General features: G+C 71.3%; 94 protein-coding genes and 5 pseudogenes (2 of these 99 cut by a window edge). 40 read left to right on the top strand and 59 right to left on the bottom strand.

The window, feature by feature from the left end:
- Window positions 1–3,162 carry the 5' portion of an ATP-binding protein gene (locus tag CP981_RS36920; RefSeq protein WP_085926408.1) on the bottom strand. The gene continues 18 nt to the left of window position 1, outside the view, so only the first 3,162 of its 3,180 coding nucleotides appear in the window; it begins with the start codon at window positions 3,160–3,162; its stop codon lies beyond the left edge, outside the window.
- Between the two features lie 608 nt (window positions 3,163–3,770).
- Between CP981_RS36920 and CP981_RS36915 the strand changes: the two genes are divergently transcribed.
- Together CP981_RS36915 and CP981_RS36910 are read left to right on the top strand one after the other, a co-directional pair.
- Window positions 3,771–4,361, top strand: coding sequence for a UbiX family flavin prenyltransferase (locus CP981_RS36915; RefSeq protein WP_085926427.1), 591 nt, complete (start codon window positions 3,771–3,773; stop codon window positions 4,359–4,361).
- Window positions 4,362–4,751: 390 nt separating this feature from the next.
- Window positions 4,752–5,309, top strand: coding sequence for a hypothetical protein (locus tag CP981_RS36910; RefSeq protein WP_085926409.1), 558 nt, complete (start codon window positions 4,752–4,754; stop codon window positions 5,307–5,309).
- Between the two features lie 44 nt (window positions 5,310–5,353).
- Here CP981_RS36910 and CP981_RS36905 read toward each other — a convergent pair whose 3' ends face one another.
- From CP981_RS36905 to CP981_RS36855, 11 genes are all read right to left on the bottom strand, one after another.
- Complete coding sequence (locus tag CP981_RS36905) at window positions 5,354–6,619, bottom strand: alpha/beta fold hydrolase (RefSeq protein ID WP_085926410.1); 1,266 nt, start codon at window positions 6,617–6,619, stop codon at window positions 5,354–5,356.
- Between the two features lie 112 nt (window positions 6,620–6,731).
- Window positions 6,732–7,418, bottom strand: a complete 687-nt coding sequence (locus CP981_RS36900; RefSeq protein WP_085926411.1) for a GntR family transcriptional regulator — start codon at window positions 7,416–7,418, stop codon at window positions 6,732–6,734.
- A 47-nt stretch (window positions 7,419–7,465) separates the two neighbouring features.
- Window positions 7,466–8,848: an aldehyde dehydrogenase family protein gene (locus CP981_RS36895; RefSeq protein ID WP_085926412.1), complete on the bottom strand. Its 1,383-nt coding sequence runs from the start codon at window positions 8,846–8,848 to the stop codon at window positions 7,466–7,468.
- The gene (locus tag CP981_RS36890; RefSeq protein ID WP_085926428.1) at window positions 8,845–9,849 is read right to left on the bottom strand and encodes a proline racemase family protein; all 1,005 of its coding nucleotides are present in this window, start codon (window positions 9,847–9,849) and stop codon (window positions 8,845–8,847) included. Before CP981_RS36890 ends, CP981_RS36895 begins: the two co-directional genes overlap by 4 nt.
- Before the next feature lie 69 nt (window positions 9,850–9,918).
- Window positions 9,919–10,827: a dihydrodipicolinate synthase family protein gene (locus CP981_RS36885; RefSeq protein WP_085926413.1), complete on the bottom strand. Its 909-nt coding sequence runs from the start codon at window positions 10,825–10,827 to the stop codon at window positions 9,919–9,921.
- 72 nt (window positions 10,828–10,899) lie between these two features.
- A complete protein-coding gene (locus tag CP981_RS36880) occupies window positions 10,900–12,363 on the bottom strand; it encodes an FAD/NAD(P)-dependent oxidoreductase (RefSeq protein ID WP_085926414.1) in 1,464 nt (487 codons plus the stop codon).
- Window positions 12,344–12,658 (bottom strand): (2Fe-2S)-binding protein, encoded by a 315-nt coding sequence (locus CP981_RS36875; protein WP_085926415.1) that lies wholly within the window; start codon window positions 12,656–12,658, stop codon window positions 12,344–12,346. The genes CP981_RS36880 and CP981_RS36875 overlap by 20 nt, the downstream gene beginning before the upstream one ends.
- A 26-nt stretch (window positions 12,659–12,684) precedes the next feature.
- Entirely contained in the window at window positions 12,685–13,839 is a 1,155-nt protein-coding gene (locus CP981_RS36870) for an NAD(P)/FAD-dependent oxidoreductase (RefSeq protein ID WP_085926416.1), read from the bottom strand.
- Between the two features lie 265 nt (window positions 13,840–14,104).
- Complete coding sequence (locus CP981_RS36865) at window positions 14,105–19,120, bottom strand: beta strand repeat-containing protein (protein ID WP_167536190.1); 5,016 nt, start codon at window positions 19,118–19,120, stop codon at window positions 14,105–14,107.
- The gene (locus CP981_RS36860) at window positions 19,117–23,745 is read right to left on the bottom strand and encodes a beta strand repeat-containing protein (RefSeq protein ID WP_085927191.1); all 4,629 of its coding nucleotides are present in this window, start codon (window positions 23,743–23,745) and stop codon (window positions 19,117–19,119) included. The genes CP981_RS36865 and CP981_RS36860 overlap by 4 nt, the downstream gene beginning before the upstream one ends.
- Before the next feature lie 503 nt (window positions 23,746–24,248).
- Window positions 24,249–25,337, bottom strand: a complete 1,089-nt coding sequence (locus tag CP981_RS36855; protein WP_425282198.1) for a chitinase — start codon at window positions 25,335–25,337, stop codon at window positions 24,249–24,251.
- Window positions 25,338–25,634: 297 nt separating this feature from the next.
- On the opposite strand from CP981_RS36855, the pseudogene CP981_RS36850 reads away from it, so the two are divergent.
- Window positions 25,635–25,970, top strand: a pseudogene (locus tag CP981_RS36850) (PepSY domain-containing protein); the annotation flags it as partial.
- 143 nt (window positions 25,971–26,113) lie between these two features.
- Here CP981_RS36850 and CP981_RS36845 read toward each other — a convergent pair.
- The 3 genes from CP981_RS36845 to CP981_RS36835 all read right to left on the bottom strand — a co-directional run bounded on the left by CP981_RS36845 (window position 26,114) and on the right by CP981_RS36835 (window position 27,946).
- Entirely contained in the window at window positions 26,114–26,389 is a 276-nt protein-coding gene (locus CP981_RS36845; RefSeq protein WP_085927190.1) for a hypothetical protein, read from the bottom strand.
- Between the two features lie 194 nt (window positions 26,390–26,583).
- Complete coding sequence (locus CP981_RS36840; RefSeq protein WP_085927200.1) at window positions 26,584–27,459, bottom strand: alpha/beta fold hydrolase; 876 nt, start codon at window positions 27,457–27,459, stop codon at window positions 26,584–26,586.
- Window positions 27,460–27,697: 238 nt separating this feature from the next.
- Window positions 27,698–27,946 (bottom strand): hypothetical protein, encoded by a 249-nt coding sequence (locus tag CP981_RS36835; RefSeq protein WP_143659015.1) that lies wholly within the window; start codon window positions 27,944–27,946, stop codon window positions 27,698–27,700.
- A 430-nt stretch (window positions 27,947–28,376) separates the two neighbouring features.
- On the opposite strand from CP981_RS36835, the gene CP981_RS36830 reads away from it, so the two are divergent.
- Window positions 28,377–28,757, top strand: a complete 381-nt coding sequence (locus CP981_RS36830) for a peptidase inhibitor family I36 protein (RefSeq protein ID WP_085927188.1) — start codon at window positions 28,377–28,379, stop codon at window positions 28,755–28,757.
- Window positions 28,758–28,907: 150 nt separating this feature from the next.
- Here CP981_RS36830 and CP981_RS36825 read toward each other — a convergent pair whose 3' ends face one another.
- The gene (locus CP981_RS36825) at window positions 28,908–29,138 is read right to left on the bottom strand and encodes a hypothetical protein (RefSeq protein ID WP_208853034.1); all 231 of its coding nucleotides are present in this window, start codon (window positions 29,136–29,138) and stop codon (window positions 28,908–28,910) included.
- Between the two features lie 228 nt (window positions 29,139–29,366).
- Here CP981_RS36825 and CP981_RS36820 point away from each other — a divergent pair, with 228 nt between their 5' ends.
- Window positions 29,367–31,103: a sensor histidine kinase gene (locus tag CP981_RS36820; RefSeq protein ID WP_244329966.1), complete on the top strand. Its 1,737-nt coding sequence runs from the start codon at window positions 29,367–29,369 to the stop codon at window positions 31,101–31,103.
- A 185-nt stretch (window positions 31,104–31,288) separates the two neighbouring features.
- Complete coding sequence (locus CP981_RS36815; protein WP_341873702.1) at window positions 31,289–31,594, top strand: DUF6480 family protein; 306 nt, start codon at window positions 31,289–31,291, stop codon at window positions 31,592–31,594.
- A 129-nt stretch (window positions 31,595–31,723) separates the two neighbouring features.
- Here CP981_RS36815 and CP981_RS36810 read toward each other — a convergent pair whose 3' ends face one another.
- The 3 genes from CP981_RS36810 to CP981_RS36805 all read right to left on the bottom strand — a co-directional run bounded on the left by CP981_RS36810 (window position 31,724) and on the right by CP981_RS36805 (window position 33,068).
- On the bottom strand, window positions 31,724–32,080 hold the full coding sequence (locus CP981_RS36810) for a hypothetical protein (protein ID WP_229894095.1): 357 nt from the start codon (window positions 32,078–32,080) through the stop codon (window positions 31,724–31,726).
- 104 nt (window positions 32,081–32,184) lie between these two features.
- Window positions 32,185–32,322: a hypothetical protein gene (locus tag CP981_RS38025; RefSeq protein ID WP_158092690.1), complete on the bottom strand. Its 138-nt coding sequence runs from the start codon at window positions 32,320–32,322 to the stop codon at window positions 32,185–32,187.
- 29 nt (window positions 32,323–32,351) lie between these two features.
- Entirely contained in the window at window positions 32,352–33,068 is a 717-nt protein-coding gene (locus CP981_RS36805; protein WP_085927185.1) for a YqeB family protein, read from the bottom strand.
- A 165-nt stretch (window positions 33,069–33,233) separates the two neighbouring features.
- Here CP981_RS36805 and CP981_RS36800 point away from each other — a divergent pair, with 165 nt between their 5' ends.
- The 5 genes from CP981_RS36800 (at window position 33,234) to CP981_RS36780 (ending at window position 38,350) form a co-directional block, all read left to right on the top strand.
- Window positions 33,234–33,893, top strand: a complete 660-nt coding sequence (locus CP981_RS36800) for a TetR/AcrR family transcriptional regulator (protein WP_085927184.1) — start codon at window positions 33,234–33,236, stop codon at window positions 33,891–33,893.
- A 131-nt stretch (window positions 33,894–34,024) separates the two neighbouring features.
- Window positions 34,025–34,324 carry a hypothetical protein gene (locus CP981_RS36795; protein ID WP_085927183.1) on the top strand — a complete coding sequence of 100 codons (300 nt, stop codon included), beginning with the start codon at window positions 34,025–34,027 and terminating at the stop codon, window positions 34,322–34,324.
- Between the two features lie 418 nt (window positions 34,325–34,742).
- A complete protein-coding gene (locus CP981_RS36790) occupies window positions 34,743–36,125 on the top strand; it encodes a family 2B encapsulin nanocompartment shell protein (RefSeq protein WP_085927182.1) in 1,383 nt (460 codons plus the stop codon).
- Window positions 36,112–37,539 (top strand): cysteine desulfurase, encoded by a 1,428-nt coding sequence (locus CP981_RS36785; protein WP_085927181.1) that lies wholly within the window; start codon window positions 36,112–36,114, stop codon window positions 37,537–37,539. The genes CP981_RS36790 and CP981_RS36785 overlap by 14 nt, the downstream gene beginning before the upstream one ends.
- Before the next feature lie 151 nt (window positions 37,540–37,690).
- Window positions 37,691–38,350: a hypothetical protein gene (locus tag CP981_RS36780; protein ID WP_085927180.1), complete on the top strand. Its 660-nt coding sequence runs from the start codon at window positions 37,691–37,693 to the stop codon at window positions 38,348–38,350.
- 54 nt (window positions 38,351–38,404) lie between these two features.
- Here the strand turns inward: CP981_RS36780 and CP981_RS36775 are convergent, their stop codons facing one another.
- Window positions 38,405–38,920 (bottom strand): hypothetical protein, encoded by a 516-nt coding sequence (locus CP981_RS36775; RefSeq protein ID WP_085927179.1) that lies wholly within the window; start codon window positions 38,918–38,920, stop codon window positions 38,405–38,407.
- A 191-nt stretch (window positions 38,921–39,111) separates the two neighbouring features.
- Window positions 39,112–40,257: an FAD-dependent oxidoreductase gene (locus tag CP981_RS36770; RefSeq protein WP_085927198.1), complete on the bottom strand. Its 1,146-nt coding sequence runs from the start codon at window positions 40,255–40,257 to the stop codon at window positions 39,112–39,114.
- 266 nt (window positions 40,258–40,523) lie between these two features.
- Between CP981_RS36770 and CP981_RS36760 the strand changes: the two genes are divergently transcribed.
- Window positions 40,524–41,261, top strand: coding sequence for a TetR/AcrR family transcriptional regulator (locus CP981_RS36760; RefSeq protein WP_085927178.1), 738 nt, complete (start codon window positions 40,524–40,526; stop codon window positions 41,259–41,261).
- 158 nt (window positions 41,262–41,419) lie between these two features.
- On the opposite strand, the gene CP981_RS36755 is transcribed toward CP981_RS36760, so the two are convergent.
- From CP981_RS36755 to CP981_RS38285, 4 genes and pseudogenes are all read right to left on the bottom strand, one after another.
- Window positions 41,420–42,787 carry an MFS transporter gene (locus tag CP981_RS36755; protein ID WP_244329965.1) on the bottom strand — a complete coding sequence of 456 codons (1,368 nt, stop codon included), beginning with the start codon at window positions 42,785–42,787 and terminating at the stop codon, window positions 41,420–41,422.
- A 370-nt stretch (window positions 42,788–43,157) separates the two neighbouring features.
- Window positions 43,158–43,721: a GNAT family N-acetyltransferase gene (locus CP981_RS36745; RefSeq protein WP_085927176.1), complete on the bottom strand. Its 564-nt coding sequence runs from the start codon at window positions 43,719–43,721 to the stop codon at window positions 43,158–43,160.
- A 157-nt stretch (window positions 43,722–43,878) separates the two neighbouring features.
- Window positions 43,879–44,745 carry a ketopantoate reductase family protein gene (locus CP981_RS36740; protein WP_244330109.1) on the bottom strand — a complete coding sequence of 289 codons (867 nt, stop codon included), beginning with the start codon at window positions 44,743–44,745 and terminating at the stop codon, window positions 43,879–43,881.
- Between the two features lie 33 nt (window positions 44,746–44,778).
- Window positions 44,779–45,330, bottom strand: a pseudogene (locus tag CP981_RS38285) (DUF6817 domain-containing protein); the annotation flags it as partial.
- Between the two features lie 330 nt (window positions 45,331–45,660).
- Between CP981_RS38285 and CP981_RS36735 the strand changes: the two are divergent.
- A pseudogene (locus tag CP981_RS36735) lies at window positions 45,661–46,389 on the top strand (serine hydrolase domain-containing protein); the annotation flags it as partial.
- 107 nt (window positions 46,390–46,496) lie between these two features.
- Here CP981_RS36735 and CP981_RS36730 read toward each other — a convergent pair.
- The 12 genes from CP981_RS36730 to CP981_RS36675 all read right to left on the bottom strand — a co-directional run bounded on the left by CP981_RS36730 (window position 46,497) and on the right by CP981_RS36675 (window position 59,295).
- Entirely contained in the window at window positions 46,497–47,036 is a 540-nt protein-coding gene (locus tag CP981_RS36730) for a S26 family signal peptidase (RefSeq protein ID WP_085927174.1), read from the bottom strand.
- Window positions 47,033–48,934: an ABC transporter ATP-binding protein gene (locus CP981_RS36725; protein ID WP_085927173.1), complete on the bottom strand. Its 1,902-nt coding sequence runs from the start codon at window positions 48,932–48,934 to the stop codon at window positions 47,033–47,035. The genes CP981_RS36730 and CP981_RS36725 overlap by 4 nt, the downstream gene beginning before the upstream one ends.
- Window positions 48,931–49,482 carry a thioredoxin domain-containing protein gene (locus CP981_RS36720; protein WP_085927172.1) on the bottom strand — a complete coding sequence of 184 codons (552 nt, stop codon included), beginning with the start codon at window positions 49,480–49,482 and terminating at the stop codon, window positions 48,931–48,933. Before CP981_RS36720 ends, CP981_RS36725 begins: the two co-directional genes overlap by 4 nt.
- Before the next feature lie 13 nt (window positions 49,483–49,495).
- Entirely contained in the window at window positions 49,496–50,026 is a 531-nt protein-coding gene (locus CP981_RS36715; RefSeq protein WP_158092689.1) for a MauE/DoxX family redox-associated membrane protein, read from the bottom strand.
- Between the two features lie 84 nt (window positions 50,027–50,110).
- Window positions 50,111–50,347: a hypothetical protein gene (locus CP981_RS36710; RefSeq protein ID WP_085927170.1), complete on the bottom strand. Its 237-nt coding sequence runs from the start codon at window positions 50,345–50,347 to the stop codon at window positions 50,111–50,113.
- 151 nt (window positions 50,348–50,498) lie between these two features.
- Window positions 50,499–51,506 (bottom strand): AraC-like ligand-binding domain-containing protein, encoded by a 1,008-nt coding sequence (locus CP981_RS36705; protein ID WP_085927169.1) that lies wholly within the window; start codon window positions 51,504–51,506, stop codon window positions 50,499–50,501.
- A gap of 288 nt (window positions 51,507–51,794) precedes the next feature.
- On the bottom strand, window positions 51,795–53,231 hold the full coding sequence (rox, locus tag CP981_RS36700) for a rifampin monooxygenase (protein WP_085927196.1): 1,437 nt from the start codon (window positions 53,229–53,231) through the stop codon (window positions 51,795–51,797).
- A gap of 266 nt (window positions 53,232–53,497) precedes the next feature.
- Window positions 53,498–54,829, bottom strand: a complete 1,332-nt coding sequence (locus CP981_RS36695; RefSeq protein ID WP_244329964.1) for a lipase — start codon at window positions 54,827–54,829, stop codon at window positions 53,498–53,500.
- Between the two features lie 61 nt (window positions 54,830–54,890).
- Complete coding sequence (locus tag CP981_RS36690; protein ID WP_341873701.1) at window positions 54,891–55,520, bottom strand: GNAT family N-acetyltransferase; 630 nt, start codon at window positions 55,518–55,520, stop codon at window positions 54,891–54,893.
- A gap of 240 nt (window positions 55,521–55,760) precedes the next feature.
- Window positions 55,761–57,575: a beta strand repeat-containing protein gene (locus tag CP981_RS36685; RefSeq protein ID WP_425282197.1), complete on the bottom strand. Its 1,815-nt coding sequence runs from the start codon at window positions 57,573–57,575 to the stop codon at window positions 55,761–55,763.
- Between the two features lie 173 nt (window positions 57,576–57,748).
- A complete protein-coding gene (locus CP981_RS36680) occupies window positions 57,749–58,492 on the bottom strand; it encodes an IPT/TIG domain-containing protein (RefSeq protein WP_085927167.1) in 744 nt (247 codons plus the stop codon).
- A gap of 128 nt (window positions 58,493–58,620) precedes the next feature.
- Window positions 58,621–59,295: a right-handed parallel beta-helix repeat-containing protein gene (locus tag CP981_RS36675; RefSeq protein WP_244329963.1), complete on the bottom strand. Its 675-nt coding sequence runs from the start codon at window positions 59,293–59,295 to the stop codon at window positions 58,621–58,623.
- 452 nt (window positions 59,296–59,747) lie between these two features.
- On the opposite strand from CP981_RS36675, the gene CP981_RS36670 reads away from it, so the two are divergent.
- Window positions 59,748–60,179, top strand: a complete 432-nt coding sequence (locus tag CP981_RS36670) for a protein-tyrosine phosphatase family protein (RefSeq protein WP_085927194.1) — start codon at window positions 59,748–59,750, stop codon at window positions 60,177–60,179.
- Window positions 60,180–60,213: 34 nt separating this feature from the next.
- Here the strand turns inward: CP981_RS36670 and murJ are convergent, their stop codons facing one another.
- Together murJ and CP981_RS36660 are read right to left on the bottom strand one after the other, a co-directional pair.
- On the bottom strand, window positions 60,214–62,064 hold the full coding sequence (gene murJ / locus CP981_RS36665; protein ID WP_085927165.1) for a murein biosynthesis integral membrane protein MurJ: 1,851 nt from the start codon (window positions 62,062–62,064) through the stop codon (window positions 60,214–60,216).
- A 209-nt stretch (window positions 62,065–62,273) separates the two neighbouring features.
- Entirely contained in the window at window positions 62,274–63,353 is a 1,080-nt protein-coding gene (locus CP981_RS36660; protein WP_085927164.1) for a S1 family peptidase, read from the bottom strand.
- Between the two features lie 466 nt (window positions 63,354–63,819).
- Here CP981_RS36660 and CP981_RS36655 point away from each other — a divergent pair, with 466 nt between their 5' ends.
- The 3 genes from CP981_RS36655 (at window position 63,820) to CP981_RS36645 (ending at window position 67,655) form a co-directional block, all read left to right on the top strand.
- Complete coding sequence (locus tag CP981_RS36655) at window positions 63,820–64,983, top strand: acyltransferase family protein (protein ID WP_244329962.1); 1,164 nt, start codon at window positions 63,820–63,822, stop codon at window positions 64,981–64,983.
- 230 nt (window positions 64,984–65,213) lie between these two features.
- Window positions 65,214–66,275, top strand: coding sequence for a class I SAM-dependent methyltransferase (locus CP981_RS36650; protein WP_085927162.1), 1,062 nt, complete (start codon window positions 65,214–65,216; stop codon window positions 66,273–66,275).
- Between the two features lie 132 nt (window positions 66,276–66,407).
- The gene (locus CP981_RS36645) at window positions 66,408–67,655 is read left to right on the top strand and encodes a glycosyltransferase (protein WP_085927161.1); all 1,248 of its coding nucleotides are present in this window, start codon (window positions 66,408–66,410) and stop codon (window positions 67,653–67,655) included.
- A gap of 92 nt (window positions 67,656–67,747) precedes the next feature.
- Here CP981_RS36645 and CP981_RS36640 read toward each other — a convergent pair whose 3' ends face one another.
- Entirely contained in the window at window positions 67,748–68,662 is a 915-nt protein-coding gene (locus CP981_RS36640; protein WP_085927160.1) for an alpha/beta fold hydrolase, read from the bottom strand.
- A 119-nt stretch (window positions 68,663–68,781) separates the two neighbouring features.
- Here CP981_RS36640 and CP981_RS36635 point away from each other — a divergent pair, with 119 nt between their 5' ends.
- From CP981_RS36635 to CP981_RS36625, 3 genes are all read left to right on the top strand, one after another.
- Window positions 68,782–69,390 (top strand): TetR/AcrR family transcriptional regulator, encoded by a 609-nt coding sequence (locus tag CP981_RS36635; protein WP_085927159.1) that lies wholly within the window; start codon window positions 68,782–68,784, stop codon window positions 69,388–69,390.
- Window positions 69,391–69,505: 115 nt separating this feature from the next.
- Window positions 69,506–70,270 carry an ankyrin repeat domain-containing protein gene (locus CP981_RS36630; protein WP_085927158.1) on the top strand — a complete coding sequence of 255 codons (765 nt, stop codon included), beginning with the start codon at window positions 69,506–69,508 and terminating at the stop codon, window positions 70,268–70,270.
- 253 nt (window positions 70,271–70,523) lie between these two features.
- A complete protein-coding gene (locus CP981_RS36625) occupies window positions 70,524–70,802 on the top strand; it encodes a hypothetical protein (protein WP_085927157.1) in 279 nt (92 codons plus the stop codon).
- An 88-nt stretch (window positions 70,803–70,890) separates the two neighbouring features.
- Here the strand turns inward: CP981_RS36625 and CP981_RS36620 are convergent, their stop codons facing one another.
- Complete coding sequence (locus CP981_RS36620) at window positions 70,891–71,517, bottom strand: alpha-ketoglutarate-dependent dioxygenase AlkB (protein ID WP_085927156.1); 627 nt, start codon at window positions 71,515–71,517, stop codon at window positions 70,891–70,893.
- 155 nt (window positions 71,518–71,672) lie between these two features.
- On the opposite strand from CP981_RS36620, the gene CP981_RS36615 reads away from it, so the two are divergent.
- The 4 genes from CP981_RS36615 (at window position 71,673) to CP981_RS36600 (ending at window position 75,426) form a co-directional block, all read left to right on the top strand.
- Window positions 71,673–72,461, top strand: a complete 789-nt coding sequence (locus CP981_RS36615) for an aminotransferase class IV (protein WP_085927155.1) — start codon at window positions 71,673–71,675, stop codon at window positions 72,459–72,461.
- A gap of 161 nt (window positions 72,462–72,622) precedes the next feature.
- Window positions 72,623–73,381 (top strand): IclR family transcriptional regulator, encoded by a 759-nt coding sequence (locus tag CP981_RS36610; RefSeq protein WP_085927154.1) that lies wholly within the window; start codon window positions 72,623–72,625, stop codon window positions 73,379–73,381.
- Between the two features lie 101 nt (window positions 73,382–73,482).
- Window positions 73,483–74,763, top strand: coding sequence for a PP2C family protein-serine/threonine phosphatase (locus CP981_RS36605; protein ID WP_244329961.1), 1,281 nt, complete (start codon window positions 73,483–73,485; stop codon window positions 74,761–74,763).
- A gap of 243 nt (window positions 74,764–75,006) precedes the next feature.
- A complete protein-coding gene (locus tag CP981_RS36600; RefSeq protein ID WP_085927153.1) occupies window positions 75,007–75,426 on the top strand; it encodes a PPOX class F420-dependent oxidoreductase in 420 nt (139 codons plus the stop codon).
- Between the two features lie 110 nt (window positions 75,427–75,536).
- Here the strand turns inward: CP981_RS36600 and CP981_RS36595 are convergent, their stop codons facing one another.
- The gene (locus CP981_RS36595; RefSeq protein WP_425282196.1) at window positions 75,537–76,424 is read right to left on the bottom strand and encodes a SigB/SigF/SigG family RNA polymerase sigma factor; all 888 of its coding nucleotides are present in this window, start codon (window positions 76,422–76,424) and stop codon (window positions 75,537–75,539) included.
- Between the two features lie 496 nt (window positions 76,425–76,920).
- On the opposite strand from CP981_RS36595, the gene CP981_RS36590 reads away from it, so the two are divergent.
- The 4 genes from CP981_RS36590 to CP981_RS36575 all read left to right on the top strand — a co-directional run bounded on the left by CP981_RS36590 (window position 76,921) and on the right by CP981_RS36575 (window position 80,903).
- A complete protein-coding gene (locus tag CP981_RS36590) occupies window positions 76,921–77,814 on the top strand; it encodes a Vgb family protein (RefSeq protein WP_085928670.1) in 894 nt (297 codons plus the stop codon).
- 362 nt (window positions 77,815–78,176) lie between these two features.
- Window positions 78,177–79,466, top strand: coding sequence for a PP2C family protein-serine/threonine phosphatase (locus tag CP981_RS36585; RefSeq protein WP_085928671.1), 1,290 nt, complete (start codon window positions 78,177–78,179; stop codon window positions 79,464–79,466).
- Between the two features lie 152 nt (window positions 79,467–79,618).
- Window positions 79,619–80,458: a DUF1206 domain-containing protein gene (locus CP981_RS36580; RefSeq protein ID WP_085928672.1), complete on the top strand. Its 840-nt coding sequence runs from the start codon at window positions 79,619–79,621 to the stop codon at window positions 80,456–80,458.
- Between the two features lie 118 nt (window positions 80,459–80,576).
- On the top strand, window positions 80,577–80,903 hold the full coding sequence (locus CP981_RS36575) for a hypothetical protein (RefSeq protein WP_085928673.1): 327 nt from the start codon (window positions 80,577–80,579) through the stop codon (window positions 80,901–80,903).
- Window positions 80,904–80,991: 88 nt separating this feature from the next.
- On the opposite strand, the pseudogene CP981_RS36570 reads toward CP981_RS36575, so the two are convergent.
- The 4 genes and pseudogenes from CP981_RS36570 to CP981_RS36555 form a co-directional block, all read right to left on the bottom strand.
- Window positions 80,992–82,802, bottom strand: a pseudogene (locus CP981_RS36570) (M28 family peptidase).
- Window positions 82,803–83,179: 377 nt separating this feature from the next.
- On the bottom strand, window positions 83,180–84,709 hold the full coding sequence (gene amaB / locus CP981_RS36565) for an L-piperidine-6-carboxylate dehydrogenase (RefSeq protein WP_085928674.1): 1,530 nt from the start codon (window positions 84,707–84,709) through the stop codon (window positions 83,180–83,182).
- 42 nt (window positions 84,710–84,751) lie between these two features.
- On the bottom strand, window positions 84,752–86,143 hold the full coding sequence (gene hglS / locus CP981_RS36560) for a 2-oxoadipate dioxygenase/decarboxylase (protein ID WP_085925995.1): 1,392 nt from the start codon (window positions 86,141–86,143) through the stop codon (window positions 84,752–84,754).
- Window positions 86,144–86,172: 29 nt separating this feature from the next.
- Window positions 86,173–87,342: an NAD(P)/FAD-dependent oxidoreductase gene (locus tag CP981_RS36555; protein WP_085925996.1), complete on the bottom strand. Its 1,170-nt coding sequence runs from the start codon at window positions 87,340–87,342 to the stop codon at window positions 86,173–86,175.
- 182 nt (window positions 87,343–87,524) lie between these two features.
- On the opposite strand from CP981_RS36555, the gene CP981_RS36550 reads away from it, so the two are divergent.
- Together CP981_RS36550 and CP981_RS36545 are read left to right on the top strand one after the other, a co-directional pair.
- A complete protein-coding gene (locus CP981_RS36550) occupies window positions 87,525–88,472 on the top strand; it encodes a LysR family transcriptional regulator (protein ID WP_085925997.1) in 948 nt (315 codons plus the stop codon).
- A 354-nt stretch (window positions 88,473–88,826) separates the two neighbouring features.
- Window positions 88,827–90,224, top strand: a complete 1,398-nt coding sequence (locus CP981_RS36545) for an amino acid permease (protein WP_190837094.1) — start codon at window positions 88,827–88,829, stop codon at window positions 90,222–90,224.
- A gap of 79 nt (window positions 90,225–90,303) precedes the next feature.
- Here the strand turns inward: CP981_RS36545 and CP981_RS36540 are convergent, their stop codons facing one another.
- The gene (locus tag CP981_RS36540) at window positions 90,304–91,218 is read right to left on the bottom strand and encodes a LysR family transcriptional regulator (protein WP_085925999.1); all 915 of its coding nucleotides are present in this window, start codon (window positions 91,216–91,218) and stop codon (window positions 90,304–90,306) included.
- A 155-nt stretch (window positions 91,219–91,373) separates the two neighbouring features.
- Between CP981_RS36540 and CP981_RS36535 the strand changes: the two genes are divergently transcribed.
- Both CP981_RS36535 and CP981_RS36530 read left to right on the top strand, forming a co-directional pair.
- On the top strand, window positions 91,374–94,358 hold the full coding sequence (locus CP981_RS36535) for an FAD-binding and (Fe-S)-binding domain-containing protein (protein WP_085926000.1): 2,985 nt from the start codon (window positions 91,374–91,376) through the stop codon (window positions 94,356–94,358).
- The gene (locus CP981_RS36530; RefSeq protein WP_085926001.1) at window positions 94,351–95,499 is read left to right on the top strand and encodes a Glu/Leu/Phe/Val family dehydrogenase; all 1,149 of its coding nucleotides are present in this window, start codon (window positions 94,351–94,353) and stop codon (window positions 95,497–95,499) included. Before CP981_RS36535 ends, CP981_RS36530 begins: the two co-directional genes overlap by 8 nt.
- A gap of 28 nt (window positions 95,500–95,527) precedes the next feature.
- Here the strand turns inward: CP981_RS36530 and CP981_RS36525 are convergent, their stop codons facing one another.
- The 3 genes from CP981_RS36525 to CP981_RS36510 form a co-directional block, all read right to left on the bottom strand.
- A complete protein-coding gene (locus CP981_RS36525; protein ID WP_244330107.1) occupies window positions 95,528–95,827 on the bottom strand; it encodes a hypothetical protein in 300 nt (99 codons plus the stop codon).
- Window positions 95,828–95,984: 157 nt separating this feature from the next.
- Window positions 95,985–97,901, bottom strand: coding sequence for a cellulase family glycosylhydrolase (locus CP981_RS36515; protein ID WP_085926070.1), 1,917 nt, complete (start codon window positions 97,899–97,901; stop codon window positions 95,985–95,987).
- 206 nt (window positions 97,902–98,107) lie between these two features.
- On the bottom strand, window positions 98,108–98,932 hold the full coding sequence (locus tag CP981_RS36510; protein WP_085926002.1) for an SDR family oxidoreductase: 825 nt from the start codon (window positions 98,930–98,932) through the stop codon (window positions 98,108–98,110).
- Between the two features lie 287 nt (window positions 98,933–99,219).
- Here CP981_RS36510 and CP981_RS36505 point away from each other — a divergent pair, with 287 nt between their 5' ends.
- Entirely contained in the window at window positions 99,220–99,984 is a 765-nt protein-coding gene (locus CP981_RS36505; protein ID WP_085926003.1) for a hypothetical protein, read from the top strand.
- 68 nt (window positions 99,985–100,052) lie between these two features.
- On the opposite strand, the gene CP981_RS36500 is transcribed toward CP981_RS36505, so the two are convergent.
- Window positions 100,053–100,595 carry a DUF1707 SHOCT-like domain-containing protein gene (locus CP981_RS36500; RefSeq protein WP_085926004.1) on the bottom strand — a complete coding sequence of 181 codons (543 nt, stop codon included), beginning with the start codon at window positions 100,593–100,595 and terminating at the stop codon, window positions 100,053–100,055.
- A 23-nt stretch (window positions 100,596–100,618) separates the two neighbouring features.
- A complete protein-coding gene (locus tag CP981_RS36495; RefSeq protein ID WP_085926005.1) occupies window positions 100,619–101,386 on the bottom strand; it encodes a RapZ C-terminal domain-containing protein in 768 nt (255 codons plus the stop codon).
- Between the two features lie 327 nt (window positions 101,387–101,713).
- Here CP981_RS36495 and CP981_RS36490 point away from each other — a divergent pair, with 327 nt between their 5' ends.
- Entirely contained in the window at window positions 101,714–103,528 is a 1,815-nt protein-coding gene (locus CP981_RS36490) for a TIGR03767 family metallophosphoesterase (RefSeq protein ID WP_085926006.1), read from the top strand.
- Window positions 103,529–103,598: 70 nt separating this feature from the next.
- On the opposite strand, the gene CP981_RS36485 is transcribed toward CP981_RS36490, so the two are convergent.
- From CP981_RS36485 to CP981_RS36475, 3 genes are all read right to left on the bottom strand, one after another.
- A complete protein-coding gene (locus tag CP981_RS36485; protein WP_244329960.1) occupies window positions 103,599–104,555 on the bottom strand; it encodes an ATP-grasp domain-containing protein in 957 nt (318 codons plus the stop codon).
- The gene (locus CP981_RS36480) at window positions 104,540–104,797 is read right to left on the bottom strand and encodes a hypothetical protein (protein WP_085926008.1); all 258 of its coding nucleotides are present in this window, start codon (window positions 104,795–104,797) and stop codon (window positions 104,540–104,542) included. Before CP981_RS36480 ends, CP981_RS36485 begins: the two co-directional genes overlap by 16 nt.
- Before the next feature lie 108 nt (window positions 104,798–104,905).
- Window positions 104,906–106,417 (bottom strand): alpha/beta hydrolase, encoded by a 1,512-nt coding sequence (locus tag CP981_RS36475; RefSeq protein WP_244329959.1) that lies wholly within the window; start codon window positions 106,415–106,417, stop codon window positions 104,906–104,908.
- Window positions 106,418–106,811: 394 nt separating this feature from the next.
- On the opposite strand from CP981_RS36475, the gene dacB reads away from it, so the two are divergent.
- The 6 genes and pseudogenes from dacB to CP981_RS36445 all read left to right on the top strand — a co-directional run bounded on the left by dacB (window position 106,812) and on the right by CP981_RS36445 (window position 112,012).
- Window positions 106,812–108,419 (top strand): D-alanyl-D-alanine carboxypeptidase/D-alanyl-D-alanine endopeptidase, encoded by a 1,608-nt coding sequence (dacB, locus tag CP981_RS36470; protein ID WP_085926010.1) that lies wholly within the window; start codon window positions 106,812–106,814, stop codon window positions 108,417–108,419.
- A gap of 5 nt (window positions 108,420–108,424) precedes the next feature.
- A pseudogene (locus tag CP981_RS36465) lies at window positions 108,425–108,769 on the top strand (ADP-ribosylglycohydrolase family protein); the annotation flags it as partial.
- 105 nt (window positions 108,770–108,874) lie between these two features.
- The gene (locus CP981_RS36460; RefSeq protein ID WP_085926011.1) at window positions 108,875–109,324 is read left to right on the top strand and encodes an RrF2 family transcriptional regulator; all 450 of its coding nucleotides are present in this window, start codon (window positions 108,875–108,877) and stop codon (window positions 109,322–109,324) included.
- Between the two features lie 142 nt (window positions 109,325–109,466).
- Window positions 109,467–110,714 (top strand): globin domain-containing protein, encoded by a 1,248-nt coding sequence (locus CP981_RS36455; protein WP_085926012.1) that lies wholly within the window; start codon window positions 109,467–109,469, stop codon window positions 110,712–110,714.
- A 102-nt stretch (window positions 110,715–110,816) separates the two neighbouring features.
- Complete coding sequence (locus tag CP981_RS36450; protein WP_085926013.1) at window positions 110,817–111,353, top strand: GNAT family N-acetyltransferase; 537 nt, start codon at window positions 110,817–110,819, stop codon at window positions 111,351–111,353.
- Window positions 111,354–111,490: 137 nt separating this feature from the next.
- Entirely contained in the window at window positions 111,491–112,012 is a 522-nt protein-coding gene (locus CP981_RS36445; protein ID WP_150522386.1) for a hypothetical protein, read from the top strand.
- A gap of 99 nt (window positions 112,013–112,111) precedes the next feature.
- Here the strand turns inward: CP981_RS36445 and CP981_RS36440 are convergent, their stop codons facing one another.
- The 4 genes in view from CP981_RS36440 to CP981_RS36430 are tightly spaced (at most 34 nt apart) and all read right to left on the bottom strand, a layout consistent with a single transcriptional unit that may run on beyond the window.
- The gene (locus CP981_RS36440) at window positions 112,112–112,777 is read right to left on the bottom strand and encodes an HD domain-containing protein (protein ID WP_085926014.1); all 666 of its coding nucleotides are present in this window, start codon (window positions 112,775–112,777) and stop codon (window positions 112,112–112,114) included.
- 34 nt (window positions 112,778–112,811) lie between these two features.
- Entirely contained in the window at window positions 112,812–114,173 is a 1,362-nt protein-coding gene (locus CP981_RS36435; RefSeq protein ID WP_158092663.1) for an NCS2 family permease, read from the bottom strand.
- Window positions 114,170–114,976: a hypothetical protein gene (locus CP981_RS38020; protein ID WP_158092664.1), complete on the bottom strand. Its 807-nt coding sequence runs from the start codon at window positions 114,974–114,976 to the stop codon at window positions 114,170–114,172. Before CP981_RS38020 ends, CP981_RS36435 begins: the two co-directional genes overlap by 4 nt.
- Window positions 114,973–115,343, bottom strand: partial view of an MFS transporter gene (locus tag CP981_RS36430; RefSeq protein WP_085926017.1) — the 3' end only. It continues 1,048 nt past the right edge of the window; the window shows 371 of its 1,419 coding nt (coding positions 1,049–1,419); the start codon falls outside the window, past its right edge; it ends in the stop codon at window positions 114,973–114,975. The genes CP981_RS38020 and CP981_RS36430 overlap by 4 nt, the downstream gene beginning before the upstream one ends.

Here is a 115,343-nt window from a genome sequence, read left to right as displayed (position 1 = left end):
GCCCCGGGGCGACAGCGCGTGCAGCAGCCCGGTGGCCGGCAGGTCCGGGTGGAGGTAGACGTGTTCGCGGCGCAGCTCGACCGCGGCGGCGAGTCTGCCGAAGGTCCGCGCGGCGGCGTCCGGGTCGCCGGCCAGGTACTCGGCCTGGCCGAGCAGGCCCAGGTGGAGCGGCAGGCGGAAGTGGGTCCGGGAGCGGCTCAGTTCACCGAGGGCCGAGCGCATCTGGGCGAGGCCGTCCGCCGCATGGCCGGCGTGCGTCCGGGCCCAGCCCTCGGGCAGGCTGAGCATCGCCTTCCAGTAGAGCAACCCGTGTTCCTCGGCCAGGCCGGTGCCCTCGGCGCCGGACCGCCAGGCGGTGTCCACGTCGCCCTCCCATGCCGCGATGACCGCGTCCACGTACAGGGCGAAGGCCCGGTCGGAGGGCCGGCTGTCGAACTCCGTCAAAAGCAGCAGCTCGCGGCGGCGCTCGGCGGCGGCGGTGCGGTCGCCGATGAGCCAGTGGGTGAACGCGTCGTAGGAGCGGCACGAGACCCGGGGGTCGTGCTGGAAGGTGCGGGCGAGCGTGAGCGCCTGGTGCGCGAAGCGGTCCGCCGTCGCCACGCCCTCCTCCAGCTTCGCCAGCGCCTCGGGCAGCCGGCCCCGGACGTGCAGGACGATGCCCGAGCCGTAGGCGGCGCCGAGCAGGGCGACCGGATCGCCCGTTCGTCCGCCGATCTCGCGCAGCAGCCCCGAGTACCGCAGGGACCCGTCGTACCGGCCGGTGACCAGCTGCGCCGCGCACAGGGCCCAGAGCACCGAGGGGTCCTCGGGGGCGGCGAGCGCCGTGCCGAGCGCCCGGCCCCGGTTGAGCGCGGCCTCCGCCTCGGCGTCGCCGTAGCCGCGGGTGGTGGCCAGCACCTGGCCGAGCTGGATGTGCAGCCGCTGCTCCAGACGCAGCGTCTCCTGGTCGTCGGGCGGGAGGGTGCCGACCAGGTGCACGGCCCGCCGCAGCCAGATCTCCACCTGCTCGTAGGCGAGTTGGTGTTCGGCGTCCTCGGCCGCGCGCAGCAGGCGGGGCAGCACCCGGTCGGCCGGGAGCTCGGACCGGCCGTGCCAGGAGTGGTGGGCGAGGCGCTCGACCTCCGCTCCCCCGGCCTCGTCTCCGGGGCGCCGGGTGCCCAGCGCCTCGGCGACCCGGGCGTGCAGCCGGTGGCGTCCCTGCCGGTCCAGTTCGTCGGTGAGGGTCTCCCGCACCAGCGCATGCGCGAAGTGCAGGCGGTCGGGGTGGTGCGGGTCCTCGGCCAGCAGTCCCGCCGCGATCGCCGACTCCAGGGCGGCGCTGACGGGCTCGTCGGGGCCGGCCGTGCGCGCCAGGAGGTGGATGTCGACCTCGGTGCCGATGACGGCGCACAGGTGCAGCACGCGGAGGACCGGTTCGGGCAGGGCCGTGAAACGCTGCCGCAGCGCGTCCCGGACCCCGTCCGGCACGCTCGCGAGGAGCACCTCGATGGCCCCCGGCTCGTGCAGCCGGCGCACATCGCCGAGCAGGGTCAGCAGCTGTGTGACGAAGTACGGGTTGCCGCCGCTGCGCTCGTGCAGCACATCGACCACATCGGCGCCGACCCCCGGCCCGGCCTGGGCCTCGACGAGGGAGGCAACGGCCTGCCGGGAGAGGCCGCCCAGCCGCACGGTCTCGGTGCGGGGCCCGCGCAGCACCTCCGAGAGCGCCCGGCGCAGGCACGCGTCGGACTCCATCTCGGGCTGGCGAGTCGTCAGCACGATGCTCAGCGGACGGTCGTGGCGCCGGGTGACGAGCAGTCTGAGCAGATCGAGCGAGGCGGCGTCGGCCCAGTGCAGATCCTCCAGGAGCAGCACCAGCGGGCGGGCGGCGGCCAGTTCCAGCAGCACTTCGCAGACCGCGTCGTGGGTGAGGAAGCGGGCATGGCCCCAGTCGCCGTCGGGCGCCGCTCGCTCCACGGTGCCGGCCGGATGGCGCGGCATCACCGGCGCCACTAACGCTTCGAACGGCGCGCAGGCGGTACGGAAGGCGTCCGGCCGGGTGGCCGACAGCCCGCGCAGGACCTGGGCCCAGAGCCAGTACGGGGGTACGCCCTCCCCCGGGAAGCAGTGGCTCCACACCACGTCGGGAGCGTCGCCGGAGGCGTTCAGGGACGTGGCGAGCTCGGTCAATAAGCGGGTCTTGCCGACACCGGCGGGGCCGAGGACGCAGGCGACATGACCATGTCCGTCGCGGGCCGCGGCGGCGGCCCGGGTCACCAGGCGCAGTTCGCGGGCGCGGCCGGCGAACAGGGACGGCCCCGCGGGCTCCGCCGCTTCGCCGCCCGCACCGGGCGGGGCCGGCCGCTCGGCTTCGTCCGGGGTGGGCGCGGGCGGGGACACCGCCACGGCAGGCCGGACGGCGGGGGGCACGGCCGGTTCGGCTACCGGGCCGTCGTCGAGTTCCTGCCGGAGGATGGCGGTGCGTATCCGCTGGAGTTCGGCCGCGGCGTCGACGCCGAACTCCTCCACGAGATGGCTGCGGGTCCGCTCGTACAGCTCCAGCGCCTCGGCCTGCCTGCCCAGTTGCGACAGGGCCGTCATCAGATGACCGATGAGCCGTTCCCTGGCGGGATGGCGACGCGCCTCCCGCGCCAGCTCGGCCGCCACTTCCTCGGCCGCGCCGAGGGCCAGCCGGGCCTCGGCGCCGGTCTCGACGGCAGTGAGCCGTAACTGTTCGAGCCGGCCGCGCTCGTCCAGGAGCACCGGGTGGGCGGAGAACTCCGTGTACGGGGCGCCCTGCCACAGGGCGAGCGCCTCGGCGATCCGGTCGCGTGCCGCCACCGCGTCCCGCCGCCCCAGCAGCCGGCGTCCCTCCGCCACCAGGCGCTCGAAGCGATGGGCGTCGCTCTGCTCCGGGGCCAGGTCCAGCACGTAGCCGGGCGCGCGGTGGCGCACCAAGGACGGTTCGCCCGGAGCCTTCGTACCGTCCAGCGCCCGGCGCAGGTGGGAGACATGGCTCTGGAGCGCGCCCACCGGCCGGCGGGGCGGCTCGTCCCGCCAGAGTTCCTCGACGAGCACCTCGGTGGGGACGACCCGGCCCAGCCGGACGAGCAGCAGGGCGAGCACGGCCCGGCGGCGGGGCGGCCCGAGCGGCAGTTCCCGCCCCTCGTACCGCGCCGTCATGGGCCCCAGGACGCGAAGGAGAGGACCGGAGGCTTCCGCTGGCTGGTGCGGGCCGGGCAGGGGAGCTGCGGACATCAGGAGCCTCAATCGTTCTCACACGTGCCGGCCACGGTCGCGGCCCGAAAGGGACGGCGTCGTCCCGAAAATGTGATCTTGGCACAGTCGGCGAACTCTATCCAGACGTCGGAATCAGCCACCGGCAAGGTTCCGGCAAGGAGCACACAGCCCCCGGCAAGGGCAGGTCAGCGGCCGGAACAGGATGCCGCAAGGGCGACACCGCAGGATGGGTCCGCGGGACCTCCTGCCGATGACCCCTACCCGAGCGGAAACCTCATGCACGGACAGGGCAACGCCCCACTCGCTCCACCCCCTTGCCCGGTGCCGGATGGGCAGGGAGCGCTCACCCTGCCCCGGGAACTCATCGGCCCCCTCCCGCACTTGCCGGTGGCCGACGAGCAACTGGCGGCGGTGATCTGGTGGTACGCCGAACCGTCCGGCGGCCGGCAGCCGGTGCCGACCGACGACCCCGTCCCGCTTATGACGACGTGCCAGGATCGCCGCCTCCCGGGAGGGGACGCATGACCGGTACGGCATCCCCGTCCGCACCACTGCGCCTCGTGGTGGGCATCACCGGCGCGACCGGCACCCTGCTGGGCGTACGGCTGCTGGAACGGCTGCGGGAGCACGGCGGGGTCGAGGTGCATCTGGTCATGAGCCGCTGGGCCCGCAGCACCCTGGAATGGGAGACCTCTCTCAGCACCCGGGATGTTGCCGCGCTCGCGGACGTCATCCACCCTCCGGAGGACCTGGGCGCGGCCATCTCCTCCGACGCCTTCCCCGTGCACGGCATGGTGGTCATCCCGTGCAGCATGACGACGCTGGCCGTGATCCGCGCCGGCTGTACGGATGGCCTGATCTCCCGCGCGGCCGACATCACGCTCAGGCAGCGCCGCAAGCTGGTGCTCGTGCCCCGGAAGACGCCGTTGAACGACGTCCACCTGGAGAACATGCTGGCGCTCTCCCGGAGGGGTGCGGTCATCCAGCCGCCGATGCCGGCCTTCTCCCAGCGTCCGGAGACCGTCGACGATCTCGTCGGCCACACGGTGGACGGGGTGCTCGATCAGTTCGGCCTCGAAGCGCCCGGGGCCCGCCGCAGGCGCGGCCTGCGTGCGGCACCCGAGGCGGCGTCCTTCCGGTAAACGGTGCCGCGGTCAGCGGGGCATTCCTCCGCCGCCCCCGGGCAAGGAGGGAATGTAGTGGTCGATCACACCCGCGTGCTGGTTGGCCCGGCCGGCCAGGTGCGAGTCGGGGTGGTCGAGTCGCGGCCGGCGCCCGTGCAACAGGAAAGACGTGGCACGGGAGGCCAGCCGATTGAGGGTGGCTTTCATCGGTCCTCCGTTCGAAGTGGTCCGGTACCGCGAGCATACGAAACGCCGGCCCTGTGCAGGGGAAGTCTCAGCCAGATCTGAGCATCCGGTTTCGCCCTGGTCACCAACGGCGTCTACAGGAGGCTCTGTTGGGGTCGTGCACGGCACCTTCGGGAACAAAACGAATGGTGCCGGGCGCCTACGGCGAGGAACATGGGCGCCATGGCCAAGGAGATCCGACGGCAGCTGCAAGAGGCCGCCGAGAAGCATCAGTTCACGCGTCTCGTGCGCGCCCTTCCGGACAGTGACGAGCTCGAGGGTTTCGTGATCGAGGTGACCCCCGCATGGACGCTGATCGCGGAGTGCGGCCGCCTCGCCCTGGACGGTTTCGTGGCGCTCCGAACCCGCGACATCGTGCAGGTCCGACGCCGGGGCTCCCACGATCTGACGGTGCGCTGGCTACAGCGGCACGGCCCCTGGCCGCCCCCGGAGCCGCGTGGTGAACTCTCGCTGACGGACGTCCGGTCCCTGGTGGAGTCGGTGAACAGGCACTACCACCTGATATCCGTCTTCGAAGAGGACCTGAACCCCGGCGCGGTGTACATCGGCGCACCAGTACGCACGGGAAAGAAACGGCTCAAGCTGCTCGAGGTCAACCCGAGAGCCCGCTGGGCCGCCACACCGTCGTCCTTCCGCTACGACGACATCACCCGCATCGACTTCGACGACCGGTACAACACGGTCCTGCACGCCTTGGCCGGACCGCCGCCGGGCGCGTAGCGAGCCGACCGGCGGCCATGACGCGTCAGGTCGGCGGGGAGGCGCTACGCGCGGCCCGCGGCCAGGTCCATCAGGCGGGCCAGTACCCGGCCGCCGGAGGTGGTGACGCCGTCGTGCTCCCACTCGTTGGTGACCCAGACGCGGGTGGCGCCGACCTCGCGGGCGGTGCGCAGGGAAAGTTCCGCGTCGACGTACATGTCGTCGTGGTAGACGATCGCGGCGAGCGGGACCTGGTTGGCGGCGAGGCGCCGGGGGTCGTACAGCTCCGGCCATTCGGGGCGTGCGGCCAGCAGGTCAGCGGCGTCCGCGAAAGGCCGCAGGCCGGTGATCTCCCGGAACATCCAGGGGTAGATCATTTCTCCGGTGAGGAGGAGGGGGTCTGCCTCCTCGGTGAATTCGGCGAAGCCGTCGAGTGCCCGGGCGGCTGCCCAGCCCGTCGGGCCGGCGCCCTGCCCGTAGAGCGTCTCCTGCAGCACGGCGTACAGCGGATTGTCGGTGAAGCCGGTCAGGTTGCGCACCTGGTGGAGGAAGGTGTCGGTCAACTCGCCGTCGGTGTCGAGGGATTCGTCGAGCAGCCAGTGGAGTCGTTCGAAACCGTCGCCCATGCCGAGGGCGAGGCCGAGGGTGCGCAGTCGGCGGGTGGTGAGGAGGTCCCCGTCGGGCAGCCGGACCTCGGTGGCCGTGAGGAGATCGGAGATCTGGCGGAGGCGGCGGGCGTCGTCCGGGTAGCGGGCGTAGAAGTCGAGGACGCGGTCCCGCACCCGTGGGTAGGTGCGGGCGTAGACCTCGTCGGCGGTGGCGGTGAGACCGGGCAGACCGCCGGTCACGTAGCAGGCCCGCAGGCCCTCGGGGGCGCGGGAGAGGTAGGTGAGGGTGAGGAAGCCGCCGTAGCTCTGACCGAGGGTCTCCCAGGGTTCGTCCCGGCAGAGTTGGCGGCGGATCAGTTCGGCGTCGGCGACGATCGAGTCGGCGCGGAAGTGGCCCAGATATGCCGCGAGTTGGGCGGGCGAGGTGAAGCGGGCGGCGGCTCGGGCGGTGACCGGGGTGGAACGGCCGGTTCCACGCTGGTCGAGCAGGAGCACCCGGTGGGTCTGGAGTGCGTGGTCCAGCCAGCCGGGTGAGCCGGCCGACGGGCGGGGGGATTTGCCGCCCGGACCGCCTTGCAGAAACAGCAGCCAGGGCAGCCGCTCGTCCGCGCGGGCCGGGTCGACGACCTCGCGGGCGAAGACCTGTATGTGTTCCCCGTTGGGGGCGGAGTGGTCCAGGGGGACGGTGAAGACGTGGTCGACGGTGGTGTAGGCGGGGTTCATGGGTCCCTTCCACGGCCCGGGGGGCATCATGAAGTGTGGCACTGCGTGGACCGGCGGCAGGGCGGGCGGCATCGCTATCCGCAGTGGGACAGCGCCCGCTGCCGCCGGCCGGCTACGTGCCGGATTTCGCCGCGGTCCCGCTTCTGGCCCAGAGCGAGCGGACATGGCCCAGGTGCTTGGCCATGCACTTCTCGGCGGCCTTCGCCTCGCCCGCCAGCATCAGGTCGAGGAGTTCGAGGTGTTCCTCGGCCGACGGGATCAGCTCGCCTCGCTCGTCCAGGGCGGTGAGCCCGTAGAGCCGTGAGCGCTTGCGCAGGTCACCGACGGTCTCGACGAGGCGGTCATTGCCGCTGAGGCCGAGCAGGTCGAGGTGGAACTGCCGGTCGGCCTCCAGGTAGCCGATGAGGTCGTGGTCGCGCGCGGCGCGCACGATCTCCTCGGCGACCGGCCGCAGCGCCTCCAGGTCCGCACGGGCGGCAGATCGGGTGATCCGGCCGATCATGGGAATCTCGATGAGGGCACGGATCTCGGTGTACTGGTCGAGGTCGCGTTCATTGACTTCGGTGACCCGGAAGCCCTTGTTGCGGACGGGCTCGACCAGGCCTTCGCGCGCCAGGTCGAGCATCGCCTCGCGCACGGGGGTGGCCGAGATGCCGAAGTCCTCGGCCAGGACCGGCGCCGAGTACACCTCCCCCGGCCGCAGTTCACCGGAGATCAGGGCCGCTCGCAGGGCATGGGCGACCTGGTCGCGCAGCCGCTCCCGGGTGGCGTTGAGATCGCGGTGCTTCAGGTGCCCCATAGCGGTGGTGATCCCTTCCTGGCGGAGCGGATCACCAGCATACAATTTCACATTGTTCCCACGGTGGAGAGGGTGTACGTACGGCTGGAGGTGTAGAACTCCAGGGCGGCGCGGCCCTGTTCCCGGGGTCCGTGGCCGGATTCCTTGGCGCCGCCGAACGGCAGATGGAAGTCGACCCCGGTGGACGGGGCGTTGACTCTGATCATTCCGGTGTCGAGCTGGTCGAGCCCGTGCAGGACCGGGTCCAGACCGGCCGAGTGGACCGAGGTGACCAGGCCGTACGGGACCGAGTTGGTGATCCGGACCGCATGGGCCAGATCGTCGGCGGGCAGCAGCGCCGCGACCGGCCCGAAGACCTCTTCGCGCAGCAGCTGGTGGCCCGGGGGCACCTGCTCGACCAGCGTGGGGGCCGCGTACCAGCCGGGGAGGCCGGGCGCGGTTCCGCCCGCGAGGACCGAGAGGCCGTCCCGGGCGCGGGTGACCCGGTCGCGGGCCTGCTCGTTGATGAGCGGCCCGCACACGGTGGCGGGGTCGGCCGGGTCACCGACCGGCAGCGCACGCAGGGCTTCCACGAGCGCCTCCCGCAGGGGGCCGAGGGCCGGTCCGACCGCGATCACGCGACGGGTGGCGGTGCACTTCTGGCCCGCGTATCCGGCGATCGCGGCGGCGATATGGCGCGCGGCCTGCTCGATGTCCGCGTCCGGGAGGACCAGGGCCGCGTTCAGACCGCCCATCTCGGCCTGGACCGGGACGCCCCGGGCCGTGGCGGCCTGCACGACCGACCGGCCGACGGTCGTCGAGCCGGTGAACGAGACGATATCGGCGACGGAGACGAGCGCGTTGCCCTCGGTCGCTCCGCCGGGCAGCACCGTGCACACCCCGGCCGGCAGGGCCTGCTCGATGAGGGAGGCGAGGCGCCGGGCGCAGGCCGTCGCCTCGGGGGCGGGCTTGAGGACCACCGCGTTGCCCGCGGCGAGTGCCGGGGCCGCCTTCCAGCTCGGAATGGCGAACGGGAAGTTCCAGGGGGTGAGGAGGCCGGCGACCCCGTACGGACGGCGGCGGGTCAGCAGCAGTCCCGGGCCGGCGGCGGTTTCGTGCACGGCGCCGAGGGGTTCGTAGGGGGCCTGGGCGTAGTAGCGCCAGATCGCGACGCTTCGGGCGACCTCGGCGCGCGCCTCGGTGAGCGATTTGCCGACTTCGCGTACGGCGAGGGCGGCCAGTTCGTCCGCGGCGGCCTCCAGGGCGGTGGCGACCGCGCCCAGGGCGGCCGAGCGGGCGGCGGCACCGCCGGCCAGCCAGCCGGGCTGGGCCGCGCGGGCCCGCTCGACGGCATCCGCCGCGGCGAAGGCTCCGGGGGCCGGAACCGACACCAGCACATCGGATGGATCGGCCGGATTGCGGGAGGTGACGGTGGAGACGGTGGTGGTCACAGGAGGAAGCCTCCGGGGAAGGGGTCGTCCGGGTCGAGGAAGTACTGGGCGGTGCCGGTGATCCAGGCGCGGCCGGTGACGGTCGGCACCACGGCGGGCCGTCCGCCGACCTCGGTTTCGGCGACCAGGCGGCCGGTGAAGCGGGTGCCGATGAAGGACTCGTTGACGAAGTCCCGGTCCAGGGGCAGTTCGCCGCGGGCGTGCAGCTGCGCCATCCGCGCCGAGGTGCCGGTGCCGCAGGGCGAGCGGTCGAACCAGCCCGGGTGGATCGCCATCGCATGCCGCGAGTGATGGGCGTCCGAGCCGGGGGCGGCCAGGTAGACATGCTTGACCCCGGCGATCTCCGGCTGCTCGGGGTGGACCGGCCGGTCCGGCGAGGCGTTGATCGCCGTCATGACGGCCAGTCCGGCGGCCAGCAGATCGTCCTTGCGGGCCCGGTCGAACGGCAGCCCCAGCGCGTCGAGTTCGACGAAGGCGTAGAAGTTGCCGCCGAAGGCGAGGTCGTAGGTGACCCTCCCGTATCCCGGGACCTCCACGGTGCGGTCCAGACCGGCGCAGAAGGCGGGCACATTGGTGAGGGTGACCGACTTCGCCACCCCGTCCGCCACATGGACGTCGACGGCGACCAGACCGGCCGGGGTGTCGAGCCGCACCGGGGTGACCGGCTCGGTCACCGGCACCATGCCCGACTCGACGAGGACGGTGGCGACCCCGATGGTGCCGTGCCCGCACATCGGCAGCAGGCCGGAGACCTCGATGTAGAGGACGCCGTAGTCGGCGTCGGCACGGGTGGGCGGCTGGAGGATGGCGCCGCTCATGGCGGAGTGCCCGCGCGGCTCGTACATCAGGAGCGTCCGGAGATGGTCGAGGTGCTCGATGAAGTGGAGTCTGCGCTCGGCCATGGTGGCGCCGGGGAGCACCCCGACGCCACCGGTGATCACCCGCGTGGGCATGCCCTCGGTGTGCGAGTCGACGGCGTGGAAGACATGACGCGTACGCACCATGAGTCCTTTCGAAGCGGCACGGATGCGGTCAGTGGTGACGCATGCGGTCAGTGATGATGGATGCGGTCAGTGGTGTCCGGTGGCCACGGCCTTCTCGGTGGCGGCCCGGACTTCGGCCTCGATCTCCCCCGTGAGCGGGGAGCGCGGCGGACGGGCGGGGCCACCGTGGCGGCCGACGAGGTCCATGGACAGCTTGATGCACTGGACGAACTCCGTCTTCGAGTCCCAGCGCAGCAGCGGGTGCAGGGACTTGTAGAGCGGCAGGGCGGTGTCCAGGTCACCGGCGACTGCGGCGTGGTAGAGCGCGGCGCAGGTGGCGGGGAAGGCGTTGGGGTAGCCCGCGACCCAGCCGACCGCACCGGCCACGGCGAGTTCGAGCAGGACATCGTCCGCGCCGATCAACAGGTCGAGTTCCGGGGCGAGTTCGGCGATCTCGTAGGCACGGCGCACATCGCCGGAGAATTCCTTGACCGCGACGATGCTGCCGTCCTGGTGCAGCCGGGCCAGCAGCCCGGGTGTCAGATCCACCTTGGTGTCGAGGGGGTTGTTGTACGCGACGACCGGCACCCCCGCCTTGGCGGCCTCGGCGTAGTGGGCGCGGACGGCCCGTTCGTCGGCGCGGTAGGCGTTCGGGGGCAGCAGCAGGACCGAGCCGCAGCCCGCCTCGCCCGCCTGCTCCGCCCAGCGCCGGGACTCGGCGCTGCCGTAAGCGGCGACGCCGGGCATGACCCGCGCGCCGTCGCCCGCCGCTTCGACCGCGGTCCGCACCACACGGGCCCGCTCCTCGTCGGTGAGGGTCTGGTATTCGCCGAGCGAGCCGTTCGGTACGACGCCGTCGCAGCCCTGCTCGATCAGCCAACGGACGTGCTGGGCATAGGCGTCGTGGTCGACGGACAGATCGTCGCGCAGCGGCAGTGCCGTGGCGACCATGATTCCGCGCCAGGGGCGGGTGCTGTTCCAGGTGAGGGCGGTCATGCCGGTGAACCCTTCTATAGCGTGTGACATTTTATTGAGTCGTCCGTGGCCGCCACAAGGGACGGCCGGCGGTCAGTCGTCGACGGCCGGGACGGTGTCCGGCCGGCTTCCGGTGGAGTCGTCGGACGAGGCGAGGGCGGAGAGCGGAACGGGCACCGCGAACGGGCGGCGCTCGGCGGGTGGTTCCGCCTCCCCATCGCCTGCCGCGAGGCACGCCGCTGCCGTCCCGCACATCCGCCCCTGGCACCAGCCCATACCGGCCCGGGTGAGGAGTTTGACGGTGCGGGCGTCACGGGCGCCGAGGCCGGTGACGGCCTCACGGATCGTTCCGGCGGTCACTTCCTCGCAGCGGCAGACCTCCGTGTCGTCGGTCAGCCAGCCCGTCCAGCCCGCCGCCGGTGCGTGGCTGGCGGCCATCGCCTCGGCGAAGGCACGCATCCGGTCCCGCCGACGCCGCAGCGCCCGTACGCGCCCTTCGTCGGCGGGGCGCCCGTGGAGCCGGGCGGCTGCCGCGAGCCCGGCCAGTTCCCCTTCCGTGCGGGCGAGCGGGGCGCCGCCCACTCCCCCGGTCTCCCCCGCCGCCCACAGCCCGCGTACGGAGGTTTCCTGAAGGGCGTCCAGGGCCAGGGCCGAGGTCCCGTCCGCGGTGCGGCGGGTGGCGCAGCCGAGTGCGGTGGCCAGTTCGATCTGCGGGACCAGGCCGTGTCCCACTGCGAGGGCGTCGCAGGCGATCCGCCGGCCCGTCCCCCGTACGGGCCGCCAGTCGCGGTCGAGCCGGGTGACGGTGACGGCCGCCACCCGGTCGGTGCCGTGCACCTCGGTGACCGCGCTGCGGGTGCGCAGCCGGACCCGGTGCCGCAGCAGGGCGGCCCCGTGGACCGCCGCCTCGGCGAGCTTGCGCGGATTGGCGGCGAGCGCACCGGGGTGTCGTGCGTACCCCAGATAGCCGGACGCCTCGATCACGGCGGGGACCTGCGCACCGGCGGCGGCCAGCGACGAGGCGACCGCGAGCAGCAGGGGGCCGCTGCCCGCCACAACGATCCGCTTACCGGGCAGCACCAGACCGGACTTGAGCATGGCCTGTGCTCCCCCGGCGCCCACGACCCCCGGTACGGTCCAGCCGGGAAAGGGGAGTTGGCGTTCGTAGGCACCGGTCGCGAGCAGGATCGTACGGGCCCGCACCCGGACCGATTGCTCCCCGGTGCCGTCGGGCCCGGTGACGGCGTGCACCGCCCACAGGTCGCCGTCCTCCTTCGTGACGGCCCAGACGTGGTGCCCGGACAGATGGCGGATGTCGCTCCGCTCCAGGCGCCGGCGCAGCGCGGCGAAGGCCGCCCAGTCATGGTGCAGTGCCTCGGGCCGGGCCGCGCCGGCGGCCGGTGCCGGATGCCGGTAGAACTGCCCGCCGGGCTGCGGTGCGGCATCCAACAGGGCCACGGACAGGCCGAGTTCGGCTGCCGTGACGGCACCGGCGAGACCGGCGGCGCCCGCGCCGAGCACCGCGAGGTCGTACGGTTCAGACGCCGATGCGGGCATGGCCGTGTCCCTCCTGGGTGGTGATCGCGTCGCCGGGGCTTGCGGGCACCAGACAGGCCCGGCGGTTGGGCTCCCCGTTGATGGTGGCGAGGCAGTCGTAGCACTGCCCGATGCCGCAGAAGGCTCCCCGCGGGCGGCCGGTGGTGCGAGTGGTGCGCCAGGCGAGGATGCCGGCGGACCACAGGGCCGCGGCGACGGACTGGCCGGGCAGGGCGGGGACCGGACGGCCGTCCATGGTGATCTCGAACGACGCGCCGGGGTTCGCCCCTGCCAGTGCGGCGGGGGTACGGGCCACTGCGGGCCTCCTCTCGTAGGGACGGGTCAGACAGCGGCTTCGAAACGGGCGGGGTGGAACGGGCCTGGGTCCAGGGGCGGTTCGCCCCCGCTCAGGGACCGCGCGATGAGCAGCCCGGTGGCCGGGGCGAGGCCGATCCCCGCGCCTTCGTGACCGCAGGCGTGCAGCAGACCGGGCACCCGCGGATCGGGGCCGATGGCCGGCAGATGGTCGGGCAGGTACGGGCGGAACCCCACATACGTCCGCATCGCGCGGACCCCGGCGAGGACCGGGAAGAGTGCGGTGGCCTGGGCCGCCAGGCGGCGCAGCACCTCGGTCGACAGCGTCCGGTCGAAGCCGACCCGTTCCCGGCTGGCGCCGATCAGGACGGGCCCGGCCGCGGTGCCCTCGACCACCGCCGAGGTCTGGAGCGCCGCCGAGCCACTGGCGACGTCGGCCACATAGTCGGCCGCGTACACCTTGCGCCGCACCACCCGCGGCAGCGGTTCCGTGACGAGCACGAAGCCGCGGCGCGGCAGCACCGGGAGTGCGACGCCCGCGAGCCGCGCGAACTCGCCGCCCCAGGTGCCGGCCGCATTGACCACGTACGGGGCGGACACCTCGCCGGCGGCCGTACGCACCCCCCGCACCGCTCCGTCCGCCGTGGTCAGCAGGCCGGTGACTTCCTCACCCAGCCGCAGGCACACCCGCTCACCGCCCGCGCGCAGCAGATGGGCGGCGGCCAGGGCCGGCATCACCTGAGCGTCCTGCGGATAGTGAAAGCCCCCTGCCAGGCCGGGAGTCAGATGCGGTTCCAGCTCCCGCAACCGGTCCGCGGGGATCTCGTCCGCCCGCACACCGGCCGTGCGCTGTCCGGCCGCGAAGTCGCGCAGGGCCCGCATCCCGCTCTCGTCGGCGGCGACCACGAGGCCGCCCTTGGGCTCGTACTCGATCTGCGGCGGGAGCAGTTCGGCCAGCTCCTGCCACAACCCGGTGGACAGCAGCGCGAGATCGAGTTCGGGGCCGGGCTCCTTGTCGGAGACCAGGAGGTTGCCCTCACCGGCGCCCGTGGTGCCGCCCGCGACGGGGCCGCGGTCGAGCACGGTGACGGAGAGGCCGGCGCGGGCCGCGTAGTAGGCACAGGCCGCGCCGACCACGCCCGCTCCGACGACGATGACATCCGGGCTTCTTCTCAAGAGCACGTCAGTAATATTTCACATTGCACTGACGCTGCCAAGGGTGCCGCGTGATCCGGTCGCCACTCCCCCGCGCCGAAGCCCGTCGTCGCGTCCGGATTCTTCACCACTCCCCGGGCGCGGGTAAGTAACGGACGCGCCAACCGGACCGAGGCGCCGCTGCCGCGGATCGCGGCGGGAGAGCCGCGGGAGGCCGCCTGGCGCTTCCCCGAGGCGGCCGGAACACAGCGGTGCCCCGGCTCCGCTCACGGGAGCCGGGGGCACCGCTCCGTCAGTTCACCGTCTGGAGAGTGGTCCCGGAGGACGGCGCGAAGCTGACGTCGCCGTTGTAGTTGCCGATGACCAAGTGGGTCCCCCTCGACAGGGGATTGAATGACACGCTGGCCGTGCCGTTGACGAGAGGCACGGTCTGGGGGCTGCGCCCCGTGATGGCGAGGGTGACGGTTCCGGTGGGCGTGCCCGTTGCGGGGGCGACGGGAACCACGGTCGCGGTGACCGTGACCCGGTCACCCGTCGTGGCGGGGTTGGGCGTGGAGATCACGGTGGTGGAGGTGGTGGCCCGGGTGACGGTCTGGGTGTCGGTGCCGGTGGAGCCGTTGAAGCTGGCGTCCCCGCCGTAGGTGGCCGTGAGGGTGAACGGGCTCCCGGTGGTGGTCGAGTAGGGGTGGGTGACGGTGGCGACTCCGCCGGAGAGGGGCGCGGTGGCGGTGCTGGTGCCGTCACCGAAACTGAAGGTGACCGTGCCGGTCGGCGTACCGGCCGCGGCGGAGACCGTCGCCCGGACGGTCACCGTCCCGCCGGACACCGAGGGGTCGGGAGTGGAGGTCACCGTGGTGGTGGACGCGTTCTTGGTGAGCGTCTGGGTGTCATTGCCGGTGGAGGCCGTGAAGTTGGCGTCTCCGTTGTAAGTGGCCGTGATGGGGAAGGGGCTGCCGGACCTGGTGGCGTAGGTGTGAGTGACGGTCGCGGTGCCGCCGGAGAGGGACGCGGTGCCGGCGCTGGTGCCGTCACCGAAACTGAAGGTGACCGTACCCGTAGGCGTACCGGCCCCCGGCGCCACCGCCGACACCGTCGCGGTAAGCGTCACCGCCTGCCCCGCCACCGACGGATCCGGCGAAGAAACCACCGCCGTCGTCGTCGCCGCCCTCCCCACCGTCTGCGAGCCACTGCCGCTCGATGACGTGAAGTTGGTGTCCCCGTTGTAGGTCGCCGTGACGTTGTACGGGCTGCCGGCGGCCCCCGTGAACGTATGCGTCACGGTCGCGGTGCCGCCGGAGAGAGTCGCGGTGCCGGCGCTGGTGCCATCGCCGAAACTGAAGGTGACCGTACCCGTAGGCGTACCGGCCCCCGGCGCCACCGCCGACACCGTCGCGGTAAGCGTCACCGCCTGCCCCGCCACCGACGGATCCGGCGAAGAAACCACCGCCGTCGTCGTCGCCGCCCTCCCCACCGTCTGAGAGTCACCGGCACTTGACGAGGTGAAGCCGGCGTCCCCGTTGTAGGTCGCCGTGAGGGGGAAGGGGCTGCCGCTCGTGGTGGTGTAGGTGTGCGCGACGGTCGCGATGCCGTCGGAGAGGGTGGTGGTGGTCGAGGGGGTGCCGTCGCCGAAACTGAAGGCGACCGTACCGGTGGGGGCGGCGGCCCCGGGGACCGCGGAGGCGACGGAGGCCGTGAGGGTGGTGGACTGTCCGACGACCGTGGGATCGGGCGAGGACACCACCGCCGTGGTGGTGGCCGCCTTGCCAACGGTCTGCGTGTCACTCCCGCTCGACGAGGAGAAGTTCGCATCCCCGTCATACATCGCGGTAATCGCGAACGGACTGCCCGCCGTACTCCCATACGCATGCGTCACCACCGCCAGCCCATCACTGACCGGCGCCGTCAACGTCGGACTGCCATCACCGAAATGGAACGTGACCGTACCCGACGGCGCCCCCGCCCCCGGCGCAACCGAAGCCACCGAAGCCGTCACCGTGGTCAACTGACCCACCACAGTCGGATCAGGAGACGACACCACCGCCGTGGTGGTGGCCGCCTTGCCAACGGTCTGCGTGTCACTCCCGCTCGACGAGGAGAAGTTCGCATCCCCGTCATACATCGCGGTAATCGCGAACGGACTGCCCGCCGTACTCCCATACGCATGCGTCACCACCGCCAGCCCATCACTGACCGGCGCCGTCAACGTCGGACTGCCATCACCGAAATGGAACGTGACCGTACCCGACGGCGCCCCCGCCCCCGGCGCAACCGAGGCCACCGAAGCCGTCACCGTGGTCAACTGACCCACCACAGTCGGATCAGGAGACGACACCACCGCCGTCGTCGTCGCGGACCTGCCCACCGTCTGGGTATCGCTCCCGCTCGACGAGGAGAAGCTGTCGTTCCCCTGGTAGAGCGCGGTCACCGTGTACGGGCCGCCCGCGGCCGTATAGGTGTGGGTGATCCGGGCGACGCCGTCGGAGAGCGAGGTCAGGGTGGGCGGAGTGCCGTCCCCGGAGTCGAAGGTGACCGCGCCGGTCGGCACCCCGGCTCCCGGCGCGACCGGTGCGACGGTCGCGGTAAGGGTCACCGGCTGGCCGACCACGGACAGGTCCGGCGCGGTGACCACCGTGGTCAGTGTCGACGCCGGATCGACCGTCTGACTGTCCGTGCCGGACGAGGAGCTGAAGTTGGCGTCCCCGCTGTAGCGCGCGGTCACGGTGTACGGACTGCCGGTCGCGGTGGTGTAGGCATGGGTGACACCGGCGACCCCGCCGGAGAGCGAGGCCGTGACGGCCGCCGTTCCGTCGCCGAAGGTGAAGGTGACCGTTCCGGTCGGCACCCCGGCGCCGGGCGGGGTCGGGGACACGGTCGCGGTGAAGGTCACCGGCCGGCCCGTCACCGAGGGGTCCGGGGAGGAGCTCACGGTCGTCAACGTGGTGGCGGCGCTGACTGCCACCGTGTGGACGTCGGTGGTGGTGACGGGCGCGAAGTCGTCGTCGCCGTGGTAGGTGGCGGTGACCGTGTAGGGGCTGCCGGTCGAATTCGCGTAGCCGTGCGTCACGGTTGCCGCATCGGAGCTGACCGGTGCGGTGACGGGCGCCGTGCCGTCGCCGAAATCGAAGGTGACGGTCCCGGTGGGGGTGCCCGCGCCCGGGGGAACCACGGACACCAGGGCGGTGAAGGTGACCTCCTGTCCGGCCACCGACGGATCCGGGGAGGAGAACAGGGACAGGGCGGCGGAGGCCTGGCCGACGATCTGGCTGTCGGTGCCGGTGGAGGGGCCGAAGTCGATGTCCCCGCTGTATTCGGCCGTGACGGTGTACGGGCTGCCGGAGGTACTGGTCCAGGTGTGGTGCACGGTGGCCACGCCCGCGGTGACCGTGGCGGTGACGGAGGGGGTGCCGTCGCCGAAGTCGAAGGTGACCGTGCCGGTCGGGGTTCCGGCCCCCGGCGCGTCCGCGGAGACCGTCGCGGTGATGTCCACCGGCCGGCCCGTCACCGAGGGATCGGGCGAGGAAGCCACGGCGGTGGTGGTCGCGGCCTGGGCGACGGTCTGCACGCCGGTTGCCGTGGAGGGGCTGAAGTCGGCGTCGCCGCTGTAGCCGGCCGTGAGGGCGTAGGGGCTGCCGGAGGTGCTCGCCCAGGCGTGGGTGACGGTGGCGGTGCCGTCCGTCACGGGTGCGGTGACGGACGGCGTGCCGTCACCGAAGTCGAAGGTGACCGTACCGGTGGGCGTACCGGCCCCCGGCGCGGCCGCGGAGACCGTCGCGGTGATGTCCACCGACTGGCCCACCACTGCGGGATCCGGCGACGAGCTGACCACCGTCGCCGACAACGACGGCTGCACGATGTGGGTTTCGGTCCCCACGGAGGCGGTGAACCGGTCGTCGCCGTTGTAGGTGGCGCGGACCGTGTAGGAGCTGCCCGTGGCGCTCGTGTACGTGTGCGCGGCGCTCGCCACGCCACCCGCTGCGGCGACGGTGACCGGTGTGGTGCCATCACCGAAGTCGAAGGTGACCATCCCCGTGGGCGCCGCGCCCCCCATGCTGTCGGACAGCACCCTCGCGAGGAACGTCACCGGCTGGCCGGTGACCGAGGGCTCCGGCAGTCCGCTGACGGTGGTCGTGGTCGCGGCCGGGCCGACGGTCTGCGTGCCGGTACCGGTGGAGGGGCTGAAGTCGGCGTCCCCGCTGTAGTTGACCGTGACGGTGTAGGGGCTGCCGGACGTATCGTCCCAGGCGTGGGTGAGGGTGGCGGTGCCGTCCGTCAGGGGTGCGGTGGTGGGTGTGGTGCCGTCACCGAAGTCGAAGGTGACGGTGCCGGTCGGGGTGCCGGCTCCCGGTGCGACGGCGGAGACCGTCGCGGTGAGGTCCACCGGCCGGCCGGTCACCGAGGGCACCGGCACTGCGCTGACGGTGGTCGTGGTCGCGGCCGGGGCAATGGTCTGCGTACCGGTACCGGTGGACGGGGTGAAGTCGGCGTCCCCGCTGTAGTCGGCCGTGACGGTGTACGGGCTGCCGGAGGTACCGGCCCAGGTGTGTGTCGTCGTGGCAACCCCGGAGGTGACCGGCACCGTGCTGGGTGACGTACCGTCACCGAAGTCGAAGGTGACCGTGCCGGTCGGGGTCCCGCCCCCGGGCGCGGCGGCCGAGAGGGTCGCGGTGACGGTCACCGGCTGGCCGGTCACCGCCGGTTCTGGCAGCGAGGTGACCACTGTCATGGACGCGCCCCGGCCGACGGACTGGGTGGTGGCGCCGCTGGAAGCGGTGAAATCGGTGTCCCCGCCGTAGGTGGCGGTGACGGTGTACGGGCTGCCGGCCGGGCTGGGGTAGGCGTGTACGGCCGTCGCCACCCCGGCGACCACCGGCTGTACGGACGCGTCCGTGCCGTCACCGAAGTCGAAGATCACTGTTCCGGTCGGCGCGCCCGCGCCCGGTTCCACCGGAGTGATGGTCGCGGTGAAGGTGACCGGCCGGCCGACGACGGACGGGGCCGGTGCGGAGGTCACCGTGGTGGTCGTCGCGTCCGGCAGGACCGTCTGGGTGTCCGTGGCCACCGAGCCGGTGAAGTCGCTGCTGCTGTTGTAGGTGGCGGTGATCGTGTACGGGCTGCTGAGGCTGCTGGTGTAGGTGTGCATGAGCGTGACGGCTCCGCCGACCAGGGCGGCCGTGGCGGGCGGGGTGGCGTCACCGAAGTCGACAGTGACCGTACCGGTCGGCGTGCCGGCACCCGGCGGGACCGGGGCGACCGTCGCGGTGAGGGTCACCGGCTGCCCCACGACCGCGGGTTCCGGACCGGCGCTCACCTCCATGGTGGTCGCGGCCGGGTACAGCGACTGGGAACCGGTCCCGTGGCAGCGCTGAAGTCCGCATCCCCGCTGTAGGTGGCCGAGACCGTGTACGGGCTGCCGGCCGTGGTGGTGTACGCATGAGTGACCGTCACCGTGCCGCCCACGGCGGTGGCGGTGACGGTCGGGGTGCCGTCGCCGAAGTCGAAGGTCACCGTCCCGGTCGGCGTGCCCACCGCCGGGGCGTCCGCCGTGAGTTTCGCGGTGAGGGTCACCGGCTGGCCGACCGCGGAGGGGTCCTCCGACGAGAAGACGGCGACGGACACCGTCCCCGGGTTCACGGTCTGGGTGTCGCTGTCCGTGGACGGGGTGAAGCTCGCCGCACCGCTGTAGGTGGCGGTGACCTGATACGGGCTGCCGGAGGTGTGGGGGTAGGCGTGTACGGCGGTCGCCGTGCCGTCGGTGAGGGGTGCCCGGACGGTCGGGGTGCCGTCACCGAAGTCGAAGGTCACCGTCCCGGTCGGGGTGCCGGCGCCCGCGTCCGTCGAGGTGACGGTCGCGGTGAAGGTGACGTCCTGGCCGGTCACGGACGGGTCGGGGGCGGACACCACGGTCGTCGACGTGGTGGCCTGGACGACGGTCTGGGTGTCGAAGCCGGCCGAGCCCGCGAAATTCCCGTCACCGCCGTAGACCGCGGTGATCGTGCTGGGATCGGCGGCCGCGGTGAAGGTGTGGGTGGCCGTCGCCGTATCGCCGGTGAGCGGGACCGTCACGGTCGGGGCGCCGTCGCCGAAGTCGAAGGTCACCGTGCCGGTCGGGGTGCCCGAGGCGGGCGGCACGGCCGCGACGGTCGCGGTGACGGTCACCGCCTGGCCGACGACGGACGGGTCCGGCGTGGAGTTCACCGTCGTCGAGGTGCCCGAGACACTGGTCTCGACGCCCTGGGCGATCGTCCCGGTGGAGGTGGCGAAGTCGGCGTCCCCGCTGTAGGTCGCGGTGACGGTGTAGGGACTGCCGGCGGTGCTGGTGTAGGTGTGCGACACCATGGCCACGCCGTGGGAGACCGTCGCGGTGGCGGGCGTGGTGCCGTCACCGAAGTCGAAGGTGACCGTGCCGGTCGGTGCACCGGCGCCCGGCGGCACCGGAATCACCCGCGCGATCAGCGACACGCTCTCGCCGACCGCCGAGGGAACCCGCGAGGAGGTCACCGTGGTGACGGTCTCGGCCGGGTCGACGGCATGGACGATGGTGTCCTCGGACGCGGCGTAGTTGGCATCCCCGAGGTAGACCGCGGTGATCGTGTACGGGCTGCCGGACACGCTGGTGTACGGGTGGGTGACGGTCACCGTGCCGTCCACCAACTGGGCGGTGAGGACCGGGGTCCCGTCGCCGAAGTCGAAAGTGACCGGCCCGGTCGGGGTGCCCGAGGCGGGCGCGGTGGGCGTCACGGTGACGGTCACCGACTCCCCCGTCACGGACGGGTCGGGTTCGGCGGTGACCGTGGTGGTGGTCGAGGCCTGCTCGACGCTGTGCGTATTGATCCCGACGGAATCGGTGAAGTTGGTGTCCCCGCTGTAGGTGACGGTGACCGTGAACGGGTTGAGGGGCGCGGTGGTGTAGGCGTGGGTGAGGGCGGCAGTGCCGTCCGTGAGGGGTGCGGTGACGGGTGCGCTGCCGTCGCCGAAGTCGAAGGTGACCGTCCCGGTCGGAGTGCCCGCGGCCGGCGGGGCGGCCGCGACGGTCGCGGTGAAAGTGACCGGCTGGCCGGTGACCGACGGCTCCGGCGAGGTCGTCACCGTCGTCGTGGGCACCGCTTTGGCGACCGCCTGACTGTCCGCCCCCGCGGAGGGGTTGAAGTTGTCGTCACCGCTGTAGGTCGCGGCGACCGTGTACGGGCTCTGCGCCACCTCCGGATTGGCGTGGGTGACCGTCGCCGTGCCGCCCTCGACGGGTGCCGTGACGGGCGGGCTGCCGTCGCCGAACTCGAAGGTCACGGTTCCCGTGGGCGCGCCGGCCGCCGGGGCCTCGGGGGAGATCTGCGCGACGAAGGTCGTCAACTGCCCCACCGTGGACGGGTCGGGGACGGAGGCCACAGCGGTGGTGGTGTCGGCCGGCTGGACGGTCTGGGTGTCGGTGCCGAGGGAGGTGGTGAAGTCCGCGTCACCGTTGTAGGTGGCGGTGACCGGGTACGGCAGGTCGGCCGCGTCGGCGTAGGCGTGGGTGATCTCGGCGGTGCCGGCGGTGAGGAACGCGGTGCCGGGCGGGGTGCCGTCGCCGAAGTCGAAGGTGACCGTCCCGGTCGGAGTGCCGGCGCCGGGCGCGAGCGCGGTGACCGTCGCACTGAACGTCACCAACTCCCCGACCGTCGACGGGTCCGGCGCGGACACCACGGCGAGGGCGGTGCCGGCCGGCTGGACGCTCTGGGTGTCGGTCCCGACCGACGTCGTGAAATCCGCGTCCCCGTCGTAGGTGGCGGTGACCGTATAGGGGTTGGCCGCCGCGGCGGTGTAGACGTGGCCGGTGGTGGCGGTGCCGGCCGTGAGCGGTGTGCTGACCGGCGTGCTGCCGTCACCGAAGTCGAAGGTGACCGTCCCGGTCGGAGTGCCGGCGCCGGGCGCGAACGCGGTGACCGTCGCACTGAACGTCACCGGCTCCCCCACCGTCGACGGATCCGGCGCCGAGACCACCGCCGTGGAGGACGCGCTCGCTCCCACCGACTGGGTACCGGTCCCCGTGGAGGGTTCGAGGTTCCCGTCGCCCTGGTAGGTCGCGGTGACCGGGTAGGGGCTGCCCGCCGTACCGGCGAAGGCATGGCTGGTCGCGGCGGTGCCGGCGGTGAGCGGTACGTCGACCGTCGGGGTGCCGTCGCCGAAGTCGAAGGTGACCGTGCCGGTCGGGACGGCGGCTCCGGGCGGGACGGCGGTGACCGTGGCGGATACGGTCACCGGCTGCCCGGCCACGGACGGGTCGGGCGTCAGGTCCACCGCGGTGGTCGTGGCCGCCTGCTGCACGGTCTGGCTGTCCGTGCCCGTGGAGGACGTGAAGTTGTTGTCGCCGCTGTAGGTGGCGGTGACCGGGTAGGGCAGTTCGGCGGCGTCCGTGTAGGAGTGGAGCGCGGTCGCGGAGCCGCCGTCCATCGGCACGGTGACGGGTGCGGTGCCGTCACCGAAGTCGAAGGTCACCGTGCCCGTCGGCGCCCCGGCTCCCGGGGGCGTGGGAGCGACCCGTGCGACGAAGGTGACCGGCTGGCCCGCCAGGGAGGGGTCGGGCCCGGACGTCACCGTGGTGGTGGTCGACGCCGCCTCGACGGCCTGGGTGTCCGTCCCGGTGACGGGCAGGAAGGAGAGGTCGCCGCTGTAGTTGACGGTGACGGCGTAGGGGGTGACAGACGGAAAGGTGTAGGCGTGCTCAACCGTGGCCGTGCCGCCCGTCAGGGGCGCCGTCACCTGCGCCGTGCCGTCACCGAAGTCGAAGGTGACGGTGCCGGACGGTGTCCCCGTCGTGGACGGGACGCCCTCCACTTCAGCAGTGAAGGCCACCGCCTGACCGACGAGGGAGGGATCCGGCGTGGAGGTGACGGTCATCGCCGACGGCGCCTTGTAGTCGAAGGCGCCGGGGAAGGTGACCCTGCCCCCGGGCGTGGTGACGACGATGTCGGCGGGTCCGGGAACGCCCTCGGGTGTCACCAGGACGAGCACGTTGTCGGAGTACGCACGGAAGGACCGTACGGGGGTGCCGCCGATGGTGACCCCGGTGACGCGGGCGAGGCCGCTGCCGGTCAGCACGACGGTGGTGCTGCCCGCGATCGGCCCGGTGTCCGGGGAGACACCGGTGACATGCGCCACCGCCGCGTAGGTGTAGAGCAGTCGATTGCTCACCCCGCCGAGGGTGGTGACGTACACCGGGACGGTGCCGGGGCCCGCGGCCGGAGGAACGGTGACAACGACCTGCCGGTCGGAGAGCGCCGTGGGGAAGGCGACGGCGCCGCCGAAATGGACCAGGAGCGCGGTGCGCAGGCCGGCACCGGTGAGGACGACAGTGTTGCCCCCGCCGATCGGCCCCGAGGCGGGGACGATGGCCCCCAGGCCGGGCCAGGTGAGGTAGAAGAAGTAGCCGACCCGGGCGGATCCGCCGGGGATGGTGACGGTGACGGGGACCGCTCCCTGCCCCGAGGGAGTCACCGCGACGATGGTCTCGTCGTCGAGGACGGTGAAACTCGCCGCCGGGCGCAATCCGAAGGTCACGGCCGTGGCGTGGGCGAAGTTGCGCCCGATGATGGTCACCAGGGTGCCGCCGCCGGTGGAGCCCTGGTCGGGGAAGACACCGGAGAACTGGTTGCGCGCTGCCATCAGGCCGGGGTCGGCCGCGGCAGCGAAGCGCCCCCAACTCGCCCCGTGGACCGATGTGTTGTGCAGCGCGGAGAGGGCGCCCAGAAGGGTGGCGCTGTCCCTCGGCGCCGCCGGATCGGTGCCGTCGGCCACGGTACAGACGACCGGGCCGCCGGCATCGCACCGCGCCATGTGTGGGGCCGGCGCGCTGAGGGTGGGGACGACCCGGTGGGACAGCGGGTCGATGACCGCGAGGTAGTTCCCGTCGCGGTCGGTGACCAGGGCGAGCCCGCAGGGGCGTTCCGGAGTCAGCATGACGGTGTCACCGCCAATGTCTCCGTGTCCCCGGCGTCCGGGTCAACGGTGCTTTGTTCATAGGGCAGTTGGCGGGAGGGAACATACCGGCCCGGTGGGGCCACCCAGGGGAGGGCGATGACGCGGGCGGGGCACACAGCGCGGGCAGCAGGCATGACGGCTCCAGGCCAACTTGCGGGCTCGCCGCACCATGAGACGCCCGCGTACGCGCGCCGACATGGCCGGTCCTGCACATCCCCAACGGAGGAGCGCTCGAACGGCACCGTCGTCACACCGGTGCTCCGAAACAGGCAGGGCGCCTTCCACTCCCCCGGAAAGGATGGGCGGCCCACCGGAATCGGACGGATTCAGTAACCCATCCCGGTGAGGCGCAGACAACACAGCGGGACCGAGCTCACCCGATCGGGCGAGCGGAACCCGGTCACCGGTGCACCGCGGTGAGCCGTCCCCGGCATGTCCCCCCGGTACGCGGTGCCCGGCCCGCCCCTGGCCCCTCTCGCGGCTCAGCCCGTGAAGGCGCGCACGAACTCGTTCGTCTTCTTCCCCAGGCTCGAACAGGTCGCCACCGCCTTGAGGTTGGCGCCTCCCGGGCAGGGCTTGTCGCGGGTGACCGACCACATCGACAGCCGGCCGAGCCCCTTCTCGTCGGCGAACTTCTTGAGCTCGGCCGCGTCGTCGGGCCGGAAGACCTCGCCCTTGACGTCGTTCACACCGATCATCGGGGTGACCCCGACGCTCTTCCACGCCGTGGCCTCGTCCCGGATGCCCAGCGCCCCCTTGATCTGCTTCTGGGTGGCGGTGGCGGCAGCGGTGGCGTAGGTGCCCATGTCGCCGTCGTAGTACGTGCCGTAGTCCATGGCCATGATGTTCACGGTGGAGATCCGGGCACCGTTCTTCTTGGCGCTCTTCAGCACCGCGACGGCGTGCCGGTTGAGGCCGGAGGGGAGCACCGGGAGGGTGACGGAGACGTCCAGTTTCGTGTTTTGCTGAAGCCGGGCGATGGCCTGCGCGCGCAGGTCGTTGGCCTTGGTGTCGGTCAGCGCCGGGCCCTCGATATCGAAGTCGGCCTTGGTCAGGTGGTAGGCGTCGATGACCTTGCGGTACGCGTTCACCAGCTTGTCCACCGAGCCGCAGACCCTGGCCAGTTCATTGCCGCTCTGTCCGCCGAAGGAGATCCGTACATCGCCGCCCTGTGCACGCAGTGCGTCCGCCTGGCGTGCCACGGGGTTGGCGGCGAGCGCCTGCCTGCCGCCCCACTTGGGCACACAGCCGCCGCCCGGCGAGACGAACGCCAGGTTGTACTCCTTCACACCGGTCTCCTCGGCTCCCTTGACCAGGTCGAAGGAGGGCTTGAGCGAGGTGTCCACATATGGCGAGAACCCGCCGGTCTTCGGCGTGGGGGCGGCGCTGCTCGGCGGCGGGGAGTGTGGGGAAGGTGTTACCGGGTCCGGGCGCTTGGGCTTCGCCGGTTCCTCGGACGAGCAGCCGGCCAGCAGGGAGGCCGCCGTCACGGCCGTCACCGCCGCGAGGGCGGTCGGCTTCCGCTTGCGGCTCCGCCGGGAAGCGTGCGCGTCTGCGGGGTGCGTCATCATCGGGCTGCCTCCAACGGTGGGGGGTGGGCAGTGCTGCTCGGACCTGGAGTACGGGGGCGGGACAGGCGGAAGACTCCGTCTGCCACGGCCTGGATCCGGGGATTTCGGGCGGTGTGTGCGGGAGGGAAGGACCCGGCGCAGCAGCCCACACAGCACGCGCGACATCAGCACGTCAGCAGGTAAGGTCGGCCCGTTTGTCATGGCCGCCATCGTGCCATCCGGTGCCGACATCCCGGAGAGTGGGTGCGGGCCCGGCAGCCTCCCGTATGGGGCAGCTCACATCACCCGCGGGAACTCGTCTTCGTCGACCCCTACACCGGGAACGTCAGAGGGGCTCTGGACACGTACGGCTCCACGGGTGCGCTGCCCCTGCGCACCTGGCTCGACGCCCTCCACCGCGACCTGCACCTCGGCGAGACCGGCCGGCTCTACAGCGAACTGGCCGCCAGCTGGCTGTGGGTGGTCGCCGGGGGCGGAGTGGCGCTGTGGATCGGCCGTAAGCGCCGGAACCGCAAGCTGCGGACGCTCGCACTGCCGGACCGCACCGCCACCGGCCGCCGCCGGACCCTGTCCTGGCACGGTGCGGTCGGCCTGTGGGCCGCGGCCGGCCTGATCTTCCTGATCCTCTGGGGCTACCAGCCGTCGCCGCGTGCCCGTCACCACTGCGGACTGACGGCCCTGGCCGCACGGCAACCGTCGGGTGACCTCCGACGGCCTGGCGGGGGAACTGGTGGCGGCCTCGGCGTCACCGTGCCGTAACGGGCCGTAAGGCCAGGTCACGCGTCTCGCATCTCCGCCAGCCGGAACGGGCCCGCCGCGCCGGGGCCGAACATCACCGGCAGGTTTCGGCCCAGCGGTACGACGACGAGCGGCTCGTCACCGTACTCCTTGAGGAATTTCTCCAGGGGCTCCCAGATCAGGCTCCGGTACCCGGACTCGGTCCGCTGATGCTCAAAGGAGAGGGTCAGCGCGGAGTCCATCACGGTGACGCTCACCGAGTCGACCTCCAGCCACTCTCCACCGATCCAGGCCTCAAGCCGTACGTATGACATGCCGCAAGGGTGCCCCGCGCCACACCCGCCTCGCAAACCGCACCACGCCCCCGGCAACAAACGCCACCCAGCCGCCACCGTGCCGCGTCGTCACCCGACTCGCCGTGCATCCTCGCAGGTCGGCCGCGGGCACCCGGCCCGGGGCCGACCTGCTCCGGGCCGGATCAGCTGCTACCACCCGAGGGACGCGTGGGTCACGCCCGGCGCTCGTCCCCGGCGCACCAGGGTTCGGCGAGTTCGCCCAGGACGCGGGCCGCCGGTGCCGGGTCGATCAGCCACTTCAGGTGGCTGCCCTCCAGGGTGTGGACGTCGTACGGATTGTCCGGCGTCAGCGCGTCGCCCTCGCGGATCAGCCGGTCCTGTAGGGCGAGCGGCAGGCTCGTGTCATCGGCCAGACGCACGAAGGTCTTCGGGATACGGCCCCAGCTCGCGGCCTGTGCCCGGTCGGCGGAGGTGCCGGTGTCCAGGTTCTCGTCGGGCTGGAAGGTGTTCAGGAAGGTCAGGAACTCCTCGTCGGTGCCGTCGGCGAGGAGGGCCGCCTTGAGTGCCGCGAGGGCGGCCGGGTCCGCGGTGCGGAAGTTGACGCGCAGCAGGCCGAGTTCGGCCGGGTTCCCGGCCAGCGCCATCGCCATGGAAGCGGCGTCGACCGTGGCCATCTCCGGCTCGGCGTAGTAGTCGTTGACGTCGAGATCGACCGGGCACCAGGAAGAGACATAGACGAGGCGGTCGATCAGGTCCGGCCGGGCGTTGGCCGCTGCGGTCGCCGTGATGCCGCCGCGGCTGTGGGAGACGAGGATCACCGGCCCGTTGCCCTTGGCCCGTTCCAGTATCCCGATCAGGTGCGCGACGTTGTCGGCGAGCGTCACGCCCTTGATCGAGCCGGGCGTGGTGGCGAGCCCTTCGGGATCCTGCGGCGCCTGATAGGCACGCGAGTAGGTTGCCCCGAATCCGTGGCCGGGCAGGTCGACGGCGACCGAACGGTGTCCGAGGAGGCCCAGTTCGGCCTGGAGCGGCGCGAAGGAGAAGGAGTTCGCGAAGGCTCCATGGACCAGTACGAAGGTCGGTTGCATCTTGTTCTCACTCACTTTCTTGCCGCCGAGGCGTCCACCCGCACACATCGCGCCCTTCCCGGCGCCACAGGCCACCTCGCGGCCGGGGAATGGGCCGTCGTCCTGCGCACCGCCCGCGCCGCAGAGACGTTTCGTGCGTGGCAGGCGCCACGCGGCCAAGCGCGGAGTTTCGAGCGCAGTGCGCGGACGGTTGCCCGGTATCCGAGGGTTCACCCTACTCAACGGAAGATCATCCGCACTACCCGTAGGAGGCCCTGTCAGCGAGGTCGGTCGTCATGACGGCGCTGGCGAGGTCGGTCCCCCGACGCTTGCCGCTGATCAGCAGCGCGGCCGCGAGCGGGGCGAGGAGCGCCGGCGAGGACCCGTACAAGTTGAGCCACCCGGGAGTCCCGTCGTAGCCCTGAAGACCGTGGCGGAGAAGGTCGGTGACCTGCGCGACGGCGCCTACCGGGAGCGGACCGGCCGCGATGGCGCACACCGCTGTCATTCCCACAGCGAGGTGCGGTACATCCAGGCAGTCAGGTCACCGATCGCCTCAGCCGTCGGTCCGTACCGTCAGGCAGCTGCGAAGACCGGAGAACCGGAACGGGTGCCCGGCCGCTGCCGGTTGCGCGTGCGGGTCCCGTTGCGCAGGCGGGTTCGGACGTTGTGCCGCGAGGCGTCGGTGCGCAGCACGCCGCGTACGCCCGGTGCATACGCTGCCGCGCTCCAACAGCTGGTGGTCCGGCGAGAAATGCCCTGAGGAAGGCCGTGGGCCCGGACCATACTGGTGCTTCGTCAGGCCGCCCGGCGCCCCTTCGCGGGCCGACCCTCCCACGCCACCCACCAGCCGTGGCTCTCCCGCCCCGACGCGATCCTCCTCAGCCGGTCCACAGCGGCGTGACGTTCCCACCCTCACCACGAAAAGGACCTTTGCCATGCGTCGTCTTCACTCGCTCGCCATCGCCGCAGCCGCCCTGGCCACCGCCTTCGCCGGCGCACCGCTCGCCCACGCGACCGCCGCCGCACCTACCGGCCTGGCCGCCTTCAGCTGCTCCTCCGGGTACTTCTGCATCTACAGCGACTGGAACGGTGGCGGAACCCGCTGCCAGTGGTCGCAAGCCAGCAAGGCGAACACGGCCGACGACTGTTCCTTCATCCAGCGGGGACAGAATGTGCGCTCCGTATGGAACAACACCGGACACCGTGTGCAGTACTACACGCAGACCAACTACCACGCACGCGTCGGCTCCACGCCCTCCCACGCCGGCGGCAACTTGCAGGGCAACTACCAAATCCGTTCCTTCAAGCCGCAGTAGGCCAGAAGGAGGAGCAACCGGCACCGGCCGCGGGGTGGCCCCAACGCGTGTGCTACGAGCCCCTGTTGCACGGGAGCGTACTGAGCAGGGGGCCGGGACGCCGACCGGAGGCCCCCGCTCCCCCGCCCCCGGCCCGTCGGGGGCGGCAGGTCACGACGGCTCGTCGTGTTCCCAGCGCCCGGCGGTGTGCTCGTGGGCGATGCGGGCCCATTCCGCCGTGCCACCGGGCAGGGGCCAGGCCCAGGTGGGACGGCGTCCGGTGCGCGCCGCGTCGAGTCGCCGGGTGAGTGCCGGCCCGGCGAACTCGGCGCCGTCGGGGATGCCGGGACCGTGCAGAACGCGCAGCTCGGCGAAGCGCGTCAGTTCTGCCTCGTACGCCACTACAGCGCGGCGGGTTTCGGCGACAGGTCTCCCTCCGAGCCGGTTGACAGGTCTCCCTCCGCGCCGGTTGGAGGTCCGCTCCCCGCCGCCCAGTGTGCCCCGTGTCCGAGCAGTTCGGCGTGCCGAGCTGTTCCTGGGCCTGCACCAAGCCCGTCGCCGGAGGGTCCGGACCGGGCGGGGCCGACGTAACATACCGGCAATTGTCCGCACGTCCGTTTGGTCGCCGATATGTCCGCCAAGGTTGCCGGCCCCGCCGCCGCGCCCGCTCCCCTGCCGGACCGGGCGCCGCCCGCTCCGGGCTCACTGTTCTGGCTTCCTGCGCTTCCCCGGTGGTGGCGGCCGTGGGGCGCGATCGCCCTGGACGTGCTGATAGCCGTGGCCTGTGCGCCGTTCGACGCACGCTTCCGCACGGCCTTCCCCGAGGGGGACATACGGAGCCTGCTGCCCCAGGGCTGGGCGATGTGGTGCACGGTCGTGGCCGCTCTGCTGCTGGTGCTGCGGCGCCGCTTCCCCGTGGCGGTCGCCGCGGTCATCACCGGCGGCCTCCTCCTGGGCACCGGCTCCGTCCTGGCCACCATCGTGGCGTACTACTCGCTGGCCCGGCACACCCCGCGGCTGCGAACGGTGTTCATCGCCGCGCCGACGGGCTTGTTGCTCATTCTGGGCATGGCCGCGTTGCATCTGCGGCGGTACGCCCCGCTTCACGGGACGGTCTTCGCCGAGACGACGGTGCTCATCGTGTTCGCCGGTCTGATCGCGGTGGTGCTGCCCGTCCTCGCCGGCCTCTACCCGCGCACTCCGCGGCAGCCTTGGTGGTGGGAGCACCGGAGCGCGATGCTGTTCGACATCCTGCTCGTGCTGCTCTTCCCGCTGGCGAACCCGATCGCGCTGGTCAGCGGCCTGAACGGCGCGCAGCGGGATCCCCTGCTGCTGCCGGCTCCGGTGGTCGTCATGGTCGTGATGGTGCAGGGGGTGGCGCTGCTCTGGCGGCGGCGGTATCCGGACGCGCTCGCCGCTGTCTCGGTGCTCCTCATCCCGCTCGTCCTGCCGTCCTTCAGCATCCTCCCCGTCAGTCTCTACGCGCTGGCGAAGTACGGGGCGTCGCGGCGCAATCTCCTCCTCGGCTCCGGCGCGGCGGCCGCGATCCTCGTCGTGTGGACCATGGTCACCACGGGCTTCAATGCCGAGGCGTTCGTGCCCTACTCGATCTTCCTCGTGGTGCCCTCCGTGGTGGTGCCGGTGCTGTTCGGTATGTACCGGGGGGCCAAGCGGAGCCTGATGGTGACCCTCCAGGACCGGGCGGACCGGCTGGAGCGAGAGCAGCATCTCCTGGCATCGCAGGCCCGGATGGAAGAGCGCACCCGCATCGCCCGGGAAATGCACGATGTGGTCTCCCACCGGGTGAGCCTGATGGTGGTCCACGCCGGGGCGCTGGAGGCGGGGGCCGGCGGCACCGGGGTGGCCTCCGACACCGGCAAGCTGATCGGGGACATGGGCCGGCAGGCACTGAACGAGCTGCGGCAGGTGCTCGGGGTGCTGCGCCTGGACGACGGGGACCAACAGGTTCCGCTCTCCCCGCAGCCGACGCCGGACGACATCGCGACCCTCGTGGAGGAGTCACGGGCCGCCGGGATGCAGATCGCCTTCGACGTCATCGGCGAACCGCCGGCTGTGGACTCCACGGTCCAGCCCACCCTGTATCGGGTGATCCAGGAAGGGCTGACCAATGCCCACAAGCATGCGGGCAAGGTAGCGGCGCGGGTGGAGGTGCGGTACGGGAAGGACGCGGTGCGGGTGATCGTGGAGAACGAGGCCCCGGACGGCCCGGTACTCACCCTGCTCCCGAGCGGAGGCCACGGCCTGGTGGGCCTGGGCGAGCGGGTCACCGTCCTCGGCGGCACCTTCGAGGCCGGCCCACTGGAATCCGGCGGCTTCCGGATCACCGCCACGGTTCCCCTCCGGTGAGCACCGTTCCCTGACGCTTCGCTGGGGCCCTGCCGCCCGCCCTGGGCGCCGGGGCGCGGGCCCCTGGGCACCCACACCCTTCCGCCGAGCACCCTTCCGCGACGTTCCCCCGTACAAGGCGGGCGCGTGCGCGGAAGGCCCGTCCCACCCCTCCAGCACGTGAGCCACGCATCCGCAGGAGAGCAGTGGCCCGCATCCGCTTGACCCAAGCCCCGCCGCCCCCACCGGTGAATTCGGTCGATATCGGGCAAGCTTTCAGTATGGGTACTCAATATCCGGAACCGGATCCACACCACGCACCAGGCCTCGGGCCCGGTGACGGGGTGCCGCCCGAGGAAACACCACAGGGCGAGGGCAGCACAGGGGCCGAAACCGGTCCCCGCGACAAGCAGACCCGCGGCTGGGCCAAAGGTCCGGCCATTGCCCTGGGCATCCTCGTCGTGCTCTGTGCGGCATTCTTCATCGCTTACGCCGTGACCGTGGCGCTGTAACTCTCGGTGAGCCGCAGCACCGGCGCCCCGCCCGCTCGGGCGGGCGCACGAGCCGGTCCGCTCAGCGCACCCTCAGACGCGATCTTCAGGCGTCGCCGACGACCACGTCCTGGTCAGGTACTGCGAGCGTTACAGCAGACCGGCGATGCTCGGCGGGGCGAATACGTGCCGGGCGCGGTGCTCCAGGACGAGCACGGCCGGCATCTGCCGACTCTCGTCGGACGTGCACCTCTCGCAGGACGGGTCGATGGCGGGGACGTCCGAAGCATGGTGGGTGGCGATGTGCCGGGCGAGCCGGATCTGGGTGGACACCACCGTGTCGAGGGGGTCGTAATCCACCCCGGGCTCCCCCTCCTCCCGTGCGGCGTTCACCACCTCGGGGGCGTGTTTCATCGCCTTGTACAGCTCAGTGCACTCTTGGCAGCTCCACATCCAGGAGGGAGGCAGCGGCCACTCATCGGCACCAGGCACGTCGCTGGAATCCATGCCCGTCACCGTAGCGAGCTGCCGCCGCCGCAGGCAGCAGATCAGCCGAATCCCCCCTCCTGAGCAGCATCCTTCGCTGCACGCTCATTTCCCGAACAACACACCTATGCCGACGCCGCCCCTGCCATGAGCGCCGGAACGTCGGCGAACGCGGCGTCGGCGTCGGCGTCGGCGAGGGAGCGCGCGGCGGAGGAAGAAGCACTGGTGGGAGAGGTGGCCAACCAGTAGGGGGCCCAGGCCACCTCAGCCCCGCCACCTCACCCCCGCCACCTCACCCCCGCCGCCGGCTCAACCGCCAGTACTGCCGCCGCTTTTCGTCCCGCACGACAACCCCCAGTCCGGCCAGCTCCTCGCGCAGCTCCCGGAGTTCCTCGGTGGAACTCTTCTTTTCGAGGAGCCGTGCACGGGCCTTGAGCAGCGCGTCGGCTCCTTGCGGCAGGCCTGGCGCGTCCGGCACCCAGCGTCGGAAGTCGACCTTGTAGGGATCCTCGTCCACCCAGGCATAGCCGTGTGCCCTGAAGGCGTCGGCGACACGCCGGCCGTCCAGATCGCAGGCCTCCCGGGCGAGTTCCCCCTCGCCGTCGCCGAGCAGGACGAGTTGTTTGCCGTCCAGGAACGCCTGGACGATGCGGTCGCGCGCGAACTCCTGCTCCTTGCCCTGCCGGGTAAGGGTGATCCGCTCGGCTGATACGACGGCGGAGAGCTCCTCGTACTGGGCGATGAAGCCCACGATCAGCCCCAGGAGCGTTCCGGCGGAGAGCAGGCCGACAGTGAGCCAGGGCTCCGGTACCGAGGCCAGGAGTTTGGCCGGCCCTTGCATCGGCGCCCAGGGCAACCCCACCAGCCACTCCGCCAGGACCTTGACCAGCCAGCCGGCTCCGGCTCCCAGCAGCGCGAGGGCGACGTACACAAGCGCCACCATCCAGGCCGGTTGAGCCAGCACCGTGGTCTTGTCCGTCCGGTGGCGGTGGGCGAGCAGGTCATCCATGGGCGGTGTCCCCCTTCAGGCAGTCTGCGTCGCCACGGCCGACGGAAGCCGGCGCGGTGCGGTGCAGGAGTGGACGCCCATCATAAACCGAGTGCGCGGTCTATTATTGGCGCAACGGCGAAGGAGCCGTCCGTCAGAGGAAGCGGCCAGTCATAGGGTGATGCCATGAGGACGATCGATCCGGCGAAACATGCAGCGCGGCGTCAGCACATCGTGAACGCGGCGTGCGACCTGTTCGCCACGCAGGGTTTCGAGCGCACCACGACGGCGCAGATCTGCAAGGCCGCCGGGATGAGTTCGGGGAATGTATTCCACTACTTCCCCAACAAGCGCGCGATCTTCATCGCCCTCCTCCAGGACGACAAGAGCGAGAAGACGGAGCGGCTGGCCGCGGCGACGGCCGGCGCCGACCCATGGGCCGCCCTCCTGGACGTCGTACGGTTCCTGGCCGCACCCGCCGCGGAACCTCTGGCACCGCCCCTGGTGATGGAGGCCATGCTTCAGGCCCACCGCGACCCCGAGCTCGCGGAACTGCTGAGCCAGGACAACACCGACGAGCACACCGTGATCACGGAGCTGCTCACCAAGGCCGCCGCGGCCGGTCAGATCGACCCCGACCTCGATCCGGGCCACGCCGCCTCGTGGGTCATGGCCCTCATCGCCTCGATGTACACCAGCGCGGCCACCGAGCCGTCCTTCGACCCGGCCGGGCAACTGCCCACTCTGCTCCTCATCTTGGAGCGGTTCCTGCGCGGCGCGTCACAAGAGCGCCGGACCGGAGGGGCACCTCCACGGGAAGCCAACGCGTCGGCGGCAGCACGGTGAGGTGACTTCCCGCGTGCAGACGCCGCCCACCGAAGCCGCGACCACCACCAACCGCCCCTCGAAGAACACCTCTTGACCTCACACCACGCCGGTTCCACCCGCCCCACCCATCACCGAAGGACGACCCACCCGTGAAAAAGAGTGCGATAGCCGGCGGCTGCCTTCTCGGCCTCTTCGTGATCGCCTGCGCCTACCAGGGCGGCGCCGACACCAGCGACCCGCTGAGTCTCGCCGAATACAAGAAGATCAAGGCCGGCAGCAGCGAGAAGGCCCTGTTCACCTACACCAATACGTGCAAGCAGAACAGCGAGTCCGAGCGCGCCGAGGACTACCCGACCACCTGGACGTGCTACGGCGCCGACGGCAGCAGCGCGGTGTTCTTCTATTCCAAGGGCGTGATGTTCAGCAAGTCGCAGACCGGGCTGGTGTGAGGACGGTGCGCCGCCCGTCCGGCCGCCCCTCCCCCACCGTGCGCAACAGCCTTTCCCACTAACGGAGTTGGGGCAGCCGCGCGTCATGGGACAGCGTCATAAGCCTGCCTTTAGGAAATACAAAGCACCGTTATGAGGGTAAATCACGTCGTAAATCGGGCTTCAGGCGATGTCGCGCGAGAGGTCCGGGTGCCCCGGGACGCGCCTCCGCGAGATTACTACGCAAGGTAGTGGCACCGAAACGGCTGGTAATCGCGCAGGTATTCGGGGTTGCGTCGTCAGTGCAGCGAGCATTTCCGGCCGCGCGCCGGCGGACAACCGGTTGCGAGCGGTGCGCTTCGACCAGACGATTCAGACTCCCGCGTGCCGGTCGGCCGAGTGCCGGCCGAACGGCATGCCCGTAGGCGAGGAGGTCCTGATGAACGACCAGACGAGTCTCAGCCCGGATGCGGCACGGCAACTCGCGACCACGACCAAGACCAGCCCGCAGATGCGCGGTATCACCCCGCGCTATCTTCTGCGGGCCCTGCCATGGGTGGATGTGGAAGCCGGTGTCTTCCGCGTCAACCGCCGCCGGACCTACGTCCTCGGTGACGATCGCATCAGCATCCACCACGACGGCGGTTCGCCCCGCGTCATCCCGGGCGACCTGCGGGAGTTGCCGTATCTGCGGGATGCCGACGACGCCCTGCTCTCCGAACTCGCGGGCTCCTTCACGGAAGTCAGCTTCGAGGCCGGACAGATGCTGGCGCAGGACGGCGATGCGCACGACAAGCTGTGGGTGATCGCCCAGGGCCGTGCCGAGAAGCGGGTGAGCGGCCGCTACGGCGAGGACGCCGTGCTCGAAGTGATCGGCGACGGCCAGTTCTTCGACCTCGACGCCTGGACCCGTTCCGAGCCGCTGCCCTATCGCGTCCGGGCGCTCACCCCCGGTGTCGCGCTGTGTGTCGAGCGCAGCGTGCTGGACGGGCTGTGTGAACGGAACACGGCCGTGCGCGGAGCGATGGATGCCTACCTCTCGGCGGACGGCATGCCGCCGGGTGCCGAGGTACCGGTCGATCTCAGTTCCGGGCACATCGGCGAGCCCGACCTTCCCGCGACCTTCGTCGACTACGAAGACACGCCCCGCGAGTACCACATGAGCCTCGCCCAGACCGTGTTGCGCGTGCACACCAGGGTTTCCGACCTCTACAACGGCCCCATCGACCAGATCCGAGCCCAGTCGAACCTCACCGCGCACGCGCTGCGTGAGCGGCAGGAGGCCTCGCTGCTCAACCACCCGGAGTTCGGTCTCTTCAACAATGTGGCCCCTGGGCAGCGGGTCCAGGCGCGCACCGGTTCCCCGACCCCCGATGATCTGGACGAGCTGCTGACCCGGGTCTGGAAGCAGCCCGGTTTCTTCCTCGCGCACCCCAGGGCGATCGCCGCGTTCGGCCGGGAGTGTACGCGTCGGGGTGTGCCCCCGGTCATCGACAACCGGTTCGGCAGTCCACTGCTGAGCTGGCGCGGTGTCCCGCTGCTCCCCTCCGACAAGGTGCGGTTCTCCGGTAATGCGGGCATCGGTACCACCGAGATCCTGCTGATGCGGGTGGGCGAGGCCGAGCAGGGCGTGGTGGGTCTGCGTCCCGCGAAGGTCGAGGACGAGGTGGAGCCCGGTCTGTCGATGCGGAACATGGGCGTCGACCAGAAGGGCGTCACGTCATACCTGATGACGGCGTACTTCAATACGGCGGTGCTCGTGGAGGACGCCGTCGCGGTGCTCCAGAACGTCGAGGTCTCCAACTACTATGACTACTCCTGACGTCCTCCGGGGCCTGTGGCCCGGGGCGCCGACTCCGAATCTCCTCGGCGACGGTCTGTTGTCGCCCGATCCAGCCACGGTCCCGGCCTCTGCCCCGGCCACGGTCCCGACCCCGGCCTCTGCCTCCGCCCCGGTCGCGGATCCGGCCGTCCCGGACGCCCACCCCGCACAGTTCACCGGCCTCCCCGGCCAAACGGCAGCTTTCTCACCGGAGTTGGCGCGCCGCGATGTCCCGATCCTGCACCGGACGGTGAACGGGCACCCGCTGGTCTGGCTGGACAACGGGGCCACCACACAGAAGCCACGCCAGGTGATCGAGGCACTGGCCGGCTTCTACGGATCCGCCAACTCCAATATCCACCGCGGTGCGCACACCATGGCCCGCGAGGCCACCGAGGCGTACGAGGCGGGCCGGTCGGCGGTCGCCCAGTTCCTGGGGGCGCCGTCACCGGACGACATCGTCTTCGTACGCGGCACCACCGAGGCCATCAACCTGGTCGCCCAGACCTGGGGGCGGGCCAACCTCGGCCCCGGGGACGACATCCTGGTGCCGGTGCTGGAGCACCATTCCAATATCGTCCCCTGGCAGTTGATCGCCCAGCAGACCCGGGCCCGGGTGGTACCCGTACCCCTGCAACCGGACGGGCAGATCGACCTCACCGCATACGACGATCTGCTCTCCATGCGCACCCAGCTCGTCGCGCTGAGCCAGGCATCGAATGTGCTCGGCACCGTCCCGCCCGTGCGCGAGATGACCGCTCTCGCCCACCGTTACGGGGCCAAGGTCCTGGTGGACGGGGCCCAGGCGGTGGCGCACTTCCCTGTCGATGTGCAGGACCTGGACGCCGACTTCTATGTGTTCTCCGGCCACAAGCTGTACGCCCCCACGGGCATCGGCGCGCTGTACGTGAAGCCCGAGATCATGCGGGACATGGCGCCGTGGCAGGGCGGCGGCAACATGATCGAGTCGGTCGACTTCACCCGTACCACCTATGCCCCCGTCCCTCATCTGCTGGAGGCCGGCACCGGTCACATCTCCGGCGTGGTCGGGCTGCTGGCCGCGCTGAACTGGCTGACCTCCTTCGACCGCGACGCCATCGCCGCCTACGAGACCTCACTGATGGCGTACGCACAACAAGCCCTGGCGACGGTCCCGGGACTTGAGTTGCTGGGCTCAGCGCCCGACCGTATCGCCGTACTGACCTTCACCCTGGCCGGCCACGACCCGTCGGAGATCGCCGCCTGGCTGGACCGGGACGGCATCGCCATCCGGGCCGGACACCACTGCGCCCAGCCGGCCCTGGCCCACTACGGCCTGGCGAGTGCGGCCCGTGCCTCGCTCGCGCTCTACAACACATCCGAGGAGGTGGACAAGCTGGTGGCCTCACTTCAGCAGCTGCAACAGGCCGCCTGACGCTCCATCCGTCCGACCTCGCCGACCGCTCATCGGTCGGCGACGTCGGCACGTGCGCTTCCGTTCCGGGCGGCTTCTGGCGGCCGGCCGCCACTGAGCGCGTGCGCGGTTCATACTGGGAGCCGGACCGCAGACGAGGGGGACCGAAGCCATGACGTGGTCGCCGGACGAGGTGGAACCGCCGCACCGGGTCGAGGACGTGTCGTCCGCCGCCTGGATCGAGGAGAACGTCGGCGGGTTCGACAGTGGTGTGCATGCCCTGCTGCCGGCCGGGTTCGAGGCGTACGTCCGGCTGCTGCATCCCAGCGAGCCGTCGGACGGCCGGTTCGAGCGATGGGCGGAGGTGGCGCAGCGGTCGGGGCGCGACCTGCATCCCCTGGCGCGCTTCGAGGACGTGGCCGGCCCGGGTGACGAACCGCCGTGGCAGGGTTCGCTGCCCGCGCCTGTGCTGGCAGCGCTGTGCCCGGTGCTGGCAGCGGAAACCGGCACCCCGCGGCAGTGCCTCTTCGGGCTCTGGGAAGGGTGGGGCTGGTCCGATGCCGGCGGGCCGATGGTCCAGTTGAGCGGACGTGCCTACACGCTGTACGAGGGGCCGATCGAGGCCGCGCTGGCCACCGGGGACCGGAGTGCGGGGGTCTTCTTTCCGCAGTCGCCGAATCTGTGGTGGCCACGGGACCGGGCCTGGTGCGTCGCCACGGATGTGGATCTCGACTCCACCTACATCGGCGGGTCCGCCCGCCTGGCCGAGCGGCTGGCGGGCGAACCTGACATCGAGGTGGTTCCGGCAGCGCTGGACGACCGGCTCGGTTGAGCCGGTCGTCGAACACCTCTCCTGCCTGGCCGGAAGCCTGCCCGGCCGGCGGGGTCAGCGCTTCTTGCAGGCGTCGATGCGGACCGTCGCGCTGGTGTGCTTCACCTGCTGGGTGTGCGGGGTGTAGCCGGGCGGGAAGGTGACCACGCCGACGGAGTAGCCGGTGTACTTCTGCCGCTTGATGCAGCGCCGCGCGGCGTTCTGGCTCACCTTGTTCCGGCCGCGGTTGACCTTGGAACCGCTCTGCTTGTACAGCGATCCGTTCTTGTACAGGCTGACGCGGAGGGCCAACTGTGCCACGGACTTGGTGCACTTGATGTCGGCGGTGACGTTCACCATGTGCCGGTTGTCGGCGTGGGCGTGGTGGGAGTAGTGCGGGAGATGCGTGGTGAGCTTGCAGGTGATCACGTCACCGCTGCGGGCGTCCATCGTGCGTACGGTGGTGGCGCCGGTGGCGGTGTCCGGCCCCGGCCCGGCCGGCGTCGAGGCACCGGCGGTCCCCGCCCCCATGGTCAGTGCCAGCACGCCGGTCAGTGCGCCGAAAAGCAGCGTTCGCTGTACGGTCCTCATGAATTTCCCCCTGTGTAGCGCCTGTTGAGGCACATTGCTGATGCGCCGTCACCTCTCGTTGGCCGATCCGAGGTCCGGCGCGCGCTGGCCACATAATTACGCATCAGGGCGACGGGCGCAGGCATATCGCACATCTGCCGCCGCCGGCGCCGCTCGGCGGGAACGCCGCACTTCACGGGAAACGGCACCCCTCACTGCTGGAAGATCTTCAGCATGTCCTGCGCGCCGGTGGGAGAGATCAGGACGTCCATGATGTGCGCGGACTCCTGCGCGGCGGCGGCGCCGCGTGCGAACATCGCGGCCTCGTAGCCGCTGAGGGCGGCGTTCATGCCGCCGGGGTCGGCCGCGAGTGCGAGGGCGAGCTCGGTGGCGTCGAGCATGGCCATGTTGGCGCCCAGCCCGGTCGGCGGCATCAGATGGGCGGCATCGCCGAGGAGCGTGACGCCGGGGACACCGGGCCAGGTCAGGCCGATGGGCAGCACGGTGACCGGGCGGGGCACGAAGGTGTCGCCGCAGGCCTGGATCAGGGCGGTCAACTGCGGGGCCCAGCCGGCGAAGAGTTCCGTCAGGGCCGCGCGGGCCCGGGCGGGCTCCGCGAACGGGATACCGCAGGTGGTGAGCCAGTCCTCGGGGGTGCGGAAGCTGAGGTAGATGCGGACGTGGCCATTGCCGTTGCGCTGGGCCGCCAGGACCTGGTTGGGGCCGATGGCCCAGTAGTTGCCACGCCCGACCATGGCGGCGAGATCGGGGTGGGTGCGGTCGATGTCAGGGATGCCGCCCTCGATCGCGTTGACACCGGTATGGCGCGGCTCGGCGTCGGTCAGCAGCGGGCGGACCCGGGAGTGGGCCCCGTCAGCGCCGATGAGCAGATCACAGTCGGCGCTGGTGCCGTCGGCGAAGTGCAGCCGGTGTCCACCCTCGGGCAGCGCGGTGGCGTACCGGAAGGCGTGCCCCCATACGACGGTCTGTTCGGGGAGGGAGTCGAGCAGGACGTTCCGCAGGTCGGAGCGGTCGACCTCGGGGCGGTCCAGTGGGGCGTCGTCGGGGGTGTCCTGCCGGAGCAGGACGGTGCCGGTGTGGTCGAGCAGACACAGGTCCTGCCCTTCGCGGCGGGCGATGGCGTGGAACCGGTCCGTCAAACCTGCCTCATGCATGGCCCGTTGACCACTTTCCGGGTGCAGGTCGAGCATGCCGCCCTGGGTGCGCGCGTCGCGGGATGCCTCGCCTTCGTGGACGACGGCGTCGATGCCGTGTACGTGCAGGGTGCGGGCGAGGGTCAGGCCGCCTATACCGGCTCCGATGATGGCGATGCGCGGGGGGCGCGGGGTGCTGCTCATGAGTCTCGTGACCTCTGCTTTCTCCGTGGTTGGGGTTGGTGGGAAGCGCTGTGGGAAGCGCTTCGGGATCGGGATCGGGATCGGGATCGGGATCGGGATCCGGACCGGGATCCGGACCGGGATCCGGACCGGGATCGAGATCGGGAGGCACAAGACACCCCCGTCCGCCACCCCGGTCGATACAGCGCATCATGACGATACACCGTATCGATCGGGGCGGCGTATCGTTATTTCCACATCCGGAGATCTGCGGAAGACGAGGCGTGATGGCAGCACGACGAGAGGCCGACGGCGGCGAGCCCGCACTCATCTGGGAACGGCCCGAGCCGCCGAGCCGGCCGACGCCGAGCCCGCTGAGCAGGGATCGGATCGTGCGGGCCGCGATCGAACTCGCCGACACGGACGGGCTGGAGGCGGTGTCGCTGCGCAAGGTCGCCACCGCGCTCGACGCCGGACCGATGAGGCTGTACCGCTATCTGTCCACCAAGGAGGAGTTGCTGGACCTCATGGTGGACGCGGTCTACGGCGAGATTCCCGCGCCCGAGCCGGCCGACGGGGACTGGCGCGGCACACTGCGGTCCGTCGCGCGCCACACCAGGCGGGCCGCGCTCCGGCACGAGTGGTTCTCCGATCTGCTCGCCGGGCGGCCGCACCTCGGCCCGAACGCCCTGGCCCACCTCGAAGCCTCACTCGCCGCACTCCACGGCGCCCCCGGCTTCGACGACATCGACACGGTGATGTCCGCACTCGAAGCGGTGAACGCTTACCTGGTCGGGGCGATCAGGAAGGAGATGTCTGTTCTGCATGCCGAACGGGTCACCGGTATGAACGAGGAGCAGTGGCAGCAGGCCTCCGGTCCTTATATCGCCCGGCTGCTGGCCACCGGCCGTTATCCGATGCTGTCCAAGGTCGTCCCGGAGGCGGCCCATCCCGACGCGGACACCAGCTTCGAGACCGGCCTCGACTACCTTCTTGACGGCATTGCGGTGCGGATCGCCGGCTGAGGAGGACGGAGGGCGGTTGCGCACGGCGCCGGCCGCCCCCGTCACTCTCCTCCCCCGCCGCACGAGCGGACGTTGTTGTGGTCCCGGGACCCGACCGACTCGCCCCTTCATCGCGAGTCCCACGAGTCCCACGAGTCCCATGAGTCCTGGTGGCCACATCAGGGTTCCTGGGTGACCACCGGGCTGTCTTCGACCGGCGCTGACCGCCCGGGGCGGCTCATCCGATCCGCGGCGCGCGCGGTGAAGATTCCGACGGCGCAGAGGACGGCGAAGCCGAAGAGCAGCCATCGCGCCGAGCCAAGCATCGACGGGCCGCCCAGGCTGACCAGGACACCCGCGACCGCCGTGCCGAACGCGGTGGACATCGTCGTCACAGTGGCGATCGCGGCGGCCGCCTGCCGTCCCTCCTCCGGGTCAGTGGCGGCCGACATCGCGGCCACGGACAGGTGCGGGTAGGCGAGCCCGATGCCCGATCCGGCGACGCACCACACCGGCACCCAGATGGCCACCCACCAGATCGACGCGTGCTCGCGCTGGAGCAGCCCCTGGACGAGGAAGCCGAGGGCGAGCAACACCGGGCCGGTGGTGCGCAGTCGGCGCACGGTGCGCCCCCGGACCGCCGAGGAGCCGGCGATCTGGGTCAGTGACCAGCCGAGGGAGACCGCCGCCCCGCAGAAGCCGGCCGCGAGTGGGGGCAGCCCGGCCAGACGTTGGCCGAACAGCGGGACGAACGACTCGACAGCGACGCCGAAGGACAGCAGCCCGAGCGTCAGATAGACCCACTTCAGCGCCGAACCCGCCCGGTATGTCGCGCCGGGGAAGACCCTTCGCGCGCTGTGCCGCTCATGGGCGACGAATCCGACGACGAGCAGCAGCGCCAGCGCGATACCCGCTGCCCTCGCCATGGTGTCGTGCAGGATTCCGGCCACGCTGACGGCCGCCGTGGCGGACATGACCAGCGCCAGCGACACGACCGGAACGGGAGCCGCCGTATTGCCGCGTTCCCCTCGGGGCAGCGCACGGGGCACGGCCGCGCCGCACACCGCCGCGGCCCCCGCCATCAGGACGAACGCCAGGCGCCACGAGCCGAATTGGGCGAACAGGCCGCCGAGCGCGGGACCGGCGAAGTTACCGACGCCGTACATCGCCGACATCAGCGCATTGCCACGGGTCCAGAGCCGCCGCGGCAGGGCCGAGCGGATGACCGCGAACCCGAGTCCGGACAACAACCCGGCGCCGAGGCCCTGAAGGCACCGGCCCACCAGCAGCACCGGCATCGTCGGGCTCGCCGCACAAGCCAGTGAGCCCACCATGAACAGGGCGAATCCGATGACATAAGCGCCGGCGTTGCCCCAGCGTGCGAGGGACCGGCTGACGAGCATCGTCGCGATCACCATGGCGACGAGGTAGAGCGTCATGTTCCACGCGTAGAAACCCTCGCCCCCGATCTCGGCCACCGCGGCGGGCAGCATGCTCGACGCCAGATAGATATTGACCGCGCCGACGAGCACGCCGGCGGCCAACACGACCGCGGCGCCCCGATGCTCCGGGCCGAGCAGCTCCCGCCAGCGGGGCGGGGCCTGGGCCGGATCGGGAGTTACGCGATCGTCTCCGTCAGCGTGATCATCGTGTGGGGGGTTTCGACGGCGGCCGGCTTTCCCGATGCTGTTGTGGGGCTCCAAGTCAGGCCGCTTGCCTGGGAGTTCGCTGTTGTCGGCATTCATGACTTCCAGCGTTCCATTGAAGCGAGCCCGGAGGCTTCGGGTTGGAACCGCCCTATGGTGCCGGGCCGAAGGGCGGACAACCCTCAAATCGCGGGCGAACCCATGGGACCGGCCCCGGCCCCGGCCCCGGCCCCGGCCCCGGCCCCGGCTCCGGCTCCGGCTCCGGCCGAAGTCAGCCGGTGCTCTCCCGCCGGCGGCGCCATTCGGGAGCCAGGACCGACCAGACCTCCATGTCGTGGCGTACTCCGCGGTGCGGATAGCTCTCCCGCCGCACTCCTTCGCGCACCATGCCGAGCCGCTTGGCGACATTGAGGCTCGGGGTGTTGGCCGAGGACGCGAGCCACTCCACGCGGTGGATCCCGCGCTGCTCGACGGCCCAGTCGATGAGTACCCGGATCGCGCGGGTGATCAGACCGCGCCCGACCGCCGACTCCTCCAGCCAGCAGCCGACCTCGCAGGTGCCGGAGGTGACGTCGAACGTCACGAACAGGACACCGCCGACGAGTACCCCATCACTCCAGATGCCGTAGAGACGACCCGTGTCGGCAGCCGCCTTGTCCGCATACATCTGCAAGAAGGCCGTCGTGGACGCGAGGTCGGTGGTGCGGTCCGGTAGTGAGATATACCGGCCGATGTACTCGCGGCCACGGTCCATATGCGCGAGGTACTCCCCGGCGTGCCACGGCTCCAGCGGCCGCAGCTCGGCACCCTCATCACCCAGCGATATCGCAAACACCCAGTTCCCCCGTTCGACACGGCTCCTCCGCACCGGCTCTCCTCCTGCGCGGACCCGGCACGAGCGGCGCCGGCTCTCCGCCGCTCGTGCACCGCGGCCGAAATCGTCCCACACCGGTGCGTCCGTCGGCCCCCGGCCTGCCCTTTCGAAAGAGCGCTCAGTCGGCACTCAGCGCGGTCATCAGCCGGGCGGCCACCGGCACGGGTACGCCGTGCCGCTCGGCCGCGCGCAGCAAGGCCCCGCCGATCGCATCGAGCTCCAGCGGCCGTCCGGCCTCCGCATCGCGCTGCATGGATGACTTGCTGCCGGCCGGGAACGCGTCGTACAGCGCCAGGGCCTTCGCCGCATCGGCCGGCGCGCCGCAGGCGCTGCTCACGGCGGCGGCTTCCTCGACGAGGGCCACCAGTTCCTCGCGCCGCTCGGTTCGCACCTCACCGATGGTGCGGTCGTACCGGGTGGTGAGCAGGGCGAAAGGAGCGAGGAAGGCCAGCTTGGCCCAGAGCGCGGCGGTCTCGTCCTCGACCACCCGCGTACGGACCCCGGCGTCCTCCAGCAGCGCGGCCAGCGGGGCGAGGCGCTCGTGCGCTCCGGACAGCTCGATCTCCGTGAACGGGCTGCCGTGCTCGATGGTGCCGGGTGCGGTGCGGGTCGACTCGACCCGGATGATGCCCGGCGCGACGCGCTCCGCGCCGTAGCGGTCGCGCAGCACGGCCGGATGTTCGATGCCGTTGAGCAGCGGTACCACCACGCCCTCCCCGAGAACGCCGGGCGGGAGCCGCTCCAGCGCCGGCCCCAGGGCGGTGTGCTTGACGGCGATCAGGCACAGATCGGCGGGCTCCCGCAGTTCGGTGTCCGCCTCGACCGTCGCGGTGAAGTCGCCGAACTGGCCGCTGCGCACCCGGATACCGTCCTCGCGCAGGGCCCGGATCGTAGCGTCCCCGGCCACACAGATCACTCGGTGCCCCGCCCGTGACAGCAGGGCGGCGAGGAGACCGCCGACCCCGCCCGGGCCCAGCACCGCCACGGTCCACGGTCGGGGTACGGCTCCGCCGGGGAGCGGCGCGGTGGTGAGCTCCGTGTGGCAGTCCGTCCACGCCAACCGGCTCAAGAGCGGTCGGAGGCGGGTGAACAGGGTGAGCAGATCGGCGCCGGAGGCTTCCCGGAAGGCGGGGTCGATACGGGCGATATCGAGTTCGTTCGCGGCCGACAGCTCGGCGAAGTCCCGTCGCAGCCCGAGGTCTGGTGTGAAGGTGCGGCCGGTGAAACGGTCCCGGTAGGCGGCGTCGGGGTCCGCGAGGGTGGGGTAGGAGGAACGTCGGTCGCACGCGGCGTAGAAGTACACGAGCGCCTCGGCCTCGGCGCCGATCACCGCCGCCAGCTCCGTGCGCCGGTCGAGCGGCAGGAGGGACGTGGGAAAACCGTCGGTGCCGTAGAACGCGTGGCACAGGCCCGCCAGTTGCAAGGCGGGGCGGGCGCCCCAAGCGGCGAGCTGTTCTTGTACGCGGCGAAGGTGAGCGAGAAGAGTGCCCCCGGGGTGCACGATGGCCTCGGCACCCAACTCGCGTAGCAGCGCTCGGACTTGGGGTTCGGCGGAAAGCGGTACGGACATGAAATCGGGCTCCTTTCGGACGTGACGGGTCGACACCTGTCCGGTGCTCCCCGCTTCCCGGCGGGCGGTTCCGTCCGGTGCGGAGAGCGGCAACGGTTGCCGCCCTTGGGCCCTGCGCCGATCTTCGAGGCGGCCCGGAGGCGTGTCAATCCTCGGATTCTCCGGCGAGGGTGGTTCCGGACGCTGCCCTCGAAGTGGGCGGGGTGCGAGGAGCCGCCACACTGCCGAACCGATGCCTGACCGCGACGGACTGGAGATCCCGGACAGCTGTCGGCCGCTCGGGGCGGGCTCGGCCGCTGATCGCTGAGCAGCGGTCCGACAGCCGGCAAGGAGAAACAGGGCCCGCCGCAACCGCAGCACGTCGCGGCGCCGGACGCCTGGATGGCGACGCTGTCCCGTATTCCGCTGCTGCACCAGCCGGGCGAGGGCTGGCTGTACAACACCTCGTCCGACATTCAGGGAGTGCTGATCGCCAGGGTCTCCGGCAGTCCGCTGCCCGAGTTCCTGGCGGAGCGGCTGTTCGAGCCGCTCGGCATGGCGGACACCGGCTTCGAGGTGCCGCCCGGCAAGCTCGACCGGTTCACCAGCTACTACCGGGCCGATCCGGCGGGCGGCCTGGAGCTGGTCGACGCCCCCGACGGGCAGTGGAGCCGCCGGCCGGCGTTCCCGTCGGGCGCCGGAGGCCTGGTCTCGACCGCCGACGACTGGTACGCCTTCGCCCGGATGCTGCTCGCCGACGGGAGCGTCGACGGCCGCCCGTTGTTGTCGCCCGCCTCGGTGCGGCAGATGACCACCGACCAGCTGACTCCCGCCCAGCGTGAGGCCGGCCGGGTGTTCCTGGAGGGCCAGGGCTGGGGCTTCGGCGGCTCGGTGGACATCGAGGTGACCGACCCCTGGAACGTGCCGGGACGCTACGGCTGGATCGGCGGCACCGGAACGGCAGCACATCTCACCGCGTCCACCGGCACCGTCACCATCCTGCTCAGCCAACTGGAACTGGCCGGTCCCACGGCGCCCGCCCTGATGCGGGACTTCTGGCGGTGCGCGGCCGAGGAGTGAGGGGCGGGAGTCGGCGGCCGGGGCTGCTGCTTCGTTCGCGCCTTCACTTCAGCATCGTTCGGATGAGGTCCTGCATGAGCGTAGCCAGCGGCGAAGGGCTGCGACGGTCAGCGGATGGCGGCCGCCCTCTCCCCCGGGTGGGGGAGCCGGTGCCGGGCCCCTGCCGGCCGCAGCCGCCGGACCACCGTCCCCAGCACACGCTCGACGGGATAGAACCCGAAGTGCCGTGAATCCACGCTGTGTTGAGGGTTGTCACCGAGCAGCACCAGACTGCCGTCCGGCACCCGGGGCGGCCTGGGGAGAGCGAGGAACGACGTGGACAGCACGGCCTCCGGCACCGGGTCACCGGGGAGTGCCGCCACCCGCTTGATCAGCCACTGGCGCCGGCCCACGGTCCTGGCTCCGGCGGTGGCGGGCAGCGGCCTGCTCGGCCACCGGGTGCGGACGGCGGGCCGTTCCACGACGAGTACCTGACCGCGAGTGGGGCGGGTGGTGCGCCGGACGAGCACCCGGTCGCCGTCGCGGTAGGCGGGGGCCATGCTCACGCCCCGTACGGTCACGACCACGAGGCCGCGGCCCAGCAGGACGGCGGTCGCGGGCACCAGGCCGGCGAGGCCGAGCAGGGTGGCGGCGGTCGCGGGCCTCATGGCTGCCGTCCGTCATGGGCCGGGGCGGTGTCGCGGTAGCCGGCGGCCTGGAGCGCGAACAGCCGGGCGTACTCTCCCCCTGCTGCCATCAGCGCGTCATGGCTGCCGAGCTCCGCGATGCGGCCCTCGCGCAGCACGGCGATCGCGTCCGCTTCCCGCACCGCGCCCAGCCGGTGCGAGATCAACAGGCTTGTGCGTCCGCTGCGGTGGCGCTTCAACGAGGAGTGGATCTCGGTCTCGGCCTCGGCGTCCAGGCCCGACGACGGTTCGTCCAGGATCATCAGGTCCCGGCGGTCCCGCAGGAAGGCGCGGGCCAGGGCGAGCCGCTGCCACTGGCCTCCGGAGAGGACGACGCCCGTTTCGGGGTCGTCCCGGTCCGTTCCGGCGAAGAAGATCCGGGACAGCAGGGTGTCGTATCCGTGTGGCAGGGCGGCCAGTTGGGGGGCGATCCCCGCCCGGGCCGCCGCCGCGGTGATCCGCGCATGGTCGGGCCGCGCGGAGATGTCGCCGAGCGCGATGTTCTCGGTCGCGGTCATGTCGTAGTTCATGTAGTCCTGGAAGACCGCGCCGAGGCGGCTGCGGAGTTCGGCCGGCTCGGTGTCGCGGAGGTCGACGCCGTCCCACAGCACGGCTCCCCGCGTCGGGTCGTAGAAGCGGCACAGGAGCTTGATCAGGGTCGATTTTCCGGCGCCGTTGAGGCCGACGAGCGCGAGCGAGGTGCCGTACGGGAGGAACAGGTCGATGCCGCGCAGCACCCAGGGGTGGTCGTCCGAGTAGCGGAACCACACGTCCTTGAGCTCGATGCCGTGCCGTAGGGCGGGGAGCGTCCGGGGTTCCCGGGGTACGGGCAGGTCCGGGCCGGCCTCGACCACGGCGGTGTAGTGGCCGAACAGCAGCAGTGCCTGATGGGTCCGGGCGAACGCGGTGGCGAGCGAGGCGAGCGCCCCCTGCACCCCGACGATGGCGGCGACGAAGATCGTGACGTCGCCGACGGAGAGCCGGCCGGCCCTGGCCGCCGCCACCGCCCCCAGCAGGCCGCCCCCCGAGACCAGGGCCGCGAGCAGTCCCAGTGCGGTCTGCACCCGTGCCTCCCGCAGATCGAGGCCGCGGCGTGCCGCGTTCACGGCCCGTCGGTCGGCGACCATACGTCCGCGCAGGAAGGCGCCGGTACCGAACAGCCGTACCTCTTTCGCCGCTTCCATCCGCGACAGCAGCGTGCTGTAGAAGAACTCGCGGCGCTCCACGGGGCCCAGGTCCCACGCCAGGCGTGCCCGCAGCCGCGACAGCCACAGCTCGGCGGCCAGCACCGGCACCGACGCGGCCGCGACCAGGAGGGTCATCAGCGGGCTGAGGACGAACAGCGAACCGAGGAAGCCGGCGACGGTGAAGACGGAGCCGGCGACGGTGAGGACCGCGTCGAGCACCTGGCCCGGTGAGGCACCGCCGGACTGCTGGGCGAGCCGCAGCCGGTCCAGGAACGCGGGGTCTTCGAGACGGCGCAGACCGACGAAGCCGTCCACCGCCCGGTAGAGGCGTTCCTGCGCGGTGACGGCGACTTCCCGGCCCAGCTGCGCCCTCAGGTACTGGGCGACCTCACCCGTCAGCACCAGGGCAACCCCGGCCGTCGCGAGTCCCGCCGCGGGCCGGACGACCTGCGAGAGGGGCGCGCCGTCGGCCAACGCGTCCAGGACGAGCTTGGTCAGCCACGCCGTCGCCACGGGCAGCACACCGGCCGCCAGGGTGAGGAGGGCGTAGCCGGTGAGCAGGACGGGCGCCGCTGCCGCGACCAGGGAGCAGGCCGACCGGGCCAGACGGAGCGGAGCGGCCTCGTCCGGTGCGGACTGCGGGGGTGTGTGCGGTACGGGACCGGGCGCCGCGGGCTTCGGTACGGACTTCATACGGCCATCGCCGTCGGGCGCGTCAGGTCCACGGCGTTGGAGGTGACCACCGGCCGGCCCTCGGCGTCGGGGCCGATCCGCAGCAGCGTGGGGTAGGAATGCACGCCGAAGGCTCTGCTCAGCGCACCGTTGGGCTCCTCGACCACCACCTGGGCGACCGGGCCGAGCGGTGCGGCGAAAGCGGCGGCCTCCCCCGGCTCGCCGACCACGACGGCCAGGACACGGCGGCGCCCGCCGGGCAGGGATCGCGCATGGGCCACGAACCCCGGCAGCTTTTCGACGCAGGGGGCGCACCCGGGCGAGAGAAACGCCACCAGCAGGTCCCCCGCCTCGGTCAGTGACGCCCGGGTCAGGGGCTCAGCAGCCTCGGTGACAGTCTCGAACTCGCCTATCCGCGTGCCGACTTCGAGGTCCGCGGACGGGGCGCCCCGGCGGACGGCCAGCAACGCGCTGTGTTCCCGCAGGCGTTTGACCACCCCCAGGACGAGGACCAGATTGAGCGCACCGAGCGCTCCGACGAGTACGACCGCGGCGGTCAGGAAGGGCATAGCGGCTCCGGTTTCATCGTCGTTGCGGCGTCATCGGCTGGAACAGGGCGAGCAGTTCGTCGAGGGTGGCGGCCAGCGCACCGAGGACGAGGCCGGCCGCTGCCGCCACCAGTGCCCCTGCCGGGTGCCCGTCCGGCGCGGCGACGACTGTGGTGGTCGCGCCCAGGACGGCGAGCACGGCGAGCAGCAGGTTGCGGAGGAGATGGTGTGGCCCCAGCGGCGTCGTGGAGGCGCCGAAGCAGCGGCAGGGGGTCCGGGAACCGCGTCGCAGCCCGCGCGCGATACCGGTGGTGAAGACCAGCAGTAGGGCGGTGGCCAGCCCGAAGCCCACCACCGCCGTCGCCCGGCCGGGCACCGCCAGGGCCAACACCACGCCTGCTTCACCGGCCACGACGAGCACGGCCACCGGCCGTAGGTACGCCCGGGGCACGACCCGCAGCTCGCGCAGGGACCGCTCGAAGCCGCCGAACCCACCGCGGACCACCGTCTTCCCGCACAGTGCGAGCAGGAAGACCACGCCGACCAGACACTTCAGACCGGTCATCAGGTAGACCATGGCGTCCCTCCGGGAGCGAGCGTTCCCGGGGCGGGCCCGGTGGCCGGCCCCAGGAACACGGCGCGTGGTCGGTCAGTTCCAGTCGCCGGGGGTGCAGTTGTCGCAGTAGCCGTAGATCCAGTCGCCGGTGGAGCCGTCCGAGCACGCCAGCCGGTACTTCCACCACGTGTGGCGGGTCGCGTTGCATCCGCTGGTGCCTCGTACACACAGGTACTGGTAGTCGCACGAGGTGCTCGATGCCTCGGCTGCCACCTTCGGCACGATCCGTTCGAGGAGTCTGCTCCCCAGTGTCTCCATCCTTGCGAACATGACTGCTCCAAGTTCTGCTCGGCCCACGACTCCGCGCCGTGGTGCAGGAAGGGTGTGCGGGACCGGCTTCGGTACGCCCGCCTGACGGACTCGGAGTGCCTCGTCGGTGCCCGGACACGACGATGCCGGGGAGAGCGGTGGACCGCGTTGACTATCCGTGCAGAGCGCTTGCCGACTCGCGCACGGCGCCGCGGAGGGCGTGCTGCCGGTAGTCGCGGGGCGGCATGCCGTACGCCGCGCGGAAGGCGCGGCTGAAGTGCGCGGCATCGATGAAGCCCCACTGGGCCGCGATGGCATGAATGGGGCGGAGCTGGAGGTGGGGGTTGGCGAGGTCACGGCGGCAGCGTTCCAGGCGGCGGCCACGTATCCAGGCCGCGGCCGTGGTGTCTTCCTCGGCGAACAACTGGTGGACGTAGCGGACCGATATCCGGTGGGCCGCGGCGATGGTGGCCGGGGAGAGGGAGGGGTCGCCGAGGTTCCGGCGAATGAAGTCGCGGATCTGTACCTGTAAGGCACGTCGCCGGGATTCCGGGGTCATCGTGTCCTCGGCGTCCAGGCAGCCGCCGACTGCCGCGGCGAGGAGATCCGCGGTGACCGACCGCAGGGTGTGGATATCGGCGGGAGTGAACTCATCCGCGCGGGCGTGTACTTCGGTGAGCCAGCGCCAGAGCACCCCGCTCATTCCCTGATAACCGCATATCGGGCGAGCAGTCACCCGCTGAACGGTCTTCCACGGCAGTGGCAGCAGTTCCCGGGGCAGCTGAATGATCATCGCGGCATAGTTCTCCGACCCGCCGCGCAACCGCCCACGAAACGGAAGTCCGCTGTCCACGAGCACCAGCTGCCCCTGCCGGATGGACGTATTTTGCGCCCCCTGGGAAACATCACCGGCACCACTGAGGACACAATTGACTTGATAAAACTCCCGATCACCTTGCTGCCGTATGAGCTTCGGAGTCCGCACGACCTCCAGACTCGGGAAGGTCATCGTGGATATCTGTGTGTCCCCCATGTCCAGCACCCGCATCGTCGCACGGAAGTCGTCTTCGTGGTCGCTGCGGATCCAGTTGCGCATATGCGAGTGGACAGCGAATTCCTCCCACAGCTCGAACCGGTCCTGCGCAGCCACCATCTCGGTGCTGAAGTTGTGCACCAGCATCGTTCCCCCGCCTCTCCGTGCTGGCCCCGGCTGTCGTGGCCCGAGTATGGGGGAAACGATCCTGAACAGCCGAGTAGAAGACCGGCCGTTCTGCGAATGATGGATGATCCGTGCAAGAAAGAGCGTTAAGCGTCGCCCGCTGCGGAGCCGCCTTTGCGACCCCGCAGCAAACGCTCATGGGAGAGAATCCGCCGTCCGCCTGCTGCGCTTTCCGCGATATCAGCGGCGATGGACTACGGGTGAGGGAATTCCGCCGGGACGGCAGGCCGGCCGATCCCGACTGCCCGCTCAGCTGACGGGCGCGCCGAACCACTTGGGCAGCCGGCTCAGCAGCTCCTGCTGATCCTCACCGGCCCATGCCACATGCCCGTCCGGCCGCAGCAGCACTGCGGGCACGTCCAGTTCCTCGCTGATGTCGACGACGTGGTCGACGCGATCCGCCCAGCCCGTCACCGAGAGCCGGCCGGTCTGGTCGAGCAGCAGTCCGCGGCCGCCGTGCATCAGCTCGTAGAGACGCCCCCGCTTCAGCGTCACGTCCCGCATCCGCCGGCCGAGCAGGTCGTGGCCCTCGCCGAAGTCGTAGCGGACTCCGACCGCGGTGATCATCTCGGTCACGTACCGGTTCACCTCCTCGAAGTCCATCAGCTTCGCGAAGAGCTCCCGCAGCGCGGTCGCCCCCGGGTCGGTCCCCAGCAGCGTGATCTGCGCACGGGTATTGTCCAGCACGGCGGCGCCCACCGGGTGCCGTTCGGCGTGATAGCTGTCCAACAGCCCTTCCGGCGCCCAGCCGTTGACCGCGGCGGCCAGCTTCCAGCCGAGGTTGAACGCGTCCTGCACGCCGAGGTTGAGCCCCTGCCCACCGGTCGGCGGGTGGATGTGCGCCGCATCGCCGGCCAGCAGCGCCCGGCCGACCCGGTAGCGCTCGGCCTGCCGGGTGGCGTCACCGAACCGGGACAGCCAGCGCGGCGAGTGCACCCCGAAGTCAGTGCCCGCGACGGCCCGCAACTGCTGCTTGAACTCCTCCAGGGTCGGCTGGGCCGTACGGTCCTCGGCCACACCGTCGGCGGGCACGATGATGCGGTACACCCCCTTCTTCCCGTCGACGTCGGGAACGGCACCGAACCGAAGCTGGGTCTTGCGGACTTCCTCGACGACGGCCGCAATCGTCGCCGGATCCCCGGTCACCTCCATATCGCCCAGCATCGTCTCGACCTTGGCGGGCTCGCCGGGGAAATCGACGCCGAGCAGCTTGCGCACCGCACTGCGGCCGCCGTCACACCCGACGAGATACCGCGCACGCAGCCGCGTACCGTCCGCCAGCTCGACGGTCACCCCGTCCTCGTCCTGGCTCAGCCCCACGACTTCGCAGCCGCGCCGGATCTCGGCCCCGACTTCGAGGGCACGCTCGTTGAGCAGCCGCTCGGTGACCGGCTGCGGGGTGGCCAGGCCGTACGGGTGCGCCGTGTCCAGCCGGTCCGGCCACGGCTTCATGATGCCGCCGAAGAGCCCGCCGACCTGGAACTTCTCACTCGCCGCGAGGAACCGGTCCAGCAGGCCGCGCTGGTCCATCATCTCGACGCTGCGCGCATGCAGGCCGCGCCCGCGGGACTGCTCGGTCGGCGCGGCCAACTTCTCCAGCACGACCACCCGCACCCCGTGCAGCCGCAACTCGCCGGCCAGCATCAAGCCGGTCGGTCCGCCGCCGACCACGATCACGTCAATCATCAAAAACGCCCGTTCACCGAGAAGGAATTCCGGCCAGCCGCTCCACGCCATCCGGGAGCACAAAGCACACGCACTTCGTGAATCCCGGATTTCCGCAGGTTCTGGCTTCGAGCGCAGATTCTGACGCACCACGGGGGCCTTGCCGCAAGGCCCCCCATGCGCTATACATTAAGAGTGGCAAGGAGTGGTTTACCTCCTTGCCCTTGTTTTTTGAGGACGCCTGATCGTTCCGCAGTTGCCACCGGCCTGCGGCGCCCTCGTTCCGGTCACCGTCGGCGCAACTCGCCGAACCAGCGCACGATCGCCGACGTGGCCGCGACATTGGACCCCAAGTGACGGGATCCCTGGTAGTCGACAGCGCCGAGATCGACGGCCGGGGCGTCCACGCCCTTGTTGTGCAGAGCCTGCCGGCAGTGCTCGGTGTTGGCGGTGACAGCCTGCTCGTCCCCGGTCGCCATGTACAGCCGAACCGGCGCACCGGGGGCCCAGTCGGTGCATACGGCGCCGGTGGTGCGCAGCGCCGCCGCCAGCGGCCCCGTCGGATGCGCGAGCAGCTCGCGGCCGTGCTCGGTCAACAGCTCGTCGAGGGTTCCCGGGGTGCCCCGCATCAGCTGCTCCCCCGTGTGGGCCCCGTCGAAGAGTGCCTCGACGGTGCTGTCATAGGGGGCTCGGAAGACCTCGCCAGGGCTGTCGTAGACGTGGTGGAGGCGGTTGAACGCCACCAGGGTGTACGCGGCGTACAGCACACTGGACTTGGGCTCCAGCCGGCCGTCGAGTAGCGCGGACAGCCACGTGCCGCCGAAGTCGTACGCGCCGCTGACCGGTGCCAGCGCACCCAGCCTGAACCAGTGGTCCGCACCCGCCTCCAGAGCCCGGCCGAGCCCCAGCGCCGCCGAGGCGCCCTGCGAGAAGCCGGTGACCATGACCTCGCGCTCCAGCACATGTCCGGTGCGGGGCGCGAAGGCGCGGGCCGCCCGCAGCATGTCCAGGGACGCCGTGGTCTCGGAGCCGATGTCCATCCAGGGGTGCGAACCGGGTCCCTTGCCCATCCCCAGATAGTCGGGCGCGACCCCTACAGCGCCGGCCGCCGCGTGCGCGATCACCGGTGCGGACACGAACGCGCCGCGCCGCATGGACGGCGAGTCGTTTTTGTGACTGCCGGTGCCGTGCGCGAAGGAGACCGCGGGTAACCGTCCCTCTCTGTTGAGGGGCAGCGCCAAGAGCCCGCTGGCCGTAGTGGGCCGTCCGTGGGGATCGACGGTCCGGTAGACCAGCCGGTACGCCACCACGCCGTAGTGGACGGTGTCATCCTCGAACCCGGCCGCGCCCAGCTCGGCGGCCACGGCCCGCGGGGTGGCGAGCGTGTACAGCTTCTCTGCGGAGACCAGGGTGCCCCGGCCTCGCTCCTCGACCTGCGCCTGGGCCTGATCAGCGAGCGCAGCCGCAGCGGTGGCGACGGCCGCCCCGCTCAGCAGCAGGCCACAGCAGACGGCTGCCACATGCGTCCGGAGAACGCCGCGATACCGGGTTCTGCTGCGCGACGAGAGTGCGGCGGGGATGACCACGAGTTCCTCCAAGTGCGGCTCGGTGAAAGCCATTTCAGCCTCACCTGTTCCGCACTTCGATGCACTGGCGGAGGCCCCCGGGTCCTCCTGGTGCCTACCCCCGTTCGATCACGCTTCGGCTCGAACGGGACGTCTCCACGAGATCGCGTGACGAGTTCTCAGGCCGATAGATACACGCCGCCAACGGCGCATACGCCTTCCAGTCCAGCCTCTCGTACAGCGCACGCCCTTCGTCGGTCGCGCCCAGTACGCCGAGGGTCGCGCCGTCGGCCACCGCGCGATCGGCGAGGGTGCGCATCACGAAGGCGCCCAGTCCGCGGCGGCGATGGGCCTGCTCGGTGATGACGCGGTCGATGACCGTGGCCTCCCCGAGGACCGCCATCTGGCCCTGTGCGGCCAACTCCCCTTCCACATCGTGCAGTTGGATGTACGTGACGCCGTCGCGGGTCTCCATCGACACGGTGTGGCCCTCGGGTGCCGTCGGCGCCGTCGTCCGGAGGTCCGTGGCCATCAGGTGGCCCGTCTCGTCCGCGTCCACCACCCAGCCGTCGGGGAGCCAGTGTGCGACCTCCGCCGGCTCCCTGGGCACCTTGAGCCAGGTGTGCGGCACGGTGACCGAGGTGGCGGCCTCGCGCACCGTCAACTCATGGGCATCGGGGAGGACATGGCGCCCTACCTGGTCCGGTCGGCCCACCTCGATATAGAGCCCCCAGGGTTTGGCCACCGGCGTCGGCGTGTGTCGCGATATGGCCCAGCCGGATGCCCAGGTCCTGACCAGTTCCGGAATCATCAAGCCCTCCCGATGTAAGCGCCATCTCCCGGGAGTGCACATTACTCCACCGGGTGGTGGCGCGGCATCTGCTTTGTGGTGCGTCGTCGGGTCCCGCGAGCGGGGAGAGGACGCACCGCTGCTCCTCCGTGTCCGACAGCCCGCGGGAGACGGGCTGCCAGGCGGGTCGGCCTGTCAGATGTTGGGGGACGCGACGCGGGTGTATACCACCGGTGTGCTGGTGCCGCCGGGGCTGGTGACGGTGACATCGACCGGGCCGGCGGCGCCGGCGGGGATGTCGGCGACGAGATGGGTGTCGGAGACGACGGTGAAGCCGGTGGGCGCGCCGCCGACGAGCACCGTGGTCGTCTGGGCGAAGTTGCTGCCGGTGAGGGTGGCGGTGCTGCCGCCGGAGGCGGACCCGTGGTTCGGCACCAGCGTCGTGATGCTGGGCGCCGCCAGGTAGGTGTAGGAAACCGAGTTACTGGTCCCGCCCACCGTGGTGACGGTGACGCTCGACAGACCGGCGGCTCCCGCCGGGACCACGGCGGTGATCTGGGTGTCGGAGACGACGGTGAAGGACGTTGCCGGTGTGGCCCCGAAGCGCACCGCGGTGGCCTCGATGAGGTGGGTGCCGGTGAGGGTGACGGTGTTGCCGCCCGAGAGCGGGCCCGAGGGCGGGGCGACGCCGGCGAGCACCGGGGGGCTGACGTAGAAGTAGGACTTCGGGAGGGTGCTGATGCCGCCGGGGGTGGTGACGGTGACATCGACCGGCCCGGCGGTGGCCGCCGGGACCACGGCGGTGATCTGGGTCGCGGAGAGCACCGTCACGGAGGTCGCCGGGGTCCCGCCGAAGGTGACCGAGGTGGCGCCGGTGAGGTTGGTGCCGGTGAGCGTGACGGTGTTCCCGCCCGAGGTGCTCCCCTGGTTGGGGCTGATGCCGCTCAGCGTGGGGCCGCCGGAGTAGGTGTAGGAGAGGCCGTTGCTGGTGCCCCCCGGCGTCGTGGCGGTGATCTGTACGGTGCCGGTGCCGGGAGGGGCGACGGCAGTGACGTGGGTGTCGGAGACGACGGTGAAGGAGGTTGCCGGTGTGACGCCGAAGCGCACCGCGGTGGTGGAGGCCAGGCCGGTGCCGGTGAGCGTGACCGTCGTGCCGCCCGCGGCCGGGCCGGAGTTGGGGCTGACCGAGGTCAGGACCGGCACGGACGCGGAGACGTAGGTGAACGACACACCATTGCTCGTCCCCCCGGGCGCCGTCACCGTCACCGCAACCGTCCCCGAACCCGGCGGCGCCGTCGCCGTGATCTGCGCACTCGAATTCACCGTAAACGCAGCCGACACCCCACCGAACCGCACCGCCGTCGCACCCGAAAACCCCGAACCCGACAACGTCGCCACCGTCCCACCCGACGCCGGACCCGAAGTCGGACTCACCGAGGTCAGGACCGGCGCAGGCGTGGAGACGTAGGTGAACGACACACCATTGCTCGTCCCCCCGGGCGTCGACACCGTCACCGCAACCGTCCCCGAACCCGGCGGCGCCGTCGCCGTGATCTGCGCACTCGAATTCACCGTAAACGCAGCCGACACCCCACCGAACCGCACCGCCGTCGCACCCGAAAACCCCGAACCCGACAACGTCACCACCGTCCCACCCGACGCCGGACCCGAAGCCGGACTCACCGAAGTGAGGCTCGGCACGGGGGCGGTGACATAGGTGTAGGTGACGAACTCGTTGCTGGTGCCGCAGGGGGTGGTCACGGTGACCTGCACCGTTCCGCTGCCGACCGGGCTGGTGGCGGTGATCTGGGTGTCGGAGTTGACGACGAAGGACGTCGCGTACGTGGCGCCGAAGCGGACGGCGGTGGCGCCGGTGAAGCCGCTGCCGGTCACCGTCACCGCCGTGCCACCCGCGGTCGAACCGGACGTGGGAGAGACAGATGTGACGGTGGGCGTGGCCGCCAGGGACGGCGCTGCGGAGGAGATGGGCAGGTGTGCGGAGCGATTCACGGCCATGGTCCTTCGTGGGCGTGAGCCCCGGCCGGCCCCTGCGGAGAGGTACCGGACCGAGGCTCGTCATGGGAAGGGAGAGAGCGCCCGGACAGGGACGGTGCTCCCTGTCCGGGCAGGTTGTCCGCCCCCGCCTGGTCGCAGGACCAGGCCATCGGCGGCTCAGGGTCCGGTCAGATGCCGGGTCCGGCGATGTAGGTGAAGCCGCCGACGGCAGTGGCGCTGCCACCGCTGGTGGTCACGGTGACATCCACGGCACCGGCGGTTCCGGGCGGGGTGACGACCGAGAGGCTGGTGTCGCTGAGGACGGAGAACGGCGCGAGGGTGCCGCCGAAGTCGACCGACTGGGTGGTGCTGAGGTTGGTGCCGGTGAGTGTCACGACTGTGCCGCCGCTCGCCGGACCGGAGGTGGGGTTCAGACTGACGATCGTGGGCGCGTCGATGTAGGTGTACGTCAGGCCGTTGTTGGTGCCGCCGGCGGTGGTGACCGAGACACTCACCGGTCCGGGTGCCGCACCCGCCGGCACGGTGACGGTCAGCTGGCCGTCGTTGACCACGGTCGGGGTGGCGGCGGTGGCACCGAAGTTGACCGCGGTGGCGGTGCTCAGGCCGCTGCCGTTGATGGTGACGGTATCGCCGCCCGCGGTGACGCCGCTCACCGGCGCCAGGGAGGACTTGAACGGTGCGCCGACGTAGAAGAACTGAAGCGGGTTACTGGTCCCGCCCGGGGTGGTCACCGTCACCGGTACGGTGCCGGTGCCGGACGGCGAGGTCACGGTGACCGAGGTGGGGGTGTTGGCGGTGATGGTGGCGTTCTTCGTGCCGAACTTCACGGCGGTGGCGCCGCCGAGGTTGGTACCGGTGATGACGACCGTGGTCCCGCCGCCGGTCGATCCCTGGTTGGGAGAGATGGGCATGATGGTGCTCCTTCGGTGAGGTGTGTGAGAGGAAGTGCTCAACCGAAACCGGACGGCGGCCTTCGCCGTCGACGGTTGCGGGGAGGGTGTTGCCTGGTGGAGCAGGTGGCCGAGACCTCGGCCGACCGTCAGGTGCAGCTCACGACGCTGCCTGACGGAGCACAGTTGTCCGGGGTGTTGTCGCGCACCACCGTGCCCAGCAACGTCACACCACCCGAGTTGACGTAGATGCCGCCCCCGCTGGAGGTGGCCTGGTTACCGGTGACGGAGCTGGCGGCCAGCGTGATGCTGCCGTTGTCGTTGTAGATGCCGCCCCCGGCGACGGCGGTGTTGCCGGTGACGGAGCTGGAGAGCATCGAGACCGTGCCGCCCAGGTTCGAGAGCCCGCCTCCCGGGTACGGAGACACCGCGCTGCCGCCGCGGATGGTGAGACCCACCGCACTCAACTGTCCCTTGGTTCCCGGCACGTTCGCGGCGCCCTCCACCTGGAGAATCCGGAAGGCCGGCGCGCCGGAGGCGCGGGTGATGGTGACTCCCAGACCCAGCAGGGTGATCGGGGTGGTGATCGGCGGCAGTCCCACCGCCCCGTGAGGTGAGGTCCCGTGAGCGCTGGTGAGCTGGTAGGTGCAGAACGGAAACAGTGCCAGGGTGTCCCCGCCGGCCGCATTGGCCGAGTTGATCGCGTTCACCAGTGAGGTCTCGCTGCACAGGACCGGGACCTGAGCGTGTGCCTTGGTCGGAGCCGCAGCCATCGCCACGGTCAGTCCCAGGGTCAGCGCGCAGATCGCGAGGAGGGATCGCAACGTGCGGACAGTTCGCATGACGCCCCCAGAAAGAGGTGGCGTGAGCTACCGCACCAGCCGGTTCCCGCGAAGGGGCACCGAGTGGTGCAGGCACTTCCTCAAGCGTGGGAGGGCGCCTGCCGCGGATGCCAGGGCCGCATCGCCGCCTGCACTCTCAATCGGGCACAAGGGCAGGCACGTTGCCACTCCCCCGAGAGGAATGGGCAGCCCACCGGATTGGAATGGGACCAGTTATCCATTGGGGTGAGCACAGCTGCAAGCGCCTTGACGCCCCCTCACTCGAATGGCAGAGCGCGCATCGGAGGCGCCGCAAAACACCGGCGCTGCCGCTCGGCTCGCTCCGACCCTGATACGCCGAGCGCGCACCGGCCGCCGGCTGTCCTCAGGGGTGAGCGGCACCAACTACCGCTGAATGACCCGTTCTTGATCGCTTTCACCGCTACGGTGTGCGGATGACCGCTACCTGGAACGCTGCCGACGCCGGAGTCCTGAGGCTTCCTTCCGGTCGTCTGATCCGAGGCCGGGGACTCAGCCGGCCACTGCCGGAGGGCCCGACGCCGGACTTCGCCGTCCATCTCCTCGGCAAGCAGCCACCCGAGGTCCCCTGGGAATCCCGGTGGCTGCGCTGGCCCGACTTCCGGCTGCCCAGCAGTCACGCCGAGGCGCGAGCGGTGCTCCGTGCGGCCTGGGCGCGTGCCGACACCGCACGTGTCGAGGTCGCCTGCGCCGGGGGCCGTGGCCGGACCGGCACGGCGCTCGCCTGTCTCGCTGTTCTGGACGGCGTTCCGGCCGGCGAGGCGGTGGACTTCGTACGCCGGAACTACGATCCCCGGGCCGTGGAAACCCCCTGGCAGAAGCGTTACGTCCGCCGCTTCGCCGACTGACGGTCGCGAGTCCTTCGGCCGCTCCGGCCCCGGTTCAGCGGCCGAGGCGTCCCCGAACCATGCCGACCATGGCGCTGAGCTCGGCCACCCGCATCCAGTGCGCGAGGAGTACGAAGACACCGAGCAGGACGCACCCGCCGGCCAGCAGCGTCACAAGCGAGCCCAGGGCGCCACTGCCGACGGCCCGGGTGAGCCCGTAGGCCACACCGCCGCCGGCGAGCGCCGCGGGAATCGCCGCGGCGCTCAGCCGGGCATAGGTGCGCAGCACACGCGCGCCGTCCAGATCGCCGCCCAGCCGCTTGCGCAGTCGGCGCCAGGCGGTGCCGACCCCGACCGCGTAGGCCAGACCGTAGGAGGCGGCCATGCCCGCGACGGCCCAGCGGGCCGGGAGGAGGACGAAGCACGCCCCGGACGCGGCGGCGTTCACCGCGGCGACGATGACGGTGTTGTAGAAGGGGGTTTTGGTGTCCTCGTAGGCGTAGAAGCCGCGCAGGACGACGTACTGCACCGAGTAGGGAATGAGCCCCGGGCCGAAGGCCATGAGGACGTAGCCGATGCCCCGGGCGCCCTCGGCGTCGGAGCCGGCGTAGAGCAGCGTGGCCATCGGCACACCCAGCGCCAGGAAGGCGAACGCGCACGGCACGATGGCGACGGCGGAGGTCCGCAGTCCATAGGAGATGTCGTCGCGGATCGCGGCCACGTTCTCGTCCTGCACCGCACGCGACATCCGAGGCAGCACCGCGGTCATCACCGACACGGTGATGATGGCCTGCGGCATCTGCCACAGCAGCAGGGCGTAGTTGTAGGCGGTGATGCCGGAGCCGCTGTGCCCGGCCCGTTCGGCGAGGGAGCCGGCCTTGGTGGCGAGTTGTGTGACGACGATCAGGCCGGCCTGGTTGACGAGGACGAAGAGCAGCGTCCATTTGGCCAGGCCCATGGCCCTGCCCAGGCCATGACCGTGGAAGTCGAAGCGCGGGCGGAGCCGGAACCGGGCGTCGCGCAGATATGGCAGCATCGCCAGTGCTTGTACGGCGAGGCCCAGGAGAGTGCCGAGGCCCAGGAGCCGGACCCCTTCGGGGGTGATGGTGGCGGGACTGACGCGGGAGTCGGTGAAGCTGCCGAAGGCCCAGATGAAGCCGCCGAAGGTGGCGATGATCAGGATGTTGTTGAGCACCGGGGTCCACATCATCGCGCCGAAGCGGCCCCGGGCGTTGAGGATCTGGCCGAGCACCACATGTGCGCCCATGAAGAACATGGTGGGCAGGCAGTACCGGGCGAAGGCCACCGTGACCGCCATCCGGCGCGGGTCAGCGGCGATATCCGGCGACATCATGTGCACCAGCAGCGGCGCCGCCAGCACACAGAGGACCGTGACGCTCCCCAGCACCACCATGACCAGGGTGATCAGACGGTTGGCGTACGCGTCGCCGCCGTCGTCGTCCTGCTTCATGGCACGCACGAGTTGCGGCACGAAGACGGCGTTCAGCGCACCGCCGCCGACCAGGATGTAGATCATCGTGGGCAGGACATTGGCGACCTGGTAGGAGTCGTTGAGGGTGCCGACGCCGATCGCCGCGGCCATCACGAGCGTCCGGAGAAAACCGGTGATGCGGGAGACGAAGGTGCCCGCCGCCATGACGGCGCTGGACTTCAGCAGACCCGAGGCGCCACTCCCCGACCGCTTCGGCTCGGGTATCGGCTCACCGGCCGGGGTCGGGATAGGAGCGCGCTGCTCACCCGCCGGGTTTCCTGCCCCGCCGTCGTACGCCTCTCGGGACGTGGTCGCGTGCTGGTCCCCCAGGCCCGACCGCAGCGGGACCGTGTCATCCGGCAGGACGTGGCCCCCTTGCCCCCGGCCGTCGTTCTCCCGCCCCTGCGCATTCATGCGTGCCCCACCTCGTCCGCCCCCGGCCCGCCAGCGGGCTCCGTCGTCGCTCAAGGGGACACTCTTTCACCTGCCGGCTGACGTCCCGACAGGTGGCCTGATCACGGCGGTGCCGGGGCCTGTCCGACCCTGATCGCCGGACAGGCCCGTGGTTCTCCGGGGACCGCGTGGCGAGCGGTCCCCGGCCTATGTCGTGCGGTCCGGCCGGGTCAGCCGAGCTGCGCCCCGGTCTTTTCGAGGGCCTCGCGGACGGGCTGGTAGTAGGTCACCCCGCCCGCGGAGCAGTCGCCCCGGCCGCCCGAGGTGATTCCGAGCGCGGTATCGCCCTCGAAGAGCGAGCCGCCGCTGTCCCCGGCCTCCGCGCAGATGGTCGCCTGGATCAGACCGTCGACCGCGCCCTCCTGGTAGTTGGCGGTCACTTCGAGTGCGATGACGTCACCGTCGTGCACATGCGTGGAGCCGCCGCTGCGCTGCACCTTCTGGCCCACGATCGGATCGCCTGCCCGGGTGATGGACTGCATGCTGCCGTTGTGGAGATCCACCTGGCCGGGGTGCACGATGCCGGCGGCGGCGTACTTCACGATCCCGTAGTCGTCACCGGGGAAGGTGCCGGCCTCCGTCACCGCGATCTCCTCGCCGCCCTGTGTCGCGGACCAGCTCCGTACGGCGTTGGTGCAGTGCCCCGCGGTCAGGAAGTACGGCTGTCCGCCCCTGGTGACGTTGAAGCCGAGCGAGCAGCGCGCCCGGGTCCCCCAGATGGCGTCGCCGCCGGCGATCAGCGGCCGGAGGGTGCCCGTGGACTGTCTGAGGACGGCCCGGTCACCGAGCGCGGCGGCGACCCGCTTGAGCTGCGCCAGCTTGTCGCCCCGGACCGTGCGGTCGGCGGTGATGACCACCTTGTTGCTCCTGGGGTCCATCCCCCAGGAGGTGCCGGGGATGGTGGCCTGCCTCTTGAGGGTCGCGCGTGCGGCGTCCAGCGAGGCGAGCGAGTGTTTGACCACCCTGACTTCGGCACCGGCGGCTCGCGCCTTGGCCGCGGCGGCCTCGGTGGTGACATTGACGATGAGCTTGCGGTGCTTGGCGTCGTAGTAGGCGCCCGCGCCGTCGGCACCGAGGGTGGAGCTGATGCCCTTGGCGCGCTGTCCGGCGACGGCGGCCGTCGGCGGATCAGGGGCCTTGGCGGGGGCGGCCTCAGCGGTCTTCAGGGTGAGCGTGGCGGCGGTCAGGGCCACCACCAGAGCGGCACCGGTGAGGACGGTGCGGGGCGTCGATACGCGGGTGTGCTTCAACTCGGAACCTCTGGTGGCGGTTGGACCGGGCAAGGGGGTCGGGCCCGGATGCGGTCGCGTCGTTCCTGACCCAGCCTCTCAGGGCTGTCGGCACCGTTCTGCGGCCCGGGGGCATGACATCGCGGCGCGGACGTATCTCTTCCTGGCCCCGCCGCGCCCCACACCCGCCCGGCCGCAGGACCGCAGGAATCACCTGTACGGCGGCGCCACCAAACGCTGGACCGTACGAGTGAAATCGGGGCACCCTCCCTATGCACGGAGCGTGCCGCGGTGGGTCAATCGTGCTATCCGCGCGACGGGCCGCCCATTCCTCCGCACGGGGCAAGGACCAGTCCTTCCATCCGATCCCGGGCGACCCACCGGCGCAGCCATACGTCAATGAGTGGTGCCTCGGGCCCGGGAGTTCCCCCCCCGCAGGAGGCCCCTCGTGCACCCTCATCCCGGTCCGTCGTCCGAGTCAACCGCCATGGCAGGACGCCCCCTTGCCGAGCACGGGGAGGCCCCACCGCCGGCCGCGGACAGCGCGTCCGGCGTCCCCAAACGGTTGCCTTCGCTGACCGGTCTGCGCTTCGCCGCCGCGGTCGGGGTCCTCTATACGCACAGCAGGCTGATGATCGATCCGCATCTCGCCGAGACCCTCGGGCCCGAAGTGTGGCTGGGCGGAAGCGCGGTTTCGCTGTTCTTCATTCTCAGCGGCTATGTGCTGACGCACTCGGCCCGCCCGGGCGACACCGCACGCGCCTTCTGGCGTAGACGGGCCGCGAAGATCTTTCCCAATCACGTCCTCACCTGGTGTGTGGTGGTCGCCGCGCTGGCCTGTGGCGGTACGGCGGCCGTCAGGACGGGCTCCGGGATAGCAGCCGATCTGGCCAGCCTCTTCCTGGTGCACACCTGGGTCCCCAGCCACCTTTTCGTCTCCGCGGGCAACCCGGTTTCCTGGTCTCTCGCCGCCGAGATGTTCTTCTACTTCCTCTTCCCCGTACTGCTGCCCAGGGTCGAGCGGCTGTCGCCCCGTGGACTGCTGATCGGCGCGGCAACGGCGATCGCGGTCGTCTGGTCGTTGCCGTTGTTCTGTGCGCTCGTGGTCAACCCTGATGGTTCCTCCTTTCCCGAGTACTGGTTTCTGTACATGCTGCCGATCGTCCGGCTGCCCGAGTTCGTGCTCGGGATGATGGCGGCGCGGATCGCCTCGTCGGGCCTGCGGATCCCGCGGATGGGTGTGCTGCCGGCCGCGCTCGGTGTCATCAGCGCGGTCATCATGAACCCCGCGATTCTGCCGCAGCGCTTCCTGTACGCGGCCTCGACCGTGGCACCGCTCGTCATACTCGTGTACGCGACCGCGGAGCTGGATCTGCGCGACCGGCGCTCGCTGCTGCGCACCCGGCCCTGCGTGTTCCTCGGTGAACTCTCCTACGCCATGTACCTCGTGCACTTCCTGGTGCTGGGGCTGCTCTACCTGGGGCTGCGCGGGCACGGCTGGAGCAATCTCGGTGTGGTGCTGGTCGGCCTCCCCGTCGTCCTGCTGGCCTCATGGCTGCTGTACGCGGGGGTGGAGCGCCCCTGCGTGCGCCGGTTCTCCACACCACGTGCCCGTGCGCGCAACCGCACCCGTACGGCAGCGGCCTCGTGAACGCCGGACGGTGCCCCGGCCGGCCGCGACCGCGGCTGCCCCGCCCGGCCCTCCCCTCGCGGTGCGCGCTCGGAGCGGCGCACCGGCAGCCGGCCGCCCGTCCCGACCCGACGGTCCGGCTCGGTCTGCCGGCCGTACGGCCGAGGGATTCCAACCTCGCGTATCGCGTCCACCGTCCATACCGACAGCCACGCCCACGCCACCAGGACTACAGCTGAAAGGGGCTCCCCGTGACGAACAAGCGAAGCGAGCAGATCGCCGCCCACAGACCCCGCTACCAGGACGAGCTGGCACACGGGCTGGACCGGTTCTTCGATCCGGAGCGCGCCACCTGCCCCTGGTGCACCTCCGCCCGCCTGCGCCGCCGTCTGCGCACCACCAACCATCCCCAGCGCAAACCGGGGAACTTCGTACTCGACCAGTGCCGCAACTGCGGGCACGTATTCCAGAACCCCCGGCTGAGCGCGGACGGGCTGGATTTCTACTACCGCGACTGCTACGACGGCCTGGGAGAGGCAACGATGGCGCGGATGGCCGCCTCGCCCCTCGCGGTCAAGCTCTACCGGGCCCGCGCGCGGGCACTGCTCCCGTTCGGCCGCCCCGCACGCTGGCTGGACGTGGGTACCGGCCACGGCCACTTCTGCGCCGAGGCCCGGAGAATCCACCCGCGTACCGAATTCCACGGGCTCGACTGGGGCGAAGGCGTCGAGATCGGCGTACGCAACGGCCGGATCGCCCGTGCCTACCGGGGTTCCTTCGCCGGTCTGGCGGGCCAACTCACCTCTCAGTACGACGTGGTGAGCATGTACCACTACCTGGAACACACGCTGGCGCCACGGCAGGAGCTGGCCGCCGCGCATACGGCGCTGCGGCGCGGCGGGCACCTCCTGATCGAGGTACCCGACCCCCAGTCCGCCGCCGCCCGGTTACTCGGCCGCTGGTGGGGCCCCTGGCTCCAGCCACAGCATCTGCACCTCATCCCCCTGGACAACCTCTGCGGCGCGCTGACCGAGCAGGGCTTCACCGTGGTGGCCATCGACCGGCGGGAGCCGCACATCCCGACGGATCTGACCTCCGCGGCCGTGAACGTGCTCAACTGCGTGCTGCCGGGCGAGGATCTGCCGTGGCTGCCCAGAAAACCCGGCCCGGTCAGCCGCTGGGTCCGCAGGCTGGCCCTGCTGGCCGCCGCACCCGCCCTGCTCGTCCTCTTCGGAATGGACATCCTGCTCGCGCCGCTCACCCGGCGCACCCGTCTCTCCAACGCCTACCGGGTGATCGCCCGCCGGGACTGACGCGGCCGCCCTGCACAACCGTGCAGGAAGACAAGCGCTTTCGGCTCCACGGGACTGCGGCGGATAGCCCACCCGGGTGAAGCAGTACGTGGTCGGAATCGCCGGAACTCAGGGAACGGAACACTGCCGACTATGCACATCCTCATCGCTACCGCGGGGTCGCACGGCGACGTGGCTCCCTACACCGGCCTCGGTGCCCGGCTGCGGCAAGCCGGGCACCGGGTGGTAATGGCCACCCATGCCCGCTCGGCCGAAGCGGTCCGCCGAAGCGGCCTCGGATTCCGCCCGCTTCCGCTCGACCGGTACGCCGCCTCCGGCACGGATTCCCGGGAGGGAACCGGGCCGGGTAAGCGCGGCTCGGGGGCCGGTCTCACCAAGGTCGAACAGATAAAGCTGGCACGGGAGTTGGCGCCGGAGATGGCCGACGCGGTGACGGAGGCCTGTGCGGCGGGAGCCGAAGTCGTCTTGCTGTCCAGCGGTTTGGCGCCCCTGGGACTCGTGGCGGCGGAGGGTCTGGGACTGCCCAGCCTGGGTGTCTTCCTGCAACCCCTCGCGCCCACCCGGGAGTTTCCGCCGGTCATCTTCGACATGCCGTCGATGGGCCCCTTCGCCAACCGGACCGCCGCACGGTGCGCCGAGTCCCTGCTGACCCGGGCCTTCGCCACGGGCGTGCGCCACCTGGAGCGCCGGCTGGGCGTGTCTCCGGCCGCCCTCGAACGGCGGCGGGCCACCTGGCCCGTCCAGCACGGGTTCAGCCCGGTGGTCGTCCCCCGGCCCGCCGACTGGCGACGGGGAATGGAGGTGGCGGGCTACTGGTGGCCGTCGGAGAGCCCCGACTGGACACCGGAACCCCGGCTCGCGGACTTCCTGTCCTCCGGACCGCCACCGGTGTATGTGGGGTTCGGCAGTATGCAGCCCAGTGATCCGGAGCGGCTGGGTCGGCTCGTGGCCCGGGCCCTGAAACTCGCCGGAGTACGCGGTGTCGTCCAGGCCAGCTGGGCCGGCTTGTCCGTGGACGGGGACGATGTACTGACCGTGGGCGAGGTGCCGCACTCCTGGCTGTTCCCGAAGATGGCGGCCGTGGTCCATCACGCGGGTGCCGGCACCACGGCGGCCGGTCTGCGCGCGGGCGTCCCGGCGGTCCCGGTGCCGATGATGCTGGACCAGCCGTTCTGGGCGTCACGACTCACAGCACTCAGGGTCAGCCCTGGAAAGGTGCCGTTCCGGCAACTCTCCACGGAAAACCTGGCGGAGGCGCTGCGGAAGGCCGTGCACGACCCCCGGTACCGTCATCGCGCCCGGCAGGTCTCGGCGTTGATCGCCACCGAGGACGGGGCGGGCCGGGTCCTGACAGCCGTCGAGCAACTGGCGGGGCGGTGACAGAGGATGGCCGGGGCGGCCAGGCGCTCCGCCCCGACCCCACGTCACAGGCAACCGGCAACCGGCAACCGGCAACCGGCCCAGGATTCCCCTCAGTTGATGTCGTTCATAAAGCTCAGCATGCGGCTGTTGACCTGGGTGGCGTGGTCGATCTGCGGTCCGTGGCCGGTGTCGGCGATGATCTCGACGCGGGCGCCGGGCACCAGACGCGGGACGCGTTCCCGCTGCCGTTCCGGGTGCACCAGCAGGCTCCGCTTTCCCAGCAGCACATACAGCGGGGTACGGATACTGCGCAGTTCGGGCTCGGTGAGCGGGAGCGGAGCAGGGCGGCGGATGCGGTAGGCGCGAACGCCCAGCCGCACCATGGTCCGTAGTTCCGGCACCACCAGGACCGGCTGTTCGAGCCAGGCGGCGAGGCGTGGACGCAGCGCCTTCGGCGCGAAGGTGGCCAGCAGGCTGAGGAACACCCAGCCGAAGAACCGGACCCCCACCTTCTCCAGGCCGCCCGGGTCCAGCAGGGTCACCGAGGCCAGTCGGCCGGGGCGGTGCAGCGCCTGGTTCAGCGCGAGCCACCCGCCGTAGGAGGCCCCGACGAGGTGGACCCGGTCGAGCCCGAGGCCGTCGAGCGTCTCGTCCAGCCACTGGGCGGCGCGTTCGGGCTGATGGATGGGCTCGTGCTGCACGCTGCGGCCCGGATCGCCGACGGTGTCCACCGCATAGACCGGGCGCTCGGCGCTGAGTGCGGCGATGTTCGGATACCACTGCGATGAGTTGCCCCCGGCACCGTGCACCAGCACCACGGGGGTCCGGGCGGCGGCATCGGGGCCGGCCGGCCCGTACCGGTAGACGTGTGTGGTCCCGAAGCGGGTCGCCACCGCCAACTCCCCCTGTGGGGCCGGTCCCAGCGCATAGACCGCGTCACATGCGGCGAAGTACCGGTCGCGCAGGGCCTCGTTCACATAGCGGCCGACCGCTGGATCACGGTCGCGCGTCTTGGTTTCAGGCACGGCAGGCCCCCTCCGGACATCAGGTTTAGTGGTACCACCGTACCACCAAGATGATACAGCGGTATCATGAAACGGTCCGACCGGCCGGACGCAACGAACTGAGCGGAGGGCAAGGGCTGATGCCGAAGCGGGTGGACCACGAGGAGCGGCGTGCGCAGATCACCGAGGCGCTGGTCCGGGTGGCGGCGCGGCAAGGACTGCACGCCGTCGGGATGCGCGATGTGGCCGCCGAGGCGGGGGTGTCCCTGCGGCTGGTGCAGTACTACTTCGAGACCAAGGAAAAGCTGCTGCTCCATGGCCTCCAGTGGCTGACCACCGGACTCAGCAGCCGAATCGCCGACCGGGTCCGGGCCGCCGGGGAAGCGCCGGGGCCGCGCGCGGTGATCGAGGCCGTGCTCCTCGAATCGCTGCCCACCGACGAGGAGAGCCGGGCCTTTCACCTCGTCCACACCGCCTACGCCGTGCTGGCGGTGACGGACGAGGCACTGGCCGCGCAGCCGTTCATCGACGGCCCCGATGCCGCCGAGGACGTGCTCGCCGACCAGCTGGAACGGGCGCGCGAGGCCGGACTCACCCCACCCGGCCTGGACGTCCGTACCGAGGCGATCAGCCTGCTCGCCCTGTCGGCGGGCCTCGGCACCAGCGTCCTGGTCGGCCAACGCCCCCCGGAGGCCGCCACGGCGATCCTCCGCCATCACCTGGACCGACTCTTCCCGAACGGGAGCTGAGCCCACGGCACACCGCAGCCCGCCCCGCCGTCGCCAGGTGCGCCACGGCCGCGGCGGTCTGCGGCGGAGCCTCGTAGGCTGCGCCGGAGCCGGCTCCCACGAGGAAGGACCCTGTATGACCGAGGCGTTGACCTCACCACTCATCACCGCCATCTACGAGGACCGGGCGGGCACGGTGGCGGCGCTCCTGCGACAGGGTGCCTCCCCGTCCGTGCCGGACGCCGACGGAAAGACGCCGTTGTACCTGGCTGCCGTCTCGGGGCAGGCGGAACTGGTGCGACTGCTGCTCGAAGCCGGAGCCACCCCCGATACGGAGAGCAGGGGGGAGCCGGGAAGCGAGGGGCTGCCGCTGTGTGCGGCGGCCTGCTGGGGCCATGAGGAGGTGGTGCGCGCTCTGCTCGCCCACGGCGCCGATCCCAACCTCAGGGAAGACGACGGCACTTCCTACACCCCCTTGATGTGGGCGGCCGAGAACGGCCACCACCGGACCGCTCGGCTCCTGCTGGAAGGACAGGCCGATCCGGACGCCGGCCACCGCGGCCGGACCCCGTTGATGGCGGCGGCCGAGCGGGGATCGATCGCGGTCGCACGGGCCCTGTTGCGCCACGGCGCCAGCCCGCAGCTCACCGACGCACAGGGCCGGACGGCGTGGCACCTGGCCCGCGCGGAGAGCGGCAAGGACGTCGAAAGTGAGCTGCGCCGGAAGGCGGGCGCGCCCCCGGACAGCCGGTGCGAGGTCCAGCGCAGCCCCCGTCCCGAGGGCACCGAATTGGTCGAGCTCATTGTCCACGCGCCGGACGGAACGCACGCGGCCGAGTACCACCGGGAGACGGGGCACGCCGCCATTGTGGCGCTGCTGGAGGAGAACGCGCCGGATTGAGGCGGGCCGGCCCGGGGGCGCACACGATTCCTGTCACGCCCCGGTCGATGTTTTCGGGACCGTCCCCCATCCTGCGATTTCGCGCCCATCGACCACATCTATAGGATTTCTGCTTTTCTCCGGCTTGTGCCTGCATTGTGTAAAACCGTGGGCTTTGGCGGGATGGAGTGAGCGCCAGAGGTGCATGGTCATTCCTGCCCGGCCAACGGCGGGGCAGCCCACATCACGGCTATGCAGAAAGGCATGATCCGCAATGATTGACGGGTTCAAGCGCGCCCTTGCTCTCGGCGCCGCCACCGTGGCCCTCGCCGGAGGCGCGGCCTTCTCCTCGGTGGGGGTCGCCTCGGCCACGCCGTCGCACCACGGCGACCACTCCGCCACGAAGCATGTCGACCGGGACCGGTGTCATATGGTCCGCGGGCACTGGGTCCGGGTCTGGCACCCGGCCTGGCGTGACCGGCACGGCCACCGCCACCCGGGCCACTGGACGCGGACGTGGCACCGCGGCCACCTGGTGTGCCACAGACACTGATCGCGGCGCCCCCAGCAGTTCCCAGGCCCCCGAGCCGATCACCGGCTCGGGGGCCCTCTGCCGTGACGCCGGAATGTCGGTTCGGCGTTCAGTGCACGCCGTGCGGCCGGAACTGGATGCTGATTCGCGGCCCGGCGGCTCGGGCGGTCTTGGGGATCGCATGTTCCCAAGTCCGCTGGCAGGAGCCGCCCATCACGAGCAGATCGCCGTGCCCGAGCGGGTGCCGTATCGAGCCGCCGCCGCGCCGCGGTCGCAGCAGCAGATCGCGCGGCGCACCTACGGACAGGATCGCGACCATCGTGTCCTCCCGTTTGCCGCGGCCGATCCGGTCGCCGTGCCAGGCCACGCTGTCGTGGCCGTCCCGGTAGTAGCAGAGGCCGGCCGTGGTGAACGGTTCGCCGAGCTCGGTGGCGTAGTGGGCGGAGAGGGCGTCCCTCGCCTCGTCCAGGACGGGGTGCGGCAGGGCATCGTCGGCCCGGTAGAAGGAGAGCAGTCGCGGTACGTCCACCACCTGCTCATACATCCGCCGGCGCTCGGCCTGCCAAGGGACCTCCGTCGCGAGCTGCTCGAACAGCGCGTCCGCCCCGCTCAGCCACCCGGGCAGCAGATCGATCCAGGCACCGTCGCCGAGCTCGGACCGGCGTATCCCGCGCAGCGGACCGAGCCGGACCTCGTCGGTCTGGTCGAAGAGCGAGCCCTGAAGATGCCTGGCCATGCCGCAAGGGTACGCCTTAATCGAATACATGTTCTGGTGTGGTGGATAAGTGCTTCGAGGGGGCGCCGCATCGGGGCCAGGGCCGGTGCCGCTCACGGCAGGGCCGGTGCGTGACCGCCCGCCTGCCGACGGGCCCGGGCCCTAGGATGCCGATCATGACCGATTCGCCCACGCCTCACATAGAGATCAACGGCCGTGCCACCGAGGCCGATCCCCTGCTGTTCGAGATGCTGAGCGGCCAGGGGCATTTCACGGCCATGCAGGTCAGGGGAGGCCGGGTACGCGGGCTGGATCTCCATCTGCGGCGGCTGGACGCGGCCACCCGTGAGCTCTTCGGTGTGGAGCTGGACGGCGAAGTGGTCCGCGGCAGGATCCGCCATGCCCTGCGGGAACGGAGCCACGACGCAGCCGTCCGCGTCTACGTCTACCGTCCCGAGCCCGGCGACGGACCGGTCACGGTGATCACCGTCCGTCCCCCGGTCCCCGAGCCCGAGGCCGCGCAGCGGCTGCGCAGTGTCGCCTACCAGCGGCCCGCGGCCCATCTCAAGCATCTCGGCGGCTTCGGGCAGCGGTACCACCGGGACCGGGTACAGCAGGAGGGGTACGACGAGGCGCTTCTGGTGGCGCCGGACGGTGCGGTGGCCGAGGGCGCGATCACCAACATCGGCTTCATCGAGGGCGCGACGGTGGTCTGGCCCGACGCGCCTGCCCTGCAGGGCACCACCATGCTGGTGCTCCGGCGGGAACTGGACCGGGCCGGGATCTCCTGGGCACAACGGCCGGTCCACACCGTCGATCTGGCCTCCTTCGACGGGGCGTTCGTCTGCAACTCCCAAGGGGTGGCCGCCGTCTCGGCGATCGACAACACTCGGTATTCGGCAGACACGGAGCTGGTGCGGACGGTGCGGAGTCTGTACGGGGCCGCCCCGTGGGACGAGATCTGATCACCGCCGCGCAACGTCCCGAAGCGAGGCGGCCGACTCCTCGTCCGCCGACTCGATCACCTTGCCTGCCGTGTGTGCCCCGGCGCATACCGTCCGCAAGCCAGGGCACTCATCGACGGGCGGCCCTTGCCCGGGTGGGGCGCCAGGAGCAGGCTGAACGTATGGGCAATGGAGAGGGCCCCACCCTCATCACCTCCGTCCAGCGAGCCTTCCGGCTGATGGAGGCGGTCGGCGCGCACGAGTGCGGTGCGCCGGCGAAGCAGCTGGCACGGGAGACGGGGCTGCCCTTGGCCACCACGTACCACCTGCTGCGCACGCTGGCGCACGACGGATACATCCGGAAGCTGAACGACGGCGGTTTCGTCCTGGGCGAGAAGCTGACCACGCTGCATGCCGGCGGACGGGGCCAGGCCCTGCTGAGCCGGGTCCGTCCCGCGCTGGCGGCGCTGCGCGACGAGCTCTCGGCCGCCGCTTACCTGACCTTCTACGAGGACGGCGAGATCCGGGTCGCCGAGATCGTCGACGGCCCACGGGCACCGCGGGTGGATCTCTGGGTGGGCTTCGAGGACGCCGGGCACGCCACGGCGCTGGGCAAATGCGTGCTGAGCGAGTTGGACGACGAGGCCCGCGACGACTACCTCGCACGGCATCCCCTCGCCGATCTCACCCCGCGCACCATCACCGGCCGCGCCGAACTCCTCCGACGGCTCGGCACGACGCCCCTGACACCGGCGGTGACGGACATGGAGGAGTACGCCCTCGGGACATTCTGCGTCGCGGTACCGGTGTACAGCGGTGAAACGCTCGGCGCCCTCGGCGTCTCCCTCCGGGCGGACCGAATCGCCCGCATCAACGAGATCCGGAACCGGCTGATTCCGACCGCGGGCCGCGTGACCAGGGGACTGTCGCTCACTATCTGAAATCCCGGTCCTTGCGGCCGCCCCTCTGCACCCGTTTCCTAGATGAAACGGACATTTAGGCACGTAAGTGCCATGAGCAGGGAAGCGAGCCGCGGACGAGGATGCGCCCAGCCCGAATCCACCACCACGACCGCCGGCCGCAGTGGCAGCTTGCGCATCCGTTCTCCGCGCTGTGGAGGGCTGCCCGGCGTGCTGCCCCGCCGCGGGGCGAGGTACCGTCCGGCGGCGCGGGCGTCCGCCGGCACTTCGCCTCCGTAGTACCGGTTCTGATCATCGCGGCCGTCGCGCTCCTCGCCCTGACGGGCGGTACCGGGATGAGCTGGCTGCCGCTGCTCGCCGTCGGCCCCGCGCTGGCGGCCGCGACCAGCGGTCCGTGGGGGGTGCTCCGGATCGGTGCGCTGGCCGTGGGACTGGGCGCGGCCATCGCGATCCATGCCGGGACGTCGGACCGTGAGCTGGCGATCGTGCTGTCCGCACTGTCCGCCGTGACCCTGGCCAGCAGTCTGGCCGCGACCCTGCGCAGGCGTCGTGAGCAGGTACTGGCCGCGGTCCGCTCGGTCGCCGAGGCCGCGCAGCACGCCTTCCTCAAGCCGGTCCCCGCGACCGTGGGGCCCTTCCAGGCGGCGGTACGGTACAGCGCCGCCGCGGCCGAGGCGCGGATCGGCGGAGACCTGTACGCACTGGTGCCCACGCCCTACGGCATCCGGCTCATCGTCGGCGACGTACGCGGCAAAGGGCTGCCGGCGGTCGGCGTCGCCGCCCTGGTCCTGGGGGTCTTCCGGGAGGCGGCCTACGACGAGCCGGATCTCCTCGATGTCGTCCACCGCATCGAACGGAGCCTGGCGCGCAACCTCGGCCCGGACGACTTCGTCACCGCGGTGATCGCCGGCTACCCCGACGCCGACCGGATGGAGCTGGTCAACTGCGGGCATGCCGCTCCACTGCTGGCCCAGGGCTCGGCCGTGCTGCCCGTGGAGCCTGCCCGGCCGACCCCGCCGCTCGGTCTGCGGGCCCTGGCCGACGAGTCCCCGATCCTCCAGGAAGTAGCGCTGGCCGACGGAAACCAGCTGCTCTTCTACACCGACGGCGTGACCGAGGCCCGCGACCACGAGCGGGAGTTCTATCCGCTCAGTGAGCGGCTGGCCGTGCATCTCTCGGAGGAGCCGTCCCGCACGCTCGCCGCGCTCCATGAGGATCTGCTCACGCATGTGGGCGGAGAGCTCCATGACGACGCCGCGATGCTGCTGCTCCGGAAGCCGGCTGTCGCCCCGGTGGGACCAGTGGGGTCGGCGGGGTCGGCGGGGTCGGTGGGGTCGGTGGGGTCGAATGCCGTCGATGAGCCGGTCGGTCAGTGCCCTTCCCGGCCAGTGGCCTCCGAGTAGGACGTGGGATGGGAGCAGGGCAGGCCTTGGGCCTCGTTCTCAGGGCCAGGGGTCTGGTCGGTAGGACGGCGGTGGCGTGGCCAGGGACGCCGGGCCGCGGCCGCCCCGGTCACCCCGGTCGCCCTGGTCGCCCTGGTCGCCCCGGTCAACAGGAAGGTGAGGGGTGAGCTGAGTACAGTCGTTGACGTCGATCATGTCGAGCGTCGCGACCGGCGGGCGGCGCCGTAATGGAGGGCACCTCAGATGTCGAAACCACCGCTTCCCGATGCGGCAGTCAGCATGGTGGGGAAGGCGAATCCGGCGGTCATCACGACGCTGCGCGCGGACGGGCAGCCGGTCTCGACGGCCACCTGGTACCTCTGGGACAACGGCCGGGTGCTGGTCAACATGGATGAAGGCCGCAAACGGCTGGCGCACCTCCGCAACGATCCCCGGGTCACGCTCACCGTGCTGGACGAGGGCAACTGGTACACGCACCTCAGCCTCATCGGCCACGTCGCCGAAATCCTCGCCGACGACGCGCTCACCGATATCGACCGACTGGCGCAGCACTACCTCGGCAAGCCGTACCCGCAGCGGGACCGCCGTCGGGTCAGCGCCTGGATCGAGATCGACCGCTGGCACGGCTGGGGCAGCTTGAAGGACAGCAGCCAGGCCGGGTGACCACGGGCGGGACCGGCGCGGCGCGGCGTGGACGCGCGACCTGGCGGCACCTGCCCTGGTCTCCGGCCACTTCCTCGTCCCGCCTCTGAGCCACCGTCACGACGGGCGCTTCATTCCTCGACGAGCAGTGCCTCGCGCAGAGTGGTGCAGGCGCGGGTCAGCAGGCGTGAGACATGCATCTGGGAGAGGCCGAGCTCCTCGCCGATCTCGGCCTGTGTCATCTCGGCCCCGAAGCGCAGTTGGAGGAGGGTGCGGTCGCGGTCGTTGAGCTTGGCCAGGTGGGGCTTGAGGGCCTGGATGTCCTCAGCGAGGCCGAGGGCGGGGTCCTCGGCGCCGATGAGGTCGGCGACGAAACCGGTCTGCTGCTTGCCGCCACCGCCGGCCTGGATGGGCCGGTCGATGGAGTCGCTGTCATAGCCGTTGCAAGCCACCAAGCCCTCTTCCACCTCGCTCTCGGGCATGTCGAGGTGGTCGGCGAGCTCCGCGACGGACGGCTCGTGGCTGCCCTCCCCCTCCAGCTCCTCGCGGGCCCGGGCGAGGTCGATCCGGAGCTCCTGGAGGCGCCGCGGCACCCGCACCGACCACGTGGTGTCGCGGAAGAACCGCTTGATCTCGCCCTGGATGTACGGGACGGCCAGCGTGGTGAACTCCACCTCACGGGAAGGCTCGTAGCGGTCGATCGCCTTGATCAGACCGATCGTCCCGACCTGGAGGACGTCCTCCAGGGATTCCCTGCGGCTGGAGAAACGGCGGGCGACATAGCGCACCAGGGAGAGGTTCATCTCGATGAGGGTGTTCCGCACGTACTGGTACTCGGGCGTGCCCTCCTCCACCGTCTCCAGCCGCGCGAGGAAGAGCTTGGACAACTCCCGTGCGTCGGCCGGGGCGACGCGCTGCGGCGCCTCGATGTGCGGCAGCACCGCCGGAGCCGGAACGGCACCCACCTTCGACGTGGTCTCCGGCTCCATTCCGGCCGCCATGGTGCTGTTGGTCCTCATGCTCTGGCTCCCGCCTTGTTGCTGAGCCCCCGTCGCACGCTCCCCTACCCGTGGCTGACACATGCATGTCCACTCGTTCCGGTGCGTTGTCCCGGGGCGGGCGGTGGCGACCGGTGTGGCCGGTGAGCTCAGGCGGCGGGCTCCGTTCCCCCGGCGGGAAGTATCGGTGGGCAACCAACTGGCCGCGGTTTGCCTGACGTTGGAGATCCCCGGAGTCCGCCCCTCCTCCAACTGAGAGCTGCGGACGCACGCGATCGACCAGCTGAGTCGCTCGCCGGCGCCCCCGCTGCGGAGACCTCGCCAAAAATTCTTGTTGCTTCTGCGGCGGCGCCGTGACAGCATTCTTAATGCAACTGATGTAGCAGTAATGGCTTGGACTCTGGCCGGCCCTGCTCCGACACCGCCGCTCCCGCAGGTACGCCCGCCCGCTCCCCTACCCCCGACCACAGCCCCGCGACCGGCGCCCGGCACCCCGTTGAAAGGACCCGCCCCACCGATGACCCGACGTACCGCCTCGTTCCAGCAGATCCCCGTCTCCGACGCGGACGCGGGCCCGTATGCGCTCACCACCGGGCCGGATGGCGCCCTGTGGTGCACCTTGGTTCACGCGGGGCAGCTCGCCCGCCTGACCCCGGACGGCCAACTCGACCGCTACGCACTCGACTCCGCGTCCTGCGGGCCGTCCGTCATCACCTCAGGCCCCGACGGCGCCTTGTGGTTCACCCGAAGCCGGGACCATCGGATCGGACGGATCACCGTGACCGGCGAGGTGAGCTCGTTCCCCCTCCCCACTCCGGGCGGTGGCCCCTTCGGCATGGTGTCCGCGCCCGATGGAGCGCTGTGGTTCACCCAGCTGCACGGCGACCGCATCGGCCGGATCACCACGGACGGCCGGGTGACGGAATATCCCCTGCCGCTCAGCGGCGCGTTCCCCTCAGCCATCACCACCGGGCCCGACGACGCCCTGTGGTTCACCCTCAATCAAGCGCATGCGATCGGTCGCATCGGCTTCGACGGGGACATCACCCTCCACCCCCTCCCCACCGAGAACGCCGCGCCGGTCGGGATCACCTGCGGCGGGGACGGCGCACTCTGGTTCGTGGAGATAGGCGCCGGCCGGATAGGCCGGATCACCACCGACGGCCGGATCGACGAGTTCCCCCTCCCGGACCCCGCGTCCCGGCCCCACGCGATCGTCGCCGGACCGGCCGGTGACTGCTGGTTCACCGAATGGGGAGCCAATCGCGTCGGGTCCATCACCGGTGACGGCCACATCGAGGAGTACGACCTGCCGATCGCCTCGTCCGAACCGCATGGACTGGCCTTCGGGCCGGACGGTGCGCTCTACGTGGCGCTGGAGATCGGAGCGGTTGCCAGGCTGGCGCTCTAGGAGGGAGCGAGGGGTCCACCTCTGCCTGCTGCCCGCTGCCTGCGGCGGCGTCGGCAGAGCCGCCTGCGGGCGATGTATCAAGGAACTGGTGACCTTGTCACCGCACCCGGTCGCGGCGTGAGCGACGCATCGCTTCCGGTCACTCAACGCCCACCGGCCGCAACCCGGAGGGGTCGCTCCGGTGCCGTACCGCGGTGTCGCTGTCGGCGAGCTCCGTCCGGGTGTCACCATCGACAGCACAGGCATCGCCACTGGCCGCAGGGACAGCCGAGGTGCCGCGGAAGGGACAGCCCCGGACGGCCCGCCGGGGCCGACGCCCGAGGAAAGGTGCCTCTATGAGCAGTCCTGCCGCCCGGGGACGGATGCTGGGTGACCTTATTGCCGCGAGCCATGTGGTCACCCTGGAGCAGTTCCCGGACCTGGTCGCCAAGCACGCGGCCAAGGTCGGCTGGCTTGATGTGCAGATCTACCTCGCCGATCTCCAGCAGGTCATTCTGTGCCGGCTCGGCGGGCAGGCATGCGGTTCCGGAGGGGAGTCGGAGTCGGCGCCGGACGCGGTGCGGGTGGAGGGCACGCTCGCCGGCCGGGCGTTCCAGACAGGGGGCATCGTCGCCGGCGGCACCTCCGAGGCGGGCCAGTGGTGGGTGCCGATGCTCGACGGCACCGAACGGCTGGGGGTGCTGCGCGCCACCGCCGCCCCGGACACCGAGATGGACGCCCAAGCGGCCCAGGACCTGCGCAACCTCGGCGGGCTGATCGCCCTGATGACGGTCAGCAAGCGAGGGGGGAGCGACACCTACGCCCGGCTGGTACGGCGCCGGAGGATGAATGTGGCCGCGGAGATGGAGTGGCGCGTCATGCCGCCGCGGACCTTCGCCACCGACCGGGTGCTGATCAGTGCGGTGATGGAACCCGCCTATGAGGTCAGCGGCGATGTGTTCGACTACGCCGTCGCCGAGGAGACCGTCCACCTGGCGCTCTTCGACGCCATGGGCCACGACACGGCCGCCGGACTGACCGCGAACCTCGCGCTCGCCGCCAGCCGTAACCACCGCCGGCAGGACTGCGGCATCCTGGAGATCGCCGAGGCGGTGGAACGGGCCCTGGTGGAGCAGTTCAGCTCGGACCGCTTCGCCACCGGCATCCTCGCCGAGCTGGACGCCGGCACCGGAGCGCTGACCTGGACCAGCCTGGGGCACCCACCGCCGGTCATCATCCGCAACGGGCGTACGGCCGTGACCCTGTCCTGCTCGCCCGCCCCTCCCATGGGCACCGACCTGGGTGTGCCGCCCACACTCTGCCGGGACCAGCTGGAACCCGGCGACCGGCTGCTGCTCTATACCGACGGCATCACCGAGGCCCGTGATCACAGGGGACATGAATTCGGCCTGGAGAGCTTCACCGACTTCCTGATCCAGCACCATGCCGACGGACTGCCCGTACCGGAGACGCTGCGCCGGCTGATCCGGCGTCATCTCGCCTACCACCACGGGCGGCTCGAGGACGACGCCACCGTGCTGGTGCTGGAGTGGAGTGGCCCCACCCCGTACCGCCCCGCCCGTGTCGAGGCCCTCGCCGGTCTCCCCGAGCACACCACCCCCGCCACCGCCCTGCCCACCCCGTGGACGACGCACGACACGGACGCCCCATGACGCGGTCCGCGCCGGGGGTACCGTCGCGGCGGCGCGGGACGATGACGGCGTACGCGGACCGGCTGCGGCCGGCGGGCCCGGTGGTTTCCGTTCTGCGGCCAGGGGCAAACGGAGGTCACCCGACAGCTGGGTCAAGCCCCTGGAGGCCACATATGCACCCCACCGCGGTACCCCACATCGGACGAGGCACCGCCCAGCGCGCGGCCCGCAGCTCCGCGGTCCGCGTCGCGGCACGTGGTGGCTTCGTGGCCCGGGGCGTGATCTACCTGCTCGTGGGGGTGCTGGCCCTGCGGATCGCGTTCGGTGACTCCGGTGAGCAGGCCGACCGGGGCGGGGCGCTGGCGGAGCTGGCCGCCCGGCCGTTCGGCCATGTGCTGATCTGGGCACTCGGCGTGGGCCTGGCGGGGATGGCGCTGTGGCGCCTGTCCGAGGCGGGGTTCGGCGCGGCCGGGCCCGACGGACACAAGGCCGGCACCCGGCTGCTGTCGTTCGCCCGCTTCGTGTTCTACGCCGTGGTGTCGCTCTCCGTCATATCCTTCGCCGCAGGTGAGAAGGGCAGCGGAAGCGGGGCGAGCGATCAGCGGTCCCGGGATGCCACGGCCCAGGCGCTGGGCCTGCCCGGTGGCCCCTGGCTGGTGGCCGCCGCGGGTGTGGGCATTGCCGTCGCCGGGCTCTGGATCGCGGTGCGCGCCGCACTCCGCAAGTTCCACAGGCATCTCAACCGGAGCGGCATGTCGCCACGGCTGCGGCGCGGGGTCGATGTGCTCGGCATATCCGGCGGTCTCGCCCGTGGTGGGGTGTTCGCGGCCGCCGGGGTGTTCGTCGTCAAGGCCGCGGTGACCTACGACCCCGACCGCGCCAAGGGCATGGACGACACCCTCCGCTCCTTCGCGGACACCTCGGCCGGTCCCTGGCTGCTCGCCGCGATCGCCGCGGGACTGGCCCTGTTCGGCCTCTTCTCCTTCACCATGGCCCGGTGGCGCAACGTCTGACCACGCCCCGCCAGGCCCCGCCGCGCGAGCGGTGCCTCTCCGGCGTCACCACGCAGCCCACCGGAATCCGCACAGCACACCGACCACTCCTCTGCCTCACGACAGGAGTTCCTCTCGCATGACCGAGACCCATGAGAACGCCCGGACGGTACGGGCGGTGTTCCGGGCGGAGGCCTTCGTCCGGAACGGTCGCTGGCACCTCGAAATCGCCAGCCTCGACCGCGAGCCCGATACCGGCGACACCGAGGCCCTGCTCGTCACCCTGTGGCCCGTCGAGGACACCCCCGACGGCAGCGGCTTCCCGGCCGTCCCGCTCGGCGAGCAACTGCACGAGAACGGCTTCACCCTCGCCGACCCTGACCACGGCACCGGCGGCTGGACACCCACCGGCGACCGGGGCCACTACAGCGCGGCGTGCTACCCGACGGGCGAGACGACGGTCTGACGCCTCCGGCACCGGAGGGGCGAGGCACACCAGCCCTCGCCCCTCCGATGCCGTCGGATCAGCCGGGATCGGCCGGGATCAGCCGGGATCAGCCGGTCTGGAGCGTCACATCGTCGATGACGAAGCTGGTCTGGAGACTGGCGTCTTCGGTGGCGGTGAAGGTGAGTGTGATGCGTTGTCCGACGTAGCGGCTCAGGTCCAGGGTGCGCTGGGTGTAGCCACTGGCGGCGTCGGTGTTGGAGAGGGCCGTCAGGGTGGTGCTGCCCACCTTGACCTGGAAGGTGTCGTAGGCGACGCGGTCGGACTCATCGGTGTCGATGTGCAGCCAGTAGGTCAAGGTGGCCTTGGCGCATCCGGCGGGCACGGTCACCGACTGGCTGAGGGTGTCGGTGGCGGAGGAGCCGTAGCCGCCGAGCCAGGCGAATCTGCTGCCGCCGTGGGCGGACTGGCCGGCGTGGGCGCCGATCGTCCCGGTGTCACCCGTCCAGGGAGTGGTGCCGCTCTCGAATCCGCCGTTGGTCAGGAGCTGTTGGGCGGTGCAGCCGCCGGTTCCCCGGACGGTCAGGGTGTAGGTCGTGGTGTGGGTGACGGACCCGGTACCGGTGATGGTGAGGGGGTAGGTGCCGGGCGCGGTGGCCGGGGTCGTGGCGACGGTCATGGCTGAGCTGCCGCCGGAGGTCACCGAGGCGGGGTTGAAGGAGACGGTCACCCCGACCGGAGCGCCGGTGGCCGACAGCTGCACGGTCTGGGCGGATCCGCTGGTGGTGGCCGTGGAGACGGTGCCGGTGGCCGAGGCGCCCGGCTCGACGCTGCCGGTGGCCGGGCTGGTGGCCAGGGAGAAGTCGTTCGCCGGGGTGGAGTTGGTGACGGCGAGTTTCCACAGGGTGTAGGCGATGCCGTCGACGCTGCGGTTCAGTCCCGTGGCGTTGATGTTGCCGGTGGTGTCGCAGGACTGGTGGTAGCAGGGGTCGTAGGCACGGCTGGCGGTGCCGCCCCACTTGGCCGCTTGCGCCGAGGTCTTCCTGGCGCTGGCCCCCATGGCGTATCCGGAGGTCGGGATCCCGGCCTGTTCGAAGGAGTAGTCGTCGGAGCGGCCCGCGCCCTCGGTGTTCTCCTCGGGCTGGAGGTTGAGGGAGTCCCAGTACGCCTTCATCGGCTGGGCGGCGGTGGAGTTGACGTGGTTGATGAAGTAGCCGCCGTTGGTCGAGGCGATCATGTCGAAGTTGTAGTACGCCTTGATCTTCGACCGCTCGGCGGAGGAGAGCGAACCGACGTAGAAGTCGGAGCCGTTGAGGCCCTGTTCTTCGTCGGTCACCAGCCGAAGCGGACCCGGGCGGCCATGGCCGGGTGCTGCTCCGCCAGAGTGAGTGCCGTCTCCAGCAGCGCGGCCGAGCCGGAGCCGTTGTCGTTGATGCCCGGACCGGCGCCGACGCTGTCGAGGTGGGAGCCGAACATATACACCTTGGTGGCGTCGCCCTGCGGCCATTCGGCGATCAGGTTGGGTCCGGCTCCACTGGCGCAGCCGGAGGTGCAGGGCTGTTCGGTGACGGTGTAGCCGGCCGCCTGGAGCTTGTTCTTGACGTAGGCGACGGAGTCCCGGTAGCCCTGTCCGCTGGACTTGCGGTTGCCGCCGTTGCGGGTGGCGATGGCGTTCAGCTCGGTGAGGTGTGCCTGGACCTTGGCCACATCGACGTCCGGGGCATCGGCGGCCGAAGTGCCGGGGACGGAAGGGCCGTTGACCGCTGTTGCGGGAGCGCCGCTTACGGTCTGGCCGGTGGATATCGCGGAGTGGGGCGGGTGGGTCCGGGGGGTCGCCGCGGCCGTGGGGGCGACGGCCAGTGCGGCCGCTCCGATGGTGGCGGCGAGGGATACCCCGGCCACCGCGAATCTTCGAAACACCATGACTCCTTGAGGGGGTAGGGAGTGCTACCGACGGAGGTTCTGGTGGAGCGCCGGGCCGTGGCAGCGCCTTGCCGTCCGGCCGGCTGCGACGAGGTGGGGCTCATACGCGGCAGGAGAAGGCATGTCCATGACCCAAGCCGCCGTACCATCACACCGCGGCACCCATGGCGTCAACGGATGTCCCCGCGTGGAGCGGTGTTTGTCGAAAAACGGCAGGTGGCGCCCGATATCCGGGCACTTACCGGTGCGTGTGGCGGCGGTCGGACCCGGCGCCGAGCCCTCCGCGACACGACGAACCCCCGCCCCGACTGCGAAGTCAGGGCGGGGGCACAGGTTCCGCTCACGCGAATGACGAGCCGTCAAGCAGTCGTGGCCTAAAGGAAGCTGACGTTCTGGGCGAGGGCGAGCCGACTGGAGTAGTTGATGGTGTTGGTGGCGGAGCGCATGTAGGCGCGCCAGGCGTCGGAACCGGACTCGCGGCCGCCGCCGGTCTCCTTCTCGCCGCCGAAGGCGCCGCCGATCTCGGCTCCGGAGGTGCCGATGTTGACGTTGGCGATACCGCAGTCGGAGCCCTCCGCCGACAGGAAGAGCTCGGCCTCCTGCTGGTCACGGGTGAAGATGCTGGACGAGAGGCCCTGCGGGACATCGTTGTGCAGCGCGATGGCCTCCTCCAGGGTCTCGTAGGTCTGCACGTACAGGATGGGGGCGAAGGTCTCCTCGCGGACCACGTCGGTCTGTGCGTCGACGCGGACGATGACCGGCTCGACGTAACCGGCCCGGGGCGCGGCGTCGGTGAGACGCCGGTTACCGCCGGCCAGGATCTTGCCGCCCTCCGCCTGTGCGCGGACGAGGGCCTCCTGCATGGTGTCCAGGGCCTGCGGGGTGATGAGCGGTCCGACAAGGGTGGTCTCGTCGAAGGGGTCGCCGATGGGGAGCTTTTGATAGGCGGCGGTCAGCCGAGCGATGAGGGTGTCGGCGATGTCCTGGTGGACGATGAGACGGCGCAGGGTGGTGCAGCGCTGCCCCGCGGTGCCGGCCGCGGCGAAGACGATGCCCTGAACGGCGAGGTCCAAGTCGGCGGAGGGGGCGACGACGGCGGCGTTGTTCCCGCCGAGTTCCAGCAGGCTACGGCCGAAGCGGGCGGCCACGCGGGGGCCGACCTCGCGCCCCATACGGGTCGAACCGGTGGCGCTGACCAGCGCGACCCGGGGATCGTCGACGAGCTTCTCCCCGACGGTGCGGTCACCCAGCAGCAGGCGGTGCACGTCACGCGGCGCACCGACCTCCTCGGCGGCCCGGTCCAGCAGCCGGGTGCAGGCGAGCGAGATCAGTGACGTGAGCTCGGAAGGCTTCCAGATCACGGTGTCGCCGCAGGCCAGGGCGACGGCGGTGTTCCACGACCAGACGGCAGCAGGGAAGTTGAACGCCGAGATCACACCGACCACACCGAGCGGGTGCCAGGTTTCGGCAAGCCGGTGGCCGGGGCGCTCGGAGGCGATCGTCCGGCCGTAGAGCTGGCGGGACAGACCGACGGCGAAGTCACAGATGTCGATCATTTCCTGGACCTCGCCGAGCGCCTCGGAGCGGATCTTGCCCGCTTCGATGGTGATGAGGTCGCCCAGGTCGCTCTTGTGCTCCCGCAGCAACTCCCCCAGGCGGCGGACGAGTTCGCCGCGGCGGGGCGCCGGGGTGGTGCGCCAGGCGAGGAACGCCTCACGGGAGGCGGCGAGCGCCTCCTCGGTGTCGGCGGCGGTGGCGGCGCGCAGGCCGAAGAGGTCTTCACCGGTGATGGGGCTGCGGGCCTGGAAGTCGCCGCCTTCCTCGACGGTGACGCCGACGCGGGCGAGGGCGGCGCGGGCGCGGGTGCGCAGGTCCTCGGTGGTGGGGAGGGCGGTGGCGGTCATGATGCTCCTTGGGTGGGGAGGGTGGGTGACGGATCGGCCGGGTCAGCCGGGAAGACCGTCCAGGGCGAGTTCTCGGGTGACCTGGGCGAGGGAGCGGTTCTGTTGTTCCTCGTAGAGGTCGAAGGGGTCCAGGACCTCGCGGCCGATGGCGCCGGAGAGCCAGGCGCTGTCGTAGGCGATGCCGGTGCGGTCGTTGTTCCTGGAGCCTTCGTCGCTGAGGTTGGACTGGAAGATGCCGGCTGCGGAGCGCGGCAGGAAGTCCTCGTAGACGATCGGTTCGGCCCGGACCCAGCCCTGGTCCAGCAGTGCGTCGAGGCCGGCGGGCGGGCGGCTGCCGTCCGTCGGCCGGCCGGGGACGACGTGATACGTGAAGTGCGCCAGGCCCTGGGCGGCCAGGCCGTGTTCTGTGTCGGGAAGTTCGGCCGTCCACAGGGCGCGGGCGACATCGACCCGGTCGGCCTGCGGGTCAAGGGCGGCCAGCTCGTCCACGCGGGCGAGCAGCGCGTCGTAGCGGGCCCGGCCCTGGCGGGTCAGGGCGATCCCGCGGGCTTCGACCTCACCGAAGCGCACCCGCAGGGCCCCGCTGATCACCTCACCGTCCGGGGTGCGCATCGCCCGCGACTCGGCGAGGGCACGGAAGGACGTCTGCCGCAGCAGGACATCGGGACCCCGCCACCGGGGCGGCCCCTGGATGGCGTCGATCATCTCGATACCGCGCTCGGTCATCCGCCGGTAGAGCGCATCGATATCGAGGACGCGGGGGGTGAGGTGGTTGATGTGGGTGCTGCGCACGCCGCCGATGTCCGCGGCGACCGCGGAGACCTTCTCCAGGGTTTCGTACCAGGCCTTGTCGACGGGCTCCGGGGACAGTTCGAAGGCCTGGACGGCGAGGTGGAGGAAGCGTTCGGCGTCCGTGTCGGACAGCTCTCCGGCGGCCTCCGCGCGGTCGGCCAGAGCCAGCAGCTCCGGGGGGAACAGCTCGCGGCCGGCGAGGAAATTCTCCAGACGGGAACGCAGTTCGGGGTCGAAGAACCGGGGATCCGCCGGGGTGAGCATGGAGGTGAAAACCCGGAACGGATTCCGGGCCAGTTCCTCGCCGTCGACGGGGCGGAAGGCGGTCGAGACGACGGGCACGGCGCTGGCGGCGGCCTCCCGCAAGTCGTAGAAGCCCACGGGGTGCATGCCCAGGGCGCCGAAGACCCGGGCGACCTGGGAGAGTTCCTCAGGCGTGCCGACCCGGATGGCGCCGTGCCGTTCCGCGGTCACCCGGCCGATCGACCCCAGGCGCTCGGCGTCGGCGCCCCGGGCTCGCAGCACCTCCTCATTCACCTCGCGCGAGACGTCCACCAGCGTCGTATAGGCGGGCACCTCCCGCCCGTACATGTCGGAGAGCCGCCGGGCGAAGGCGGCGCGCAGTTGCCACTGGCTGAACATCGACAGGTCTGCCTTTCGGTCGGGGGAACTCACACCACGTGTGCTTCGGGGCGGGTTGCGGCACCGGTCGTGAACCGGTCGGCGCTGAGCGGGGTGACGTCCACGAACGGTGTGCGGTCGAGGTGGAGATCGCGCATGATCTCGCCGACCGCGGGGGCCTGGAGGAAGCCATGCCCGGAGAACCCGGTGGCGTACAGGAAGTTGGGCAGCGCGCCGGAGCGTCCGATCAGCGCGTTGTGGTCCGGGGTGACCTCGTACAGTCCGGCCCAGCCGTCGTGGGTCTCCATGTCCGCGAGGGCGGGGGCCCGGCGCCGTGCGGCGGCGCGGAAGAGCCGGAGCCAGTCCGGTGTCCAGGTGGTGTCGAAGCCGTCGGCCTGCTCGGGGTCGGCGAGGCCGAAGAGCAGTCCGTCGTCGCTGTTGTGGAAGTAGGCCGTGGAGGCGAAGTCGATGGTGAACGGGATGCGCGGGGCGGGCGGTGCGAGTGGCGCCGTGAAGGCGAGCTGGCGGCGCACCGGGCGTACCGGGAGGTGGACGCCCGCCATCGCACCGATCCGTGCGGACCAGGCGCCCGCGGCACAGATGACCGTGGAGCAGGAGATCCGGCCGTGGTCGGTGTGGACGGCGGTGACCTGGTCGCCGGTGGTGTCGAGGCCGGTGACGGCGGTGTGCGGGGCGAAGACCACCCCCGCCCGTGCGGCGGCGCGCGCATAGCCCTGGACCGCGAGTCCGGGCCGGGCATGGCCGTCGGTCGGTGAGTAGGCGGCGGCCACCAGTCCGTCGGTGCTGAGGTAGGGGCACAGCTGCTGTGCCTCGCGGGGGCCGATCATGCGGCTGGGGACGCCGAGGCTGTTCTGGAGGTGGACGCCGGTCTCGAAGTCCGCGGCCTGCTGCTCGCTGGTGAGCAGGAAGAGGTAGCCGACGCTGTCCAGCCGGATGTCGGCGCCGGGCCGCTGCGGGAAGTCCTGCCAGGCGCGCAGACTCCTGCTGCCCAGGGCGATGTTGAGCGGGTCGGAGAACTGCGCCCGTACGCCGCCGATCGGCTTGCCCGAGCTGCCGCTGCCCAGCTCACCGCGTTCGACGACGACGATGTTGTGGATCCCGGCCTCGGCCAGGTGGAACGCGATGCTGGTGCCCATCACACCGCCGCCGACGATCACCACGTCGGCCGTGGGCGGGACGGTGCGGGAGGAGGATGACATGGACAAGAGGCCGATCCCTTCCAGAGGCCCGGGCCGGTGCCGGTGGGCGTCCGTCCGGCACGTCGGCTGGGCTGTCAATGCATGGCGAGGAGTGCTGATCAGCTAGCTGCCCGTCATCGTGCAGCACCCCAACCGTTGACGTCTACGAACAGTTACTGCGTCTGATCTATTACGATCTCTATATGGACTGGACGAGTGCCCAGCTGCGGTCCCTGGTGGAGTTGACCAGGCGCGGCACGATCACCGCGGCGGCCCAGGCCCTTGGATACACGCCCGGCGGGGTCTCCCAGCAGATCGCCGCGCTGGAGCGGGCCGCGGGCATGGAGCTGCTGCGGCGGGTCGGGCGGCGGGTGGAGCTGACCGATGCCGGCCGGACGCTGTCCCGCCACGCGGAACGGATCCTGTCCACGGAGGCGGAAGCCGTCGAGGCCCTGGAGCGCACCCGGCACGAGATCTCCGGCGTCCTCCAGGTGGGGCTGTTCGCCACGGCGGCCGCCGAGCTGCTGCCGCCGGCGCTCCAGGAGGTCCGGCGGGCCCATCCCGCGCTGACGGTGCAGAGCCGCGACATGGATGTGGACGAGGTGTATGACGCCGTGGCCTCCGGCGCGGTGGACCTGGCGCTCGGTCTGGACTACCCGGATGTGCCGATTCCGCGTGAACCCGCGCTGCGGGTGCGGCGGCTGTACCGCGAGCGGTTCGCGCTGGCGGTACCGGCCGGATCGATGGCGGGCCGCGAGGTGATCGGCCTGGCGGAGACCCAGGAGCTGGGCTGGATCCTGCCGTCGGCGGACAGCTACTACGGGCGGGCGGTGCGTACCGCCTGCCGCCGGGCGGGTGTCGAACCGCGGGTCCGGCACGAGGTGACCGATACCGCGGCCACACTGGCACTGGTCGAGGCGGGGATCGGGGTGAGCACGGTGACGGATCTGATGCTCGGCCTGCGGGCGTCCCGCCTGGACGTGGTGCGGCTGCGGGAGCGGATCGAGCGGCACATCGTGGTGCTGTTCCGTTCCTCCGTCGAGCACCGGCCCACGGTGACGGCGCTGGTCGATGTCCTGCGGGCGGTGTCCGGGGAGCGCAGCGAGCCTTCCGACCAGGCCCGTCCGCGTGTCACGGCTGACCCACGCTGATCGCGCAACACCCTTAATCCCAGGGCGAGTTGAGCTGCACCGGGGAACAAGATGCCGCCTACACGAGAGCCCGATGCCCTCACTCTGTGACGCAGCTGCGCCAGTTCTCCTTGCGCTCAGCACCGCAAGTTGTCGCCCTGTGGTGCCTTTTGCCGGCGGACATCGTGAGTGATGGTTTCAGGCCAGTGGTGACCCACGCCACAACGGTGGCCCGTCGTGCTGCCGGTGCCTGACAGGGAGCGATCGATGTCCCCTCATCACACCCCGAAATCCGCACTCCCCCCGCTGCTGGGAAGAGGCCCCAAGGGGGTATTCAGGCGAACACTCCCCCATGAACAGCCCACCGGTGCGCGCATGGTGCGCACGCTGGGCCTGACCCAGCTGACGATGATCGGCATCGGCGCCATCATCGGGGCCGGCATCTTCAGTCTGGCCGCGGCCGTCGCACGGGATGTCGCCGGTCCGGCCGTCCTGATTTCGTTCCTGGTGGCCGGAGCCGCCTCGCTCTGCGCGGCGTTCGCCTACGCCGAGTTCGCCGGCATGGTGCCGAAGGCCGGATCGTCCTACACCTACTGCGCCGCGGTGCTCGGGGAGATCGTGGGCTGGATCGTCGGCTGGGATCTGCTCCTGGAGTACACCGCGATCGTCGCCGTCGTGGCGATCGGGATGTCGGGCTATCTGGGCTTTCTGCTGGAGGCCGTCGGTATCCATCTGCCGGCCTGGGCCCTGGGTGCTCCCGGCACCGGATCCGGGCACCGGATCGACCTGCTCGCGGTGGCCATCTGCCTCGGTGTGGCCTGGCTGCTGACGCGGGGCACCCGCACCTCGGCCCGGGTGGAGACGGTGCTGACCATCGTCAAGATCGCGATCGTACTGCTGGTGATCGTGGTGGGCTTCACCAAGGTCGACAGCGGCAATCTCCAGCCGTTCGCGCCGTTCGGTCTCGGCGGGGCGTTCACCGGGGCGGCGACGGTCTTCTTCGCGGTCTTCGGTTATGACGCGCTGAGTACGGCCGCGGAGGAGTCGCTGGAGGCCCGGCGCAAGCTGCCGAAGGCGATGATGCTGTCGCTGGCGGTCTCCATGGTGCTGTATGTGCTGGTCTGCGTCGTGCTCACCGGTATGCAGCACTACAGCGAGATCAATCCCAAGAGCGGTATCTCCAGCGCGTTCCAGAGCGTCGGGCTGAACGGGCTGGCCAATGTGATCGCCGTCGGCGCGGTCATCGGCATCGTCACCGTGACCTTCTCGTTCATGATGGGCGCCTCCCGGCTGTGGTACGCCCTCAGCCGCGACGGCCTGATGCCCGCCTGGTTCGGTGCCATCCACCCCAAGCGCAAGGTTCCGCACCGCGCCACCTGGCTGATCGGTGGGGTGTCCGCCGTGCTGGCGGGGGTGCTGCCCATCAACGCCGTCGCCGAACTCACCAATATCGGTGTGCTGCTGGCGTTCGTGGTGGTGTCCGCCTCCGTGTTGCTGCTGCGCTACAAGAAGCCGCACCTCAAGCGGGGTTTCCGCTGTCCGGGCATGCCGGTGGTGCCCGTCCTCGGCATCATCTTCTCCGTCTGGCTGATGTCGTTCCTCCAGTGGGAGACCTGGGTGCGGCTCGGCTGCTGGCTGGTCGTCGGCCTGGTCATCTACGCCGCCTACGGCTACCGGCACACCCGCCAGGTCATGCCGGGCGGCTCGGTGGATCTCGACACCCTGGACGAGCTGTCCGAATCCGACGAGGCCGAGCCCACGCCCGTCCCGTGACGGGCGGTCGGCCGCCCCTGCCGGCGCTCCGTCCCTCCCTCCTCCCCGGGAGGGACGGAGCCCGCCTCCACCCGGACCGTCATGCGTCCTCCGCCTGATGCAGATACGGCTCACCGGACGGCACCGCGCGGCGCAGACAGCTGAGCACGGCGGGGAGCAGCGGATTGCTGTTCTCGCTGCGGTGCAGCGCCATCACCTGACGGTGCGCGGAGCGCTGGGTGAGCCGGGTGGCCTCGACCTCGTCATTGGGCAGATGCCCGAGTGCCGGGACCACCGCCACGCCGAGGCCGGCCGAGACCAGCTCCCGCACCACGGCGTAGTTGTTGCTGCGGAAGGCGACGGCGGCCTCGAAGCCCGCCGCCGCGCACAGCCGGACGAAGGACCGGGCCCCGGCGGTGTCCTCCCGGCTGGTGATCCAGCGGGCCCGGGACAGCTGGGGCAGCTGCGCGCTCAGGCCGCTGCCCCGGGCCCTGAGCAGGATGAGGTCCTCCCGCAGCAGATGATGGCGGGTCAGGCCGGCGGGCCACTGGCGGGGGCTGAGTCCGTACTCGTAGACCAGCGCGACGTCCAGATCACCCTGGCTGAGCGCGGTGAGGAGCTCATCGGGTTCGGCCTCCTCCAGCTGGATCCGGGCGCGCGGATGGGTCTCGACGAGGGCGGACAGCGCCGAGGGCACCAGCCGGACATCGGCCGTGGGAAAGCTGCCCAGCCGCAGCCGGCCGGTGGCGCCGGTGGCGAGTTCCTGCACCTGGTGGTCCAGATCGTCCATGGCGGCCAGCACATGGCTGCTGAGATCGACCAGCCGGTGGGCGGCGGCGGTGGGGCGGATACCGTGCGCCTCCCGCTCGAACAGCACCAGCCCGGTCTCCTTCTCCAGGGCGGAGATCTGCTGGGAGATGGCGGAGGCGGTGTAGCCGAGGTCGCGGGCCGCGAGTGCGAACGACTCGCTGCGGACGACGGCCTTCAGCGTGAGCAGATGCAGTGGCTTCAGCAAGGCGGGCTCCCGGGGACGCGGGGGCCGAGCATAAGCATTCATTGCCCTCAAGCGTCAAGAGTTTCGCCCTGCTGGGCCTTGTCCCGGCCCTCTCCGGCCCACATCGTGGTCCCACCAGGCCGAACGTGACCGGTGAGCACAAAGGAGCAAACACGGTGACCACAACAGCGCAGGGCCCCGGCAGCCTCGACGCGGCAGCCGTGGCCGAGGCCCTCGGCGCGGGGGACTGCGGCGAGGTCGCCGGCGACGCCGGCCGCCGGGCACAGTATGCGTCCGATGCCTCGAACTACCGGCAGATCCCGCTGGCCGTCGTCTTCCCCGGCGAGCGGCGGCACATCCGGAACACGCTTGCCGTCTGCCGCCGGCTGGGCGTACCGGTCACCGCACGCGGAGCGGGCACCAGCACCTCCGGGCAGGCCGTCGGGCCGGGCGTGGTGCTCGACTTCTCGCGGTACTTCCACCGGTTGCTCGCGCTGGACCCCGAGGCCCGGACCGCGACCGTCGAGCCCGGCATCGTGCTGGACGATCTCCAGCGGGCCGCCGCCCCGCACGGCCTGCTGTTCGGCGCCGACCCGTCCACCCACAGCCGCTGCACGCTCGGCGGCATGATCGGCAACAATGCGTGCGGATCACACTCCCTGGCCTGGGGCCGCACCGCGGACAACATCGTGGAACTCGAAGTGATCACCTACCGCGGCACGGTGGTCCGGCTCGGCGAGATGACCGCGGAGGAGATCGACGAGGCCATCGCCGCGGGCGACGACCGCAGCGAGCTGATCGCGTCCCTGCACCGTCTCGCCCAGCGCAATCTGGCGACGCTGCGCACCGGACTGGGGCAGTTCCCACGGCAGGTGTCGGGCTACGCACTGGAACAGCTGCTGCCCGAGCGGCGCTTCAACCTGGCCCGCGCGCTGGTCGGCAGCGAGGGCACACTGGCCGTCATCCTCTCGGCGACCGTCCGTCTCCTCTCCCCGCCCCCCGCGCGGGCCCTGGTCGTCCTCGGGTTCTCGGACGCCTGTGCCGCGGCCGACGCGGTCCCCGCACTGCTGACACATCAACCGCTGGCGCTGGAAGGGCTCGACCACGCGCTGACCGACATCGTCACCCGGCCCGCGACCCGGGCCGCCATCGACACCCTGCCGGCCGCACGGGCCTGGCTGTTCGCCGAACTCGGCGGCACCGCGGACGCGTTGCCCCGGCAGGCCGAGGCGCTGGCCGAGACCGCGCGCCGAGCCGCCGGATCCACGGGCAGCGAGATCATCACCGATCCCGGGCGCGCCCGCACCCTGTGGCGGATCCGGGAGGACGGTGCGGGGCTGGCGACTCGGCTACCTGGGGGCACCTCCCAGCCCTCCAGGGCTGAGGGAGGCTCGGAAGCCTGGCCCGGTTGGGAGGACGCGGCCGTCCCGCCCGGCCAACTCGGCTCGTATCTGCGCAAGTTCACCGAGCTGCTGGATCACCACCGACTCCAGGGCGCCGTCTACGGGCACTTCGGCGAAGGCTGTCTGCACGTCCGGATCAACTTCGACTTCGACACCGAGCAGGGCACCGCCGTCTTCCGTGCCTTCGTCACCGAGGCCGCCCGGCTGGTCGCCGCCCACGGTGGTTCGCTGTCCGGTGAGCACGGCGACGGGCAGGCCCGCTCCGAGCTGCTGCCGCTGATGTACGGCCCCGACGTCATCGCGCTGTTCGAGGAGTTCAAGAGCATCTGGGACCCCGACAACGGCCTCAACCCCGGCATGATCGTCCAGCCGCTGCCGGTCGACGGGAATCTGCGCGTCAGCCCGCACCGCACTCCGCTGCCGCTGGCCACCGTCTTCCCCTTCCACGCCGACGACGGGGACTTCGCCAAGGCCGCCCGCCGCTGTGTCGGCGTCGGCAAATGCCGCTCCGCCGACCACCGCGGCGATGTCATGTGCCCCAGCTACCGGGTCACCCGGGACGAGAAGGACTCCACCCGCGGCCGCGCCCGCCTGCTCTACGAGATGACACAGGGCGAAGTGATCACCGACGGCTGGCGTTCCACCGAGGTCCGCGACGCCCTCGATCTGTGTCTGTCCTGCAAGGGGTGCAGCGCCGACTGCCCCGTCGGAGTGGACATGGCCACCTACAAGTCGGAGTTCCTGCACCACCACTACAAGGGCCGGCTCCGGCCCGCCTCGCACTACACGATGGGCTGGCTGCCGCTGCTGTCGCGGCTGGCCGCCCGGGTCCCCGGGCTGGTCAACGCACTCACCTCCTCCCGGCTGGCCCCGGCCCTCAAACGGCTCGGCGGGATCGCCGCCCAGCGGGAACTCCCCCGCTTCGCCGGGCAGACCTTCCTGACCTGGTTCCGCGGCCGTACGCCCCGGGGCGACGGCCGGCGCGGCCCGGTCGTGCTGTGGGTCGACTCCTTCAACAACCACTTCAGCCCCGAGGTCCTCCAGGCCGGGGTGGCCGTGCTGGAAGACGCCGGGTTCCGGGTGCGGGTCCCGGACGGCACACAGTGCTGCGGACTCACCTGGATCACCACCGGACAGCTCGGCACGGCCCGCCGTATCGCCCGGCGCACCACCGCCGCACTGGCCCCCGCCGTCGCCGCCGGCCTCCCCGTCGTCGGACTGGAGCCGAGCTGCACGGCAGCCCTCAAGACCGATCTGCCCGAACTCCTCGACGGCGACGAGGACGCCCGCGCCCTCTCCCGCGCCACGCTCACCCTCGCCGAACTCCTCGTCCACCACGCCCCCGACTGGCAGCCCCCGCGGATCGAGGCCCGCTCGATCAGCCAGACCCACTGCCACCAGCACGCCACCTCCGGCTTCAGCGCCGACAGCGCGCTGCTGAACCGTCTGGGCATCGACAACACCGCACTCGACTCCGGCTGCTGCGGCCTCGCCGGCAACTTCGGCTTCGAACGCGGCCACTACGACGTCTCCGTCGCCGCGGGCGAACAGGTGCTGCTCCCCGCGGTGCGCTCGGCCCCGTCGGACACCCGGATCCTGGCCGACGGCTTCAGCTGCCGCACCCAGATCGCTCAGCAGACCTCGCGCCGCGGCACCCACCTCGCGCAACTGATCGCCCAGGCCCTGCGCCCGGCCGGCACCTCGGCCCGTGCCGGCCTCCCTTCGCTTCCTACCGACAAGGAACACTCCCGTGACTGATGCACTCTCTCTCGTCGACGAGTGGGGCCCGGAGAAAATCGTCGTCGTCTCGCACCGGCGCACCGGCATGAAGGGCGTCCTGGTGATCGACAACACCGCCCGCGGTATCGGCAAGGGCGGCACGCGGATGAGCCCCGGCGTGACCGTGGAGGAGGTCTCCCGGCTGGCCCGTGTCATGACGTGGAAGTGGGCGGCTGTCGACCTCTTCTACGGCGGCGCCAAGGCCGGCATCGTCGCCGACCCGGCGTCCCGCGACAAGGAGGCGGTGCTGCGGGCCTTCGCCCGTGCGCTGTCCAACGAGGTGCCCCGCGAGTATGTGATGGGGCTCGACATGGGCCTGACCGAGAGCGATGCCGCCATCATCCAGGACGAGCTGGGCGACCGCGGTGCCGCCGTCGGCACTCCCGAGCATCTCGGCGGGGTGGCCTACGACAAGCTCGGCGTCACCGGCTACGGGGTGGCGGAGGCGGCCGACGCCGCGGCGCAGCACCAGGGGCTGCCGCTGGCCGGCTCCCGGGTCGCCCTTCAGGGCTTCGGTGCGGTCGGCAGCGCGGCCGCCACGCGGTTCGCGGAGCTGGGGGCCACGATCGTGGCGGTGTCCACGGCCCACGGGGTGCGGTACGACCCCAGCGGTCTCGACGTGGGGGCGCTGCTGGCGGCGCGCGACGAGCACGGCGACCACTTCGTCACCCGTCATCCGGCCGGTACCGCGCTCCCCTCCGGCGCCGAACTCACCGTGGACTGCGACATCTTGGTGCCCGCCGCACTCCAGGACGTGATCAACCGCGGCACCGCGCACGAGATCAAGGCGAAGCTCATCGTGGAGGGCGCGAACCTGCCGACCTCGGCCGAGGCCCGGAGCATTCTCGCCGAGCGCGGTGTCACCGTGCTGCCCGACTTCGTGGCCAACGCCGGCGGTGTGGTCGCGGCCGCCTTCGCGATGGATGCCCGCTACTCCGGGTTCCGGCCCGGCACGGCGAGCATCTTCGAGTCGGTCTCGGCGAGGCTGCGGGCCAACACGGTGACGGTCCTGGACGAGGCCCGGCAGCAGGACGTCACCCCGCATGCCGCCGGCCGCCGCCTCGCCGAGGACCGGGTCCGCGCCGCCATGCAGAGCAAGGGCCGTCTCCCGCGCGACTGAGCGCCGCGGCACCGCGGGCGCCGGTGTGTCAGACCGGACACGCCTCATGGGTCTTGACGACGGTGAGCGTGGCATGGCGGCCCTGGAGGGGTGCGTCTGCCTCCGGGCTCTGCGAGCAGACCTTCCAGCTCGCCGGCCACAGCACATGGCGGCCCGCGCCGCGCCCGTCCCGCAGCTGGACGGAGGTGTCGAAGTTCAGCGCCCGGTAGGCGGCGACCAGGCCCTGGCCTGCCACCTGCGGCATCCGCTCGGGGCCGTCGGCCTGCGCGGGAGCGGCCGGGACCAGGCAGGACAGGACAAGCAACGAGGTGGTGAGGGTACGTTTCATCACCTGAGAACGATCATTCCGGGCATCGGTCACTCCGGTTCCCCCCAGCGGCCCCGGTACGGCAACCGGGAGCGAGGGGGCCAGCCATGGCAGCCGGCGGTGCTCCTTCGCCACGTCGTGGGCGGCCCCCGCGATGCGCGGGCCGTACGACCAGGAATCAGTTCTCTCCGGTCAGGGGGCGGCAGAGCAGGGCGTCGGGGCGGCCCAGGTGGCCGATGCGGTGGGTGTAGGCGATGCCTGCCACATAGGAGCGGGAGGGGCACTGACCCTTGTAGTGGCCGTGCGCGAAGTCGCCACCGGGGTCACCGGGCGGACGGTTGTCGCCGCGGTCGAACCAGAGGGTGCTGCCGCCCGTGCCGAGAGCGGTGCGGGCCGGTGCGCACAACGCGGCGGAGACCTTCTCGCCCCGCAGGCTGTAGCCGGTGAGGAAGTGGCCGTCGGGACACTGGAGTTTGCTGTAGCCGGGCGCCCAGTCCCCGCCGGCGGGAACATAGCGCTCGTCCCGCACCACGGTGGGGACGCTGCCGGCTGTGTGCAGCGGGCGCGCCGTGGGGGCGTCGGTGCACAGCCCGCGGCCTCGGGTGTGACTGAGGCCGATGAGCCGTTCGCCGTCGGGGCAGGCCGCTTTGCGGGCGCCGCTGTCCCAGTCGCCCAGGGAGCGGGCGCTCAGGGACTGGACGAAGTCACGGTGGTCGGTGGTGAGCAGGTGCCAGGCGGGGGTCGGTGGCACCGGTCCCGTCTTTTGCGGCGCGGTCATGAGCCGGTGCCATGCGGCCGCCCGCCAGTCGTCGCCGTCCAGGATTCCGCTGCGGCGCCCGGCGTCGTCGTACCGCAGCATGGCCCAGTTGTCCCCGGCCGGCCGGCCCTGGCCGTCGGTGCTCCAGCCGACGAGCGGCCAGTAGGCGAAGTCCGTGTCGGTGTCGGCGAGATAGTCCGTGAGGTTGCCGAACCAGGCGCGGGCGGCCTGTCCCGATTCCTCGGAGCCGACGCCGAATTCGCTGATCCACAGGGGTGCGGTGAAATGCTGACCGCTCTCCTCGGAGACATAGAACGCCTGGTCGTGCAGTACGGCACGGAGCTGGTCGCGGGTCAGGTCCTGGTAGCGGGGGTCGCTGGTCTCCCCCACCCCTGTGGCGCCGCTGTGGTGCGGGCCCGTGTAGCCGTAGAAGTGGGCCGAGTAGACGAGCTTCCCGGAGGTGACCAGGGTGTGCGAGAGCGTACGGACCGGGGCGAGGGTGGGACGGCCGTGCGGCAGACCGTCCACCGGTACGCCGGTCCAGTTGATGCCCTCGATGACGATGAGCAGACGGGGGTTGGCCTCGGTGAGGATCCGGTCGGCCGCCTCCTGCGCGGCGGCCTGCCAGTCGTGGCCGTCGCCCAGGCCCCAGTTGGGGTCGTCCAGGACGTCACGGCGCACCTCGTTGTAGAGGTCCGCCCCCACCACGCGGCTGTTGTGCTGGTAGCGGCGGGCCATGAATACCCAGTCATCGGCCCATTGCCGGGTGGACTGGCGGCTGTTCCACCGCTCGTTGCCGTCGAGCCCGCAGCACCAGCGGGTGGTGTTGGTGTGGTTGTTGAGAATGACCGCGAAGCCGCCCGCGGTCAGCGCCTCGACCACGGCGTCAAAGACACGCAGGGGTGTTTTGCCGCGCAGTTGCGGGTTGGCGGCGACCGCGGCATCCGGCACGGGGGCCGTCGCACGGAGCATCTCGTTGGAGAACGGCAGCCGGATGCTGTTCAGGCCCAGCGCCCGGAAGTCGGCCAGCAGCTCGGCGATCCCCACCCGGTCGAGGCCGAGCGGAATGCCGTGGGAGTTCTGGCCGCTGTGGTGGGCCGCCGGGTCGTTGAGGTCGCCCGAACCGTTCCAGGAGCCCTGTGCTCCGTCCCAGTTGGCGGACTTCAGCCGGAAGCGCCGGCCGTCGGCGTCGACGATATAGCGGCCTCGGGTGGAGAGCGGAGCGGTCCACGTCTCGGAGGCCTTCCCGGGGGCTGCCGGTCCGGGCGTGGAGGCAGCCGGCAGGGCCGGGGCCGCGGCCGCCCCGGGGACGGCAAGCCCCGTCACGACGAGGCACATCGCCAGGGCACGGCACACGGAACGTAAGAGCGGCTGCACGTCATCGCCTGTTTCGTCGGGTGTGCTCGCCGGCTTCGTCCGACAAGCGGCCGCTCGGCAGGGGCAGCGCCGACGGCCAGGGACAAGTTACCGACGAGTGGCTGAGGTGGCCATACCCCTGGGAGGCGGATCGAGCCGCGGCTGCCGACGCGCAACGACGGTTCCGCTCACCGCACTTGGAGGAACTCCCGGGCTCCCCGCAGCCGTGTGCGGACGCGCGCCTGCGTGGCGCTGCTGTCGAGGCGGACGTCGAGGGCGCCGGGCATACGGGCGTCGGCCCGGCGCCCGGCAGCCAGCCGGCCGGCGTCGAGTCCGTCGCGTCGGGCGATGAGAACGCCGAGTTCATGACGGCTGACGGCGTCCGCTCCGGCGAGGTGGAAGACCCCGGCCCCGTCGGACACCGCGAGTTCCCACAGAGCGGAGGCCAGGTCGTCGACATGCACCGGGCAGCGGATGTCATCGGTGAACAGGACCCCGTCGTGGGTGCCGACCGCCAGAGCATGGACCAGGCGCTCGTGCTCGGAACCGCCGTGCCCGATGATCAATGAGGTGCGTACGACCGCGGCCGCCGGCGCCAGGAGCCGCGCAGCGGTCTCAGCGGCCGCTTTCGCCGCGCCGTACGGGGTGACCGGGTCGGGCAGAGAGGTCTCGTCGTAGTGCGTGGGGGAGCCGGAGAACACGGCGTCGCTGGAGACATGGACCAGACGGCAGCCACGTCGCGCCGCGGCCATCGCCACCCGGATCGAGCCGTCGGCGGTGACCGCCCAGTCGCTCCCTCCGCTCGTCGCGTTGATGACCACATCGGGATCGGCCGCGGCCAGTACCTCGTCGAGGTGCCCGGGGGCGCGCAGGTCGAGCCGATGCCACGCGGCGGCGGAAAGGCTGCCGGGGCGGGAACAGTACGTCGCGGCCGTCCCCCAGCCGGCAGCCGTCGCCCGGCGCACCAGTGCCGTCCCCAGGAACCCGCTGCCACCGATGATCAGAACCTTCATGGCGCCCTACGGTAGGGCAGCTACCGGCGTCGGCGACGCCCGGATCACCAGCCTCGACACCTCGCCCGCGGGTGGCCGCCCGGGCCCGCACAGCTCTGCGAAGCACCGGATTCCGGCACCTGGCCCAGTCCCGGGCCGGGCTGCCGGGGACCTCGCAGATGCGCACTTAAAGTAACCAGATGATCACGGTACGGATGCCCCGTCGGCCGGCCGTCGGCCGGGGATTCCCCCGCATCCGATTCCGGCACTCGGTCGCACGGAGAAGTCACACGGAGAAAGGGACACCTATGCGCGCTCGCCACCTCGCCACAGCCTCCGCTCTGGCGCTCACCACCGCTCTTCTCGCCGCCACCCCGGCCCCGGCACAGCCCTCCGCCACCACCCCGCCGCCGGGCCACCGGCCCGTCCCGGCCCGCCCGGCCGGTCACACCGAGGTCCCCGTCGAGGGCGGCTCGGCCCGCTTCGCCACGCCACCCGCCCTTCTTTCCGCGCTCAAGGCGCGCGGCGTGGCGCTCGCGGACGTCGACGCCCGGGGCACCGTCACCCCGCACCACGACTCCGGTGGCATCAGCCTGCGCATCAAGGGCGGTGCGGTCACCAACAGCGGCGGCAAGGTCGGCGGCGAGCTGCGGCTGGCCGACGCCGGGATCGCGCTGGTCAACCGCACGACCAAGAAGGTCGTCAAGGTCACCGGCTTCACCGTGGACCTCGGCCAGGGCACCCTCCGCGCCCAGCTGAACCGCGGCCCGAGAATGACCGTGGGCACCTTCACCCGCCCCGCCATCGCCTCCGCCATCGACACCCATGCCGCGGCGCTGCGTATGGATACCGGCATCACGGTCACCGCGGCGGCCGCCGCAAAGCTCAACGCGGCCCTCGGCACCACCGGCTTCTCCGGCGGCGGCCCGCTGCTCCACGCCCGTATCGAGGCCGCTCTCGACCGGTCCGTCGATCTCGGCACCGCCCTCAACCTGGGCCATCGCCCGCCCTCGGCCGATGCGGGCCGCCGCTCGGCCGGGGTCGCGGGCGGAGAGGTGCCGTGGGAGTGGTGATCCGGGCGCCGCGGGTCGGCTCGTCGGCTGCGTGCCGGACGGAGAGGGACCTGGTGCCGGTCGGGACCTCAGCGTCGCGCGTGGCGGATCTTCAATCGTCCGAACTCCATGGTTCCGGAGATCCGGATCGTCGGTCCGCCGGTGCCGGAGCGCTGCCCGGTCTTGTAGAGCGGGTCCTTCCACACCGTGCGCAGCGCCTCGACCTCGACCATCGCGTCACGAGGCACGGTGATCTTGGCTCCGCCGGAGCCGAGTTGCAGCTCGATGTCGACCACCGGATGCTCGATCACCGCCCGGGACAGGTCCAGATGCACCTTTCCGAAGGCGGACTCGACCTTGAGCATCCGAGGTACCCGCCATGCGCCGCGCCGCCGGATCCGTCCGCTGGCGGCGCCGATCGTGGCCGTGGTCCCCGCGTCCTCCGCAGGGAGCGAGGACAGCGCCACCACGAGCTCGCCGGGCGTCTCGGCCGTAAGTGCCTGGTGGAGGCGTGCGTCCATCTCCTCGTGCGAGAGGTGCCCTTGGGTGTACGCGTCCTGTAGGCGCTGCACGGCCGTGTCGCGGTCGTCTTCGCTGATCCGTGGCGGCAGGTTTTCCGGTAACGGGGTCACGGTCCGACTCTAGCGGTGCGGAGTCACTGACGCCCTGGGGTCCAGGGCAGTGGCAGGCCGTCGCTGTGGCGTCGGGGGATCAGATGGACATGGGCGTGGAAGACCGTCTGGGTCGCCGCCGGACCGGCCGCGGTGATGAGGTTCAGGTCCTCCGGGAGTTCTCCGCCGAGCTCCGCGGCGCGCTGCATCACCGCGGCGGTCACGGCGGGGTCGGTCGTCGCGTCCCGGACATGGCGGCGGGGAATGACCAGGAGGTGTCCGGGGGTGACCGGGCGGCGGGGCACGATCGCGAAGGCGTCCGGCCAGTCACGGACGAGGGGGACGGGGTCCGTGCCGGCGGCCATCCGGCAGAAGGCGCAGACCTCCAGTTGCCTCGCGGGTTCGCGGTGGATCAAGGGGCGGGCGATGTCACGGTGTTCGACATCGGCGGCGGTTCCGCGCTCGGCGAGCCAGTCGGCGACGGCACGGGCGACGGCCGGCGCCCGGTGGCGGCCGTACCAGCAGGCGACGTAGAGGTGCACCGCCTCGTCGGTGGCGGCCCGGTGGAGCGCGAGCAGCTGACGGCCGGTGCGCTCGACGGTCTGCCGGGCGTCCGGGGCGGACAGCACATAGTCACGGACCTCGGGGTCCAGCCCCGTCAGCACGACCAGCGGCTCGGTGATCGCGGTGTCGGCCGGGTCCCACATCCGGTCCCGGACGTCCAGTACGAGGGCGCCGGTGTCATGCCGGGGCGGGGCGCCCCAGCGGGCACCGTAGGACGTGATACGGATCGGGGCGGGGCTGCTGGCCATGGGCTCTCCTGCCGTGGGGAACTGGGGGACGGTACGGGGCGGAGACCTGAGCCCGCGTCGCCGTCGCCGTCGGCGGGCGGCAGGTTTCCCTGCGGTTTGCCTTCGACAGATGTACCGGACATCGCGTCGCCATGCGGCGGATTCGGAGCGGGGCGTCCCGGTCGGCACGGCCGGGCGAACGGCGGCCGGTAACCGACAGGCAATGGGTGTACCGCGTTCCGGGTTCGTTCAGCTACCGGTCACGCTCACCGCTCACGCTCTGGAATGAGACATTCCGATTGGTGACACCGCTGTGGTCGGGCCTCCCGCCACGGCACGGAGGGCCGCATGGCCGGTATGACCCAGATCCCCACCAACCGTCGTCACTTCCTCCTCACTTCCGGTGCCGCCGTCGCCGGAACCGGCGCCGCCCTGGCGCTGCCGGGCCGGCGCAGCAGCAGCGCGGCGCCGGGCGCCGGACACGCACGGACGCTCCCCCGCACCGCGCCCGCCCGCCCCGCCGTGCGCCGCGCGGCACCGCACGGCGTCACCACGCTGGACACCGCGGCGCGCCTCGTCGGCAGCAGCGGCTACCGCCGCCTCACCTCCGGCCCGGGCTGGCCGCTGGTCGTCCGGGGTGAACTCGCCGCCGCGTCGACCGGACGCCAGGACCGGCGCACCCCCCTGGCGTGCTTCGTCCAGTTCACCGACCTCCATGTGGTCGACGTCCAGAGTCCGTTGCGCAGCGAGTTCCTGCGCGCCGGGTCGCCGGGGTCGTGGCGGGCGCAGGAGGCGCTGTCGGTGGCCGGTTCGGTCTCGCTGGTGGAGCAGGCCAACGCGCTCGGCGGCGGACCGCACACGGGCCGTCCGCCGGCGTTCGTGATGTCCACGGGCGACAACATCGACAACCACTCCATGGTGGAACTGGAGTGGTTCCTCACCCTCATGAGCGGCGGCCGCATCACGCCCAACACCGGAGACCCGGCGTCCTTCGAAGGCGTGCAGAACTCCGGTCTCCCCCTGTACTGGCATCCGGACGACGGCCTGCGCGACCAGGACAAGAAACGGGGTCTGCCGCAGATACCCGGCTACCTCGAAGCCGCGATGCGTCCGGTCACCAGCCCCGGTCTGCGGATGCCGTGGTTCTCGACGCCCGGCAACCACGACGACCTGCCGGGCGGCTGTCTGACCCCGCAGGACCCGACGCTGACGGAGTACATCACCGGGGCGCGCAAGCTGTTCTCCGTACCGGACACCGATGTCGCCGCGTTCAAGAAGGTGCTGGATTCCGGCGACGACCCCAAGAGCACGGTGCTCAAGGACATCCTCGCCCGCAACGCCGGCCGGGCCCGGACCGTGACCCCCGACGAGCGCCGGCGCATGGCCACCCCGCACGAGTATCTGCGGGCGCACCTGAACCCGGCCTTCGCGGGCGCGGGACCTGTCGGACACGGTTACACCGACAACCACCTCGACGGCGACCGGATGTACTACTCCTTCCCCGTGGCGGAGGGGGTCGTCGGCATCAGCATCGACACCACCTACCGCAGCGGCCACTACGAGGGTTCACTGGGCACCGAGCAACTCCAGTGGCTGGAGCGGACGCTGGCCGCGCACAGCTCCCGCCATTACGACGCGGACGGGCGGCTGGTGCGCAATGCCGGTGCCGATGACGCGCACATCCTGGTGTTCAGCCACCATCACAGCCCGAGCATGACCCGGCGGCCCGACGCGGCGCGCGCGGACGAGCGGCGGCATGACGGCGAGGAGGTCATCGCCCTGCTGAGCCGCTTCCCGAACGTGGTCGCGTGGATCAACGGCCACAGCCACATCAACCGCATCACGCCGCACGCCCACCCGACGGCCGCCCGTTCCTTCTGGGAGGTCAACACCGCCTCCCATGTGGACTATCCGCAGCATGCCCGGGTCATCGAACTCGTCGACAACCACGACGGGACGCTGTCCCTGTTCACCACCCTCATCGAGTCCGCCGCGCCGCACCACACGGACTTCGACGACCTGTCGGCCGTCGGTCTCGCGTCCCTCTACCGCGAGCTGTCCTACAACGCACCCGGTCTCGCCGGGATGACCGGCGCGGTCCACGAAGGGCTGGCGGGCACCGCGGCGGACCGCAATACCGAACTCCTCGTGCGACGGGCCTGATCCCGGGCCGGGTCACGTCAGCCGGGGGATCCACCGGGTCCCGCCCGTCGCCGGTCCGGGCCGGGCCCGCTCAGGCCGCGGAGAGCAGGAAGTCGGCGAAGTGCTCGGTCAGCGGTTCCCCCGTGAGCGGTTCCAGGAACAGGAATTGCCCCTGCGGATTCACCTCAAGCCATACCGGTTCCCCTTCCGGCGTCAGTTTCAGGTCCACGATGCCCATGCGCAGGCCGAGTTGGCGCAGTACCGTGCCGACGCGCCGCCGTATGCCGTCGGGAACGGGCCACGGGGAGATGGGCACATTGAGGTCGGGGCGCCAGTCGAGCGCGGTCGTCTCGATCAGCGCGGCATACATCCGGTCACCGAAGCAATTGAGCCTGATATGGCGGCTTCCCTCGATGTACTCCTGATACGTCGCGGGGCAGATCTCGAACGACGGCGCCGGGATCAATTCCGGGGCGTCGAGCCGGCGTGTGTAGAGGGAGGGCCCGCGGGCACCGACCACGGGCTTGACGATGGTCCGTCCGACCTGCCGGGTGAAGGCGATGACCTCGTCCCGTGACTGCGAAATCAGGGTTCGCGGCACCCGGAATCCGGACGCGTGCGCCACGGCCAGTTGATACAGCTTGTCGGCGGCCAGGTCGGTCGCGGCGGGAGGCGAAATCCAGTCGCCGTGAAAGGTGGCCGCGAGAATTCCGCCCAGCGCGCCACGGCAGTCGTTGTTGACCAGACTCCACTCATGGACGCTGCCCGCCGCCCCGGTGAGGTCCTGGTCGGCCCTGGCCCGCCGCCACCACAGCAACGACGCCTCCTCCGGAGACACCGGCACGCCCTCGGACGTCAGGACGGTCGCGGCACCGGCGCCATCGGCCGCTTCCTCGCGGTGGGAGCGCCAAGAGAGGCTCTGCCGCCCGCTGATGGTGTCGCATTCCACGATATGAAAAGCGTGACCGCGGCTGCGCACCGCGTGCTGGACCGCGACGGCATGCAGATCGTCATGGAAGGAGACGGCCAGGATCATGCCATGTCGCACGCGTCGCTATGGCTTGCCTCACCGAATTCACAGCCCGATTCGGCGGCCACACCCGCGAGATTGTCGGCGACGATCTCCAGGCCGGTGGTCTGCCGCACCGCCTTTTCCCATGCGCGGAGTTGCTCGGGGGTCTTCAGCCGCACAAAGCCGCTCGGCTGGACCCGGAGGACGACGGGGGGTGGTGTCGTGACGAACTCTTCCGAGTTCTTGTCCAGCGGATCACCGAGGTTGAACTCAGACATCGCTCTCACCTTCGGAACACACATGGATGGGCTTTGCCTCTCCTTCCACTGAACCACCGGTGGGTCGCCCCCGCCTCCCGGGCCGCTGTACCGGCTTTCCGCTATCCGCTATCCGCGTCCCGACGGCACCGGCAGCGGACCGGCCGCGCAGGTCATATCGTGCTCCGGAGCGGCCCCGTCGAGGAGATAGGCGTTCACGAGACCGTCCACACAGGCACTGCCGTTCTGATACTGGCCGTGATCGCCGCCGCCGGTCACGGTGACCAGCCGCGAACCGCGCAGGGCACGGTGTGCCGCGAGCGCGCCCTCGTAGTACGTGGCGGGATCGTGCTCCGAGTTGAGCATCAGCGTGGTCGGCAGGCCCTTGCCGGTGACCCGTACGCGGGGTGCGGCGGGGACCGGCCAGGCCGCGCAGGTCGCCGCGTAGGCGAGTTCGCGCGCCCCGGCGAGCGGATGGGCCGCGGTGTCCTCGCCGCTGCGCCGTATCCAGTAGCCGAGATCGCCGCGCCACGGGGTGTCGTTGCAGGTGACCGAGAAGAAGGTGGCGGCGAACCCCGGGGACAGATAGCTCCCGAAGAGCTTGCCGACGAGGGTGCGCTCGGCCGGTGTGGCGGTCGGCCAGTGGTCGAGGGCGCTGAGCGCGGACGCCAGTTGTGGGAACTGCCGCTGTGCGTTGTAGATGTTCTGGATCGTGGCGTTGTCGAGCTGGTTGGGGCCGATCGTCAGGGATCCGACGGTCAGCGGATGGTCCCGCAGGCTGCGGCGGCGCGCCTCCCAGCGTGCTTTCGCCTCGGCCGCGGTGCGCCCGTAGTGGTACGTGGCGTCGTACCGGGCGATCCAGGGCAGGAAGTCCTGCTCGAAGCGGCGCTGGAAGCTTCTCGGCTGGCCTGCTTCGGCGTTCTGCCAGGTGCCGCTGAAGTCCAGGTTGCTGTCCAGGACGGCGCGCTCGACACGCTGCGGGAACTCCGTCGCGTAGTAGGCGCCGAGCCAGGTCGCGTAGGAGGGCCCGTAATAGGAGATCTTGCGTACGCCGAGCAGGGCACGGAACAGGTCCATGTCGCGCACCGCCTGCTCGGTCGTCAGCCAGGGCACCAGATCACCGCTGCGCCGCAGACAGCCGGCGGCGAGCTGCCGGGAGCGGCCGAGGACGCCGCGCAGCGCCGCGGGCGAGCGGTCACGGAAGTCGTGGGCGTAGAAGTCCTGGAACTCGGCGTCGGTCTGACAGCGCGCGGGTGTGCTGCTGCCGACGCCGCGCTGGTCGAAGCCGACCACGTCGTACGCGGCGCCCACGGCGGGCGAGCGGGCGGCGAAATCCGCGGGCCGGGTCAGCCCCGAGGCTCCCGGGCCGCCCGCCGCCATCATCAGGACCCCGCGCCGCCGGTCGGGGCCGGTCGCCCGGTGCCGGGACACCGCGAGGGTGAGGTCCGCCCCGGTGTCCGGGTGATGCCAGTCCCGCGGCACGGTCATGCGCGCGCACTCCAGGGACGGCTTCCCCGCGCAGGGCTGCCAGTTGAGCTGCTGGTGGCTGTAGCGGGCCGGTACCGGCGACCCGGACCGGTCCGCCGCGCGGGCCGGCGGCGCGGTGGGCAGCGCCGCCGTCAGCAATGCGGCAGCGGCCATTCCCGACAGCGCGGCTCTCGGCCACCGTGGTGTTCTGAACGCGGACATCGATCCTCCCGTCGGCGCGCGGAGTGCGCGGCCACGGCAAGAATCCTCGGCGTCCCGCCGGTCCGCGGTCGATCACACTGGCGCCCGTTCACGGGGTGGCACCAGCACCACCACAGCTCTCCCCGCACGGCAGCACTCGCCGTGTGCGCGCCGCCGCCGTCTCGGTCGTCGTAAGCCGTGGGGCGCGGCGCCGACCGCCTCCCCCGTCCGCCCTCCGGGCCCGGGCGCTGGGGCGTCCGGGGGACCCCGGCCGACGTCCTGCGGCCGTGCGGCGGTCGTGGGCAGTACTGTCAGGGCGGGCATATCGGCAGATATGCGACAGAACAACACCATTGGTGGAGTCTGTATGTCCCCCTCCGTCCCCTCGCGGTCCGCCCGGCGGCGTGCCGCCGGCACCCTGTGCGTGCTGCTGGCCGTCGGCGTCGTCATCACCGGCCTGGTCCAGGCGGCGCCGTCCGCCACGCCCCGGGCGATCGATCCACGGATCGCCGCGGTCATGCGGAAGCCGGACTACCGGCATGCCCAGTGGGGCCTGTTCCGACAGGACCCGCGGACCGGCAAGGTGACCGAGTCCCGCTACGCCGACCAGTTCTTCATCCCCGGTTCGGCGGCCAAGCTCTTCAGCGTCAGCGGGACCTGGCACACCCTCGGCAGCGACCACCGCTTCGTCACGCCGGTCCACGCCGTCGGACAGCGCCGGAACGCGACGCTCAAGGGCGATCTGGACCTGGTGGCGCAGGGCGATCTGACCCTCGGCGGCAGAACCCGCAAGGACGGCACCGTCGCGTTCACCACCATCGACCACACCTACGCCAACGACGTCCCGGGAGCCACCCTCACCCCGGAGAACCCGCTGGCCGGTATCGACCAGCTGGCCCGGCAGGTACGGCAGTCGGGGATCCGCCGGGTCGATGGTGATGTGGTGGTCGACGCGCGGCTGTTCCAGCCGGATCCCGGACTCGATCCGGTCCCCACCCCGCTGATCATCAATGACAACGTCATCGATCTGCTCACCACCCCCGGCGCCGAGGCAGGCACCCCCGCCGGGCTGGAGTGGCGCCCGAAGGTCGCGCCGTACCACGTCACGTCCTCCGTCCGCACGGTCGCGGCAGGCAAACCCTCGGACATCAACGTGAGCAGCTCCCCCGACGGCACCCGCATCCAGCTGTCCGGCACCATCGCCGCCGACTCGGCGCCCGTCCTCCGGGTGTCCGCCGTCAAGGACCCGAACGCCTTCGGCCGCACCGCGCTGATCGAGGCACTACAGCGGGCCGGCGTCGAGGTCCGCGCGAAGGCCGTCGGACGCAACCCCGTCCGCCAGTTGCCGCGCACCTATCAGGGCGCCCCCACCGTGGCCCGCTACACCTCCCCCGCGTACGCCCAGTACGCCGAGCTCATCCTCAAGGTGAGCCACAACCTCGGGGCGAACCTGGGGATCTGCCTGATGGCCACCAGCACCGGAAGCACCAACTGCAACGACGGTTTCCCCGTCCTGGCCAAGTTCCTGGAGCATGCCCAGGTCGACCGCAAGGCCGTACAACTCGCCGACGGCCGCGGCGGCAACCCGGCCGACCGGGCCACCCCGCGTGCCATGGCGCAGATCCTGACGTACTGGCAGCGCACCCCCGAGGCACGGCGCTTCCGCACCTCGCTGCCGATCCTGGGCGTCGACGGGACCCTGGCGGATTCCTGCCGCAGCTGTCCCTCACGGGGCAAGGTCTTCGCCAAGACCGGCACCGCGGCCGGCGGCGACCTTCTCAATGACCGGCTGGCCGTGGGCGCCGAAACCACGGCCGGCTATCTGGAGACCCGCAAGGGCCACTTCGATGTCTTCTTCGCCGGGGTGAACGGCGCCGCCACCCCCACCGCCGACATCACCGGCGTCCTGACCATCGCCAACGATGTGGCCGACGTCGCCGCCTACCTCCAGCAACAGGCCGCCGGCGGGCAGTGACGCTCGTCCACCCCGATCACCGCGCGCGGTATGCCACGGTCCTCGCGCCCGACTGGCATCCCGACCGGGCCACCGAGTTCAACGGGGCCGTGTGGCCGTGCCTGGGCTCCGCCGTGTGGGCCCTGCGCACCACCGCCGGCTTCGAGGAGGCGCTCCGGGCGGCGGTCGACCTCGGTGGTGACACGGACACCGTCGCCGCGGTCACCGGTGGCCTCGCGGGCGCCTACTACGGACTGGACGCCATCCCCGCCCGCTGGACCGCGCGCTTGCACATTCCGCTGCCGGGCTTCGGTGACCGTGTGCTGGACCCGCCCCAGCTTCTCGCGCTCGCACACCGCCTCGCGGCCTGACCCGGTCCCGCCGCGTTCACCGCCCTCTACCTCCCCCGTGGGCCCCGGATCGCCTCCCCCAGCCTTTAATTGGCATCTTGAATACCACTTCTATAGAGTGCTGCTGTGCGACTCACCAAGAGCACCGACATCGCCCTCCGCATCGCCATGCGCCTGGCAGTGCTCGGCGACACAGGCGACGCGCCCACCACCCGGGAGGTGGCGAGCGCGGTCCAGGTTCCGTACACCCATGCCGCCAAGGTGGTCAGCAAGCTCCAGCATCTCGGTGCCGTCGAAGCGCGGCGCGGGCGCGGTGGCGGGCTGGCGCTGACGACGGCGGGGCGCACGGGGTCGCTCGGGCGGCTGGTGCGTGAGCTGGAGGGGGCCGATGACGTCGTGGGGTGCGAGGACGATCCGCCGTGTCCACTGCGTGGCGGCTGCCGGCTGCGCGGTGCGCTGCGGGCGGCACAGGAAGCGTTCTACGCCTCCCTCGATCCGCTCTCCGTCGCCGACTTGGTCGAGACGCCGACCGGGCCGCTGCTACTCAGCCTGACGTCCGCTCCTCCCACGGACTGAGCGCGCGACCCGACCGAGCACGGTCCGGGGCAGCCCCCTCGGGCCAACCTGCCCCCCACACCCCCGATTTCCCATGGCCAAAAATACGCATCTCAGATGCATGTTTACGCCTCCCCCACCCTTCGAGAGTCCGGAGTTACCGATGCTGTCGCCGAAGTCCGCCGAGACCGTACGTGCCACCCTCCCCGCCGTGAGCGGAGCCCTCGACGAGATCACGACGCTCTTCTACGAGAAGCTCTTCGCCGCCCACCCCGAGCTGCTGCGCGACCTCTTCAACCGCGGCAACCAGGCCAACGGCAGTCAGCGGCAGGCCCTCGCCGGATCCATCGCCACCTTCGCGCGCCATCTCCTCGACCACCCGGACAGCCGCCCGGACGCCATGCTCGTGCGGATCGCGCACAAGCACGCCTCCCTCGGAGTGCGCGAGGACCAGTACCCGGTCGTGCGGGAGCACCTCTTCGCGGCCATCGCCGAGGTGCTGGGTGAGGCGGTGACCGACGACGTGGTCCGGGCCTGGGACGAGGTGTACTGGCTGATGGCCCATGCCCTGATCGCTGCCGAGAAGCGGCTCGGGCGGGAGGCGGGCGTGCGCGACGGTGCGGTGTGGCGTCCCTATCGGGTGGCCGGCCGGGTGCAGGAGACCGACGAGGTGGCCACCTTCCTCCTGCGGCCCGCCGACGGCGCTCCCGTACCGGCGTCCCGGCCCGGCCAGTACGTCTCCGTACAGGTCCAACTCCCGGACGGGGCACGGCAGATACGTCAGTACAGCCTGTCCGGGCAGCCGGACGGCGGGCTGCAGATCTCCGTGAAGCGGGTGGCGGCGGGCGGCCCGTCCGGCGCCCCTGCGGGCGAGGTGTCGGGGTATCTGCACACACAGGTGCACGGCGGGGAAACCCTGTACGTGAGCCCGCCGTTCGGCGATGTGGTGCTGCCCGACGACGGCGACGGGCCCCTGCTCCTCGCGTCGGCGGGCATCGGCTGCACCCCGATGGTCGGCATGCTCGCGCACCTCGCCGCCACCGGCTCCCGGCGCCGGATCATCACCGCGCACGCCGACCGCTCCCCCGCCACGCACCCGTTCCGTACGGATCTGCGCCGACTCACCGGCAAGCTCGCCGACGCGACGGCGGAACTCTGGTACGAGGAGGGGGCCGGGGTCGAGGAGGAGGGCGCGGGGCGGGAGACGGGCGGCATGGCTGACGCGGTGGACACAGTGACCGTGCGCTCCGGGCTGATGGATCTGACACGGCTCGCCATTCCGGCCGGGACCACCGTGTATCTGTGCGGCCCTGTGCCGTTCATGAAGGCGGTACGGGCTCAACTGCTGGACTCCGGTGTACCGTCCACGGCGATCCACTACGAGGTCTTCGGCCCGGACCTCGGGCTGTAGGTGCCACACCCCAGGGCATGGGGTCGGTGCTCATGGGGTCGCTCACGGCCATACGTACGGAGCAGCATTGCCAACGGTCGGTGCGGGCAGCAAGATCGAGGAATGACAGCGAACCTGCCTTCCGCGTCGCCGGCCGTGGTCCGGCTGACGCGGTTCACACGGACGGAACTGAGCGACATCGTCGGGGACGGCGAGGACGCCTTCGGGGTCGCCTGGACCGGGCTGACCTGGCGGGCCAAGGAAGAGCACTTCGGCATCAAACGGGACGGCCGTCTCGTGGCACACACGGGCCTGGTGACGGTTCCGCTGTCGATCGGCTCCGTGGAGACCCGGGCGGTCGGCGTCGGCGGGGTGATCGTCGCGCCCGGCCTGCGAGGAGAAGGACTCTCGCGGATCGTCATGACCGCCGCCCTGGAGCACGCCCGCACGATGGGACACGAATACGGCCTCCTCTTCTGTATGCCGCATCTCCTCCCCCTGTACGAGCGGTTCGGCTGGCAGCAGCTCCATGAGGACGTGGAGGTCGAGCAGCCCGAGGAAACCACCGCGATCATGCCGCTGCGGACCATGTGGATCCCGCTCCGCGAGGGGGCGCAGTGGCCGGTGGGACCGGTGCGGCTGCGGTCACTGCCCATGTGAGCGACGGGGGCCGGCCCCCGTGCGGCCGACGGCGTCGTCGGCTCGGGAGTGCCACGGGAGTTCGTATGTGTCCTTCGTCCGCGTGGCCGCCCGGCGCGTCGTTTGGACAGCTCACGGGCCTCCGACACCGTGAAGGCGTGCGCCCTCTCCTCCTTCGCCTCGTCACAGCGACGGCCGTTCTCCTCGCGGTCGGCGGCTGTGTGTCCCTTCCCGCCGACGGCTCCCCGCCCGACCCCGGCCCCGCGTCGGGCGGACGCACGGTCGCCCCGGCCCGGCCCTCGCCGCTGGTGCTGCCCAGCCAGGGGTCGGCGCGGGAGCGGCTGGTGGATGTGGCGTCCGCACGGCGGAAGGCGAAGCGGCCCGCGGCGTCACGGAAGGGGCACGCCGCCCGGCGACACGCCGCGCCGGGGCAGCGGGCGGAACGGCGGCCCGTGGGACGGCCGGTGCCGCAGCCGACGCATTCGGTGGCGTCGAGGCCGCGTCCGGTGCCGGCGCGCACGGCGCCGGGGCAGCGGCATCATGTGGCGACGCCGCCGCGTGCGCACCGGCGGCCGCCGCGGCCCCGCTCGACCATCGATCCCGGTGTGGTGTGCCGGATGGCGGCCGGCCGGGTCCGGGGGGATCTGCTGCGGCTGTGTCATCGGACGTACGGACGCTGAGGCGGCAGGGACGCTGAGCGGTACGGACGCCGGGTCGGTACGGACACCGAGGAGGCGGTGCGGCCGCCGGATCGGTCCCGCCGTGCCGGCCGGTGAGCGTCAGGAGCGGGAGTCGGCGCGGGGTACCCAGCCGTTGTCGGCGCCGGTGTGGATCAGGTCCTGGGCGTAGCGCCAGAGGTCCGCGGAGGCGTCTTTGATCACGGACTTGCGGGCGAGTACGTCGTCCTCCGTGACGCCGGGGGTGCGCCAGGTCCCGCCGCGGTTGCCGTAGTTGAGCAGCAGCGGCTGGAGCCGGTCCATGGCCTTGGCGAAACGTGCCTCGGGGGTGACCCGGGCCTCGAACTCGTCCCACAGGGCCCGGAAATGCTCCCGCTGGTCGTCGGGCAGCAGCGCGAAGAGCTGGTCCGCCGCCTGCTGTTCCCGTTCCTCCTGGTCAGCGGCGGCCGCGGTGTCGTACAGGAAGGTGTCTCCGGCGTAGATCTCCACCAGGTCGTGCCCGACGACCAGGGCGAGCACCTTGCTGGTGTCGACGGGTTCGTCCGCGTACTCCGTGAGCACCAGGGTCATCAGCGCGAGGTGCCACGAGTGCTCGGCGTCGTTCTCCCTGCGGTCCGCGCTCAGCAGCGGACTGCGCCGGAAGACGTTCTTGAGCCGGTCGGCCTCGATGATGAACTCGATCTGGCGGCGCAGCCGTTCGGGGGTGCCGTCGGGCTGCCGGACGGACTGGGCGAGCAGGGGGATGTCCTGGTCATCGTCGTGCGGCATGGCGGGCTCCTTGGAGGCGTGCGGGACGCGGCGGTCAGCGGTGGAGGTATTGCAGTACGACGCCGGCCATCAGCAAGAACGTCGTCACCCAGAGCGCGGGATGCGGCCGCCGGCGGCCGATGATGCTCGCGGCCACGCTCACCACGAAGGCCGCGGCCATCGCCTGGTCGATCGCGAGGGTGGCGACGGTGACGGCCACGGCGGTCACCGTGACGGTCACGCCCAGGCGGTCGGTGCCCCCCGGCGGGCGGGTGGTCAGCATCTTGACCGCCACGAAGACCAAGGCGCCCGTGGTGGCCTCCACCGGGACATGGACCAGGACCGGGCCGAGGAACAGGCAGGAGAACAGAAGCAGTCCGGTGACCACCGCCGCGATCCCGGTCCGGGCACCGGCGCGGATTCCGACCGCGCTCTCCACGAACGCCACGAAGCTGGACGATCCCACGGCGGACCCGGCAACGGTGGCCCCGGCGTCGACCAGCAGCGCCTCGCGCATCCCGGGAACCCGGCCCTGGTCATCCTGCAACGGGGTATGCGCCGAGAGGCCCACCACTTTCGCGATGCTGCCGAAGAAGTCGAGGGCGAACAGGACGAGGATGACGCTCCATGCCCGGGGATCGGCGAGGACGGTGAGGTCGAAGCGGAAGAGCGCCGCGCCGCTTCCGTGGATGCCGTCATGAACCGCGTCGGCGCGGACGCCCGCGACGGCGCAGTACAGCGCGGCGGCCGCGATACCGCCCAGGACGGCCGCGGCCCGCGCGCCGAGCCGGTCCAGGACCAGGGCGACCGCGAGGCCGAGGTACAGCGCCACGGCGGGTGGTCCCGTCCAGTCGCCCAGGCCGGACAGCCGCCCGTCGGAGGTGCGGACGAGGTGCGCGATCTGTAGCCCCACCAGGCCGATGAACGCGCCGACCGCGGCGGCGAGGGCCGACCGCAGCTCCGGCGGGATGGCGTTGATCACCGCCGCGCGCAGCCGCAGCAGCGACACCGCCAGCATCGCCACTCCGGACCAGAACACCATGCCCAGCGCCTGGGGCCAGGTGTAGGCGAGGGTGCCGACCACGGAGAAGGCGACCATCGCGTTCATCTCCATGCCCGGTGCCACCGCGAACGGGAGCCGGGCCCACAGCCCCATGGCCAGGGTGGCGAGGCCGCCGACCGCCGCCGTCGCGACGAAGGCGGCGGAGTGCGGGATGCCTCCCTGGGCGAGGACGGCGGGGTTGACGACCACGATGTAGGAGAGCGCCAGGAACGTCGATATCCCGGCGACGATCTCACGGCGCCAGGTCGAGCCGCGCGCGCTCAGGGAGAAGTAGCGGTCGACGGCTCCGGGCCCGGCCGTGGCGTGGCGCCGGAGCAGTTCCGGGTCGCGCCCCGGGCTTTCCGGCGTGGTCACGCCGGGGTCCCCCGGGGCGGTGAGGCGGGCGCCACCGGGCTGATGGTGTCGCCGACATCGCCCAGCACGAGCTCTTCGGGGGCGTCCGGCCGCACGGCGTAGAACTTTCCGTTCAGCGCGCCCGACACATGGCCGACGTGAAGGGTCAGCGACACCTGGAGCAGCTCGGCGTAGCGCGCCAGGGCGAGTGCGCCCTGCTGGGTGGAGTGGCAGGTGAAGATCTCGACGTCGGCACCGGGCCGGACGGTCAGCTGCATGAGGGCCATGAGGGTCACCCCGCTGGCCACCACACCGTCGATGATCACCAGCCGGTCGGCCTGCGAGGGCAGCCATTCGTCCACCCCGACGAGCAGTCCGCCGCCCACCGGCATCCGCTTGGCCTGGGGCGTCCAGCCCTGGCGCTGGGGCATGACACCGAGTCGTTCGGCGAGTATGCGGCCTTCGCGTTCCGGCGCTATGACGGTCGTTCCCCATGCGGAGGCGCGGTGGGCGGGCGGGACGGGCAGCATGCCGTAGATGTCGAGCAGCGCCTGGAGGTAGCGGGTGCGGTCGGCGTCCTGCTGGCGGGGGAGGTTGGCGACGGTCGTGACGGTGGCCATCCGCTCGGTCACGTCGGGGCGGGCAGCGGAGGCGACTTTGACGTTCTCCGGCAGCGGCCCCGGGGTGTGCAGCGCGTCCAGCAGCTCCGGACCGAAGTGGACCAAGTGGCTGAAGTAGGTGTCGTGTTCCTTCTCGAAGTCGTCCACCGTGCGCCGGGCGTCCGGCGGGAGTCCGGGCCTGTCGAGCAAGCGAGCGGTGTTCATCGATGACCTCCGGTCCGTGGCTCGAAAGAGGGGTCGTGCGGGGAGACGGGGGCGGGCGTGGGCCCGGTACGCGGCAGGCGGAGGAGCGCCACGGGCGCGGCGGCCGCGGCGATGACCGCGGTGGCGCAGAAGGTCCACACGAAGTCCCCGGCCATCGGATGCTCCCCGTGGAGGAGGACCAGCAGTGCCAGGCCGAGGGAGCCGCCGAGGTACTGCGCCGTGGTGACCAGGGCGCTCCCGGTGCCGTTGCTCTCCGGCGGGAGGTCGCGGGTGCCCGTGATGAACATGCCGGTGAACGCCATGCCCTGGCCGAAGCCGCTGAGCAGCAGCCCCGGCAGGATGCCCGCCGGGTAGCCGCCCCGGGTGC

The organism is Streptomyces platensis (assembly GCF_008704855.1).
GTDB lineage: Bacteria > Actinomycetota > Actinomycetes > Streptomycetales > Streptomycetaceae > Streptomyces > Streptomyces platensis.
This window is presented reverse-complemented; position numbering and strand designations above follow the sequence as displayed.

Coding starts and splice junctions, on each gene's coding strand:
- CP981_RS36910 (WP_085926409.1), top strand. CDS start 4,752: ATGGCCAAGGAGATCCGACGGCAGCTGCAAGAGGCCGCCGAGAAGCAT.
- CP981_RS36905 (WP_085926410.1), bottom strand. CDS start 6,619: ATGAACCCCGCCTACACCACCGTCGACCACGTCTTCACCGTCCCCCTG.
- CP981_RS36900 (WP_085926411.1), bottom strand. CDS start 7,418: ATGGGGCACCTGAAGCACCGCGATCTCAACGCCACCCGGGAGCGGCTG.
- CP981_RS36885 (WP_085926413.1), bottom strand. CDS start 10,827: ATGACCGCCCTCACCTGGAACAGCACCCGCCCCTGGCGCGGAATCATG.
- CP981_RS36880 (WP_085926414.1), bottom strand. CDS start 12,363: ATGCCCGCATCGGCGTCTGAACCGTACGACCTCGCGGTGCTCGGCGCG.
- CP981_RS36860 (WP_085927191.1), bottom strand. CDS start 23,745: ATGCTGACTCCGGAACGCCCCTGCGGGCTCGCCCTGGTCACCGACCGC.
- CP981_RS36855 (WP_425282198.1), bottom strand. CDS start 25,337: ATGATGACGCACCCCGCAGACGCGCACGCTTCCCGGCGGAGCCGCAAG.
- CP981_RS36845 (WP_085927190.1), bottom strand. CDS start 26,389: ATGTCATACGTACGGCTTGAGGCCTGGATCGGTGGAGAGTGGCTGGAG.
- CP981_RS36840 (WP_085927200.1), bottom strand. CDS start 27,459: ATGCAACCGACCTTCGTACTGGTCCATGGAGCCTTCGCGAACTCCTTC.
- CP981_RS36835 (WP_143659015.1), bottom strand. CDS start 27,946: ATGACAGCGGTGTGCGCCATCGCGGCCGGTCCGCTCCCGGTAGGCGCC.
- CP981_RS36830 (WP_085927188.1), top strand. CDS start 28,377: ATGCGTCGTCTTCACTCGCTCGCCATCGCCGCAGCCGCCCTGGCCACC.
- CP981_RS36820 (WP_244329966.1), top strand. CDS start 29,367: ATGTCCGCCAAGGTTGCCGGCCCCGCCGCCGCGCCCGCTCCCCTGCCG.
- CP981_RS36810 (WP_229894095.1), bottom strand. CDS start 32,080: ATGGATTCCAGCGACGTGCCTGGTGCCGATGAGTGGCCGCTGCCTCCC.
- CP981_RS36805 (WP_085927185.1), bottom strand. CDS start 33,068: ATGGATGACCTGCTCGCCCACCGCCACCGGACGGACAAGACCACGGTG.
- CP981_RS36800 (WP_085927184.1), top strand. CDS start 33,234: ATGAGGACGATCGATCCGGCGAAACATGCAGCGCGGCGTCAGCACATC.
- CP981_RS36790 (WP_085927182.1), top strand. CDS start 34,743: ATGAACGACCAGACGAGTCTCAGCCCGGATGCGGCACGGCAACTCGCG.
- CP981_RS36785 (WP_085927181.1), top strand. CDS start 36,112: ATGACTACTCCTGACGTCCTCCGGGGCCTGTGGCCCGGGGCGCCGACT.
- CP981_RS36780 (WP_085927180.1), top strand. CDS start 37,691: ATGACGTGGTCGCCGGACGAGGTGGAACCGCCGCACCGGGTCGAGGAC.
- CP981_RS36775 (WP_085927179.1), bottom strand. CDS start 38,920: ATGAGGACCGTACAGCGAACGCTGCTTTTCGGCGCACTGACCGGCGTG.
- CP981_RS36770 (WP_085927198.1), bottom strand. CDS start 40,257: ATGAGCAGCACCCCGCGCCCCCCGCGCATCGCCATCATCGGAGCCGGT.
- CP981_RS36760 (WP_085927178.1), top strand. CDS start 40,524: ATGGCAGCACGACGAGAGGCCGACGGCGGCGAGCCCGCACTCATCTGG.
- CP981_RS36730 (WP_085927174.1), bottom strand. CDS start 47,036: ATGAGGCCCGCGACCGCCGCCACCCTGCTCGGCCTCGCCGGCCTGGTG.
- CP981_RS36725 (WP_085927173.1), bottom strand. CDS start 48,934: ATGAAGTCCGTACCGAAGCCCGCGGCGCCCGGTCCCGTACCGCACACA.
- CP981_RS36720 (WP_085927172.1), bottom strand. CDS start 49,482: ATGCCCTTCCTGACCGCCGCGGTCGTACTCGTCGGAGCGCTCGGTGCG.
- CP981_RS36715 (WP_158092689.1), bottom strand. CDS start 50,026: ATGACCGGTCTGAAGTGTCTGGTCGGCGTGGTCTTCCTGCTCGCACTG.
- CP981_RS36710 (WP_085927170.1), bottom strand. CDS start 50,347: ATGTTCGCAAGGATGGAGACACTGGGGAGCAGACTCCTCGAACGGATC.
- CP981_RS36705 (WP_085927169.1), bottom strand. CDS start 51,506: ATGCTGGTGCACAACTTCAGCACCGAGATGGTGGCTGCGCAGGACCGG.
- rox (WP_085927196.1), bottom strand. CDS start 53,231: ATGATTGACGTGATCGTGGTCGGCGGCGGACCGACCGGCTTGATGCTG.
- CP981_RS36695 (WP_244329964.1), bottom strand. CDS start 54,829: ATGGCTTTCACCGAGCCGCACTTGGAGGAACTCGTGGTCATCCCCGCC.
- CP981_RS36680 (WP_085927167.1), bottom strand. CDS start 58,492: ATGCCCATCTCTCCCAACCAGGGATCGACCGGCGGCGGGACCACGGTC.
- CP981_RS36670 (WP_085927194.1), top strand. CDS start 59,748: ATGACCGCTACCTGGAACGCTGCCGACGCCGGAGTCCTGAGGCTTCCT.
- murJ (WP_085927165.1), bottom strand. CDS start 62,064: ATGAATGCGCAGGGGCGGGAGAACGACGGCCGGGGGCAAGGGGGCCAC.
- CP981_RS36655 (WP_244329962.1), top strand. CDS start 63,820: ATGGCAGGACGCCCCCTTGCCGAGCACGGGGAGGCCCCACCGCCGGCC.
- CP981_RS36645 (WP_085927161.1), top strand. CDS start 66,408: ATGCACATCCTCATCGCTACCGCGGGGTCGCACGGCGACGTGGCTCCC.
- CP981_RS36635 (WP_085927159.1), top strand. CDS start 68,782: ATGCCGAAGCGGGTGGACCACGAGGAGCGGCGTGCGCAGATCACCGAG.
- CP981_RS36630 (WP_085927158.1), top strand. CDS start 69,506: ATGACCGAGGCGTTGACCTCACCACTCATCACCGCCATCTACGAGGAC.
- CP981_RS36625 (WP_085927157.1), top strand. CDS start 70,524: ATGATTGACGGGTTCAAGCGCGCCCTTGCTCTCGGCGCCGCCACCGTG.
- CP981_RS36620 (WP_085927156.1), bottom strand. CDS start 71,517: ATGGCCAGGCATCTTCAGGGCTCGCTCTTCGACCAGACCGACGAGGTC.
- CP981_RS36615 (WP_085927155.1), top strand. CDS start 71,673: ATGACCGATTCGCCCACGCCTCACATAGAGATCAACGGCCGTGCCACC.
- CP981_RS36610 (WP_085927154.1), top strand. CDS start 72,623: ATGGGCAATGGAGAGGGCCCCACCCTCATCACCTCCGTCCAGCGAGCC.
- CP981_RS36605 (WP_244329961.1), top strand. CDS start 73,483: ATGCGCCCAGCCCGAATCCACCACCACGACCGCCGGCCGCAGTGGCAG.
- CP981_RS36600 (WP_085927153.1), top strand. CDS start 75,007: ATGTCGAAACCACCGCTTCCCGATGCGGCAGTCAGCATGGTGGGGAAG.
- CP981_RS36595 (WP_425282196.1), bottom strand. CDS start 76,424: ATGAGGACCAACAGCACCATGGCGGCCGGAATGGAGCCGGAGACCACG.
- CP981_RS36590 (WP_085928670.1), top strand. CDS start 76,921: ATGACCCGACGTACCGCCTCGTTCCAGCAGATCCCCGTCTCCGACGCG.
- CP981_RS36585 (WP_085928671.1), top strand. CDS start 78,177: ATGCTGGGTGACCTTATTGCCGCGAGCCATGTGGTCACCCTGGAGCAG.
- CP981_RS36580 (WP_085928672.1), top strand. CDS start 79,619: ATGCACCCCACCGCGGTACCCCACATCGGACGAGGCACCGCCCAGCGC.
- CP981_RS36575 (WP_085928673.1), top strand. CDS start 80,577: ATGACCGAGACCCATGAGAACGCCCGGACGGTACGGGCGGTGTTCCGG.
- amaB (WP_085928674.1), bottom strand. CDS start 84,709: ATGACCGCCACCGCCCTCCCCACCACCGAGGACCTGCGCACCCGCGCC.
- hglS (WP_085925995.1), bottom strand. CDS start 86,143: ATGTTCAGCCAGTGGCAACTGCGCGCCGCCTTCGCCCGGCGGCTCTCC.
- CP981_RS36555 (WP_085925996.1), bottom strand. CDS start 87,342: ATGTCATCCTCCTCCCGCACCGTCCCGCCCACGGCCGACGTGGTGATC.
- CP981_RS36550 (WP_085925997.1), top strand. CDS start 87,525: ATGGACTGGACGAGTGCCCAGCTGCGGTCCCTGGTGGAGTTGACCAGG.
- CP981_RS36545 (WP_190837094.1), top strand. CDS start 88,827: ATGGTGCGCACGCTGGGCCTGACCCAGCTGACGATGATCGGCATCGGC.
- CP981_RS36525 (WP_244330107.1), bottom strand. CDS start 95,827: ATGAAACGTACCCTCACCACCTCGTTGCTTGTCCTGTCCTGCCTGGTC.
- CP981_RS36515 (WP_085926070.1), bottom strand. CDS start 97,901: ATGTGCCTCGTCGTGACGGGGCTTGCCGTCCCCGGGGCGGCCGCGGCC.
- CP981_RS36510 (WP_085926002.1), bottom strand. CDS start 98,932: ATGAAGGTTCTGATCATCGGTGGCAGCGGGTTCCTGGGGACGGCACTG.
- CP981_RS36505 (WP_085926003.1), top strand. CDS start 99,220: ATGCGCGCTCGCCACCTCGCCACAGCCTCCGCTCTGGCGCTCACCACC.
- CP981_RS36495 (WP_085926005.1), bottom strand. CDS start 101,386: ATGGCCAGCAGCCCCGCCCCGATCCGTATCACGTCCTACGGTGCCCGC.
- CP981_RS36490 (WP_085926006.1), top strand. CDS start 101,714: ATGGCCGGTATGACCCAGATCCCCACCAACCGTCGTCACTTCCTCCTC.
- CP981_RS36480 (WP_085926008.1), bottom strand. CDS start 104,797: ATGTCTGAGTTCAACCTCGGTGATCCGCTGGACAAGAACTCGGAAGAG.
- CP981_RS36475 (WP_244329959.1), bottom strand. CDS start 106,417: ATGGCCGCTGCCGCATTGCTGACGGCGGCGCTGCCCACCGCGCCGCCG.
- dacB (WP_085926010.1), top strand. CDS start 106,812: ATGTCCCCCTCCGTCCCCTCGCGGTCCGCCCGGCGGCGTGCCGCCGGC.
- CP981_RS36455 (WP_085926012.1), top strand. CDS start 109,467: ATGCTGTCGCCGAAGTCCGCCGAGACCGTACGTGCCACCCTCCCCGCC.
- CP981_RS36450 (WP_085926013.1), top strand. CDS start 110,817: ATGACAGCGAACCTGCCTTCCGCGTCGCCGGCCGTGGTCCGGCTGACG.
- CP981_RS36440 (WP_085926014.1), bottom strand. CDS start 112,777: ATGCCGCACGACGATGACCAGGACATCCCCCTGCTCGCCCAGTCCGTC.
- CP981_RS38020 (WP_158092664.1), bottom strand. CDS start 114,976: ATGAACACCGCTCGCTTGCTCGACAGGCCCGGACTCCCGCCGGACGCC.